Origin of the sequence: Erwinia sp. MYb416, assembly GCF_037479575.1 — a bacterium.
Lineage (GTDB): Bacteria > Pseudomonadota > Gammaproteobacteria > Enterobacterales > Enterobacteriaceae > Erwinia > Erwinia rhapontici.
Map to the genome: position 1 here is coordinate 114,301 of NZ_JBBGYT010000438.1, position 115,343 is coordinate 229,643.

Annotated in this window: 110 protein-coding genes, 1 tRNA gene, 1 other RNA gene and 2 pseudogenes (2 of these 114 only partly in view); 70 read left to right on the top strand and 44 right to left on the bottom strand. The window is 52.9% G+C overall.

Annotation, left to right across the window (positions count from 1 at the left end):
- A protein-coding gene (locus WH277_RS09935) for a DUF4225 domain-containing protein (protein WP_133843572.1) crosses the window boundary here: on the top strand, nt 1-44 show its end. The gene continues 766 nt to the left of window position 1, outside the view; only the last 44 of its 810 coding nucleotides appear in the window; its start codon lies off the left edge, out of view; the stop codon is at nt 42-44.
- Between the two features lie 39 nt (nt 45-83).
- Here WH277_RS09935 and WH277_RS09940 read toward each other — a convergent pair whose 3' ends face one another.
- Nucleotides 84-446, bottom strand: coding sequence for a hypothetical protein (locus WH277_RS09940; protein WP_339505475.1), 363 nt, complete (start codon nt 444-446; stop codon nt 84-86).
- 295 nt (nt 447-741) lie between these two features.
- On the opposite strand from WH277_RS09940, the gene WH277_RS09945 reads away from it, so the two are divergent.
- Nucleotides 742-1,545: a DUF4225 domain-containing protein gene (locus WH277_RS09945; RefSeq protein WP_339505477.1), complete on the top strand. Its 804-nt coding sequence runs from the start codon at nt 742-744 to the stop codon at nt 1,543-1,545.
- Nucleotides 1,546-1,594: 49 nt separating this feature from the next.
- Here WH277_RS09945 and WH277_RS09950 read toward each other — a convergent pair whose 3' ends face one another.
- From WH277_RS09950 to WH277_RS09965, 4 genes are all read right to left on the bottom strand, one after another.
- Nucleotides 1,595-1,966 (bottom strand): hypothetical protein, encoded by a 372-nt coding sequence (locus WH277_RS09950; protein ID WP_159338615.1) that lies wholly within the window; start codon nt 1,964-1,966, stop codon nt 1,595-1,597.
- A gap of 205 nt (nt 1,967-2,171) precedes the next feature.
- Nucleotides 2,172-3,113, bottom strand: coding sequence for a sugar phosphate isomerase/epimerase family protein (locus WH277_RS09955; protein ID WP_171148846.1), 942 nt, complete (start codon nt 3,111-3,113; stop codon nt 2,172-2,174).
- A 10-nt stretch (nt 3,114-3,123) separates the two neighbouring features.
- Nucleotides 3,124-4,302: a Gfo/Idh/MocA family protein gene (locus WH277_RS09960; protein ID WP_339505480.1), complete on the bottom strand. Its 1,179-nt coding sequence runs from the start codon at nt 4,300-4,302 to the stop codon at nt 3,124-3,126.
- A 234-nt stretch (nt 4,303-4,536) separates the two neighbouring features.
- Entirely contained in the window at nt 4,537-5,460 is a 924-nt protein-coding gene (locus WH277_RS09965) for a substrate-binding domain-containing protein (protein WP_133843564.1), read from the bottom strand.
- Between the two features lie 367 nt (nt 5,461-5,827).
- Between WH277_RS09965 and WH277_RS09970 the strand changes: the two genes are divergently transcribed.
- The 7 genes from WH277_RS09970 to WH277_RS10000 all read left to right on the top strand — a co-directional run bounded on the left by WH277_RS09970 (nt 5,828) and on the right by WH277_RS10000 (nt 15,840).
- Nucleotides 5,828-6,847, top strand: coding sequence for a LacI family DNA-binding transcriptional regulator (locus WH277_RS09970; RefSeq protein ID WP_339505482.1), 1,020 nt, complete (start codon nt 5,828-5,830; stop codon nt 6,845-6,847).
- Between the two features lie 309 nt (nt 6,848-7,156).
- Entirely contained in the window at nt 7,157-7,885 is a 729-nt protein-coding gene (locus tag WH277_RS09975) for a gluconate 2-dehydrogenase subunit 3 family protein (protein WP_259150930.1), read from the top strand.
- A gap of 20 nt (nt 7,886-7,905) precedes the next feature.
- Nucleotides 7,906-9,675, top strand: coding sequence for a GMC family oxidoreductase (locus tag WH277_RS09980; RefSeq protein ID WP_133843558.1), 1,770 nt, complete (start codon nt 7,906-7,908; stop codon nt 9,673-9,675).
- Nucleotides 9,675-10,994 (top strand): c-type cytochrome, encoded by a 1,320-nt coding sequence (locus WH277_RS09985; protein ID WP_241008234.1) that lies wholly within the window; start codon nt 9,675-9,677, stop codon nt 10,992-10,994. Before WH277_RS09980 ends, WH277_RS09985 begins: the two co-directional genes overlap by 1 nt.
- A gap of 312 nt (nt 10,995-11,306) precedes the next feature.
- Entirely contained in the window at nt 11,307-12,587 is a 1,281-nt protein-coding gene (locus tag WH277_RS09990; RefSeq protein WP_339505488.1) for a lysozyme inhibitor LprI family protein, read from the top strand.
- A 296-nt stretch (nt 12,588-12,883) separates the two neighbouring features.
- Nucleotides 12,884-14,158, top strand: a complete 1,275-nt coding sequence (locus tag WH277_RS09995; RefSeq protein ID WP_159338616.1) for a putative bifunctional diguanylate cyclase/phosphodiesterase — start codon at nt 12,884-12,886, stop codon at nt 14,156-14,158.
- A gap of 95 nt (nt 14,159-14,253) precedes the next feature.
- A complete protein-coding gene (locus WH277_RS10000) occupies nt 14,254-15,840 on the top strand; it encodes a methyl-accepting chemotaxis protein (protein ID WP_339505490.1) in 1,587 nt (528 codons plus the stop codon).
- A 56-nt stretch (nt 15,841-15,896) separates the two neighbouring features.
- Here the strand turns inward: WH277_RS10000 and WH277_RS10005 are convergent, their stop codons facing one another.
- Entirely contained in the window at nt 15,897-16,697 is an 801-nt protein-coding gene (locus WH277_RS10005; RefSeq protein ID WP_167864019.1) for an isocitrate lyase/PEP mutase family protein, read from the bottom strand.
- Nucleotides 16,698-16,789: 92 nt separating this feature from the next.
- On the opposite strand from WH277_RS10005, the gene WH277_RS10010 reads away from it, so the two are divergent.
- Entirely contained in the window at nt 16,790-17,680 is an 891-nt protein-coding gene (locus WH277_RS10010) for a LysR family transcriptional regulator (RefSeq protein WP_167864020.1), read from the top strand.
- Between the two features lie 38 nt (nt 17,681-17,718).
- On the opposite strand, the gene WH277_RS10015 is transcribed toward WH277_RS10010, so the two are convergent.
- The 5 genes from WH277_RS10015 to WH277_RS10035 form a co-directional block, all read right to left on the bottom strand.
- Nucleotides 17,719-17,976, bottom strand: coding sequence for an immunity protein (locus WH277_RS10015; RefSeq protein WP_133843548.1), 258 nt, complete (start codon nt 17,974-17,976; stop codon nt 17,719-17,721).
- 140 nt (nt 17,977-18,116) lie between these two features.
- Nucleotides 18,117-18,380 (bottom strand): immunity protein, encoded by a 264-nt coding sequence (locus WH277_RS10020; protein ID WP_133843546.1) that lies wholly within the window; start codon nt 18,378-18,380, stop codon nt 18,117-18,119.
- A 131-nt stretch (nt 18,381-18,511) separates the two neighbouring features.
- The gene (locus WH277_RS10025; protein ID WP_133843544.1) at nt 18,512-18,775 is read right to left on the bottom strand and encodes an immunity protein; all 264 of its coding nucleotides are present in this window, start codon (nt 18,773-18,775) and stop codon (nt 18,512-18,514) included.
- Complete coding sequence (locus WH277_RS10030) at nt 18,775-20,310, bottom strand: S-type pyocin domain-containing protein (protein ID WP_339505495.1); 1,536 nt, start codon at nt 20,308-20,310, stop codon at nt 18,775-18,777. The genes WH277_RS10025 and WH277_RS10030 overlap by 1 nt, the downstream gene beginning before the upstream one ends.
- A 522-nt stretch (nt 20,311-20,832) precedes the next feature.
- Nucleotides 20,833-22,011, bottom strand: coding sequence for an aminotransferase class I/II-fold pyridoxal phosphate-dependent enzyme (locus tag WH277_RS10035; RefSeq protein ID WP_339505496.1), 1,179 nt, complete (start codon nt 22,009-22,011; stop codon nt 20,833-20,835).
- A gap of 216 nt (nt 22,012-22,227) precedes the next feature.
- Between WH277_RS10035 and WH277_RS10040 the strand changes: the two genes are divergently transcribed.
- The 8 genes from WH277_RS10040 to WH277_RS28695 are packed head-to-tail and all read left to right on the top strand — an operon-like array spanning nt 22,228 to nt 29,557.
- Entirely contained in the window at nt 22,228-23,034 is an 807-nt protein-coding gene (locus WH277_RS10040; protein ID WP_133843540.1) for a MetQ/NlpA family ABC transporter substrate-binding protein, read from the top strand.
- A gap of 8 nt (nt 23,035-23,042) precedes the next feature.
- On the top strand, nt 23,043-24,056 hold the full coding sequence (locus tag WH277_RS10045) for a methionine ABC transporter ATP-binding protein (protein ID WP_133843538.1): 1,014 nt from the start codon (nt 23,043-23,045) through the stop codon (nt 24,054-24,056).
- Entirely contained in the window at nt 24,049-24,717 is a 669-nt protein-coding gene (locus WH277_RS10050; protein ID WP_133843536.1) for a methionine ABC transporter permease, read from the top strand. Before WH277_RS10045 ends, WH277_RS10050 begins: the two co-directional genes overlap by 8 nt.
- Before the next feature lie 34 nt (nt 24,718-24,751).
- Nucleotides 24,752-25,207 carry an S-ribosylhomocysteine lyase gene (locus tag WH277_RS10055; RefSeq protein ID WP_133843534.1) on the top strand — a complete coding sequence of 152 codons (456 nt, stop codon included), beginning with the start codon at nt 24,752-24,754 and terminating at the stop codon, nt 25,205-25,207.
- Nucleotides 25,208-25,213: 6 nt separating this feature from the next.
- Complete coding sequence (locus WH277_RS10060) at nt 25,214-25,975, top strand: SDR family NAD(P)-dependent oxidoreductase (RefSeq protein WP_133843532.1); 762 nt, start codon at nt 25,214-25,216, stop codon at nt 25,973-25,975.
- Nucleotides 25,975-28,308 carry a molybdopterin-dependent oxidoreductase gene (locus WH277_RS10065; protein ID WP_339505499.1) on the top strand — a complete coding sequence of 778 codons (2,334 nt, stop codon included), beginning with the start codon at nt 25,975-25,977 and terminating at the stop codon, nt 28,306-28,308. The genes WH277_RS10060 and WH277_RS10065 overlap by 1 nt, the downstream gene beginning before the upstream one ends.
- 24 nt (nt 28,309-28,332) lie before the next feature.
- On the top strand, nt 28,333-29,397 hold the full coding sequence (locus WH277_RS10070) for an iron-containing alcohol dehydrogenase family protein (RefSeq protein WP_212816123.1): 1,065 nt from the start codon (nt 28,333-28,335) through the stop codon (nt 29,395-29,397).
- Nucleotide 29,398: 1 nt separating this feature from the next.
- A complete protein-coding gene (locus WH277_RS28695; RefSeq protein WP_133843530.1) occupies nt 29,399-29,557 on the top strand; it encodes a TonB family protein in 159 nt (52 codons plus the stop codon).
- A gap of 44 nt (nt 29,558-29,601) precedes the next feature.
- On the opposite strand, the gene WH277_RS10075 is transcribed toward WH277_RS28695, so the two are convergent.
- Entirely contained in the window at nt 29,602-30,750 is a 1,149-nt protein-coding gene (locus WH277_RS10075) for a glycosyltransferase family 9 protein (RefSeq protein WP_159338624.1), read from the bottom strand.
- Nucleotides 30,751-31,124: 374 nt separating this feature from the next.
- Nucleotides 31,125-33,506: a beta-glucosidase family protein gene (locus tag WH277_RS10080; RefSeq protein WP_339505501.1), complete on the bottom strand. Its 2,382-nt coding sequence runs from the start codon at nt 33,504-33,506 to the stop codon at nt 31,125-31,127.
- A 498-nt stretch (nt 33,507-34,004) separates the two neighbouring features.
- On the opposite strand from WH277_RS10080, the gene WH277_RS10085 reads away from it, so the two are divergent.
- On the top strand, nt 34,005-34,886 hold the full coding sequence (locus WH277_RS10085) for a hypothetical protein (RefSeq protein WP_171149431.1): 882 nt from the start codon (nt 34,005-34,007) through the stop codon (nt 34,884-34,886).
- A 307-nt stretch (nt 34,887-35,193) separates the two neighbouring features.
- On the opposite strand, the gene WH277_RS10090 is transcribed toward WH277_RS10085, so the two are convergent.
- Nucleotides 35,194-35,595: a winged helix-turn-helix transcriptional regulator gene (locus WH277_RS10090; RefSeq protein ID WP_176971843.1), complete on the bottom strand. Its 402-nt coding sequence runs from the start codon at nt 35,593-35,595 to the stop codon at nt 35,194-35,196.
- A gap of 85 nt (nt 35,596-35,680) precedes the next feature.
- On the opposite strand from WH277_RS10090, the gene WH277_RS10095 reads away from it, so the two are divergent.
- Nucleotides 35,681-36,616 (top strand): aromatic alcohol reductase, encoded by a 936-nt coding sequence (locus tag WH277_RS10095; protein ID WP_339505506.1) that lies wholly within the window; start codon nt 35,681-35,683, stop codon nt 36,614-36,616.
- Between the two features lie 354 nt (nt 36,617-36,970).
- On the opposite strand, the gene WH277_RS10100 is transcribed toward WH277_RS10095, so the two are convergent.
- A complete protein-coding gene (locus WH277_RS10100) occupies nt 36,971-37,882 on the bottom strand; it encodes an NmrA/HSCARG family protein (RefSeq protein ID WP_339505508.1) in 912 nt (303 codons plus the stop codon).
- Nucleotides 37,883-37,983: 101 nt separating this feature from the next.
- Between WH277_RS10100 and WH277_RS10105 the strand changes: the two genes are divergently transcribed.
- A complete protein-coding gene (locus WH277_RS10105) occupies nt 37,984-38,457 on the top strand; it encodes a winged helix-turn-helix transcriptional regulator (protein WP_339505510.1) in 474 nt (157 codons plus the stop codon).
- 139 nt (nt 38,458-38,596) lie between these two features.
- Here WH277_RS10105 and WH277_RS10110 read toward each other — a convergent pair whose 3' ends face one another.
- The 4 genes from WH277_RS10110 to WH277_RS10125 all read right to left on the bottom strand — a co-directional run bounded on the left by WH277_RS10110 (nt 38,597) and on the right by WH277_RS10125 (nt 42,972).
- A complete protein-coding gene (locus WH277_RS10110) occupies nt 38,597-38,740 on the bottom strand; it encodes a hypothetical protein (protein WP_339505512.1) in 144 nt (47 codons plus the stop codon).
- Between the two features lie 423 nt (nt 38,741-39,163).
- Complete coding sequence (locus WH277_RS10115) at nt 39,164-40,240, bottom strand: porin (RefSeq protein ID WP_339506328.1); 1,077 nt, start codon at nt 40,238-40,240, stop codon at nt 39,164-39,166.
- Between the two features lie 71 nt (nt 40,241-40,311).
- On the bottom strand, nt 40,312-41,706 hold the full coding sequence (locus WH277_RS10120) for an amidohydrolase (RefSeq protein ID WP_339505514.1): 1,395 nt from the start codon (nt 41,704-41,706) through the stop codon (nt 40,312-40,314).
- A 12-nt stretch (nt 41,707-41,718) separates the two neighbouring features.
- On the bottom strand, nt 41,719-42,972 hold the full coding sequence (locus WH277_RS10125; RefSeq protein WP_339505516.1) for an MFS transporter: 1,254 nt from the start codon (nt 42,970-42,972) through the stop codon (nt 41,719-41,721).
- Nucleotides 42,973-43,104: 132 nt separating this feature from the next.
- Here WH277_RS10125 and WH277_RS10130 point away from each other — a divergent pair, with 132 nt between their 5' ends.
- Nucleotides 43,105-45,141, top strand: coding sequence for a helix-turn-helix domain-containing protein (locus tag WH277_RS10130; RefSeq protein ID WP_339505518.1), 2,037 nt, complete (start codon nt 43,105-43,107; stop codon nt 45,139-45,141).
- A 196-nt stretch (nt 45,142-45,337) separates the two neighbouring features.
- On the opposite strand, the gene WH277_RS10135 is transcribed toward WH277_RS10130, so the two are convergent.
- The gene (locus WH277_RS10135; RefSeq protein WP_176971835.1) at nt 45,338-45,829 is read right to left on the bottom strand and encodes a DMT family transporter; all 492 of its coding nucleotides are present in this window, start codon (nt 45,827-45,829) and stop codon (nt 45,338-45,340) included.
- A gap of 9 nt (nt 45,830-45,838) precedes the next feature.
- Nucleotides 45,839-46,273, bottom strand: coding sequence for a DMT family transporter (locus WH277_RS10140; protein WP_176971834.1), 435 nt, complete (start codon nt 46,271-46,273; stop codon nt 45,839-45,841).
- Nucleotides 46,274-46,372: 99 nt separating this feature from the next.
- Here WH277_RS10140 and WH277_RS10145 point away from each other — a divergent pair, with 99 nt between their 5' ends.
- From WH277_RS10145 to WH277_RS10185, 9 genes and pseudogenes are all read left to right on the top strand, one after another.
- Nucleotides 46,373-47,308: a LysR family transcriptional regulator gene (locus tag WH277_RS10145; RefSeq protein WP_176971833.1), complete on the top strand. Its 936-nt coding sequence runs from the start codon at nt 46,373-46,375 to the stop codon at nt 47,306-47,308.
- A gap of 27 nt (nt 47,309-47,335) precedes the next feature.
- Nucleotides 47,336-47,515, top strand: a pseudogene (locus WH277_RS10150) (IS110 family transposase); the annotation flags it as partial.
- 313 nt (nt 47,516-47,828) lie between these two features.
- Nucleotides 47,829-48,638, top strand: a complete 810-nt coding sequence (locus tag WH277_RS10155; RefSeq protein ID WP_176971832.1) for a helix-turn-helix transcriptional regulator — start codon at nt 47,829-47,831, stop codon at nt 48,636-48,638.
- A 97-nt stretch (nt 48,639-48,735) separates the two neighbouring features.
- Nucleotides 48,736-50,151: an NAD-dependent succinate-semialdehyde dehydrogenase gene (locus WH277_RS10160; protein ID WP_339505529.1), complete on the top strand. Its 1,416-nt coding sequence runs from the start codon at nt 48,736-48,738 to the stop codon at nt 50,149-50,151.
- Nucleotides 50,152-50,475: 324 nt separating this feature from the next.
- Nucleotides 50,476-51,156, top strand: coding sequence for a type 1 glutamine amidotransferase domain-containing protein (locus WH277_RS10165; RefSeq protein WP_339505531.1), 681 nt, complete (start codon nt 50,476-50,478; stop codon nt 51,154-51,156).
- 91 nt (nt 51,157-51,247) lie between these two features.
- Nucleotides 51,248-52,003 carry an alpha/beta hydrolase gene (locus WH277_RS10170; RefSeq protein ID WP_339505533.1) on the top strand — a complete coding sequence of 252 codons (756 nt, stop codon included), beginning with the start codon at nt 51,248-51,250 and terminating at the stop codon, nt 52,001-52,003.
- 95 nt (nt 52,004-52,098) lie between these two features.
- Nucleotides 52,099-52,359 (top strand): multiple stress resistance protein BhsA, encoded by a 261-nt coding sequence (gene bhsA, locus WH277_RS10175; protein ID WP_222185862.1) that lies wholly within the window; start codon nt 52,099-52,101, stop codon nt 52,357-52,359.
- A 280-nt stretch (nt 52,360-52,639) separates the two neighbouring features.
- Complete coding sequence (locus tag WH277_RS10180) at nt 52,640-53,797, top strand: alkene reductase (RefSeq protein ID WP_339505537.1); 1,158 nt, start codon at nt 52,640-52,642, stop codon at nt 53,795-53,797.
- Complete coding sequence (locus tag WH277_RS10185; protein ID WP_339505539.1) at nt 53,790-54,530, top strand: SDR family oxidoreductase; 741 nt, start codon at nt 53,790-53,792, stop codon at nt 54,528-54,530. Before WH277_RS10180 ends, WH277_RS10185 begins: the two co-directional genes overlap by 8 nt.
- 295 nt (nt 54,531-54,825) lie before the next feature.
- Here the strand turns inward: WH277_RS10185 and WH277_RS10190 are convergent.
- Nucleotides 54,826-54,901, bottom strand: a tRNA-Phe gene (locus WH277_RS10190).
- Nucleotides 54,902-55,176: 275 nt separating this feature from the next.
- On the opposite strand from WH277_RS10190, the gene WH277_RS10195 reads away from it, so the two are divergent.
- From WH277_RS10195 to WH277_RS10215, 5 genes are all read left to right on the top strand, one after another.
- Nucleotides 55,177-56,409 carry a SpoIIE family protein phosphatase gene (locus tag WH277_RS10195; RefSeq protein WP_133846140.1) on the top strand — a complete coding sequence of 411 codons (1,233 nt, stop codon included), beginning with the start codon at nt 55,177-55,179 and terminating at the stop codon, nt 56,407-56,409.
- 29 nt (nt 56,410-56,438) lie between these two features.
- Nucleotides 56,439-56,993, top strand: coding sequence for a SiaB family protein kinase (locus WH277_RS10200; RefSeq protein ID WP_133846141.1), 555 nt, complete (start codon nt 56,439-56,441; stop codon nt 56,991-56,993).
- A 17-nt stretch (nt 56,994-57,010) separates the two neighbouring features.
- Nucleotides 57,011-57,409: a DUF1987 domain-containing protein gene (locus WH277_RS10205; protein WP_133846142.1), complete on the top strand. Its 399-nt coding sequence runs from the start codon at nt 57,011-57,013 to the stop codon at nt 57,407-57,409.
- The gene (locus WH277_RS10210) at nt 57,406-58,137 is read left to right on the top strand and encodes a GGDEF domain-containing protein (protein WP_133846143.1); all 732 of its coding nucleotides are present in this window, start codon (nt 57,406-57,408) and stop codon (nt 58,135-58,137) included. Before WH277_RS10205 ends, WH277_RS10210 begins: the two co-directional genes overlap by 4 nt.
- A 434-nt stretch (nt 58,138-58,571) precedes the next feature.
- On the top strand, nt 58,572-60,713 hold the full coding sequence (locus WH277_RS10215) for an ornithine decarboxylase (RefSeq protein WP_339505542.1): 2,142 nt from the start codon (nt 58,572-58,574) through the stop codon (nt 60,711-60,713).
- A 269-nt stretch (nt 60,714-60,982) separates the two neighbouring features.
- Here WH277_RS10215 and WH277_RS10220 read toward each other — a convergent pair whose 3' ends face one another.
- The gene (locus tag WH277_RS10220) at nt 60,983-61,633 is read right to left on the bottom strand and encodes a TetR/AcrR family transcriptional regulator (RefSeq protein WP_133846145.1); all 651 of its coding nucleotides are present in this window, start codon (nt 61,631-61,633) and stop codon (nt 60,983-60,985) included.
- A 266-nt stretch (nt 61,634-61,899) separates the two neighbouring features.
- Here WH277_RS10220 and WH277_RS10225 point away from each other — a divergent pair, with 266 nt between their 5' ends.
- The 4 genes from WH277_RS10225 (at nt 61,900) to WH277_RS10240 (ending at nt 64,726) form a co-directional block, all read left to right on the top strand.
- Nucleotides 61,900-63,120, top strand: a complete 1,221-nt coding sequence (locus tag WH277_RS10225) for a Tm-1-like ATP-binding domain-containing protein (RefSeq protein WP_133846146.1) — start codon at nt 61,900-61,902, stop codon at nt 63,118-63,120.
- Between the two features lie 2 nt (nt 63,121-63,122).
- The gene (locus tag WH277_RS10230; RefSeq protein WP_212815853.1) at nt 63,123-63,953 is read left to right on the top strand and encodes a phosphoenolpyruvate hydrolase family protein; all 831 of its coding nucleotides are present in this window, start codon (nt 63,123-63,125) and stop codon (nt 63,951-63,953) included.
- 138 nt (nt 63,954-64,091) lie between these two features.
- Complete coding sequence (locus WH277_RS10235; protein WP_212815854.1) at nt 64,092-64,367, top strand: type II toxin-antitoxin system HicA family toxin; 276 nt, start codon at nt 64,092-64,094, stop codon at nt 64,365-64,367.
- Nucleotides 64,364-64,726: a type II toxin-antitoxin system HicB family antitoxin gene (locus WH277_RS10240; RefSeq protein ID WP_133846149.1), complete on the top strand. Its 363-nt coding sequence runs from the start codon at nt 64,364-64,366 to the stop codon at nt 64,724-64,726. The genes WH277_RS10235 and WH277_RS10240 overlap by 4 nt, the downstream gene beginning before the upstream one ends.
- A gap of 47 nt (nt 64,727-64,773) precedes the next feature.
- On the opposite strand, the gene mltC is transcribed toward WH277_RS10240, so the two are convergent.
- The 3 genes from mltC to mutY are packed head-to-tail and all read right to left on the bottom strand — an operon-like array spanning nt 64,774 to nt 67,265.
- A complete protein-coding gene (mltC, locus tag WH277_RS10245; protein WP_133846150.1) occupies nt 64,774-65,853 on the bottom strand; it encodes a membrane-bound lytic murein transglycosylase MltC in 1,080 nt (359 codons plus the stop codon).
- A 54-nt stretch (nt 65,854-65,907) separates the two neighbouring features.
- Nucleotides 65,908-66,180: an oxidative damage protection protein gene (locus WH277_RS10250; RefSeq protein WP_133846151.1), complete on the bottom strand. Its 273-nt coding sequence runs from the start codon at nt 66,178-66,180 to the stop codon at nt 65,908-65,910.
- A complete protein-coding gene (gene mutY, locus WH277_RS10255; protein ID WP_339505549.1) occupies nt 66,180-67,265 on the bottom strand; it encodes an A/G-specific adenine glycosylase in 1,086 nt (361 codons plus the stop codon). Before mutY ends, WH277_RS10250 begins: the two co-directional genes overlap by 1 nt.
- A 321-nt stretch (nt 67,266-67,586) precedes the next feature.
- On the opposite strand from mutY, the gene trmB reads away from it, so the two are divergent.
- The 3 genes from trmB to WH277_RS10270 all read left to right on the top strand — a co-directional run bounded on the left by trmB (nt 67,587) and on the right by WH277_RS10270 (nt 69,501).
- Nucleotides 67,587-68,306 (top strand): tRNA (guanosine(46)-N7)-methyltransferase TrmB, encoded by a 720-nt coding sequence (gene trmB / locus WH277_RS10260; protein WP_133846153.1) that lies wholly within the window; start codon nt 67,587-67,589, stop codon nt 68,304-68,306.
- Nucleotides 68,306-68,632, top strand: coding sequence for a YggL family protein (locus tag WH277_RS10265; RefSeq protein WP_133846154.1), 327 nt, complete (start codon nt 68,306-68,308; stop codon nt 68,630-68,632). The genes trmB and WH277_RS10265 overlap by 1 nt, the downstream gene beginning before the upstream one ends.
- Before the next feature lie 152 nt (nt 68,633-68,784).
- Nucleotides 68,785-69,501: a YggN family protein gene (locus tag WH277_RS10270; protein WP_133846155.1), complete on the top strand. Its 717-nt coding sequence runs from the start codon at nt 68,785-68,787 to the stop codon at nt 69,499-69,501.
- 111 nt (nt 69,502-69,612) lie between these two features.
- Here WH277_RS10270 and hemW read toward each other — a convergent pair whose 3' ends face one another.
- From hemW to WH277_RS10290, 4 genes are all read right to left on the bottom strand, one after another.
- Nucleotides 69,613-70,749, bottom strand: a complete 1,137-nt coding sequence (gene hemW, locus WH277_RS10275; RefSeq protein ID WP_159337580.1) for a radical SAM family heme chaperone HemW — start codon at nt 70,747-70,749, stop codon at nt 69,613-69,615.
- Nucleotides 70,742-71,335, bottom strand: a complete 594-nt coding sequence (gene rdgB / locus WH277_RS10280) for an RdgB/HAM1 family non-canonical purine NTP pyrophosphatase (protein WP_339505559.1) — start codon at nt 71,333-71,335, stop codon at nt 70,742-70,744. Before rdgB ends, hemW begins: the two co-directional genes overlap by 8 nt.
- Before the next feature lie 154 nt (nt 71,336-71,489).
- Nucleotides 71,490-72,029, bottom strand: a complete 540-nt coding sequence (locus WH277_RS10285) for a YggT family protein (protein ID WP_133846158.1) — start codon at nt 72,027-72,029, stop codon at nt 71,490-71,492.
- Between the two features lie 8 nt (nt 72,030-72,037).
- Nucleotides 72,038-72,751, bottom strand: a complete 714-nt coding sequence (locus WH277_RS10290; protein ID WP_133846320.1) for a YggS family pyridoxal phosphate-dependent enzyme — start codon at nt 72,749-72,751, stop codon at nt 72,038-72,040.
- Nucleotides 72,752-72,766: 15 nt separating this feature from the next.
- On the opposite strand from WH277_RS10290, the gene WH277_RS10295 reads away from it, so the two are divergent.
- Nucleotides 72,767-73,759 carry a type IV pilus twitching motility protein PilT gene (locus WH277_RS10295; protein ID WP_339505561.1) on the top strand — a complete coding sequence of 331 codons (993 nt, stop codon included), beginning with the start codon at nt 72,767-72,769 and terminating at the stop codon, nt 73,757-73,759.
- Between the two features lie 90 nt (nt 73,760-73,849).
- Here the strand turns inward: WH277_RS10295 and ruvX are convergent, their stop codons facing one another.
- From ruvX to WH277_RS10325, 6 genes are all read right to left on the bottom strand, one after another.
- Nucleotides 73,850-74,272 carry a Holliday junction resolvase RuvX gene (ruvX, locus tag WH277_RS10300; RefSeq protein WP_191933856.1) on the bottom strand — a complete coding sequence of 141 codons (423 nt, stop codon included), beginning with the start codon at nt 74,270-74,272 and terminating at the stop codon, nt 73,850-73,852.
- Nucleotides 74,272-74,835: a YqgE/AlgH family protein gene (locus WH277_RS10305; RefSeq protein WP_133846161.1), complete on the bottom strand. Its 564-nt coding sequence runs from the start codon at nt 74,833-74,835 to the stop codon at nt 74,272-74,274. Before WH277_RS10305 ends, ruvX begins: the two co-directional genes overlap by 1 nt.
- A gap of 90 nt (nt 74,836-74,925) precedes the next feature.
- Complete coding sequence (gene gshB, locus WH277_RS10310) at nt 74,926-75,870, bottom strand: glutathione synthase (RefSeq protein WP_133846162.1); 945 nt, start codon at nt 75,868-75,870, stop codon at nt 74,926-74,928.
- Nucleotides 75,871-75,944: 74 nt separating this feature from the next.
- Complete coding sequence (gene rsmE / locus WH277_RS10315; protein ID WP_159337582.1) at nt 75,945-76,676, bottom strand: 16S rRNA (uracil(1498)-N(3))-methyltransferase; 732 nt, start codon at nt 76,674-76,676, stop codon at nt 75,945-75,947.
- Between the two features lie 53 nt (nt 76,677-76,729).
- Nucleotides 76,730-77,443 (bottom strand): deoxyribonuclease I, encoded by a 714-nt coding sequence (gene endA / locus WH277_RS10320; RefSeq protein ID WP_339505564.1) that lies wholly within the window; start codon nt 77,441-77,443, stop codon nt 76,730-76,732.
- 122 nt (nt 77,444-77,565) lie between these two features.
- Complete coding sequence (locus WH277_RS10325) at nt 77,566-78,078, bottom strand: SprT family zinc-dependent metalloprotease (RefSeq protein ID WP_339506331.1); 513 nt, start codon at nt 78,076-78,078, stop codon at nt 77,566-77,568.
- A gap of 149 nt (nt 78,079-78,227) precedes the next feature.
- Here WH277_RS10325 and WH277_RS10330 point away from each other — a divergent pair, with 149 nt between their 5' ends.
- The 3 genes from WH277_RS10330 to WH277_RS10340 all read left to right on the top strand — a co-directional run bounded on the left by WH277_RS10330 (nt 78,228) and on the right by WH277_RS10340 (nt 80,741).
- A complete protein-coding gene (locus WH277_RS10330; RefSeq protein WP_339505566.1) occupies nt 78,228-79,544 on the top strand; it encodes a sensor histidine kinase in 1,317 nt (438 codons plus the stop codon).
- Entirely contained in the window at nt 79,541-80,194 is a 654-nt protein-coding gene (locus tag WH277_RS10335; RefSeq protein ID WP_171148822.1) for a response regulator transcription factor, read from the top strand. The genes WH277_RS10330 and WH277_RS10335 overlap by 4 nt, the downstream gene beginning before the upstream one ends.
- Before the next feature lie 70 nt (nt 80,195-80,264).
- Nucleotides 80,265-80,741 (top strand): GlcG/HbpS family heme-binding protein, encoded by a 477-nt coding sequence (locus tag WH277_RS10340; protein WP_171148821.1) that lies wholly within the window; start codon nt 80,265-80,267, stop codon nt 80,739-80,741.
- Nucleotides 80,742-80,794: 53 nt separating this feature from the next.
- On the opposite strand, the gene WH277_RS10345 is transcribed toward WH277_RS10340, so the two are convergent.
- Both WH277_RS10345 and metK read right to left on the bottom strand, forming a co-directional pair.
- Nucleotides 80,795-82,192, bottom strand: coding sequence for a sugar porter family MFS transporter (locus tag WH277_RS10345; protein ID WP_171148820.1), 1,398 nt, complete (start codon nt 82,190-82,192; stop codon nt 80,795-80,797).
- 380 nt (nt 82,193-82,572) lie between these two features.
- Nucleotides 82,573-83,727 (bottom strand): methionine adenosyltransferase, encoded by a 1,155-nt coding sequence (gene metK / locus WH277_RS10350; protein WP_133846166.1) that lies wholly within the window; start codon nt 83,725-83,727, stop codon nt 82,573-82,575.
- 306 nt (nt 83,728-84,033) lie between these two features.
- Between metK and WH277_RS28700 the strand changes: the two genes are divergently transcribed.
- From WH277_RS28700 to speB, 3 genes are all read left to right on the top strand, one after another.
- The gene (locus WH277_RS28700; protein WP_133846168.1) at nt 84,034-84,240 is read left to right on the top strand and encodes a virulence promoting factor; all 207 of its coding nucleotides are present in this window, start codon (nt 84,034-84,036) and stop codon (nt 84,238-84,240) included.
- Nucleotides 84,233-86,209: a biosynthetic arginine decarboxylase gene (gene speA / locus WH277_RS10355; RefSeq protein ID WP_133846169.1), complete on the top strand. Its 1,977-nt coding sequence runs from the start codon at nt 84,233-84,235 to the stop codon at nt 86,207-86,209. Before WH277_RS28700 ends, speA begins: the two co-directional genes overlap by 8 nt.
- A gap of 109 nt (nt 86,210-86,318) precedes the next feature.
- On the top strand, nt 86,319-87,239 hold the full coding sequence (speB, locus tag WH277_RS10360) for an agmatinase (protein WP_339505574.1): 921 nt from the start codon (nt 86,319-86,321) through the stop codon (nt 87,237-87,239).
- Between the two features lie 83 nt (nt 87,240-87,322).
- Here speB and WH277_RS10365 read toward each other — a convergent pair whose 3' ends face one another.
- A complete protein-coding gene (locus tag WH277_RS10365) occupies nt 87,323-88,075 on the bottom strand; it encodes a M48 family metallopeptidase (RefSeq protein ID WP_133846171.1) in 753 nt (250 codons plus the stop codon).
- 287 nt (nt 88,076-88,362) lie between these two features.
- Between WH277_RS10365 and tkt the strand changes: the two genes are divergently transcribed.
- The 7 genes from tkt to WH277_RS10400 all read left to right on the top strand — a co-directional run bounded on the left by tkt (nt 88,363) and on the right by WH277_RS10400 (nt 96,800).
- On the top strand, nt 88,363-90,354 hold the full coding sequence (gene tkt / locus WH277_RS10370) for a transketolase (RefSeq protein ID WP_133846172.1): 1,992 nt from the start codon (nt 88,363-88,365) through the stop codon (nt 90,352-90,354).
- 341 nt (nt 90,355-90,695) lie between these two features.
- Nucleotides 90,696-91,715, top strand: coding sequence for an erythrose-4-phosphate dehydrogenase (gene epd, locus WH277_RS10375; protein ID WP_133846173.1), 1,020 nt, complete (start codon nt 90,696-90,698; stop codon nt 91,713-91,715).
- Between the two features lie 49 nt (nt 91,716-91,764).
- On the top strand, nt 91,765-92,931 hold the full coding sequence (gene pgk / locus WH277_RS10380) for a phosphoglycerate kinase (protein WP_339505578.1): 1,167 nt from the start codon (nt 91,765-91,767) through the stop codon (nt 92,929-92,931).
- An 80-nt stretch (nt 92,932-93,011) separates the two neighbouring features.
- The gene (gene fbaA, locus WH277_RS10385; protein WP_133846175.1) at nt 93,012-94,091 is read left to right on the top strand and encodes a class II fructose-bisphosphate aldolase; all 1,080 of its coding nucleotides are present in this window, start codon (nt 93,012-93,014) and stop codon (nt 94,089-94,091) included.
- Between the two features lie 184 nt (nt 94,092-94,275).
- Nucleotides 94,276-95,151 (top strand): small-conductance mechanosensitive channel MscS, encoded by an 876-nt coding sequence (mscS, locus tag WH277_RS10390; RefSeq protein WP_133846176.1) that lies wholly within the window; start codon nt 94,276-94,278, stop codon nt 95,149-95,151.
- A 153-nt stretch (nt 95,152-95,304) separates the two neighbouring features.
- A complete protein-coding gene (argO, locus tag WH277_RS10395) occupies nt 95,305-95,925 on the top strand; it encodes an arginine exporter ArgO (RefSeq protein WP_133846177.1) in 621 nt (206 codons plus the stop codon).
- Nucleotides 95,926-96,074: 149 nt separating this feature from the next.
- Nucleotides 96,075-96,800 (top strand): oxidative stress defense protein, encoded by a 726-nt coding sequence (locus WH277_RS10400; protein ID WP_339505580.1) that lies wholly within the window; start codon nt 96,075-96,077, stop codon nt 96,798-96,800.
- Nucleotides 96,801-96,887: 87 nt separating this feature from the next.
- On the opposite strand, the gene WH277_RS10405 is transcribed toward WH277_RS10400, so the two are convergent.
- Nucleotides 96,888-97,787 (bottom strand): LysR family transcriptional regulator ArgP, encoded by a 900-nt coding sequence (locus WH277_RS10405; RefSeq protein ID WP_133846178.1) that lies wholly within the window; start codon nt 97,785-97,787, stop codon nt 96,888-96,890.
- A gap of 196 nt (nt 97,788-97,983) precedes the next feature.
- Between WH277_RS10405 and rpiA the strand changes: the two genes are divergently transcribed.
- Together rpiA and serA are read left to right on the top strand one after the other, a co-directional pair.
- A complete protein-coding gene (gene rpiA / locus WH277_RS10410; RefSeq protein WP_159337592.1) occupies nt 97,984-98,643 on the top strand; it encodes a ribose-5-phosphate isomerase RpiA in 660 nt (219 codons plus the stop codon).
- A 346-nt stretch (nt 98,644-98,989) separates the two neighbouring features.
- Complete coding sequence (gene serA / locus WH277_RS10415; RefSeq protein ID WP_133846180.1) at nt 98,990-100,228, top strand: phosphoglycerate dehydrogenase; 1,239 nt, start codon at nt 98,990-98,992, stop codon at nt 100,226-100,228.
- A gap of 181 nt (nt 100,229-100,409) precedes the next feature.
- On the opposite strand, the gene WH277_RS10420 is transcribed toward serA, so the two are convergent.
- The 3 genes from WH277_RS10420 to zapA all read right to left on the bottom strand — a co-directional run bounded on the left by WH277_RS10420 (nt 100,410) and on the right by zapA (nt 101,642).
- A complete protein-coding gene (locus WH277_RS10420) occupies nt 100,410-100,997 on the bottom strand; it encodes a 5-formyltetrahydrofolate cyclo-ligase (RefSeq protein WP_133846323.1) in 588 nt (195 codons plus the stop codon).
- 89 nt (nt 100,998-101,086) lie between these two features.
- A non-coding RNA gene (gene ssrS, locus WH277_RS10425) (6S RNA) lies at nt 101,087-101,271 on the bottom strand.
- A 41-nt stretch (nt 101,272-101,312) separates the two neighbouring features.
- Nucleotides 101,313-101,642: a cell division protein ZapA gene (zapA, locus tag WH277_RS10430; protein ID WP_062744299.1), complete on the bottom strand. Its 330-nt coding sequence runs from the start codon at nt 101,640-101,642 to the stop codon at nt 101,313-101,315.
- Nucleotides 101,643-101,812: 170 nt separating this feature from the next.
- Between zapA and WH277_RS10435 the strand changes: the two genes are divergently transcribed.
- The 8 genes and pseudogenes from WH277_RS10435 to WH277_RS10470 all read left to right on the top strand — a co-directional run bounded on the left by WH277_RS10435 (nt 101,813) and on the right by WH277_RS10470 (nt 111,933).
- Nucleotides 101,813-102,391, top strand: coding sequence for a YecA/YgfB family protein (locus WH277_RS10435; protein ID WP_133846181.1), 579 nt, complete (start codon nt 101,813-101,815; stop codon nt 102,389-102,391).
- Nucleotides 102,392-102,448: 57 nt separating this feature from the next.
- A complete protein-coding gene (gene pepP, locus WH277_RS10440; RefSeq protein ID WP_133846182.1) occupies nt 102,449-103,765 on the top strand; it encodes a Xaa-Pro aminopeptidase in 1,317 nt (438 codons plus the stop codon).
- Nucleotides 103,762-104,940, top strand: a complete 1,179-nt coding sequence (gene ubiH, locus WH277_RS10445) for a 2-octaprenyl-6-methoxyphenyl hydroxylase (RefSeq protein ID WP_159337595.1) — start codon at nt 103,762-103,764, stop codon at nt 104,938-104,940. The genes pepP and ubiH overlap by 4 nt, the downstream gene beginning before the upstream one ends.
- A 13-nt stretch (nt 104,941-104,953) precedes the next feature.
- Entirely contained in the window at nt 104,954-106,156 is a 1,203-nt protein-coding gene (ubiI, locus tag WH277_RS10450) for an FAD-dependent 2-octaprenylphenol hydroxylase (RefSeq protein ID WP_159337597.1), read from the top strand.
- A 447-nt stretch (nt 106,157-106,603) separates the two neighbouring features.
- Nucleotides 106,604-107,716 (top strand): annotated as a pseudogene (gene gcvT / locus WH277_RS10455) (glycine cleavage system aminomethyltransferase GcvT).
- A gap of 63 nt (nt 107,717-107,779) precedes the next feature.
- Nucleotides 107,780-108,163 carry a glycine cleavage system protein GcvH gene (gcvH, locus tag WH277_RS10460; protein WP_133846186.1) on the top strand — a complete coding sequence of 128 codons (384 nt, stop codon included), beginning with the start codon at nt 107,780-107,782 and terminating at the stop codon, nt 108,161-108,163.
- Nucleotides 108,164-108,249: 86 nt separating this feature from the next.
- Entirely contained in the window at nt 108,250-111,111 is a 2,862-nt protein-coding gene (gcvP, locus tag WH277_RS10465) for an aminomethyl-transferring glycine dehydrogenase (protein ID WP_339505586.1), read from the top strand.
- A gap of 78 nt (nt 111,112-111,189) precedes the next feature.
- The gene (locus WH277_RS10470; protein ID WP_159337601.1) at nt 111,190-111,933 is read left to right on the top strand and encodes an SDR family oxidoreductase; all 744 of its coding nucleotides are present in this window, start codon (nt 111,190-111,192) and stop codon (nt 111,931-111,933) included.
- A 98-nt stretch (nt 111,934-112,031) separates the two neighbouring features.
- On the opposite strand, the gene rnhA is transcribed toward WH277_RS10470, so the two are convergent.
- Nucleotides 112,032-112,499 (bottom strand): ribonuclease HI, encoded by a 468-nt coding sequence (rnhA, locus tag WH277_RS10475; protein ID WP_339505588.1) that lies wholly within the window; start codon nt 112,497-112,499, stop codon nt 112,032-112,034.
- Between the two features lie 313 nt (nt 112,500-112,812).
- Between rnhA and WH277_RS10480 the strand changes: the two genes are divergently transcribed.
- From WH277_RS10480 to WH277_RS10490, 3 genes are all read left to right on the top strand, one after another.
- Nucleotides 112,813-113,571: a MurR/RpiR family transcriptional regulator gene (locus tag WH277_RS10480; protein ID WP_133846190.1), complete on the top strand. Its 759-nt coding sequence runs from the start codon at nt 112,813-112,815 to the stop codon at nt 113,569-113,571.
- 121 nt (nt 113,572-113,692) lie between these two features.
- Nucleotides 113,693-115,201 carry a PTS transporter subunit EIIC gene (locus WH277_RS10485; protein ID WP_133846191.1) on the top strand — a complete coding sequence of 503 codons (1,509 nt, stop codon included), beginning with the start codon at nt 113,693-113,695 and terminating at the stop codon, nt 115,199-115,201.
- 19 nt (nt 115,202-115,220) lie between these two features.
- Nucleotides 115,221-115,343: the 5' portion of a 6-phospho-beta-glucosidase gene (locus tag WH277_RS10490; RefSeq protein WP_339505590.1), read on the top strand. The gene runs 1,314 nt beyond the window's last position; 123 of the gene's 1,437 nt are visible here — the first part of the coding sequence; its start codon is at nt 115,221-115,223; its stop codon lies beyond the right edge, outside the window.

Genomic DNA, 115,343 nt, shown 5'->3' on the forward strand with positions numbered 1-115,343 from the left:
GGGTGATTTCTGGCATGAATTTTAATAATAAGTCCACGCCATAGTTAGTTGTAAATTGCCACGTTGTAAAGCGTGGCTTATTATTATTTTTTTCTTTTTTTGTACATCCATGATTTTAACCCTAACAGTACGGGGAATACGACGGATGAGCATATAATGACAATGCAGATGATAAAGGCATTTCCTTCTATTATTTTCCATGTTGGATACTCTTTTGATATGCATGTGGCATTCAAGAGAAAAAGCATGGTTAATGTTATATATATGATTAATGAAAAGCTTGAGCCCAGATCTTTGATCACCTCTCTCAACGTCTCATCATAATCTAAGTCATTATCTCCCTCAAACTGCTCATCTTGTTTCGCCCGTTCTCTGGCTCTTCTGAATTTTTTTAAATCTTTTTCGCTAAAACCGTTGGCGAGTAAATCCTTTTCTAATTCGGTCATGGTTCCCTCCTTTTATTCAATCATCCTTGTCATTCCCTTATCAGGTCGCGCTGCGGTGAGAGTAGAGGATAAGTCGGTTGAAAGACAGTCCTGGGATAAGAAAATTCATCTGCATCATGAAAAATGGACTATTAACTATTTATTTTTCATTAAGCTTAATCTCCTTCCATCAAAAAAGTGCAGTTACCATGTGTATCTCGATATTCTGTACCTCTTCCGCGTGACATCGAATAATTAATTTGTTAATAAAATCCTGATGAGATAGTTAATGTACTTCAAGGAGAAGAAGTAATTTATGGATATTTATCTAAACAGAAGAAGTAACGATAACAAGTATTTCGCTGCAATGGGGCAGTCTGCTGCCTCGGATTTATACCGGGTGGCAGAGATCGTTGCCGGGAAACATATACGCGATCACTTTATCCGCGCCCGGTTTCTTGACGAGGTGAAAGCGTTTGCTAACGCTAATCTTCATGAAATCAATAAGTCTAAAAGTGATGCTCAGTGCAAAGCCGCCATTAATAATATCATGGAGGAGAGCAATAACATCAGCACTCAGGGCGACCGGCTGACGATGGGGCAGGCAAAGATATTTCTTACAGTCAGCATGGAGAAGTATAATAAAGAGCTGGGTTATACCATTGATGCTGTGAATCTTGTCATGGGTACTGTGCAGCTAGCCGGCGGGGTTTCTATAGCAAGGAGTGCAATTAAAGCGGGATCCATGGTGGGGAAAATTGCTGGCTCTTACATTATTATAAGCAGTGGGACTTCAATGTTAGAAAATATTTTAAAATTATATGGAAAAGAAGATCCACCAAATTTTTTAAAAGATGCTTATGTAGGTGTTGCTAAATTTATGGGTTTTGACCGGAGGATAGGGCTTACAACTTATCATTCTATGGAGATTGTCAGCTCCGCCTACGGTGTCTTTAAAATGAGCCTCAAAGCAGATGCCTGGCGACTCTATAAATTCATTCCATCTGATTTTTATATTCAGGTTGGCAGGATGAGTAAAGCATCTTTAATGTTGGAAGTGGTTGTTTCAGGTAATAACTTGAGGCTTATCTATGGAATGCATTCAGGTGGTGAACTGTAATATTTAATAATAATGTCTGAGTTGCCACACATTTTAATGCGTGGCATTTTTATTTATTATTTTTAAATCTTTTTTTGTATAAGCATGATTTTAATCCCAGCATTAATGGATTGGCAATGCTTGAACATAAATAAACAAAAACGGTAATGATAAAACTTAGTGTCATCATCTCTAGTGTTGAGTACTCTTCTGATATTCGTGATGTATTAAAAAGAATGAGTATAACTAAAATAGCATATGTAATGCACAAGAAAGTTGAACCCAATACCTTGATCTCCTCTCTCAACGTATCATCATAATCTAACGCATTATCACCCTCGACCTGCTCATCTTGTTTCGCCCGTTCTCTGGCCCTTCTGAGTTTTTTCAAATCGTTTTCGCTAAAACCGTTGGCGAGTAAATCCTTTTCTAATTCGGTCATGGTTCCCTCCTTTTATTCAATCATCCTTGTCATTCCCTTATCAGGTCGCGTTGCGGTGAGAGTAGAGGATACGGCGGTTGAAAGACAGGTTTGGGAGAGAGGAAACCATCAATACCCCTAAAAATGGATAATTAGCGATTTATGGCGAAATAAGCAGAAGGCGAGAAAGCAGGGCTGCAACAGCGTGCAGCCCGGGAATATCGGATTACTGGCTGATGGTCTGTTGCAGCGCAGCAATGGATGAGGTAACGCCGGCCTCAACAGACATGGTGAGATCTTCCATCTCCAGCGATACCCAGTCGTTGTAGCCCATCATGCGCACAACGGAGAAGAACTCTTTCCACCACTGCAGATCCTGACCGCAACCAACCGCCACGTAGTTCCATGCACGGTTTGCCACATCTTCTACCGGTTTGGTTTCCAGCAGGCCGTTAATTCCCACCAGACCGCGCTCCAGGCGCACATCTTTACCGTGTACATGGTGGATCGCCGGACCAAGTGCACGTGCCGCGGCAATCGGGTCCGCGCCCATCCACAGCAGGTGGCTTGGGTCGAGGTTCAGGCCCACCGTTGACCCAACGGCATCACGCAGGCGGAACAGTGTTTCCGGGTTCCACACCAGCATGGAACTGAAGTTTTCCAGCGCAAATTTATCTACGCCGCACTCTTTGGCACGGGCAACCAGCCCCTGCCAGTAAGGGATCGCGACCTCGTTCCACTGATAGTCGAGGCAGTTTTTCAGCGTTGGCGGCCAGCTTACGGTATAGGTGATCCAGTTCGGGATGGTGTCATTCGGGCTGGCCGGCGGCAGGCCACTCATCATCACGATTTTCTTCACGCCAAACTCACCAGCCAGCTGTAACGCTTTGTCGGTGTCGCTTTTGTGGCGCTGGCCCAGCTCGCCCGGGTCGAGCGGGTTACCGGACACGTTCAGCGCGGCAATCTGCATGCCACGGCTTTCCAGCGCCTGAAGAACCTGCTGGCGTTTAGCCTTGCTTGCCAGCAGTTCATCTGTACGCAGGTGAGGCGCGCCCGACCAGCCGCCGGTGGTCATCTCCACTCCGTAAACGCCCAGCTCCAGTAATTTATCCAGCATTTGTTCGAAGGGCAGATGGCCCAGGCTGTCGGTACAGAACGATAATTTCATCTTGCTAACCTTACTCGTAATTGACCCAGGTGGAGCCGTTGTCGGCAGAACGTACACAGTTTTCAATCCAGCGAACGCCTTCCAGGCCGGCGTCAATATCGGGATAAATCAGGGTATCCAGCGTCTGCTGGTCACCGCGCTGCTGGGCGCTGATGGCAATGGCAAATTTCAGATAAATATTGGCCCAGGATTCGGCCAGGCCTTCGGTGTGCAGCGCGCCCAGACGTTCATCGGCCAGTGCGCTCTCATCCAGGTAAGGCATACCGTGATGCATCATCTGCGTGGGTTTCCCCTGGGTTTCATACTTCAGTTCGCCAGGGTTATAGTCGTTCCACTCCAGGCTGGCCTGTGAACCAATCACGCGAATAAACTGGCTGTCCATGGAACCTGCATTAATTGATGATGCCCACATACGGCCTACTGCGCCGCCTTCGTAATGCATCAGCACCATCGCGTTATCTTCCAGCGGGGCGCGGGACGGGATAAAGCTCTGACGGTCACACAGCAAAGACTTGATGTGCAGATCTGGCAGCACCAGCTGTGAGATATAGAAGGTATGAGTAGAGATATCGCCCAGCACGAAGGTTGGCCCGGCAATTTTCGGGTCAACGCGCCACTTCTGGGCTTCGCTGAACTTGTCGGCGCTATCATTGGCGCTGAAGCCGTGGGTGTATTGCAACTCCACCATGCGTACGTCGCCGATGTCACCGTTGGCGATCATCGCGCGCATCTGCATCAGCAGCGGGTGGCCGGAGAAGCCGTAGGTGACACCCACGATCAGCCCTTTGGCCGCCGCCAGCGCTTTGATTTCACGCGCTTCGGTTGTGGTGAAGAACAGCGGCTTCTCGCAAATTACATGGATACCCGCATTCAGCGCCGCTTTGGTGATTTCATAGTGGGTGCCGTTCGGCGTAGCGATGGTAACGACTTCGATACCGTCATCACGCTTCGCTTCTTCCGCCAGCAACTGCTGGTAGCCGTCGTAGCAACGCTCTGCGGCCACGCCGAGGTTAACGCCGAAATCCCGGCCGCGTGCGGCATCGATATCGAATGCGCAGGCCACCAGCTGATAGGCGGTGTTGTCGCGCAGCGCACCGCTACGGTGTTTATAACCGACCTGGCTCAGGCGGCCGCCGCCAATCATTGCCCAGCGAAGTGGGCGGGGGATTTTTCTTTCACCATTTAACATTTTCGACTCCTGAGTTGTTGTGTGCACCCGGGTGCAAAATAGGGCGTAATCGTGTTCGTTTCAAACTGAGAAAAGCGGTGATGCAACTGCTTGTCATGTGCTGCACTCTTCAAGATGGCGAATATTAAGTCAATCGACATCATGCAAAACTCACAAGGTTGATCACAAAATTTCAACAAAATGCACCCGGGTGCATCTATTTTTTTATTGGCCCACAGAGTGGGTGCCTTCGGCTTACTTCTTATTTTTCTCGGTGAAGCTCAGGTAGTTTTCTTTGGTGACAACCTCATAAGGGATCCAGTTGTAGGTCTCGGTTTTCTGTTTTTCTACCAGTGACTTAACCACTTTTACAGCCCCGATAGCCTGGCCTTTGGCATCCTGGAAGACGGTGACAGCCATTTCGCCATTTTTAATAAATTGCAGACCATCCGGCGTGCCATCAATGCCTGCTACGACGATGTTGGATTTCTTCGCCTGATTGATTGCCATGATCGCACCAATCGCCATTTCGTCATTGTTGGCAGCGATGCCGTCAATCGGCGCACCGTTGAGCAACCAGCTGGACGTCACATCCACCGCTTCGTTACGCTGCCATTTCGCGCTCTGTCTTTCGATCACTTTCATCTCTTTATGCTGTGCGATCACTTCTTCCACCGCTTTGGTACGCTCGCGTGCCTCTTCGTTGGAGAGCGCGCCCATCAGAATGGCGATATTGCCTTTGTAGTTCATTTTCTTCGCCATCGCTTCCATTTGCAGCCTGCCGCTCAGGGCCGAGTCCGAACCGACATAGGCCTGGCCCGCACCGAGTTTGACTTCCGGTTTACGGTTAACGAACACCAGCGGGATGTTGGCGCGCTTCGCCGCCTGCATCATTGGCAAAACGCCCTGGGTATCCACCGGATTGAGGATAATGGCGTCCACGCCCTGGTTGATAAAATCGTCAACCTGCTGGATCTGCAATGCAACGTCGCCTTTGGCATCAGAAAACTGGCTGTCCATCTCAAGATTTTTCAGCTCGCCGATCATCTGCGTGCGTAGAATGGAGACAAAATTTAAATCGAAGTTAGCCAACGCCACGCCGACCTTCACGGTCTTTGCCTGTGCGCCGAATGCCAGCAGGGCACTGAACATTACCAGTAATACTTTGAATATTTTCATTGGGTTATTCCGTAGGTTGAGGTTTTATCGTTATAGAAATATTTTTATGCAACCGGGTGCAAAAAAGGACCGTTATCTGCCACGATGTGAAGGTGGCTTCCCGGTGCGTCTGAGGAATGTCGGCTACGCCTAAAATTTAGTCAATCCCCGAAAGATCAAATCATCGGTTTCCGTCACAAAAAAATAACATCTTGCACCCGATTGCAAAAATAATTGCAATCGGGTGCAGAGATCGAACATAATCGCAACATTAGTAGGGGAACTCCTAAGACGACAGCGCCAGGGTACAGATATCGCGGCGGACAGTTTATTTTCACCGGCGTTTAGCGTTCAATGCAGGGTTACCAGACTCCAGAACGCAGGTGTTATGACTAAGAATGTAAAAATGCGCCATAAAACCACCGCCAACGATGTGGCGAAACGGGCGGGAGTATCTAAGTGGACGGTATCCCGTACCTTTACGCCGGGAGCATCGGTTTCCGATCGGGCGCGTGAGAAGGTAGAAGCCGCGGCGAAAGAGCTGGGTTATCGGCCCAATCTGCTGGCGCGCAGCCTGTCGAAGAAAAGAACGCAGATTATCGGTGTGGTGATTGATGAGTTAAAAAATCCGCACTCCATGATGATGCTGGATGTGGTCACCCGGCAGCTTCAGGCCCGCAGTAATATGGCGCTGGTGCTGAATATTACCCCTGGGGAGAACTACCGCTCGGTGCTGTCGATGGCCGATCAGCTCCAGGTGGACGGTATTTTGTTTCTCGGCACCATCCTGACGGAAGAGCTGATTGCCATTGCGCATGATATGCACCATATCCCGCTGGTGCAGGTGTGCCGTAATAACGACACCGACGAGATCGACGTGGTCAACATTGATGGCTTTCGCGCCGGGGAGGAGATTGCCCAACTGTTGCTGACGCAGGGTTACCAGCGTTTTGGTTATATGAAGGGGCCGGATACCGAAGGCCATCATTTGCTCAGGATGGAAGGTTATCAGCATCGGTTACAGCAGAACGGTTTTGCCATTGAACAGGTGCTGAATGCCGGGCATTACGACCGTCAAAACGGTCACCGGGCAATGAACGACTATTTGCAATCAGGTACGGATGTCGTCGATGCGATTTTTTGCGAAAACGACATCCTGGCATTGGGTGCCATGCAGGCGTTAAAACACTATGGCCGACAGGGGCAGATCGGCATCGTCGGGTTTGATGATATCGATGATGCTGCCTCCGATGACTGGATGCTGACCAGTTGGAGTCAGGGGATTGAAGGGCTGATTAATGAAGCGCTCAACCGCCTGATCGATGACGTCAGCACAGCGGAAGGTGACTGGCGCTGGGGCGAAATACGCGTCCGGCAGTCGCATCTGAAACGCGAGCCATCATTCTGAAGTCAGTGATTCAGATGCATGAGGGCAACCCATGCCTCTGAAGTTTGAAATATAAAGGGTAACATGGGGTGTGGTTATTTCCGCTGTACACACCCCGCTAAACATAAAAACGGATAATTCCGGAGATAAGTCACACTCTCTTTCAAGCATGACGACTCAAACAGGCTGAATATTATGCCTGGGGGCCTGCGTCGATTTAATTACCTCTGGTTTATGAAAAATAATGGCAAAGATATTCTGCCATTTTGTGCGAGAGCTTTAATTATCTCGCAGGGATAACGACGTCTTAAATTCATCAAGGAAATACACATGAACCGCAGAGAAGCGATATTTTCGCTGAGTTCGATCGTGGCGGCGCTGGCCGTGACGCCGAAGTTACGGGCGGAAGAGATGAAGGGGGTCCCGCTCGAGACACAGATGAGCACCGACCATCTGCCTCAGCCTGCCTGGCAGAAGGGGTATCGGGTCCTGACCAATGAAACCGATCGACAAAACCTGGCTGCGCTGTTCGATCGTCTGATCCCCGCTGACAGTTTCGGCCCCTCAGCCAGTGAATCAGGTTGTATCGAGTTCATTGATGCAGAGCTGGCTGGGGATTACGGCTCCGGCGCCGCGCTCTATCTGGATGGACCGTTACAGCCGGAAAACGAAGAAAAACTGATGGGCAGCCCGCAGTTTCTTACCTCACCGCGCGAACGTTATCTCACCGGGTTGAAAGCATTAGAAACCTGGGCGCAGAGCCAGCACCAGGGATCCTTCCATTCACTGAACGCCGATCAGATTGATATTTTCCTGACGAAAATGGAAAAAGGGGAAATTAACCTTGGCAGTGATATCAACAGCCAGGCGTTATTTGAACTGATGCTGCAAAACGTACGTGAAGGCTATCTGGCCGATCCTATCTATGGTGGTAATAAAAATATGTCCGGCTGGAAAATGATTGGTTTTCCAGGCGCAAGATATGACTACCGCCCTTATGTTGACCGCCACAATGAAGATCTGCAGCTGATTCCGGTTAGCCTGATTCCAAACGATTAAAAATAGCTGGAGCAAAGCAAATGTCACATATCAGAAACCGCGCCGACGTGGTGATTGTCGGCCTGGGCTGGGCGGGGTCCGTCATGGCAGAAGAACTGACCCGTGCCGGATTAAACGTGGTGGCCATTGAACGTGGGGCCTGGCGCGATACCTCAACCGACTTCCCCCCGGCCGTTGACCCGGATGAATTACGCTGGAAATCTCGCCGTAAAATTATGCAGCCCATGAGCGTGGAAACCACCACCTTCCGTAACCGCAGTGGGCAGGATGCCGCCCCGGTACGAAACTGGTCGGCTTTCCAGTTTGGCTGGAACGTTGGCGGTGCAGGGACACACTGGGCGGGGATGTCATGGCGTTTTTCACCGTGGGATTTCGAGGTGGCCAGCCAGACGCGCGAACGCTACGGTGCGGCAAAAATGGCGGGGCTACAGTTGCAGGACTGGGGCGTCACCTATGATGAGATGGCACCGTTTTACGATCGCTTTGAGCGTATCGCCGGGACGTCCGGCATTGCCGGGAATTTGAATGGAGAAAAACGCCCGGGCGGCAATGTGTTTGAAGGCCCGCGCTCACGCGAATACCCGACCCCGCCGCTGAAAGACACCCACTGGATGCGCAAATTCAGAAACACCTCGCAAAAAATGGGCTACAACCCCTTCACCATTCCGGCAGGCAATATTTCTCAGGCTTATGTGAATCCGCTGGGGGTGACAATGGGGCCTTGTACCTACTGCGGTTTCTGTGATTTTCACGGCTGTGGTAACTTTTCTAAATCCTCGCCGCAGGCCTGTATTTTACCGGCCCTGATGCGCCGCCCGAACTTCACTCTGCTGACCGATACCGAAGTGCTGCACGCAGTGAAGCATGACGACGGCAAGACCGTGAAGGGCGTGAAATTTATCACCAAAGAGGGCGAGGAAGGTTTTCAGCCTGCGGATATCGTCTGCATTACCGCCTATCAGATGGACAACGTGCGGCTGATGCTGTTGTCCGGGGTGGGTGAGCAGTATGACCCGCGCACCGGGCGCGGCACCATCGGCCGTAACTACAACTACCAGACCTGTTCAACCGTGACCGGCTTCTTTGATAACGAAAAGATGAACCCGTTTATCGGTGGCGGCGCACTGGCCGTGCAGATTGATGATTTCAATGGCGATAACTTCGACCATAGCCATTTAGATTTTATCGGTGGCGCGGGCATTATGGGTTTCTCCACTAACGGGCGCCCGATCCAGAACATGGATAACCTGCGTCCGGGCACACGACGCTGGGGCAGTGAGTGGAAAGCAGGCTATGCCCGTGACTATCAGACGGCGGGCACCATCTTCTGCCAGGGCACATCAATGCCGGTACGTGATGCCTTCCTCGACCTCGATCCCCGCTACAAAGATCGCCACGGCCAGCCGCTGCTGCGCATGACGTTTGACTGGAACCAGAACGATATCAACATGGCGAAGTACGTCACCGATCGTGCCGTTAAGATCATGAAAGAGACCGGTGGGCAGCATCTGGTGGTGGATAACCAGTCAGAGAAAAGCTGGAACCCGTATCAACAGCATAGCTCGCATACCATCGGCGGTGCGGTGATGGGCGCGGACCCGACGACCTCGGCTCTGAACCCGTTCCTGCAAAGCTGGGATGCCCACAATCTGTTCGTCGTTGGCGCATCGGCGTTCCCGAATAACGGCGGCTACAACCCAACCGTCACCGTGGGGGCGCTGGCCATCCGCGCCGCGCAGGCGATTTATCAGACCTACATGAAAAATCCTGCGCCGCTGGTGGAGGCATAATGAACATGAGCAGAAAAAAGAAAATAAGCTGCGGAATTGCCGCGCTGGCCGTACTGGTTGGGATTGCGGCGTTTGGCCGTCTGTGGGTGGTGATGGAAAGTTCGCGCTCGGCAGTCGCGGATGATCAGGTGGCGCTGGCTGATGTGCGCAGCACGGATAAGGCCGCTATCGCGCGCGGTGAATATGTGATGCGCCTGTCGGACTGTGCCGCCTGCCACAATCCGAACTTTGCCGGGGGCTATAAAATTGATACGCCGTTTGGCGTGCTGGAAACCTCCAATATCACCCCGGATGTTGATACCGGCATCGGGAGGATGACCGAGCGTGATTTCTTTAACGCCGTGCGTCAGGGGCGGGGCGATCATGGCCTGCTCTACCCGGCGATGCCCTATACCGCCTACACTCAGATCAGCGATAAGGACATGCACGATCTGTGGCTTTACTTCGCAAGCCTTGAGCCGGTGAAGCAGCGCATTGATGAAAATGCCGGGATGAACTTCCCCTACAATATTCGTCTGGCGATGGCAGGCTGGAATATGCTGTTCTTCAACAATAATGGCTTTAAGCCGGACATGCTGAAAAATGAGGAGTGGAATCGCGGCAAGTACATTGTTGATGGTCCGGCGCACTGTAGTGTTTGCCATACCGCTCGCAATGCGCTGGGCGGTGAGATCGGCAGTGCCTATTTACAGGGCGGGAGCCTGGGGGCCTGGTTTGCACCGGATATCACCCCCAACCCGCATGCCGGCACCGGAAGCTGGAGCGACGAGGACATCACCCAGTATCTGAAAACGGGATCGAACGGCAGCAGTGTCGCCGCCGGGCCGATGGCGGAAGCGGTTGAGCACTCCACGCAGTATTTCAATGAGCGCGATTTGCAGTCCATTGCCACTTATCTGCGTGGTGTTACGCCATCTTCCACACCGGTCTCACAGGGTTTCCGTATGGATGAAGCGGCCCACAGCAATGCAGCGTTAAGCTATGAGGTGAACTGTTCCGCCTGTCACGGTCTGAAGGGGGAAGGGATTAGCGGTATGGTTCCGGCGTTTGCCGGAAATCATGCGATGCAGAATGACCCGACCAATATGATCCATGCGATGCTGCGTGGCGCGCGTGCCCCGCATACCGAAGCGCGACAGACGGCGGCAGGCATGCCTGCGTTTGACTGGAAAATGGATGATACCCAGATTGCCCAGGTGCTGAACTTTGTGCGTAATTCCTGGGGGAATCAGGGTAATGAAGTCACCCAGCAGCAAGTGGCCACACTGCGGCAGCAAACCGGTGCCCAGCAGAAACTGCCCACCCCGGCGATGAAGTAAGTGTGTCTGGTCTGCCGTGAACAACGGCAGACCAGTGACCTTAGCGCCTGTACGTTTCCCATCATTTTTATGAACTGGCCGATCAGTGCCTGTGTTGCGGCACTGGAAGCGGACGCTTATCGCGAATGGTTATTTTTTAACAGCGCAGTGCTATAGTGCCGGGCTTGAGAATGACCTTATCTTTGCCTTTTCTGGCACATGGCCTTGCTGCCGACAGAATGCCTGGATAACGGGATAAATGCCTCGCTGGAATAAAGCCAGAAACACCTGCTAATAAGAATGACATGATGGAAAGGGCGTAAGGAAATAGAAATGATAAAGCTAAAGTATGGCATCGCACTCGGGTTTTCTTTGCTGGCGCAGAACGCGCTCGCTGCCGGTTTTGACTGCACGTTAACCGGGTTGAATGAAACGGAAAAAACTATCTGTGCGGATACGTATCTTTCCGGGCTGGATAACGTGACCAACGGTTACTTTGTGAAAGCGATGGACAACAGCTACGGTGTGGGGACGCTGGCCAGAGATCAGCGCAAGTGGCTGGCAGAAAGAAACCGCTGTGGTACCGACGCGGAATGCATTAAGCAGCGTTACATTGAGCGCAATAAAATTCTGTCGCGCGCCGGGGTTTATCACAAGATCAGTGATGTCTTTACCCGTCCCGGCGATAAGCTGGATAAACCTGTCGCCCCCGGATTAAAGAGTGAAGCCGGTTTCACGCTGTCAGAGGAGCCGTGGCGCGTCCGTCCGTTAATCACCTCCAGTGATGTTGCCAATCTGACCGTGGGCACCAGCGGGCATTATCTCAGCACCCTGACGCACCGCATCGTGAATAATGACCTGATTGTCTTTGTGGTGCTGTATGTCGAAAAAGATCAGAAGAAGGGCGCGTTTCTTCTCAGGCTGAAAGACGGAGAGAAACCCCGGGTAGAGGCGGTGTACGAGGGATATAACCTTGAGCTGTCACTGCTGGATAAAAACGGCGCAGCCCAAGGCGATATTCTCTATTCTGTGGCGGAATACCGGGCGCCGGGCGTGGCGGTGAACAGCGAAAGTGACTTTGCGACGCCGCAGGCTTTTGCGCTGAAGGTGTCTGCGAAAGAGATCGGCAATATCATAGAGGTGACCCCGCCAGCCAGCGAACCCGCCAACAAGAAGTGGGTGGGCTATTGTGGCAGTAACGAGTGCAACAGCCGGCTGACTTCCCCGGACGGCCAGTGGCGTCTGGCCTCCGCCGATCGCAGCAATAGCGAGATTGACGAAGGGATGTACGTCTTCCCGCATGACCGGCCGGATGCCGGTATGAACGTGTTCCTGCCGCAGGCGGATACCGCCAAAGGGGCGGATTACAGTTATGACCGCAATTATGTCTGGGGACGGGGTTCGTCATTCTATTTTGACAATGAGGGTGGTTATGCCTGCATCTGGAAAACCGATCTTGCAGACAAAACCACCAAGCGCATTCTTCCGGTCGAGGCCTTCTTACAGCCACATTATGTAAACTATAATGGCGAAGATATGATTATCGCGTCTTACACTTATTACAATGAAAATGGCGACTATCGGAGCGAAGAAGTCTATCTCGCTAAAAAATAATGCTTCCTTTTATCCCCCTCTGGTTTTTAACATCAGAGGGGGATTTCTCCGCTTTTTAAATATTATTTGTCTTATGATGATCCGTGAACGGCCTCCCTCTGCAGGATTTCCATATAATGTATACTGTCAGGCCAGATAACTGGCTATCTGAACAGGTAATAATTAAGTTATAAAAGTAAAATAGAATACAAAATTATAATAAAATACGGGTCCATTTATATGGAGTGATCTTCGTCATGCCAGGAAGAAGAGGGGGGACATCTCCCAATGATGAACACCTTGAATTTATATGCCGGATGGCCTTTCTCAGTGGCCTTGTGGTCATCGTGGGATGGCTGGCGGTGTTCATTGCCCTGGAGGAGTGGGGAATTGTCATCTCGCTGCTGGTGCTGGGAGGTGCGGCAGTTTGTAGCTGGCGAATTGCGATGCGTGGCAACTTTTCCACCGGGCTGATGCTGGCGCAGGGGGTGCATATGGCGTATGCGGTCGGCTATTGCCTGCTGTGTGATGTGCCGGATGACGGTATTCCCAGAACCACGCATCTCTATCTTCTTACCATCGCGCTGGTGGGATACATTAACTATCAACGCAAACCCACGCGGGTGCAGATGGCGCTAATAGCTGCCAGCCTGTTGTCATTTATGGCCCTCAGCAGTGCTGACCTGATTTTCCCTTTCGCCAGCCCACTCCCGCACCCGTTGCGCTTCTTTATTTCGCTAGTGAATGCCATTTTGGCGACCGCTATTCTGTGTGGTGGTATCGTGGCGATGCATGCTGACTTCTCCCGTCGCAACGAAAAAATCAGGGCTATTCAGCATGCGCTGTACAATAACGAGTTTGTGTTGTTCTACCAGCCTTTGTTCAATTCATCCGGGCAGATCAACGGTGCAGAAGCGCTGCTGCGCTGGCAATGCCCTGGCAAGGGGATGGTCCCGCCGTCGGAATTTATTCCTGATGCACAACAGGCCGGGTTGATGCCCGCCGTGGGCGATTGGGTGATTGTCAGCGCCTTCCGGGAGCTGGCGCAGTGGCAGAATAACCCGGCGACCGCGCATCTGACCCTTTCCGTGAATATCACCGTTGATCATCTGATGAAGCCAGACTTCGTCCCCAATCTGATACGCCAGGCCGAAGTGACACAGGTGTCCCCTTCACGCGTTAAGCTTGAGCTGACAGAAAGCGTTTTCGCCACGGATATTGAAACCGTGGTGGCGAAAATGCATGCGCTGGCTGCTGCCGGATTCCGCTTCTCCCTGGACGATTTCGGTACCGGATTTTCATCGCTCAGTTATCTGCGTCGCCTGCCGCTGGAGCAGATAAAAATCGACCGCAGCTTTATTTCCGGAGCAACGGAAGGGCCAAAAGGAGCGGTGATCGCCATGAACATTGCGCGGATGGGGCTTGAGCTGAAGCTGGAAGTGCTGGCCGAAGGGATTGAAACGGCTGAACAGTGGTCGGTGATGCAGGCGTTCGGCTGCACGGCGTTTCAGGGCTTTTACTTTTCTCGTCCGCTCAGCATGAGTGATTTTCGTGCATTTACTGCGAAACACGGTTGCGGGGTTACCGGCTGAATATTCTGCCGTCTTTGCCGATAACAAGATTGAGAATGGGCTCTCACTCAGTTGCCAGAGAGCCTGAAATTCCAATCTTTGCCTAAGGTGAAAACATGTTCAGAAAAAATAATATAAAACTCAGTGTGATGCTGAACCTGGCCTTTCTGGCGGTGATTGCTGGCGGAGTGATGGTGTCGGTCTTTGCGGGCATTAAACTTTCCGATGCCAACGATCAGCAGAAGTTAACCAGTGCGCGTCTGGATGACCTGCAGATACTGCGAACGGTTAAGGACAATACCAGCCTGCAATCCAAGCTGATGCTGCGGGCACTTGCCACGGAAAATGGCCCGATTGCGTCTGATACCCTGGTGAAAATTGAACAGGCTCAGGCCGATAATCAGGCGATCATTACCCATTTTCGCCAGTTGGTCGAGGGCGCGAAATCGCTGCCAGGCATTAACCTGAAAGAAGTGGAGGAAGCCTCCGGACTGCTGGCTGCTATTGAGAAAACACAGCCGGAGTTTGTCGCGGTTATGACCCGGCTTCTACAGCTGAAAAGTGCCAATGACATGCAGGGCGAACGCGCGCTGATTACCGGCCCTCTTCAGGCCACCCAGGATGCCTATCTGGCGGCGATTGATGACATGGTCAATTATCAGAGCCGGGTGACGAAAGGTACTGCCGTTCAGTCGCAGCAAAGCCTCTCCGGCGTATTTTTCACGCTGATCGTTCTGACGGTGGCTTCTGTCATGCTGGGGCTGTTGATGAGCTGGCTGATCACCCGCCACATCAAACGTCAACTGGGAGGAGAGCCTGCCCAGGCCCAGCGTCTGGCTTCGGCCATTGCCGATGGTTATCTGCATACCACGGTTGAACTGCGTGCCAGAGATACCACCAGTCTGCTGGCCTCGCTGGATGTGATGCAGACCCGTCTGCGTGGGCTGGTGACGCAGATTAAGGAAACCGCAGCATCGGTCTCACTGGCTTCGGATGAGATTGCCCAGGGCAATACCGAGCTGTCTTCGCGCACGGAACAACAGGCAGCGGCGTTGCAGCAGACGGCTGCCAGCATGGAGCAGCTCACGGCCACCATTAGAAATAACTCCCAGAACGCAACACAGACGGCAACGTCTGCACGTGGTGCAGCAGTACTGGCACGGGAAGGTGAGGAACATGTCCAGGCAATGGGCAGCACCATGAAAGACATTGCGCACAGTTCTGGAAAAATTCGTGATATCACGGGCGTCATCGAGGGCATCGCCTTCCAGACTAACATTCTGGCGCTGAATGCGGCCGTTGAGGCTGCACGTGCGGGTGAGCAGGGGCGCGGGTTCGCCGTGGTTGCTGGTGAAGTTCGCATCCTTGCACAGCGAAGCGCAACGGCCGCGCGTGAAATCAAGTCTCTTATCGCTGAAGCCGTGGCAGAAGTCGAAAATGGTGTGACGGTGGCTGACAATACCGGACGTAGTATTGTGGCGGTAGTGAGCATGGTAAGCGAACTGGCGGCCTCGATGGATGAAATCGCCCTGGCCTCCAGTGAACAAATGCAGGGTATTTCGCAAATCAGTACAGCTGTCAGTCAGATGGATAATGTCACGCAGAGCAATGCGGCGTTGGTGGAGGAGTCTTCAACCGCATCACACTCTCTGGCGGAACAGGTCCACAGTCTTCAGGCTATGACGGATACATTCCGCGTATGACCGTCCAGGGGGGAATGCCCCCTGGGTGTAACTGACTCTCTGGCGCTGTTTTTTCGTTAAAAAAGCGCGTTGATCGCGGAATAGGGCGTCGCCGTTGCCATCAGCGGCGCGGTCTCATTATCCGATAAGAAGCCACGCACTAACTGTTCGTTGTGCGCCCAAAGCGTTTGCGGCAACCAGGATCCCACGCTGATGCGGCGCACACCGTATTCACTCAAATAATCTAACGATGGCAGACCGGGCCAGATACTCACGTTGAGCAGCAGGTTGCTGCTTTTGGCAATCGCCTGAATCTCCTGCGCTTCCACTAACCCCAGCACAAACAGCCCATCAGCCCCGGCGTGCCGGTAGTTCTGTGCTCTGAGGATCACTTCGCCCGCCCTATCCCCGGCCGGGACCAGATTGCGTGCGTAGACGTCCGTACGAACGTTGATATACAGCTCAACGCCTGCGCTTATGCTGGCGGCTCTGATGGCCTCAACCTTATGGCAGAGCCACTGTGGATCGGCGCTGCCGTCTTCGATATTGATGCCCACCACGCCCACATCAATCATCCGTCTTACCGTGTCGGCCACGGTGGCAGGATGTTCGTGATAACCCCCTTCGATATCGGCGCTGAGGGGGATGTTGATCACGCGGGCGATGGATGCGGCGCGGGCAACATACTCTGCGACCGGGAGCTGGTTGCCATCGCGATAGCCCAGCGACCAGGCAACGCCCGCGCTGGTGGTGGCAATCGCCTGTGCGCCGAGCATTTCGATCTGGCGTGCGCTCCCGGCATCCCAGGCATTGGGCAGACGCAGAGGGAGGGGCTGGTGGTGCAGGGCGTGGAACCGGGTGGCGGAAGAGGTGTTCATCAGATGTTCTCCAAAAAAAGAACGATTCTAATCATGCTTAATTTTCTTGATAATAGCTGCCAATATGATTCATTCGTTTATTGAGAGCAATAATGCCTGCGCCGCCTCTGCACTTAGTGCAAACCTTTATCGCTGTGGTTGAACACAACAGTTTTGCCCGTGCGGCGGAAGCACTGGCGATCACCCCTTCCTCCGTCAGTCGTTTTATCAAGATGCTGGAACACCATCTGGGCACCCAGTTGCTGAACCGCACCACGCGGGCGATGTCGCTGACCGACACCGGGCAGCGCTATTTTTCTGAATGCCAGCAGGCGTTAGGCCAGTTGCGCGATGCCGCCGATCGGGTGCGCGACGAACAGGTCAGGCCGCGGGGCAGGCTGGTGGTCAGCGCACCTGTTGCGTTTGGTCATACCCATGTGGTGCCACATCTGGCGGCGTTTCTTCAGGCCTGGCCTGAGGTGCAGCTGGATCTGCGTCTGTCTGATGGTTACGTCGATCTGGTGGCTGACGGGATAATGCTGGCGCTGCGTATTGGCCAGATGAAGGATTCTTCACTGGTTGCCCATAAAATGCTGGAGAACCGACGCATTCTGGTGGCATCGAAGGCCTACCTGGCGTTAAGAGGCACGCCCACAACGATTGATCAGCTTGGGCAGCACGCGTGTATTGTCTCTGCGGCCAGCCAGGATGGTCTGTGCTGGCGTCTGTTTTCTCAGGGTGAACAGCGCACGCTGGAACCCCGTGGGCGCGTTAACGTGGACAACGCAGATGCAGCCCGACGGCTGTGCATCGACGGCCTCGGCATTGCCTTTCACTCAGCGTTAACGATGGCGGCGGCGATCAATGCCGGGGATCTGGTGCAGGTGCTGCCGCAGTGGACCGGGCGCGAAACGGGATTGTACTGCGTGCGGCCCAACCGGCGCATTGGCCCGGCGGCACGTGCGTTTATTGAATTTTATTCAGCGCGCTGGTCGATCGAATAAAAACGCCATCCAGACGGATGGCGCTAAATTAAGGGATCTCACTCAATGCCGTACTTCTTGTCAGTGACAAATTTCGGTTCTTTCCAGTTTGGGCCTTTGACCGCTTGTCCGTTCAGGTCCTGAAGCACGCCCTTCCTGAATAATTCGTCATACGTTGCAGAAAGCTCTCCGCTGGATATGACGTCATATCGGTTATAAGTGAACAGCTTATCCAGTTTTGTATAATCAGATGTAGGCCCAAGGAAAGTTAATACATCCTCTACACTTTCATTTTTTACTATTTCTGTTAAAGACATAATTGTTACCTTATGAAAATATCATCGATATAGATTATCCCTTCAGATGTTGAGTTTTTTATTTTATTTCTCGGTATATCTATACGTAAAGGATATGAATAAGAACGCCATCCAGACGGATGGCGCTAAATTAAGGAAGCTCACTCAATGCCGTACTTCTTGTCAGTGACAAATTTCGGTTCTTTCCAGTTTGGGCCTTTTTCCATAAAGAGTTTTTTTGTTTCCATCAGCTTTCCTTCTTTGACCAGGCGCTGGCAGGTAAACAGAAGTTCCCTTTCTGCCGCTACTTCGAATTTGTACCGGACATACATTCGGTCAATCCATGGATAAGAAGTTCGCAGTGCAAAATACAGCAGAACATCTTCCACGCTTTCATTTTGATAAATCCCTTCAAGATCAAGCATTCGTCGCTCTCCTTTGCTTTGTAATATACTTTCCGCCCCGGTGCAGTACTGGACGTGTTTTCTTCCTGGTGTTGCCCCGTCTATTTGCGACAACACCTGAAAAATGCCCCCTGAGGGGCATTATAATACAGTCACGCAATACCGTATTTTTTGTCAGTGACAAATTTCGGCTCTTTCCAGTTCGGGCCCTTTTCCATAAGAGGCTTCCCTGTTTCGATCAGTTTTCCTTCTTTTACCAGTCGCTGGCAGGTGAACAGAAGTTCCCTTTCTGCCGCTACTTCAAATTTGTACTGAACATACATTAGATCAATGGTTTGGTAAGGGGTTCGCAGTGCGAAATACAGCAGAACATCTTCCACGCTTTCTTTTTGATAAATCCCTTCAAGATCAAGCATTACCTGTTCTCCTCTTCTTTTCTGGATGCCTCTAACGCCTCTGGTGTATAGAGGGGATCGCTTTTTTCGTTGATTTTATAGTCTTCAAGTGTGGCCGTATGAGTGTTATTCCACACTTCTTTAGCATTATCAGGCACAGTATTATCTTTAACTCCAAGATTTCTGTACCGTTCCAGCTCCCGGATTTCATGCGTATAATAACGCTTATCGGTATCTGTCACCTGTAGCTCGCCTGTCAGAATTTTTTCCAGGCGTTCGATCATCACTTTATTGCTAGCTGATTCCCCAAAGCGCCCTGCGTGCAGTTTTACCTTGTCGATACCGGCACGGTCAATGGTTGCCTCTTTCCAGTCCAGGTTCTGAATGGGGCCACCCGCCTTGTCCTTATTGTAATCACGCCCGCTGTATTTACCTTTGGCATTGGTTTCGCCATACGGGCTGTTGTATATGATGTACTGCGGCTTCAGGCCTGATTCAGGGGGGAACACCAGAATGATATCGTGAATGCCTGGTGGTTCCGCCACCGGGGTGATCAGCACAGTGGGACCCTGTGGGACCGTCACCGGGCCACCGAAATGCGTGATCTGTTCAGGAACCGGGACCGGATCGGTCAGCGTTGCTGAACCCGCACCCGGCTGATTGACAGGGCTGACCAGAATGGTTGGGCCCTGTACATCAGCGACTTTGGGCAGGGTAACTCCCCAGTAGCCGGTGACGCTATCCTGAACCGCCCGTACCACCTGCACCTTTCCCGGTACTTTGCTGCGCACCAGCTGGGTTTCCAGCGTGCCGTCGTCGTGTACGATCAGACGTCCGCGCACTGCCATATCGATCGGGGTACCCGCGTCAGCCGCGCGGAGAAGTGCGCTTGCGTCCGGCAGGGACAGGGTATCGGTACTCAGCAGGGCACTGATGTCCCGGCCGGGAACCACATCGCTTCCCACACCCACTTTTTCAGAATACAACAACCCGGCAAGGGTCGCGGCCACCGGCCCGGCCAGACTGGCGGCGGCAATACCACGCAATTCTGTCAGTACCGCAGAAATGCGCGATAACAGGCTACCCGCTACGTCTTCACCTAGCGTAATGGCACCCGCTGAGGCGATGGCCCAACTGGCAGGTGCTGTGGATGCGGGCGTACCGATCTCAACGCCGCGTACGGCCTGTACACTGGCAGATCGAAGGCGGTTGGTTGCGGCTTCTCTCTGTGCTTTAGCTGCTGCCTCTGCTTTTGCGCGGGCTTCAGCTTCAACCTTCGCTTTCGCCGCTGCCTCTGTTTTTGCGCGGGCTTCAGCTTCAGCCTTCGTTTTCGCCGCTGCCTCTGCTTTTGCACGGGCTTCAGCAGCCTGCTTCGCTGCCTTCTGCTTACGAGCCGCATTAATCAAGGCAAGCTCCGCCTTAGCCTGTTTTGTGGCTTTTACTGCATTACGTATCCGTTGCCCGGCCTGACCGCTGTTAGCCATCCGTGCATTATCGGCAATGATTTTATTCAGCGCGGCAATGCGCGCATCGGAGGTGTCACCTTTAAATGTCACAATCACCGCATTGAAAGGATTCAGTGTGTTAGCGCTATTGCCGTTACCACTATTGCCACCGCCGACAGCGGGATTTGCAGGCGCCGGGCCAAGGTTAACACCAAAGGCATCGCCACCGACAAGAGGGCTTATTCCTATGGCATTACCATCAGCATTAATAAAATAGCCGGTAAAATCCCCCGGATTCAGGCCCGCTTTCAGGGCCAGTGCATCACCGACCGATCGCGATATACCCGGTGTTGTGCCCGACCCCTTACCAGAAGTACTCCCTTTGCCTTTATCGTGATTGCCTGCATTTCCCTTGCTACCACCGCCCGGACTCGGCTCATTTCCGCGCTCTTAACTCCATCCCGTGCCATCACCTTTGCCACCACCGTAGTTAAATCCTGGCATGATGTTCTCCTTTGCTCTTCCTGTGGTTAATGCTGTGCATATACACAGTAAAACAGAGGCTATGCCGGAATCATTCTTACGACCAGACTACCTTGTTGTGTCAGAGAGCAGCGTTACGATGCCAGCCCTTCAGCTAAACAGCTTTAAGGCGTCAATACGTGTCAGCGCCGTATTCAGCGCGGCATCATCGGCGGTCAGGCTGATGCGGATATAGCCTTCGCCGCCCTGACCAAACCCGCTGCCGGGGGCCACGATAATATGCGCCTCCTTCAGCAGCCGCTCGGCGAACGGCTGGGCACGCTCTCCGTCAGGTACAGGCAGCCAGAGGAAGAAGGTGCCCTGATTGGGCGGTACAGGCCAGTTCATGGCGGCCAGCTTTTGCAGCACCCACTCGCGGCGCTGGTGATAGACGTTGGCCAACTGCTGAATCTGCGATGCAGGCAGCGACAGCGCTGTGATGGCGGCATCCTGAATCGCGCCGAACACGGTGCTGTAACTGTGGGTGTGCAGTTTTTTAAACGCCCGGATAATCGAGGCATTTCCCACTGCAAAGCCAAAACGCCATCCTGCCATGCAGAACGTTTTCGACATCGTATAGGTTTCCACGCCCCATTCTTTCGCTCCCGGCTGTGCCAGCAGGCTGGCCGGGATGTCGGCGGCATGGCTGCCAATCGCCGCGTAGGCAAAGTCATGCAGCACCGGGGTGTGGTACTCGCGGGCAAAGGCGAGCGCCGCGTCGAACAGTGCCGGCGTGGCCATCGCGCCGGTCGGGTTGTGCGGATAGTTCAGGATCAGCAGCCCGCTCTGGCGTGCCACCTCTTCAGGGACGCGTGAGAAGTCGGGCAGGAAATTATCCTTCTCCTCCAGCGGGATGCCGTAAAACTGCGCCTGTGACTGCACTGCCGCTGAGCGGTACATCGGGTAGCAGGGATCGGTGGAAATGATCGTTTGCCCCGGGCTGACCACCGCACGCGGGATGCCGTTCACACCGATGTGCGACCCCTGAAACACGGCGATTTCGCTCTCCGGGTCCAGCTCAACGCCATAGTGGTTCAGGTAAAAATCTGCGATCGCCTGGCGCACCTGCGGCTTGCCCCAGAAGGAAGGATATTCATGGTTGGCGTGTGATGCCGCCGTGGTTTGCAGCGTAGCGATAATCGCAGGCGGTGTTGGCTGTCGCGGGCTGCCGCTCGACAGGTCAATCAGTGACAGTTCCGAGGTATCCACCTCTCGTGCCAGTTTTTCCAGCACGCTAAATAAGTTCTCTTCCAGGGCATTAACCAGAGGGGAGGCAGCGAAATCAGGCATTGTATTCTCGAATTAAACAGTGATGGCTCAATATGACATTAATGTTGATGTCGGCCTAAAAGATAAAAATCACTATCGATGTGCAATAAACAGATATGTGATGATTGATTATCCTTATCACAAAAAAGCAAAATTAAACGCCGCTGTTTTACTTACAACCGGAAGAGGGCTGTGATTTAATCAATTTTATTCGCACTCTTTTCAGGGAAAATATTGATGAAAAAGCCCGTTCTTCTCGGCGTTGTTGTTGCTTTGTTATCGACCTCTTCATTTTTTGCTAATGCTCAGGATAAATTAATTCGTGTCGGGTTTAATCCCGGACCTTATAAAGAGCAGTTCGAAAAAGGTGTTGCCCCTTATTTGATCAAAAAAGGGTATAAAGTCGAGTATAAAGATTTTAGCGATGGCATTCAGGTTAACGATGCCGTAGCACGCGGTAATATTGAAGCCAATATTATGCAGCATCCTGTTTACCTGCAATCGGTCAATGAACGCCTGGGCATTGATAACACCGGGATTGTTCAGGTGCCAACACCGCCGATGGGGCTTTATGCCGGTAAGATCAAACAGCTGGCAACCCCAAAACCGGGCACCACTATTTCCGTGCCCAATCAGGCGGCAAACGAGTATCGCGCAGCCCTGGTCCTGCAAAGTCTGGGCTGGATTAAGATCGCCGACAACAGCGATGCGGCCACTTTCTCTCAGCGTAACATTACGGAAAACCCGTATAAAATCGTGCTGAAAGAGATGGATAACGCACAGCAGGTGCGCGCACTTCCCGATGTCGATTACGGCCTGATTCAGGGGAACTTTGCGGTCTCCAACGGCATTAAACTCGACTCCGCGCTGAAACTCGAATCGGCCAGCAGTAAATTTATTAATGTGGTGACCGTCGCCGGTAAAAATAAACAGGCTGAGTTCGCTAAAGATATTATTGCCGGTTATCACTCTGCAGAATTCAAACAGTATATTCTCGGGCATGAGCAGTACAAAGGCTATCTGTTCCCTGACTATCTGAAGTGAATAATGCCATGATTGAGTTTCGCCAGGTCAGTAAAATTTTTTCCAGAAACGGTAATGATATTCTGGCGCTGGATAATATCAGCCTGAATATCGATAAAGGTGATGTGTTCGGGATTATTGGTTACAGCGGTGCCGGGAAAAGTACCCTGCTGCGTTTAATCAATCGTCTTGAATCACCCGGCAGCGGTGAGGTGGTGATTAACGGTGAGTCGTTACAGCACGTCAGTGGAAAACGCCTGAATACCGTAAAAAAAGATATCGGCATGATCTTTCAGAATTTCAATCTGCTGAATTCGAAAACGGTATTTCACAATATCGCCATCCCGTTAATTTTACAGGGACGCGACCGGGCGTTTATTCAGGCCAGGGTGACGGAGTTGCTGGCGTTCGTCAATCTCAGTGACAAAATCCACAGCTACCCTAACGAGCTGTCCGGTGGGCAAAAGCAGCGCGTGGGGATCGCTCGTGCGCTGGCCACTAACCCGTCGGTGCTGCTGTGTGATGAGGCCACCTCTGCGCTGGACCCGCATACCACGGTGCAGATCTTGCTGTTGTTGCAGGAGATCAACCGCCGCTACGGCATCACCATTGTGCTGATTACCCATGAAATGTCGGTGATCCAAAAAATCTGCAACAAGGTGGCGGTGATGGAAAACGGTCGGGTGGTCGAGCAGGGGGAGGTTTTCACCCTGTTTGCCGACCCCCAACATGCGGTGACCGCCAGCTTTGTCCAGTCGGTGATCCACGATCGCCTGCCGCAGAGCGTGGTCGATCTGTTGCAGCGTACCGGTAACGGACAAACGCTGCGGCTGGAGTTTGTTGGCGCTACCGCGCAACAGCCGATCATTAACCGCATTATCAAAGACTACGCCATTGAGGTGAATATTCTGTTCGCCAGCATGTCCGAGGTCCAGAGCACGATCCTCGGCTTTATGATCGTGCAGATCCTGGGCGAGGCACAACAGACCGATAGCGCCGTGCGCTACCTCCGCGAAGCAGGAGTGAAAATCACCCATGTTTGATTTTATCGATACCGCCGTGACCGGCGATCAGTTCCTGCTGGCGCTGCATGACACCCTGGTGATGATCGCCGTGTCGCTGGGTTTTGGTTCATTGCTGGGGGTCCCGCTGGGGATTGTGCTGGTGGTGTGCCGTCCTGGCGGCATCCTGCCGAACCGTTTTGTCCATCAGGTGCTGAACCCGGTGATCAACGTCCTGCGTTCGCTGCCGTTTATTATTTTGCTGATCACCATTCTGCCCTTCACCCGGCTGCTGGTGGGTACCACCATTGGGACGGCGGGCGCGATTGTGCCGCTGATTGTATTTATCGCCCCGTATATTTCGCGGCTGGTGGAAAGCTCCCTGCTGGAAGTTGATGAAGGCATTCTTGAAGCGGCCGATGCGATGGGCGCGACGGTCGGTCAGACCATCTGGCACTTTATGCTGCCGGAGGCCGCGTCTTCACTGATCCTCGCCCTGACCACGGCAACCATCGGGCTGCTGGGGGCGACCGCCATGGCGGGCACCGTCGGTGGCGGCGGGATTGGTGACCTGGCGATCACTTACGGTTACCAGCGGTTTGACGCCTTTGCCACGCTGGTGACAGCGCTGGTGCTGATCGTCATCGTCCAGCTAATTCAGACACTCGGCACCCGTCTGTCGCGCCGCATCCGACGCGAATAACGGCCCTCTTTTTAACGTTTTAAGGAGTTATAACATGCCAGTTGTAGAGAGCTTCACCCTCGACCACACCCTTGTCAAAGCGCCGTATGTGCGCCAGGCGGGTTATGAACGCCATGCGCTGGGCAGCGTGGTGCAGAAATTCGACCTGCGCTTCCTGCAACCGAATGCTGACGCCATTCCCACGGCGGCCCTGCATACGCTGGAGCACCTGCTGGCCTTTGGCCTGCGCGAAGAGCTGGAAGGCGTTATCGATATCTCGCCGATGGGATGCCGCACCGGGTTCTATCTGATCCTGTGGGATGAGCATCAGCCTGCGGAGATCGCCGCGGCATTAACACGTGTGCTGGAACGTGTGGTGACGGCAACGGATGTGCCTGCCGTGACGGCGCTGGCCTGTGGCAACTACCGTGACCATTCGCTGTTCTCCGCTCAGGAGTATGCGAAGCAGGTCCTTGCAGCAGGCATCAGCGACGATGCCTTCAGGAGGTAATCTGCGATGCTGATGCTCGATTTCAGTGGGCAGACCGCCGTGGTAACCGGCGGTTTGCAGGGGATCGGCAAAGCGATTGCCGATCTGTTATTCGAGGGTGGGGCGAATGTGGTGATTGGCGACATCGCTGCCCCCTCGCGCCAGCAGCAAGAGCGTCAGCTGATCGTGCCGGTAGACGTGGCATCACGCCCGGCGGCACAGGCGCTGATTGATGATGCCGTCGCCACCTTTGGCGGCGTCGATATTCTGGTGAACAGCTGCGGCGTCTCGGCAATGAGCCCGGTGGATGCCATGAACGATGATGACTGGCAGCGTATTCTCGATGTGAATGTGAAAGGCCTCAGTTATTTGTCCGAAGCTGCCATTCGCGTGATGAAGGTGCGACAGGCCGGGCGCATTATCAATATCGCCTCCCAGGCGGGAAAAAACGGCTACCGGCTGATGGGGCAATATGTTGCTTCCAAACATGCGGTGCTGGGCCTGACGAAGGTGATGGCGATTGAGCTGGCGCGTGACAATATCCTGGTGAATGCGGTGTGCCCCGGTATTGTGGAAACCGAAATGAAGTGGCGTGAACGGCGCGAAGGGGCAGAACTGCGCGGCCTGACGCCGGAAGCGATCTACGCGGAAGACTGCTCCCAGGTACTGCTGGGGCGCACGGCACAGCCTCTTGATGTCGCCAACGTGGTGGCTTTTCTCGCCAGCCCTCTCTCCTCTTATATGACCGGCCAGGCGATTAACGTCACGGGCGGCATGACGATGCACTGATGAGCACACAACCCGATAAACCCGACAACCACGACCTGGCGGTAATGCACTGGGGAACCTATCGCGTTGCCGTCACCGACGGTCAGCTCACCGGGATCAGCCCGGTGGAGTGGGATCGCAATCCGTCGAAAATCGGCCAATCCCTTCCGGGCGCCGTGCAGGGATCGTCACGCGTCCAGCGTCCGGCGGTACGGCTGGGTTATTTAAACAACCGCGCGGCCTCCCGTAACGGGCGCGGGCGCGAACCCTTTGTGGAGGTGAGCTGGGACGTAGCGCTGGCGCTGGTGGCAGATGAACTGCAACGGGTAAAAACGGAGCGCGGTAATGAGGCGATCTATGCCGGATCTTATGGCTGGTCGAGTGCCGGACGTTTTCACCATGCGCAGAGCCAGTTGCACCGTTTCCTCAATGGCTTCGGTGGCTACGCGGGCAGCACCAATACCTACAGCATTGCTGCAGGGGAGCGCATTTTGCCGCATATCCTCGGCGATCTGGATGATCTCCAGCGCCAGCACACCCACTGGCCGGTGCTGGCAGAGCACTGTGAGCTGTTTGTGGCGATCGGCGGCCTGCCGCTACGCAATGCGCAGGTTAACGGCGGTGGCGCGAACGATCACGCCCTGCAACACTGGCTGGACACCTTGCGCAGTAACGGCACGCGCTTTATCAATATCAGCCCGGTGAAAAACGATCTGTCGGCGGTTGATGATGCGCGCTGGCTGGCGATTAAACCCGGCAGCGACACGGCGCTGCTGCTGGCGGTGTGCCAGGTACTGGTGGACGAAGGTTTATATGACAGCGACTTTGTTGCCAGCCACACGGTGGGATTTGAACAGTACCGTGCTTATCTGCTGGGAGAGCATGACGGCGTGGTGAAAACCCCGGCGTGGGCCGCGCCGCTCACCGGCTTAAGCGCTGACAGCATTCGCGAACTGGCGCGCGAGATGGCGCACCATAAAACTATGATCAATGTTGCCTGGTCCGTGCAGCGTGCACGCCAGGGCGAGCAGGCATTCTGGGCGGTGGTGGCGACCACGGCGCTGCTGGGGCAGATCGGCACCCCCGGCGGCGGGCTGGGATTTGGCTATGCCTCAACGAACCTTGCCGGATCGGACCGCCATCGCTTTTCCGGGCCACGCCTGCCTGCGGGCGTGAATGCGGTGACCACCCGCATCCCGGTCGCACGCATCGCCGATATGCTGCTGCATCCCGGCGAATCTTATCAATTTGATGGTAAAACGCAGACCTGGCCTGATATCCGCCTGGTGTACTGGGCGGGCGGCAACGTGTTTCATCATCACCAGGATCTGAATAAGCTGACCCGCGCCTGGCGTCGCCCGGAAACGATTATCGTCCATGAGCAGTACTGGACGGCGCAGGCCAAATTTGCCGATATCGTGCTGCCTGCCACCACCTCGCTGGAGCGGGAAGATATTGGCAGCGCCAGCAATGACGGCTTTATGATTGCCATGCGCCAGCACCTTGCGCCAGTCGGGCAGGCTCGCGATGACTACGCGATTTTCAGCGATCTGGCTAACCGGCTCGGTTTTGGCGACGACTTTACCCAGCAGCGTGATACGCGCGGCTGGCTGGAAGCGATGTACAACGAGGCCCGGCCGCGTGCGCAGGAAGAGGGCATTGAGCTGCCGCTGTTCGACGCGTTCTGGCAGCGCGGCAAGCTGGAGTATCCGCGCCCGGAAACGCCGCAGATCCTGCTGGAGGCGTTTCGTGCCGATCCGCAGCGTGCACCGCTCAGCACGCCTTCCGGCAAAATTGAACTGTTCTCGTCCACTGTCGCCGGGTTCGGCTATGCGGAGTGCCCGGGGCATCCGTTCTGGCTGGCGCCGGAGGCTGACGACCCGCGCTGGCCGCTGCATCTGCTTTCCAGCCAGCCACGCACGCGGCTGCACAGCCAGTACGATCACGGCAAAATCAGCCAGCAGACAAAGATTGCCGGGCGCGAACCGCTGTGGCTGCACCCGCAGGATGCCGCGCAGCGCGGCCTGTCGGAGGGCGATATCGTCAACGTGTTTAACGCACGCGGCTCACTGCTCGCCGGGGTGCATCTCAGTGACGGCATAAGGCCGGGTGTGGTGCAGATGTCGACGGGTGCCTGGTATGACCCGATCAATACCCGCGATGTGCAGCCGCTGGATAAACACGGTAACCCGAACGTATTAACCGACGATCGGGGCAGTTCGCGGCTAGGCCAGGGGTGTACGGCGCAGAGCTGTCGTGTGGAGATTGTCCGCTTCGATGCGCCGCTGCCGCCGATCACCGCCTGGGACCCGCCGGAGTTTATCCCCGACCCCGAAGCCTCACCTGCGCGATAAATCTTATTTGATCCGGAGTTTATGATGCTAACGATTACCGCGCCCACGGCGTATCTGCAACAGCCCGGCCTGCGCAAACAGGCGGGCGAACACATCAAACCTTATGCCCGCGAGCTACGTATTCTGACGTCGCCACGCGCCTGGCAGGCGGTGAACCCTGAGTTGTCTCACAGCCTGGAGAGCGCGGGTATCCGCTGGCAGCTGGAGTACCTGGACGGTGAATGTACTGACGAGGCCATCGATCGGCTGCGGGACAACGTGGTTGCCCAGGGCGCGCAGGGCATTTTAGCCCTGGGCGGTGGCAGGGTAATGGACTGTGCCAAAGCGGCGGCAGACACACTGGATGACGTGGTGCTGATTAACTTTGCCACCCTCGCGGCGACCTGTGCGGCATGGTCGCCGTTCGCCATCGTCTACAACGCCCAGGGCGGCCATCATCACGGCCTGCTGGTCACCAAAAAACCTGCATTAGTGCTGGTGGACAGTGAAGTGATTGCTCACACCGATGTGCGCTATCTGAAGGCGGGCATTGTCGATGCGCTGGCAAAATGGTTTGAACTGGAACCGTATCAGCGCCAGAACCCGGGGCGTCTGGGGCTGGATTTGAAGGTGTCGGTGGCCCGCCAGGCGCTGGAGGTGTATGCGCAGTGGGGCAGTGAAGCGGTGATCGCCAATCAAAACCAGCAGGTGACCCCGGCGCTGGAGAAGGTGATTGAGGCCAATATCGTACTGGCCGGGCTTGCCAACAGCGTGCATGACGACCTGCCCACGCCGGGCGTGGCGCATGAGATCCACAACCGCCTGACCCACGAACCGGAGCTGCACGATTTGCTACACGGTGAGAAAGTGGGGTACTGCCTGCTGATCCAGTCACTGCTTGAGCGCGGGCAGCAGCCCGATGACAATCTGCTGAGCTTATTACAGCAGTACGACAGCCCGCTGACGCTGGGCGCGCTGACGGGCGATGTTGCTGCGCGTTTCCGCCAGATTGCCCATGAGATTCATTTCCCCGCCGTCAGCCTCACCCATCTGCCGTTCACGATTACGCAGGAGAAACTGGAGCAGGCATTGGTGGCGACGATAGAATGATGTGATCAATGCGCGAGTGGCATCCTCAGAACCTGCGGGAATATTTGATGAGGAAGCGTTAAGAGCAATCAGGAAGTGGAAATTTACCCCGCATAAACCCTGGCAGGGATTAACGAAGGACTTTACCTTTAGCATTAATATGAAATCGTCGGTTGAATAGCGCGTTATCTTTCATCCCGGCCTGAGGGCCGGGATTATCATTTCTTAGTCAAGAAGATGTCGGCGTTTTATCTCCTGAGCGATCAATTCAGGCACCTCTTTCACTTGTGAAATTGCCCGGTTGTTAACGATGATCTGGCTGGCATTGTCGTAACCAGGTGCCCATAAATCATTGTTGTCGACAACATTTTTATATACGGCAATAAGATTTTTTTTCCATGCGGCTGAGATATGCACGATAGCCGTATCCGGGGAGATAATAAGATCACACTCATGAATTAATGCCATAACGTGATGCAGCGTGTTGAAGGGATTAATGACGACATTATCGGGGAGAGGAATATCGATCTCTTTCCTGTGGTCGAGGAGGATAATGTTGAGATTATCATATTTTTCATTAAGGCCTGCTATTATCTCTGCCAGCTGTTCTTGTGAAAAATTCCGCTCTTTACTTCCGGTAAAAACATTAATGATGACTTTTTTGTTATTAAATGCACTGAGGAAGCTTCTGACATCATCGAAAAAAGCATCAGGGAAATGCAGACTATAAGCGTCATGAGTGATTGGTTTTTTTATCAGAAACTCAGAAATAAGTGAAGCTGCCTGAGTGACATGCTCTTTGTCTCGTTCAAAGAAATTAAGTGATTTACTGTAATGATTGAAACGCTTTTTCTTGTTGAATGCCAGCACTGACTTAGGATTTATTTCACGCAATAGCCGCATTCTGTGAACGGGAGTATCAAACAATGATGGATCAATGACCAGGTCATACTGGTTATTTTTCAATTTTTCAATGGTTATTTCCGAAACAGTATGGTTGAAGCTTTTCAGATAAACCTCTGTGCTGGCATCATCTGCTTCATAAATATTTCTGATAAATGGATTATACTTCACCACAATACTGCTGGACTTCGTCAGTAATATATCAACTTTATAACCTGCCGTATGCAAATTTTTAATAAGAGGAGAGTAAACAACGGTGTCGCCGATGGTCCCTTCATTACGTATAAGTAAGATCGTTTTTATGGAATCTACGTTTAATGTGTTTTTTTTATACTTATCCCATATGATCTTTGCAACGAGTAATTTGGCATCTAATCTTACTTTTTTCATAAAGTAATTTTTGCGTCGATTAAGTTCTCTTAGTTTTTTAAAATGCCCACTAGATACTGAAATGGCAAGTTGTTCGGTCATGGCGAATATCCTTATAAAGTAGATGTGAAAAGTGTAATGTTGTCATGTTTTATTTCAACTTTAATTAATTACAAATGCAATTAATTCAGTGAGTAATTTTTACTTTTTGAATGAATCAGTTTCAGAGGAAATGGTTTGGCAGGTTGGTCACATGTTGTGTGCCATAGTTTATCACTGCTGCGCAGGAAAATCACCGGGCAATTGGCTGTCAGTCTGTTTCATCCCCAATGATTCGAATGGTGGTATCTAAAATTCATCTCAGCTTGTTTAGTGATTTGACTGCATGAGAATGACGTGGCCTGAAAGGCTAATGATTATCGATAGAAGAATAACGGCCGATGTAACCGGCCGTCCATTTTTACCGCCCTGGAAAATTACAGCGCATTAATTTGCCGTAAGATCTCCTGCTTGATCGCCTTCCTTTTAGCTTCATCCTTCACCGGTTCGGGTTGCTGCTGCAAAGCGGCATCCAGCTTCTCACCCAGCGTGGGGGCACCCTGAATCCATGCGTTTGTCTCCTCGTCACCGATGACGTTTGCCACAATCGCGGCGGATTTTTCATAGGTTTGCACGTCGATCCACGGTGTCTCCAGAGAGAATGCCGGGGTCGATGAGGTGACGATAAGAGGAACCTCGGTACGGATGTCGCGCGACGAGCTGCCAATGCGAAGCGTGAAGCGGCCTGGCTCCAGCACCCAGTCATTTTTGTCCTCATCAAAATAGGAGAAGGAGCGCTTATCAAGTTTCAGCGTGACCTGCTGCTCTGCGCCCGCTGCCAGGCTGACTTTTTCAAACGCTTTCAGCTCCTGAACCGGCCTGTCGAGGCGCGAAGCTTCATCGTGCACGTAAAGCTGAACCACCTCTTTGGTGTCTCTCTGCGACAGGTTGCGCAGCGGGAGGCTGATCGCAATGCTGTCCTGCTGATCAATATTGAATACCGGCTTATCCGGGCTGGCCTTGCCATACTGTACGCCGGAGTAGGAGAGGCCATAGCCAAACGGATACATCGGCGCGACTTGCCGGATGTCAAAAGCACGGTAGCCAACATAAATCCCTTCACCGTAGATCACCGTTTTTGCGCTGCCCGGATAATTGCCAAAACCCGGTGAGTCTTCCAGACGTTTAGGGAAGGTGAGCGGCAGCTTACCGGAAGGGTTCACTTTTCCGCTCAGGATATCCGCTACCGCATTACCCGCCTGTTCACCGGGTTGCCAGGTAAGCAGAATCGCGTCTGCGTGATGCTCCCACGAGGCCATCTCGACAGGGGCACCAATATTCAGCAGCACCACCACCTTTTTATTCTGCTGATGGAACGCCGCAGACACCCTGGCAATCATCGCCACTTCATCCGCATGCATCGCCATGGAATAGCGATCCGCCCCCTCGGTAGAACTGCGCCCGATTGAAATCAGGGCAATATCACTCTGCTGCGCCGCGCTGGTGATAGCGGCATCGCTGGCCTGCTCATCCAGCGTTTGTCCCCCGGCGGCATCGATCAGCGTTAACCCGGCGTTTTTCAGCCCCTGCGGTAACGTCACCAGCCGTTTAGGATCGATATTGACCTCCGCGCTTCCCCCGCCAACCACGAAGAAATTACTGATGTTATGGCCGAACGTTGCCACACGCAGCGAAGTAGTGAGCGGCAGCGTTTCTGCATCGTTTTTCAGCAACACCATGGCATCGGCCGCCGACTGACGCGCCAGTAACGCATGATCGGCAGGCATAGGATCGCGGGTGGGTTCGCCACCTTTAAAGCGGTGGGTTTTGATCACCACACTCAGGATATTGCGGACGTTTTCGTTGATCTGATCCTGCGTGATCTCGCCGGATTTGATGGCCGCGAGGATCACGTCTTTCGGGTCGGTATTGCGGCGCAGGAAAGGCGTGTCCTTTTTGGACAGCCCGCCCGGCATATTAAGATCGTTGCCATTCTGCAATGCCCTGACCGGATCGCTGACGCCGTACCAGTCAGACATCACCAGACCGTTAAACTTCCACTGAGTGCGCAGTACGTCTTTCAGCAGCCAGGCGTTTTGCGAAGCGGGCGTGCCGTTGATCGACGGATACGAACTCATCACCGCCCAGGGTTGGGCTTTCTCCATCGCGTATTCAAAACCGGGGAAATAGATTTCCCGCAGCGCACGCGGAGAAATAATCTCGTTCACCGTCTGTCGGCGCGTTTCCTGATTATTCGCAGCAAAGTGTTTCACCACTGCGCCCACGCCCTGCGCCTGCATCCCGTTGATATAGCTCACCGTGATCATGGCATTCAGCCACGGATCTTCGGAGAAGTATTCAAAGTTGCGGCCGTTCAGCGGGTTACGCTGAATGTTAATCGCCGGTCCGAGCATTAAGTCGACGCCATACTGTTTCGCTTCATCACCTATCGCACCGCCGACCCGCTGGATCAGTGCCGGGTCCCACGTGGCTGCCATGGCGATGGACACCGGGAACGCGCTGGCGAAACGCTTCTCACCGCCGGTGGGGCCTGCCCCGAGCCTGACGCCAACAGGGCCATCGGCAAAGACAATTTGCGGGATGCCCAGCCGGGGGATGGCGAAGGTTGAACCCGCCGCGCCCGCCACTTTTTCGGCATTGTTCATCCCGGTGCCCGTCACCAGCGCGGCTTTCTCTTCCGGCGTCATGGCGGCAATGACCGCAGATATCGACTCAGCATCTTTTAACTGTGGAGCGGCCCAGGCGGGTGTAGACAGGAGGATAACGGCAGCCGACAGTCCGGCCTTATGTGATTTCATACTCATCCCTTAGCATTTTTACGGAGGCTAAAAAATGAGATTACCAAAAATGTTGATATATTTTAGTGACGTAGGTAACGGTTGTGGGATGGGCGGGGGGATATAAAAAGTGGTATGGGGGATTTCGGGATGTGGTGGCTGGTAGCGACATCAGTAGTCTGCTGTGAGCGAGGTGCAGACGTTCTTGTACAAAGCATGTCGCCAGATTACAGTGAAGCCATTGATTGACAAGTGAGTCGAATCACACGCGCAACAGGCTTGCATGTAATGGTGAGCGCTTTAAAAAACGTGGTCGTCTCAGGCCGGACTGGAATCGTGCATTGTTTCATCCGTGTTGGGAAGACGTGCCGATTGTTGAGCCTAAAGGCACAGTTTCCTGTGCTGCTACATACAGATGAGGCGATCCTCGATTTCGACCTGTCCATAGAAAAGGCCCTCTTTCCTGGCAAGCTAAATGGTTCATTCAGATAATTGATCGGTTCCTGAGGACAACAAATAATGCTTTTCAATAATAAAAATCTGTTTATTACTCTCTTATCCCTCTGCACGTTCCAGACTTATGCAGCACAATGCACAGCGGAAACCATCGCTAAAAACAAACTGAACAACTTCATTCTCATGAGCCAGCAGACAAGAACAGAAATCCCCAAATCGGTTGAAATGACTATTGATAGTCCTAATGGGTATCTTCGTGCATCGGTTCAAGGCAACTTCAGTCAGTGCGGTGAGCTAATTGGCGGCAGTGTAAAAGAGGTCAAAACCTCAAGAGGCCCGAAAGCAGTATTCACGGCTACCAATGAAATTCAGCTGAACAGAACGGACTTTGGCTGGCGCATCCAGATGGATGCAAACGGGGTCATAGTCGATCACAACAGTAAGAAGACCACACAGCTGTACCAGCAGACTCTGGAGGGAATGTACCTGCTTAACAATAAAGGATTAATCAGCCACGCAGTTACACGCTCGACTATCGCGGCCACAAAAGCAGAAGATAAAGACAAAACCACAGTGAGCAAAATAGATTACGTTTTCAATTCATCAGGGTTGCTGGCAAGGATGGTAAGCAAAGGAAGTTTGCCGATAGATAACAATACGATTGTATACAGCTATGATGACAATCATCGCCTGATCAAAACCCAGTCCCCCTCAACCATAGAAGAGTATACCTATGATAACGAGGGCCGTGAGCTGACCCTGAGCAAGACCCAGACCTATTTCACCATCGAAAAAAACCTGTCCACGTGCGAGGAGTGGAACTCGCATGGAGAATGCACACGCGCCAATATGAACATCATGATTGTCCCAGTCGATCGGACGGGTAAACAGGATGTGGACAAATATAAAGCCGTTATAACGGCGAAATACGAATACTGGAACTGACTATTTCATCCGCCATATGGGTTGCCAAAATGATACTGGAACCGAAACTGGCTCCTTTATCACATCCTAATACTGAGCTGAGCAGCTCCGGTATTCATTCAGAGCATTAACGTCCGCTCCTGGCACTAAGCGGACGAGGTAACGGTCTGCTATGAGCGATCTGCGGATCTATCGGTCATAAGTTGAGGTAGTTGCAATACCCTGCTTTCTTCTCATTAAGACAGCATGGTTAACAGACTGCTTTGGTAAGTATGTCAAGATTCATGAAGTCATATCGTCTCTCTCTAACAATCTTTTGCCTGTACACTCAATCGGCATCGTATTGTGCTCTGGATGCACGAAAATAGCCGGCGGATGTGATAATCCATGACCATAAAGGTAGCATCCGCAGAAGCATTTCTTTTCCCATATCTGTAATTGCATAAACCACCCGGGGCAACTTTTCCTCATAATCATAGCGGGATATAAGCCCGTCCCGCTCCAGATGTCGCAGTGTTCGCGTCAGCATTCTTTGAGTGACACTCGTAAGGTAGCGGCGTAACTCTCCGTAGCGAAGAGGTCCGTTAGTACCAAGAATATGCAGCACGCCCAGCGACCAGCGATTACCTGCATGGGCCAGGATCTCACGTTTTAGGCCCTCATCATCGTTGCTTAATTCCTCACAAAATTCCTTGGAAAATTGCAACAGTGCTTCCCGCTCAGACTCCATATCACCTCCGGTATCATGCGTGTGCCTAATTGAACCAGGCCATGTCAGCTGTCAGGATGACGTTTTAATACAACAGGAAGCAACAATGAATACTGAAAAAAAACCTAAAGATACTGTTCTAGTACTCGGTGCAGGCGAGCTTGGTATTCAGGTATTAAGAGCGATGAGCAATAAAGTGCAGGACTATAAAGATGTAAAAATTAGCGTGTTACTCAGAAGCGAAGCCGCTTATGCCGTTTCTGGCTCGCGCAAGGCTCGGCTGGATGAACTGACGAAGCTTGGAATCGCTGTAGTAGAGGGCGATCTGCAGGAAAACAGTGTTGATGAACTGAGTGAACTATTTGCTGCTTTCGACGCCGTCATCAACTGCAGTGGTTTTGTCGGCGGGCCGGGAACACAGATAAAAATTACTCAGGCGGTATTCAAAGCTGCCGTAGCCCGCTACTTCCCATGGCAGTTTGGCGTTGATTATGACGTAGTGGGTAAAGGCAGCGGGCAACAAGTGTGGGATGAACAACTAGAAGTTCGCCACCTTTTACGCCAGCAAAACGCAACAGCGTGGGTCATTGTATCTACAGGCATTTTTACCAGCTATCTGTTTGAGCCAAGTTTTGGTGTTATTGACACGCAAAGTAAAACTGTCTGTGCCCTGGGAGACTGGATGCACGCGGTAACGCTATCCACACCAGAAGATATTGGCAAGCTGACTGCGGACATTTTCTTCCATCAGCCCACTTTCAAAAACGAGATTGTCTATATTGCAGGTGATACGCTGACTTATAGTGAGCTTGCTGACTTAATGAGTGCTCACTGGGGCACCGAAGTAAATAGAAAATTACTGGACGGGCAAAAGCTTCTGGATGATGTTCAGCTCAATCCGCAAGATGTTGGTGCAAATTATCGACTTGCTTTCGCACGGCCAGACGGCGTAGCCTGGAGTAAGCAAAATACTTACAATTACCGTCAGGGAATTTCAACTACGACGGCCAGTCAATGGCTGGCAAAACAACACGGTATGTAGCATTCAGGTAGTGTTAAGCACTATTTTAAGCGGTGCAGAGCAAATTCAGATGCCGACGTGCTCTTGTCTTCAGAGCAAAAAAGCCACTGCAATTTTGCTGGCATTGCGGTTTACCCACCTATACATAGATCCTGAGCTTAAAATGATAGGTCGAATATATTAAGGGCCGGCCTTCGCCCTAAATCAATATTTCAATGTCCGCTTCACGAACCCGCCGGGGTTGTGCCCACCGCTGGAGTAGCGATGGGCAAAATACATTTCCTCCAACTCCATTTGCAATTGACGCCGGGTCTGCAGTCCAGAGTTATGAATGACATTATTTGCAGGAGCGCTGCCGCACTCCATCTTACTGCTTTAGCGCAATGCAATATCAGCAGTTGCCATATTCAGCGCAGCGTCAAAAGGCGCTTTTCCCGCTCCCGTAAGCCAGTCTTTCAATGTCAACATCGGACCGAACTCTCGCTCTAAGGCTGGGATATCTGCAATACCTGCAACCACACCGTTGTCCACTAGTTCCGTCAGCTTTTTCAGGAACACGTTACTCTCCAGCAACGCTTTTGAAAACCGCTGATAGCGAATAGGCCGAGCTGCTGCAAGCGAGAAAGCATGTTCCAAATCTTCGCCAGTGAGACTCTGCCCCGAAAGCTCCAACGCCTGGCCCGCGTAACGCTCCGGGTGGCATAGGATCTCGGCATTAATTCTGCCAAGGTCGTCAAGCGCTATCATTTGCATAGGCTGGTTCCGATGCATGAAGAAGGTGAACACGCCCGTATTCAAGCCCATACCTGGCAACAGCATCATTTCCATAAAGCTGGCCGGACGCGTTATCGTAGCGGCGATCGGCAGGCTGCGAATGTGCTCCTCTATCTCAGACTTGCTGTCGAAATGTCCCATGCCGGTCAGGCCTTTTCCCGCCGCTCCGCCCGAAGAATACACAATGAATTCAACGTTTGCTGCAACCGCACTATCGGCAATTGCCTTGCCCTGCATCACCTCCTGTTCATCTGACACCAGACCGGATGGCGAGCTTGTCTGCACGCTGAACACACGGTTGACGCCCTGCATCGCCCGATCAATCGAGGCACGGTCAAACAGATCGCCAACAACCAGTTTGATGCCCTGCTTAGCAAGCGCTCTTGCTTTATCGCTCTGGGCATCCCTGACGAAGGCACGTACTGTTTTCCCCCTGGCTTTCAACGCTCTTGCCACAGCACCGCCCTGTTGCCCTGTTGCACCAAAAACCAAAAACTCCAAAGACTTTTGCATATCAGTAACCCATAGTAACTATCGAAGGTTCTTATTTTGAACTATCATGATTTTTCCGCAAGACGGCACTTTTTTGATACTAAGTTACAGAGAGATAACTAATGAAGAGCATTCCTAAAGATGCACAGACCCTGATGCCCGATGAGATCAATGGTCGACCTGTTCTGCATACGCCCAGAGGCCCGGTACTGACGCCTTGTGCACCCGGGAGTGTATTAGCCCGACTGGGAGACAAGTGGACAATTTTGGTTATTTCGTTCTTATCTCTATATCCTGATACACCGATGCGTTTCGGGGTGCTTCGACGGGGTATCCCGGATATCTCGCAACGCATGCTGACGTTGACCTTGCGCAACCTTGAAAGGGATGGTCTGGTCTCGCGCGACTACTATCCTGAACTGCCGCCTCGCGTCGAATATGAGTTGACTGAAAGAGGGAAATCCATGCTAGAACCGCTGGCGGGCTTTACCCGCTGGATTCGTGACACATGGCAGGATATAGAAGTTTCACGACGCGCTTACGATGAGGCGGAAGACAGGTCTACTGAAATTGGGGAGAAAACATCCAGGGTGTAATATATTGAAGGTTAAAAAATACTTTAATGATGCATATATCCACGTTAATCCATTTTTTATGTCCGTATCGTTGACCGTATTACTTTTAGCGAAAATCGCGATAATGATTTCGTCTTAATTCTTCGCAATCGCAAGTGATTTAAATATTGAACGGCGTCACTACAATTACCCGAGAGGATGCCTTTTCATCTTCTACTTCTGGCAAAAAACCATGAAAACGCAGGATTGCGCCAAATGCCGATCGCGCATCTTCGTGCAAATCATGCTCAATCACTGCATCCATCTCTTCAGCAGTCAGTAGCTTGCGATTCTCTTCATCAAAGTCGTGTCCGATAAAGACTTTTATGTCTCGTTTAACGCCAGGACATAGGGCGTTACGTCATGTCGATGGAATGAGAATTCGCTTCAGGAACGCTATCACTGGATTTTTACCTGGATCCGTTGGCTACTTCAAATCGTTCAGATTTCCTTTAAGTTAACGCTACTTTCGGAAAATCTAATAAATTAAAACCACCTAAAACCCAGCATAATCAATTCTGCTACAGTTATTATTCAAACGCGAAATCTCAATAAAGTCACATACATTTTCCTCTACAAGTTGAGTGCAGAATCATGGTTTTTCGTGATTAAATTTTAATTTCAAGAAGGAAAATGCATACAACACTATTTTGAGCGTGTCATATGCACTACTGCATAGAAGCACTTATCAAAATTGATATGTTAACCCAACGCCAAACGTATCATCTGTTGAAATTCCAAACGGTGTCGTATCGCTAAGTCGGTTTATTCTATAGTCCGCATAGGTAAACATGTTTTTATTGAGGAAGTAAGAAATATTGACGTCAATATACTTCACTAAATAAACGTCACCATATCCTTCAATGTCTTTAGCCTGAGACTGGAACCAACCAATGCCTGGAACGAACCCATTTAGCGCAACATATCTCAGATACATCTCCATATTTTCAGTTTTATTTGCATAACCATAACCACGGATAGGGGTGATATTACTTCCCTGAGAATATTTGACCGCCGCATAGAACTGATTCGGATTGTACTTGAAACCAACGGCCCACATTTCAGCACGATCACCGTCACCGTAAGCAAGCGCCTGCTGGGCCTGGGTGCGTTTTGAATTACTGTAAGCGGCCAGCATGGTGCCGCCCCAATCGAACGCATAGCTTACAGAAGCACCCGCGCCATCTCCGTTTGAAGCGTAGACTGTTCGGCTGCTGTTATTACTATCCTCACCATTTTTACCCTGATATTGCAGAGCAAACTTCAGATTGTCATCAAGCCCGAATAAGTTATTGTTGCGGTAGGTAAGAAGACCACTCGAGCGACCTGTCATAAAGCCATCAGTATAGATATCGGTCATGATGTCAAAGATAGGTGCATAGTCCGTGATACTTCCAACATCAAACATGATTCCGTTGTTGCGGCCATAATCCAGTGAACCCAAAGCACTGTGCTTTATTCCCGCAAATCCATAGCGGGTTTTACTGCCCAGTGTTCCATCAGCTTCAGAATTATTAGCCTGAATATTATATTCCCACTGACCATACCCGGTCAGTTTATCATTGATTTGAGTTTGGCCTTTGAAACCTAACCGGACATAAGTTGCATCACCGTCTACAGTTGTATCATCACTAAAATAATGACGCGCACGTACACTACCAAACAAATCCAATTTATTGCCGTCTTTATTATATATTTCAGCGGCACTTGCAAATTCCGCCAATAGCAATGCCACCATCAGAATGGATAAATTAAATACTTTCATCATCAATCTCTTTAATTAGCAGGTGTTGATTAATTACTGAGTGGAGAGAGCCTCCACTCAGTGTCTTTATATTAGCGATTTAATGGGCGAGGCTGTGCTTCTTCAGGCAGAAGAGAAATATACGTTTCTCCTTCCAGCTGAGTAATATGCTCTTCTTTGGCCGCAGAAATTAATGCAGGATTGGTCAATGCGCGAACAGCAGAAGCCGCGATGACACTCCCGGCCAGCAGCATGCCTTTATGAGCATATGATGATTTTCCCTGGGTAACCATCTGCCAGGAATGAGGAGCAGTACCCCAGGCGCAGGTTGCGATATAGACCTGTCCTACCGGAACCAGCCAGCTTACGTCGCCCACATCTGTAGAGCCATTGAGAAAATCAGGTTCTTTGCGGAAGGCCGTTAAATCTTCTGAAAGAATTTTCCCACTTTTCTCAACCCGGCGCTTCTCTTCATCCGAGAAGGTTGCCTGAATGGACTGTGCAAAGGCTTTTTCTTCATCGGTAAAGGTAACAGGCCCAAACTTACTGAGTTCCTCATCCATCATGCTGGCCAGCGTCACGTTAGGAATAAGGTCAGCGGAGGCCGCATCAAATTCCATTGTGACCTGAGTGCCGGTCATGAGTGCCGCGCCGCGAGCGATATCTTTGACTCTTTCAGTAATTTCACGCACCTGATGCATTTTGGGCGAGCGCACCTTGTAAAGTACGTGCGCGTCAGATTGCACGACGTTTGGCGCATTTCCGCCGGCATTGGTAATTGCATAATGGAGACGGGCTTCAGGAATAATATGCTCACGAAGGAAGTTCGCACCCACGTTCATCAACTCAACACCATCCAGCGCACTTCGGCCCATGTGAGGACTGAAGGCTGCATGAGTGCTCTTACCTTTAAAGAGGTACTTGATCTGGTTTGTTGCGAGCATACGGGCATTGTATGCGAGGTTCTCATCCCAGGGATGCCAGGTGAACGCGACATCAACATCTTCAAACAGCCCAGCGCGCGCCATAAAGGCCTTTCCGCCGCCGCCTTCTTCAGCAGGGCAACCGTAGTATTTTATTGTCCCACTCAGGCCCAGTTTCTCTATGCATGCTTTGGTGGCCAATGCAGCAGCCAGCGCTCCTGTTCCAAGAAGGTTGTGACCGCAGCCATGGCCATTGCCCGCATTTTCTACAGGGGCATAACAGTTGGTATTCGCTTCCTGACTCAGAGCGGGCAAAGCGTCATATTCGCCCAGAAATGCAACAACAGGTTCTCCCGTTCCGAAGGTCGCAACAAACGCGGTTTCAATGCCTCCGGCATTTCTTACAACCTCAAACCCGCAATCTTCAAGCGTCTGTGCCATCAGCGCTGCTGATTGCTTTTCTTCATAGCGCACCTCAGCGAAATCCCAGATTTTGTCACTGACAGAAATAAGTCGTGTCGCTTCTTCACTCAGGGTTTGTTTAATAATTTCTAAATATTCCATATATAACTCTCATTAATGCGTAGGGGTTGGATGAGGCTCCGCATTTGCAGAAGCACTGGAATGTCTGATTGTCAGCGCGATGAGGCAGGTAATAACTGCACAGGCCACGATCATCATGAAGGCACTTGAATAGTTCTGATTTGTTGCTTTAAGCATGTAACCAATGACGATGGGTGAAAGCAGTGAGCCAATCTGTGCGAAAGAATTTATTAAGCCTGTTGCGGTGCCAACCGAATCTTTAGGGAACTGTTTGATGATAGTGACGAACACGCTGATGCTGATCGCATTAAGGAAAATGTTCGAAAGTGATAGCCATGCAAAAGCAACAGGAATTGATGTCGCATTGAACATCAGCCAGATAAACACTGCTGATACGGCTGCGCCGATGGCAATAAGATACTTTTCGCGGCCGTTAAAGAAGCGGTCCAAAAGCCAGCCGCAGGTTAAGAAGGAGATAAACCCAAGGGTAGGAGGTAGCATTGACCACGCTCCCATGGAGATCATGCTCATTCCTTTCACTTTGACCCAATAGGAAGGAAGCCATGACTGTAATCCCCAAAATACGATATTGGTGAAGAAGTAACATGTCGCAATTTGCCAGGTAAGACGTCGTGCGATGATGTTCTTTAGCCGCTTCTTCTCATAGCCCTTGGGACGCTGAATTTTCGTTGTCTCAGAAGTATCTTGCGGATTATTGGCTGTTTTTAATACTTTCCACAGTGCTAAAGCAAGCAACAGTCCTGTTACACCCAAAACAATAAACATGATGCGCCAGCTTAAAAACGCAATCAGTGTTGAGACAACTAAAGCACCCAGTGCAAATCCAACAGAAGCACCCGACTGTAAAAATGATTTTGCCCGGCCCATTTTGGATTTATCAAACTGCTGAGCAATAACCACTGAACTCCCTGAAGGGAATACAGCTTCCCCCATGCCGGTAAAAAAGCGTGCGATCACGAGGCTAACAATACCTCCGGCCATCCCCGTGCAGGCGGTTGCAAGCGACCAGAAACCGACTGCGCCAGTAAGTATCACCTTGCTACCAAATCGGTCGACCAGATAACCACCTACAAGCTGAGTCAGCGAGTAAGCCAGAAAAAAACCGCTGATAATCAGACCGGTTTCTTCACTCCCCAGATTGAAATCCGCGCTGATAGGAATAATTGCAATATTTATTGCTGTTTTATCGATGAATCCCACAACCCAACATAAAAACAAGATGAAGATAATCAGCTTATTTCTGGTACCCGCTTTCAAGCTGCCCATAGCACTTTCTCCGGAAGGAATGATGATGTGTCGCGTAACTGTCTTGCTAATCTTGCAAAAAAAATGCTACATATCTATGTGCGAACACACATGAAGAAAGTTTATTTTGTGGATTAAAATACATAGGCATATATGAGCGAACATTTTGAGGCACTAAAAAATATTCTGGCGAAAAATAACCCTCACTTAACGTTAAGTATATTTGACTCACCAATACGTTACGATGACCTTATCCGTGATGCTTCCGATAGATTAAAATTCTATAATGATTATTTTATTATCAACCTTCGCAGTACTGATAGCCCTGTAATATTGGATGCAATCTGTTTATATATTCCGTCTTTGACAATAAAAATTGAATCACTTGAAGGACTAATTGAACCAACACTAATAGAATCGATTACTGCCGATGTTAAAAATTACCTTTATGCAAAAATCCTCCAGCAGCAAACCTGGCTTTTTCAACGTATCAGCGAAAATACATGGCATCTGGCTTCAGGACTTTCTCATGAGCGTATCACTCAACATGTTGTGGATGGCGCATTAAAAACCATCCCCTTCAGCGACGCTGTTATTTTTAGGATATATGACGAAGGACAAAATAAACTCTGCCCTGTAGCCGTATCCGGATTCAAGGATAACTATTATGAATACTCCGTCTCACCTCAGGAATCAATATCTGGTAAAGTATTTGAGAGCAGAAAACCAATCATATTAAATTCCAGGGATGATATTCTTGCCTCATTTGAGAATTACTCAGCAATCCGAGCATCTGTTATGGAAAATAATCCCATAGCAAATGCACTTATATGCGTTCCGGTATTGGATCAGCATTATTGCTATGGAACGTTAACCATTCTTTCACTTGGGCGCCGTTCTGTTTTTAATTCTCTGGCAGTTTCATTGCTGGAGACCTTTGCTTCACAGGTTGCACTGGCGTGGCGAAACGCAAAACAATATGACGAAAAGGTTGAAAGCTTTAATCAAGTAAACTCTCTCAGGCAGCAGCTAGAACAACAGAACGAAATGCTAAGAAGTAGCCTGAACTTCCATAATGAAATGATAAAATTATCCATAAAAAACAATGATATATCATCATTCATAAAGGCGATGTCTGATAAGATGAATTTGGAGATAGGTTATGTTGATATATCAGGAGCGATTCACGGTAAGTTGCGGGATATTGATAAACTTTGGGTCACATTGACTACTAATAAAAGTAATGAGGGAATTGAAGAAGCAGGTTTTATCAGAAATGAACTCTATATCCAGCCTATGATGCAAAATCAACAGGCTGTAGGATTCGTCATCGTTAATAAAGCCGACGCCAGTGATTACATCCGTGTGACGCTATCCCGATTGAGCGATTTTTTGATTATGGACATCATGAAAAAGGTCAATAACTTGCTCATTGAGAATAAAAGAAAATCATCAGTAATGGATAAGGTACTACTTGAGGGGATTAATGAAGATACTACTACCACACTGTCTGAAAATGGCTTTCTTATCCAGGAATGGATTGGATGCATAGTTTTATCTTTAGCGAACACCACCAATAGAAGCGAAGATGTCAAATTGCTAGACATGCACAACAAACTAAAATATTTGTTAGCGCGAAGCAACGCATTCATCTACTCTGACGAAATTAACTTTATGATTTACTTATCGGATAATTCGCCAGAAAGAATAAACTCATCCTTTATAAAACTAGAAAAAGAAGTTGTTAATATTGGGTTTTATCAGGCAGGGGTAAGTAATGTTACTTCTGCCATCAGGATAAAACAATCTCTGGATCAGGCATTAACGACTCTGGCTGTCATTAAGAAAAGAAACAAGCAGGGGGTTTTGCGTTTTAATCAGACTGGTATAGAGAGGCTATTTGTTAATCATGAAAAAGAAGAAATAAAACAGTTTATTAATGACGTGCTTTCGCCAATACTGGATGACAGTGAAAAAAGTCAGGTTCTGCTGAAAACATTAAATGAATATATTGGCAATAGTTGCTCCGTGAATAACACAGCAAGATCGTTAGACATACACACAAATACGCTTTACCAGAGAATTAAAAAAATCGAACTCCTCACGAAAATGGACTTATCAAGTTCAGACGATTTTCTTATTATCAGCGTGGCGTGTCATATGCTGAGCTTATCAAGAGGTGTTACGTAATATCAGTTTATTGGTCTCAAATACGGCCCCTCATTGTATGGCAAAAAATGCGCTCCAGGATAAGGGAATGATAGTGCTCTACGAAGAACAGGCCTCCTTGAGGAGAGCGGATTGACGTAATTTACTGAATAATTATGTCAATCCGTGCGCGTTAAGCCCCTCAATTGTTCATTTGGTTACTTTCATGACTCCGGATTCAACTACGTGCTGATGTCTGGCTTACGCTTTTTCCAGTTGTGCTGGTCTTGGCTTTACTGCTGGAATAAATGAAAAAGAGCGCGATTCCCAGGCAAATAACAGCACCAAGCCGTGTTGGAGAGAAGTGAATTGCTTCATTTCCCAACCAACCGAAGTTATCGATCAGCATGCTCATTGCCAGTTGCCCAAAGATCACTGCAACAGTGGCAACAGCAGCCCCAATACGCTGCACTGCCAGTACCATAATGACGATGTAAGGAACACCACACAGAGCGCCAAGCAACTGCCATTTAGGCACATCCAGCAGGGTTAATGCATGTTTAGGTTCGAAGAAGAAAATAAGCAGCGCGGTCACCAAAGCGCCAACTGAGAAAGTCAGAAATGCACTGCGGAAAACGCCTACGTTACTCCCTAACTTTCCTCCAATCGCAGCCTGCATACTCAAAAACGCGCCACCCACTACAGCCAGCATAATCATCAAAATATTCACAAATTCACCTCAGCCTTTTGCCACGAGAAACAAGGCAGCAATAATAAAAATCAGAGCAATAATACGTTTGCTGTCAATTTTACGGTGGTCAGTGCCGAACAGACCGTAGTGGTCAATCACCAGGCTTTTAAACACCTGCCCTGCCAGGATGCCTATCATCGTCATCGCGATCCCAATACTGGGAACGGCAACGGTCAGAATGACAACATATACCGGCCCCAGGATGCCTCCCAGCAGAGTCCATGATGGCTGAGTAAAGAATGATGGACTATTACGCGGACTGAAGAAAAGCATCAGCATGAATGTCAGCGCTGCGCCGACCCCAAAAATACTGAAGGTGGCCCATAAGTCACCCACCTCACTTCCCAATGGCCCTAATAATCCGGCTTCAACGGATAATCCCATCCCGCCTGCAACGACGAGCAATATAAATAAAAGCTGCATAAAACAGTCTCCAACTTGGTTTAGGAGGCTGATGATAAAGACGCTCAAAGTAATGAAAAACAGTATAATCCGTGAAACACCTTTGCAGGAATCGAGACAATGTATGATGCCAGTTCAATAAACTTCCGTAGTCTATTGTTTTTTATTGGAGTTTTTGACTCGCAAAGTTTTTCAGCGGTTGCCAGGCGAGAAGGAGTTTCAGCGTCGATGGTGTCGCGAGTGATTCTGCAGCTGGAAGATACTCTCGGACAACAGCTGTTCTATCGTAATACCCGCGCTGTCATTCCAACCGAAGCTGGACGATTGTTCGTAGAATATGCCCGAATAATGAGTGAGCAGCTCAGCGAGGCAAGAAAGGAACTACAGGACAGATCACTTGAGCCTTCAGGGTTAATAAGAATTAATGCGCCGGTTTTTTTTGGTCAGCGGCACATTGCGCCCTGGCTGACTGGCCTATGCGAGCGCTACCCTAAGCTGTTGATTGAGTTGGCGCAGACAGATGACTACATCGATCCCCACCGCGATGCTTCAGACATTATTTTTCGCATTGGGACACTTACCGACTCATCATTTCATGCTCGCGTATTCTGCACCCAGCGCTACCACCTTGTTGCGTCTCCTAAATACGTTCAAAAGTGGGGAATGCCAGATATGCCTTCAGATTTAGCGCAGCATAAATGTCTGGTGTATGCGGGCTCATCCGGCCCTAATCGATGGCTATTCAGAGAAAAGAATGACAACTGGGTTCACTACCCGGTATCTGCATTGCTGATTTCAAATAATGCGGAGACGCTTCTTACCGCCGCGTTAGGTGGAATGGGGATGGTGCTCTTCCCAGACTGGCTGATTGGAGACAGCATTCATAAAGGGAAACTGGTCAGAATTATGTCCAATCTTGAAGCTGCCATAAAAACAGAGCCGCAACATATTGCCGCTATTTATCCGAATACCCGTCATCCACCTCTGAATGTCAGAGCGGTTATTGATTACTTTCTGGAGGTTTATGGCCCCAAACCTTACTGGCAATTCGACTGACGAATGTCACCGATGACATTGAATGGGGCCAAGCTGTATTATCAGGGACTGCGAGAAAAAGGAAAATCTCATCAGTCTGCAATCCGTGCTTTTGCCTTCAAATGGATAAGAATCATTTACCGCTGCTGGAAGACCAGAACCCAGTACGATGAAGCGAAGTATTTGCTGGCTCTCGAAGCGCGACACTCGCCCTTACTGAAGCCATAAAAGCTTGTCGAATGTCTCAGGGCGTGAAGCGGAAGTTTTTTTTTGGCAACTGAAAATTTTCATACCATCAAATCTAACACCTTCGTTATGGACCGACCTTTGAGTCTCGCCTCATGAGCGCTGTTGCTCCTGCCATTCTTTAATAATTACTGACTATATGGTGTCACCCGTTTTAAAGAGCATGGCTGTCAGTTAATTCTCCCAGCAGAGCTAGTCTCTCTACTGAGTTGAAAATTTAAGGAAAGCCTTTTGTTCTGATAACTGCTGATATAAAAATAGCTGTTGAAACATTCTAATTCAGGGGCTTAGCATCATGGTCAAAAAGACCACTCAGGAGCAGCGTCGCGAGCTGGGTGCATTTCTTCTCAGCCGCCGGGCGAGACTGGATCCAGAAGAGTTCGGCATGCCAAAGGGCACCCGCCGAACGCCGGGATTACGCCGTGAGGAAGTAGCAATGCTGGCTGGTGTGAGCGTCAGCTGGTACACCTGGCTAGAACAGGGTCGTGAAATCAAGCCTTCCTCTGAAGCGTTGCAGCGCATTGCAAAGGTGCTCAGACTAAACCGCGTTGAGTCATCTCATCTTTTTGCCCTTTCACCACGTGAGGAGCCGGAACCGCGTCAGGTGGATATGGGCGTCAGCGATGGGCTCGACATGCTGGTTCGCGCCATCAATCCAATCCCTGCATACGTGCGCAATGCGCGTCTGGATATTCTCGCGTGGAATGACGCCATCGCTGACCTTTTCATTGATTACAGTTCACTGCAACCGCACGAACGAAATACACTCCGCCTGCTGTTTCTCTACCAGCCTTACCGTACGCTGATTCTGGATTGGGAGCAGATGGCGCGCGGAATGATTTCCGTATTCCGTGCATCGCGGGCGCGGGCGCATGATAAAGCGCTATTCGACGCGCTGATCGATGAACTCAGCGGGCAGTCACCTGAATTTCGGGAGTGGTGGCAGGATACTGACGTGCTGGGCATGAGTGAAGGAAATAAAAGGCTGGCACATCCCACCTCAGGACACATTGAATTCACCTATGTCGCCCTGACGCCAGAGGGCCGACCCGATCTTTCACTGGTAACCTACATCCCCAGACATGTTGCCAGTGACCATCAGTAATAGGATAACAACACGCCTTCCTGAGATTTTTGGGCACACTTAAGATGGATTCAAGGCAGCACAATCATGCTGCATCAATCACTCAGGAGGCTTCAAAATGACATCTCAATCTGCTAATCCAGCTTCATCTGACATCACCTTTGCGGTATCACGCAATCCGGCGACCGATGAACTCATTGCTAATTATGCCTACCAGACCACAGAAGAAGTGGAAGCGCTGCTGGAACAGAATGCGGCCGCGTTTCGCCTCTGGCGCGCCACCCCTTTACGCGAACGCGTTACGGCTTACCGCCGTCTGTCGCAGATTCTGCGCGACCGCGCTGATTTACTGGCAAGGCTGATCACCTCTGAGATGGGCAAAACCTTCTCAGCAGCCCGTGCGGAAGTCGAGAAATGCGCGGCCACCTTAGACTGGATTGCAGACAACGGCCCGTCAGTGCTGGCTGACGAACCGGTGTCCGTCGATAACGGCGACCAGGTGTATGTCTCATATTTGCCGGTGGGATCAATCCTGGCGGTGATGCCTTGGAACTTCCCACTATGGCAGGTTATCCGCGCATCCGGCCCCATCATGCTCTCCGGCAACGGCTTTATTCTCAAGCATGCTCCTAATGTCATGGGATCGGCCTATGCCCTGCAGGATGCTTATGAAAGCGCAGGTTTTCCTGCAGGCCTGTTTGCCAACCTGGTGACGGACAATGATACGGTGGCCCGCGTCATTGAAGATGACCGTGTCGCCGCAGTAACCCTGACGGGAAGCATGCGAGCAGGATCTGCCGTAGCGGCTATTGCGGGCAGAGCGCTGAAAAAGAGTCTGCTTGAGCTGGGGGGGGCAGATGCTTTTATTGTTCTTGCAGATGCGGATATCGATCAGGCAGTGCGTGCCGCCGTTGAAGCCCGCTTCCAGAACGCAGGTCAGGTCTGCCTGGCGGCAAAACGGTTTATCCTGGAAGCGCCCATCGCGGAGGCGTTTACGCAAAAATTTATCGCTGCAGTCAGCCAACTGAAAGTCGGTGATCCGATGGATCCCCAAACCCGCGTTGGCCCAATGGCCAGAAAGGACCTGCGCGCTGAGCTTCATCATCAGGTTGAGCGTACGCTTGAAGCCGGGGCAACGCTCCTGCTGGGCGGACACAAACTGGAAGGAAGCGGTAATTTCTACGCGCCTACGGTGCTGGGTAACGTGGTACCGGGTATGGCCGCTTTTGACGAGGAAACCTTTGGTCCCGTTGCGGCTATCACGGTGGCGGATAATGCTGAGCACGCCATAGAACTGGCAAACAACAGCGATTATGGTCTGGGTGGTAACCTCTGGACGGCGGATATCCAGCGTGGACAGCGGATGGCCCGGCGTCTTGAAACGGGCGGCGTGTTCATTAACGGTTTTTCTGCCACTAATGCCCGCATTCCTGTCGGCGGCGTGAAAAAAAGTGGTTATGGCCGTGAGCTGTCCCACTTCGGGCTGCGCGAATTCACGAATGCGCAGGCTGTCTGGGCAAAAGAACTGGACTAAATACGCGACAACGAGGTTTCGTCTGTATGACGCAGATTGCGTAATGTTCTGATGCAACTATGAAAATACCTCAGCCGTTCTGCGTCAGAATTGTATTAAAAAGAAATCTGAACATGACATGCAACCTTTGTAGACGACCGGTCTAATTGATGTTAGTTTGGTTTCACGGCAACGGTCAGGTCTGACGGGATGTTTAAAATCGGGGCAGTTGCATAGCCGTCAGGTTTAAGCAAAGCAACCGTCAGCACCAAAACAGGCAGTGCAGCAAGTTCATAGACGACTGGTCTAATTTAATTTCACATATCGACATACCGGAGAATGACAATGAAAGTTTTAATGGTACTGACCTCACACGACACGCTGGGCAACACCGGCCGTAAAACCGGCTTCTGGCTCGAAGAGCTGGCCGCTCCTTACTACGCCTTTAAGGACGCCGGTGCAGAAATCGTGCTGGCCTCACCAAATGGTGGTAACCCACCGCTGGATCCTAAAAGCAACGAGCCGGACTTCCAGACCGAGCTTACGCACCGCTTTGAAGCCGATACTGACGCCATGGCGCAGCTGGCAACCACCGTCCGCCTCGACAGTGTGTCTCAGGCTGATTTTGACACCGTGTTTTATCCTGGCGGCCACGGTCCGCTGTGGGACCTGGCGGAAGATAAGGACTCCATCGCGCTGATTGAATCTTTCTTTGCCGCCTCTAAAAACGTGGCGTTCGTCTGCCATGCCCCTGGCGTATTGCGTCACGTGAAAACGCCGGAAGGCAGACCGCTGGTCGAAGGACGCAAGGTCACCGGCTTCACTAACACTGAAGAAGAGGCGGTAGGCCTGACCCACGTGGTGCCGTTCCTGGTCGAGGATGAACTGATTGCGAAAGGCGGTATTTATTCCAAAGGCGCGGACTGGGGCTCTTATGTGGTTACGGATGGTCTTTTGATCACCGGTCAGAACCCGACCTCATCAGCAGCAACCGCAGCGCAGCTGATCAAACAGCTGGCACAGTGATATGACTCCGGACGGCTGAGAGAGGTTGCCCGGCAACTCTCTCAGCTACCGGTACAGCAAACTAAACCTGTTTAAGAAAGTGAGATAAAAAATGTTCAAGAAAACTGTCGCTTCTGCAGCTTTAAGCCTGGTTCTCTCTGTCTATGCTCAGTCATCGCTGGCCGAGCCGGTAAAAAATATCGTTCTGGTCCACGGGGCTTTCGTTGATGGCTCTGGCTGGAACCCGATCGCCCGCATCCTGCATAAAAAGGGCTACAAGGTGTCGATTGTTCAGGAGCCGCAGACCTCTCTGGCAGATGACGTGGCCGCGACAAAACGCGTACTGAAAATGCAGAGCGGCAAAACGCTGCTGGTCGGACACAGCTACGGCGGCATGATTATCAGTGATGCGGGTAATGACCCGTCGGTGGCAGGGCTTGTCTACATCGCGGCGATGCAGCCGGAAAAAGGGGACTCGCTGCTGAGCCTTGCCAAAAAATACCCGCCCGCCGCGCATTCGATTGCTGAAACGGACGATCATTTTCTCTACCTGAAACCTGAGTCGTTCCACGCCGATTTTGCCGCCGATCTGCCGGAAAAAGAGACCGCGCTGCTGGCACAGTCTCAGGTCATGCCAGCGGTGGCGGCCTTCAGTGCGACGGCTGGCGAACCGGCGTGGAAGCATAAACCGAGCTGGGCTGTGGTAGCGACCGAAGACCGCGCGATCAACCCGCAGCTGGAACGTTTTATGGCCGAGCGTGCCGGCAGCAAGATGACCGAACTGAAAGGTAACCACGCAATTTATGCCTCACAGCCCGGTAAGATTGCGGCCGTGATTGAAGAGGCAGCACAGAGTTTGTCGCACTAAATGTTCGTAACTGAATGCCGGAGCCTATAAGAGGTCCCGGCCAAAAAATTCTCTCTACTACGTAAATCTGTTTAACTGACTGAAAGGAAAATATTATGAAAAACATGACTAAAGCTGTTGCACTGTTCGCCATCTCTGCCGCTTCGTTACCTGTATTTGCCGCTAATCAGGTTCAGGATCAGCCTGCTGGCGAGCAACGTATCGGCGTCATCTCAGCCTCGGCTGCCGGAAGCAATCTGAGTGAACTGATAAACCGACTTGATGCTAAAGCGACAGCCGAAGGTGCCGGATCCTATCGCGTGGTTTCTGCCGGTGGTCGCAATTATCTTTACGGCACGGCAGAAATTTACAAGTAAGCATGAGGCGTCAGTGCCGGAATTAAGCAAGTGGGATATATCACCTGAGCTGGCAAGTGTCATCGGGACTCACCCGTATGAAGGGTTTAAAAAGGCATCCCTGGAATTACCCTGCGGTTTGGCTGAAAATCTTCATCACAGGAAAATTACCCGAAGTTTAATAGTCGACTGGTTAAATTGCTGATCGATTGAAGAGATGAAAATAGCCGATCGCCTATGTTTACGTCTTCAATAGCCGACCGGTCTAATATAATTTCTACAGAGATACTGGAGAATAGAAATGCAATACGAAGCGCTGTTTCATCCGATAAACCTGGGTCCATATACCCTGAAAAACAGGATTGTTTTCCCTCCACTGACCCGACAGCGCAGCGCCCAGCCTGGCGATCTGCCAACCGGCCTGATGGCTGAATATTATCAGCAACGCGCCGGTGCGGGTTTTATGGTCAGCGAAGGGACCCAGATTGAACCGCGCGGTCAGGGTTATGCCTGGACACCGGGCATTTACAGCGAAGCGCAGATTGAGGGATGGCAAAAAGTCACGGATGCCGTGCACGCCAGCGGAGGTGTGATATTCGCCCAGCTCTGGCACGTTGGCCGCGTTTCTCATTCGTCCCTACAGCCTGAAAATGGCGCACCGCTGGCACCGTCGGCCATTCAGGCTGAAAAAGTTAAGGCATTTATTGAAACCGGGCCAGGGACCGGGACCCTCGTTTCACCCTCCGCGCCGCGTGAACTGGGAATCGCGGACATTCAGGAACTGGTGGAGCTTTACGTCCAGGCTGCCAGAAACGCGATTCGTGCGGGCTTTGATGGTGTGGAAATCCATGCCGCCAACGGCTACCTGGTGAACCAGTTTATTTCTGAACATGCCAATCATCGTCAGGATGCTTACGGCGGCTCACTCGAAAACCGGCTGCGGTTCTTGCGCGAAATTGTGCACGCTGTCAGTGCGGCTGTAGGTGCCAATCGCCTCGGTGTGCGATTCACCCCATTATTTACCAGTACCGACGAAGATCGCGTTTATATCGGTCTGGTAGAAAGCGATCCGCATACGACCTACGTGGAAGCGGTGAAAGTCCTCGAAAGCGCAGGCGTTGCCTACGTTTCAATTGCTGAAGCGGACTGGGACAACGCACCGGATATGCCAGAGGCCTTCCGTCGTGAGATACGCCGTGCGTTTAGTGGCCGCATCATTTATGCCGGACGTTACACGGCAGAGCGTGCAGAAAAAATGATCCGCAATAATTATGCCGATCTGATTGCGTTTGGCAGACCCTTTGTGGCTAACCCTGACTTACCGGCACGTATTGCCAATGGCTGGCCGCTTAACGCGCTAAACGCCGCTCGTCTCTACGGTGGTTCAGAGGAAGGTTTTACTGATTATCCAGTTTACCAACCCGCAACGTCAGCAATTAAGGAAAATACACATGAATAACGGTATTGAAGGCAAAGTCATTCTAATCACCGGTGGTAATTCGGGTATTGGTGCTGAAGTTGCTCGACTACTGGCGATGCGGGGCGCAAAAATCGCCGTTGCGGCACGCAGACAGTCAAAGACGGATGAGGTTGTACAGGAAATTACCGGCGGCGGTCATGTTGCCCGCGGCTATCAGCTGGATGTTACCGATAAGCACCAGTTTGAAGCCGTAGTCGCAGAGGTGGTTAGCGATTTCGGCCAGCTGGACGTTCTGATTAATAACGCCGGTCTGATGCCGATTCGCCCTATGTCAGAAGTAAATACTGACGAATGGGATGCCATGATCGACGTCAACCTGAAAGGTACACTTTATGGTATTGCCGCTGCGCTCCCGCGCTTTCAGACTCAGGAGAGTGGACATATCATTAATCTGAGTTCAGTGGCGGGCATCAAAGTCTTTGCGCCTGGAGGCACGGTGTATTCCGGAACGAAATTTGCAGTCAGAGCCATATCAGATGGTCTGCGTCAGGAGATAGGAGGCAACATCCGCGTCACCTGTATTGAACCTGGCGCGGTGGAGAGTTATTTAAAGTACTCCACGACCGGTACGGCCGCAGAAAATGTCCTGGCGTTCTACAAACAGGCTATTCCAGCCTCGTCGGTAGCGCGGGCCATTGCGTTTGCAATTGAACAGCCTGCGGACGTAGACATTAATGAAATCGTGCTTCGCCCGACTCGCCAGGAGTTCTGACCACTTTACGATGGCTGCCGCGACAGCTGAATTTTTCAGCCGACCCAGCACCCGGGCCGCAGCGTATAAAGTTGGAAATGACAAAATCTGAGGTTTTGTTGACAGGTGTCGCGATGCTTGCAATTATTTACGCCAACGAGAAAAGGGCACTAGCGTCAACTAGTACCCTTTCTTGAAGATTTTTATGTTCAATCTTGGATGATGCATCTGCAAATGCAGTCACCGTTGCTTTGAACACCATCTTCGTTTAGACACCCGTTAGAGATCTCACTTCTAACCAGTGTGCTTCGATGTATGGTGCCCGGACTCGGAATCGAACCAAGGACACGGGGATTTTCAATCCCCTGCTCTACCGACTGAGCTATCCGGGCAACGGGGCGCATTAAACCTTATGCCACTGCCAGCGTCAACGGCTTTATGGTGAAAAGCCGACTGATTGCACTCTTTTCCACCAGTCTGTTGTGAAAGCCCCTCTTTTAGCCTGTTTTATCACCCATCCTGACTGCATTTTATGCCCTGGTTTATGCTGGGTTTTTCGCTTTATACGCGATAAAACCGGGTTGTTAGGATTATTCTCAATGCTGGCATGAAACTGTCACAATCGCCTGTCAGGCTGGGGCTAACTGAGGATTACTGGCCGCGTATCATGCACTTAGACTTACCGCCTTTAACACCCCAACGTCTGCCATCGCCGCATCTTACCGCGCGCGATCTCTGTATTGAGGTGCCTTTTGTCACACCGGATGCCGATAACCTGGCCGTGATGGAGCTGTTTACCAAACAACCGTCACTGACCAGCCTGCCGGTGGTGGAGCAACGCCATCCGCTGGGGCTGATTAACCGTCATCTGTTTTTATCGCAGATGTCGCGGCCGTTCTTCCGTGAACTGTATGACCGCAAAAGCTGCATCGCCTTTATGGATAAAATGCCGCTGGTGATCGATGCGGCCAGCACGCTGGATAGCGTGGCGCAGCAAATGGTGGCATCGGGCGATAAGTCACTGACAGATGGCTTTATTCTCACCAGTGCGGGTGAGTATATCGGCATCGGGCTGGGTATTGATCTGATCAAAACCGTCTCGGATCAGCAGGCGCGTCAGCATCAGCAAATTATGCAGAGCATTGAATATGCGCGGGTGATCCAGGAAGCGATGCTCGACCAGTCACAGCGCTTACTGGTGCAGCAGCTACGTGATAGTTGCCTGTGCTGGCAGCCGCGTGACTGCGTTGGCGGTGACTTTTACGCCTTTCACACCTTTCCTCACGGCTGGCTGCTGTTAATGGCAGATTGCACCGGGCACGGCGTACCGGGCGCGTTTATGACGGTCATCCTCTCTTCGGCGCTGGAAAAGGCGCTGACGCAGTGTGAACCGGAGCAGCCGGAGCAGTTACTCCAGCATATCAATCGCTACATTAAACAGACGCTGGGGCAGTTGCAGCAGTCGGAGCAGACCTCGTTGTCGAACGACGGCTGTGATGCGCTGGCGCTGTTTGTTGATACCCGCGAAGACCGCATGATCTGGGCCGGTGCGCGTATCTCCGGTTTTCTGCTCTCGACGGTGAGCGAGCAGGCCATTCTGCTGAGCTGCGATCGCATGGGCGTGGGTTACACCGATACCCCGGTGGACTACGAGTGGGCGCGCCATGAACTGCCGCTAAAACCCCAGGATCTGTTCTTGACCTTTACCGATGGTCTGACCGATCAGATCGGGGGCGAACGCCAGATTATGTTTGGCCGCAAGCGTATTCAGGCAGAGCTGGAACGCAACCGGACGCGCCCGATGAGCGAGCTGGCGGAAGGGCTTCAGCAGACCTTGCTCGCCTGGCAGGGGCAGCAGCTGCGGCGCGATGATATGACATTTTTAGGGTTTCGTTACTGATGAACCGGGGCAACGGGCAAAAGAGCACTATGAACACTGATCCGATAATCAGCGGGCTGCTGGCGGACACGCCGCACGATGTGGTGGCGCTGCGTTACACCGGTTTTTTCTCCCAGCACAATATTACGGCGATGGGGGAGGTGATCCGCCTCTATCTGGAGCAGAACGAGGCATCGTTTGTCACCCGGCGTAAGCTGTTCTCCACTTTTGTGGAGATGGTGCAAAATATCCTGCGCTACTCCTCAGACAGCCGGGCGCTCTGCAAAGATAATGACGAAATGCGCTTTGGCGCGATCTGTTTTGGTCTGCATGACGGTAAGTATGTGCTGGAAAGCGCTAACCTGGTGCGACCGGATGAATCCGCGCGCCTGAGTGAATGCCTGCTGGCGCTGCGCAATATGAGCGCGGAAGAAATTAAAGTGACCTACAAGCAGTCACTGCGTACAGAAAGTCCGGCCTGGAGCAAAGGGGCGAATATCGGCCTGCTGACTCTGGCGCGGGACGCCAGCCAACCGCTGGAATTTACTTTTCACCAGGTTGCATCGACGGATCTCTCGGCGTTCTACCTGAAAGCGACTATCTGACAGGGCACACCTTAGCTATGAACAACATCTCCATGCCTGCAACCAGCAGCACTCCCGCCGTGGACTTTGATTTCGCCAGCGGCAGGCTGTCGCTCAGCGGGGAATCCTGGCCAGAAAATGCCGCCGCTTTTTACCGTCCGCTGATGGCCGCGGTGGAAGAGTGGCAGGGCAGCGCCTTTTTCCGCAACCTCAGCCTGGTCAGCATCCATGTGGCACTCAGCTACTTCAACAGCTCCAGCACCAAAATGTTATTCGGCCTGTTTGGCGTGTTGAACGAAGCGGCAGTCAACGGGGTTCGCACCGAGCTGCACTGGTATTACGACAGCGAAGACGATATCTCCGAAGAGTTCGGTCAGGAGCTGAGTATCGATTTTTCAGCAATCACCTTCCATATGCATCCGGGGGGCGCAGAATGATGAGCATCGATGAGCTGTTCACGCATGAAAATGCCATTCTTGAGCAGGCGCGGGATATTGCCGCACGCGAGCACCTTGATGCGGAAACCTGTCGTGCGGCGTTACTGACCCTCAGCGGCCACTATCAGCGCATGATGCGTGAGTCGTGGCGCCTCATTTCCCGCAGTGACCGTGCTGAGCGCGAACTGACGCTTCTCAACGAGCAACTGCGCCAGCTGGCGTTACGGCTGGAGTACGAAGCCACGCACGATCCGCTGACCGGCGTGTATAACCGCAGCGCCATCATCAACCAGATCGGCAGCGCACTGCATCAGGATGACGCCTCCCTGATCCTGCTCGATATTGACCATTTCAAAGCCATTAATGACCAGTACGGCCATCCCACCGGCGATGCGGTGATCAGTGAACTGATCAAACGGATTGAGAACTCGGTGCCAGAGAGCGGCAGCGTCGGACGTGTGGGGGGCGAGGAGTTTACCATCCTGCTGCCGGGGACCAGTATGGGTCAGGCGGCGGTGGTGGCCGGTTATATTCATGCCTCGCTCAATGCGTCCGTGCTGAACTCCCTGCCGGATCGGCTGGTGACCGTCAGTCTGGGCGTCAGCTGGGGGGCTTCGCGCAGTAGTTTTGACACCCTGTATGCCGAGGCGGATGCCGCCTTGTATGAGGCGAAGCGTGCCGGACGTAACCGGATTCACTATGCCAGCCAGCGTGCCGCCCTGGGATAAACCCGACATTTTTTTCTGCGGGTATCCGCTATTCTGCCGGGCCACTGGCATTGAACCCGGTACTAAAAAATGCCATTATTGCGCAAATTTTGACAACCCCGTCATCCCTGCACACTGAGGTCACCGCCATGAGAGGTTCACTGCTGTTGTTCAGCATCTGTAACCCGCATCTGCCGATGCAGCCTGGTCGATCTTATTGCTGTCATACCTTGTCGATAAATTCTCTCACCATGCGGTGAGGTCTTTCTACGCTTAACTGTTGGCCATGCGTAAAAACAGACAAGATCTGATTTTACTGATGTCTATCGGTTGAAGCTGAAGTCATTCTGCTGAAAACCCAACATGACTGTTCGCCGGGAACGCGTGCGCTTTGCTGCCGTTCCTATTGCTGTGCCTCTGGCACCCACTCATCCTTGACCGTTAGGGATTTGTGCATGACTCCTCTTAAAATTGCAGCCAGTACCACTGTGGCAATCCACCTCCAGACCGGGCGCGAAGTCGTTACGCTGGATAATACTGATTTCACCGATGTCGCCGCGGTGGTTCTGTCCGTTTCTGACTCACGCTCAGGCGTGCTGGCGCTGCTGCGTCATACCGGTTTTAACCTGCCGGTGTTTATTGCCCTCGACGATGCCGCACAGGCGGTTGACCTGCCTGAAGTTGATGGCGTGCTGACGGGGGAAGAGGGCGATGCTTCGCTGCTGGAAACCGCCGCAGCCGGGTATCAGGCCAGGTTGTTACCGCCGTTTTTCCAGACGCTGACCAAATACGTAGCGATGGATAACACCACCTTTGCCTGCCCGGGGCATCAGGGCGGTGAATTCTTTAAAAAGCATCCGGCCGGACGTCAGTTCTTTGACTTCTTTGGTGAGAACGTGTTTCGTGCCGATATGTGCAACGCTGACGTGAAACTCGGTGATTTGCTGATCCACGAAGGTTCAGCCAAACATGCGCAAAAGTTTGCAGCGAAAGTCTTCAACGCGGATAAAACCTACTTTGTGCTGAATGGCACCTCCAGCGCCAATAAAGTGGTGACCAATGCGCTGCTGACCCGTGGCGATCTGGTGTTGTTCGATCGCAATAACCATAAATCTAACCATCATGGTGCGCTGATCCAGGCCGGTGCGACGCCGGTATATCTGGAAACTGCCCGCAACCCGTTTGGGTTTATTGGTGGCATTGATGCGCACTGCTTTGATGAAGCCTATGTGCGTGACCTGATTAAACAGGTGGCACCGGAACGTGCCGGGGATGAACGTCCGTTCCGTCTGGCGGTGATCCAGCTCGGCACCTACGATGGCACGGTGTATAACGCGCGCAAGGTGCTCGACAGCATCGGCCACCTGTGCGACTACATCCTGTTTGACTCCGCCTGGGTGGGCTATGAGCAGTTTATTCCCGTGATGGAAGCCTGTTCGCCGCTGTTGCTTGACCTGAAGCCGTCCGATCCCGGCATTTTTGTTACGCAGTCCGTGCATAAACAGCAGGCCGGGTTCTCGCAGACTTCGCAGATCCACAAGAAAGATAACCATATCCGTGGCCAGCAGCGTTTTTGTAGCCACAAACGCCTGAACAATGCGTTTATGCTGCATGCATCTACCAGCCCGTTCTACCCGCTGTTTGCTGCGCTGGATATCAACGCCAAAATGCATCAGGGCGAAGCGGGACGACGTCTGTGGCATGAGTGCGTGGTGCTGGGCATTGATGCACGTAAGGCGATTCTGGCGCGCTGCGAGATGATTAAGCCGTTTATTCCCGATGAGGTTGACGGCAAACCCTGGCAGGATGCGCCGACGGCGACGATCGCTTCCGATGCGCGCTACTTCAGCTTTGCACCGGGCGCGTCGTGGCATGGCTTTGGCGGTTATGAGAAAGAGCAGTATCTGGTCGATCCGTGCAAGCTGCTGCTGACCACGCCGGGCATTGATGCTGCCAGCGGGAAATATGCCTCTTTCGGTATTCCGGCAACGATTCTGGCGAACTATCTGCGTGAAAATGGCGTGGTGCCGGAGAAGTGCGATCTGAACTCCATTCTGTTCCTGCTGACACCGGCAGAGAGCATGGAGAAGATGGCGAAGCTGGTGGCGAAACTGGCCCAGTTCGAACAACACATCAAAGAAGATGCGTTACTGCGCGATGTGCTGCCGACGATCTACCGGAAAAATGCGGCGCGCTACGAAGGTTACACCTTGAAGCGACTGTGCCAGGAGATGCACGACCTGTATGTCAGCCATGATGTGAAGGATCTGCAAAAGGCGATGTTCCGCCAGCAGAGCCTACCAAAAATGGTGATGAACCCGCAGGATGCCAATATCGAATTTATTCGTGGCAATGTGGAGCTGGTGCCTATTTCACAGGCAGCCGGGCGCATTGCGGCTGAGGGGGCGTTACCGTATCCACCAGGCGTGCTGTGTGTGGTGCCGGGTGAAGAGTGGGGCGGGGCCGTGCAGCAGTATTTCCTCGCGCTGGAGGAGGGCATTAACCTGCTGCCGGGCTTCTCGCCGGAGTTGCAGGGGGTGTATGCCGAAGCCGACGAGCAGGGTGTTAAGCGTTTGCAGGGATACGTTTTGGTGTAAAAAAACCGGGTCGGGCGTGCCCGACCCCTACTAAACGCGGTATCACTTGGCAGCATTGCGTGCCCGACCCCTACGAAATGCGGTGTTATCTTGCCGCGTCGCGTGCCCGACCCCTACTAAACGCGGTGTCATCTGGCAGCATCGCGCGCCCGACCCCTACGAAATACGGTGTTATCTGGCAGCGTCGCGTGCCCGACCCCTACTAAACGCGGTGTCATCTGGCAGCATCGTAGGGGCGAGGCATGCCTCGCCCAGGTGTGTATCCGACCTCAGGTATTGAGCGCTTCTTCCCGTGCCTGGCGCACAATCGCTTTCGCGATCCATTTGCCAATATCCTGCAGTTCGTCGTTATCACAGCCCCAGATATCTTTCATCACCAGAAAAATCTCCGAACCGTAAACCAACGACAGTGAACGCACCACGCGATCCATCAAATCGGGTGTCAGCTCTTTGTTGAGCGGTTCCACCACCTGCATCAGCATCGCTTTGCGATTTCCGCGCACCAGCTTCTCTTTCAGTGGCACGGCATCAACCGACTGCGACTGCGCCCACTGCGTCAGCGACAAATGCAGCGCCGCACGCAACGTTCCCTCGTGTTTCAGCATACGCGGGAAGGCAAAACTCAGCAGCTCATCAATGCGTGCGTTGGCATCTTGCTGAGTGGGCTGCCAGTTTTTGATGGGGCTGAGTGTTTCAGACACAATGGCCGAGACCAGCGCACTCTGCGTGGGGAAGTAGCGATAAGCAGTGGCGCGTGACAGCTGTGCCTCCTGCGCAACTTCGGTAATCGATGGAAATGCGCCGTTATCAAACATCTTCATCGCGGTATCAATTAGTAAGCGGCGCGTTCTGGCTCGTGTTGATGTGAGCCCCAAAACGCTAGCGGAATCCCTTTGCTCCACAATAACCTCATTATCCAGTTTAACCTGTTTCTTTATCGGGCTGGTGGGCGTGACAGCACGTTCACCAGTGTTGACAACGGGGGGCGGCCTGCGCCATTCCCCGCTGTTATAAGCGTAGTCAAAACTCGACGAGACTCATATTTCATTCAATTGATTTATCAATCTTGAAGGTGCTACTGTGAGTTTTCCAGACTCAATCTCTTCAGTGATTCAAAGTTATTTACGTTTTTATATCAAGATTATCAACTCTTTATTGATCTAAATAACAGGTTATCGTAACGCCCATGAAAAATGATACTGGATCTATCTACGTTGTTGCTACAGCGGATACTAAAGGAAGGGAACTGTTTTATGTGCGCGATCTGATTGCTCAGGTCGGCGTACCCGTGGTGACAGTTGACCTGTCTACTCAACCACTTAGCCGCGCTTTTGAGGGGAATATCCCGGCCGCCATGGTGGCGGATTATCATCCCCAGGGGCGCGATGCTGTCTTCTGTGGCGACCGCGGTAAGGCGATTAACGCCATGGCACAAGCTTTTGAGATTTTCCTTAGTCAGCGTAATGATGTCGCGGGGATTATTGGGCTGGGTGGCTCAGGCGGTACGGCGCTGATTACACCAGCGATGCAGGTGCTGCCCGTCGGTGTACCCAAGCTGATGGTTTCCACGATGGCCTCTGGCGATGTGTCTGGCTATGTCGGTGCCAGCGATATTGCCATGCTCTATTCGGTGACCGATGTTGCCGGGCTGAACCGGATTTCCCGCCGCGTGCTGGGGAATGCCGCCCACCAGATTGCCGGCGCAGTCCGCTTCCCACTTCCTCCTGATGAAAATGATAAACCTGCCATAGGCCTGACGATGTTTGGCGTCACCACGCCGTGCATAGAGGCCGCCAGTGCCGCGCTGGAAGCCGATTATGACTGCCTCGTGTTCCATGCCACCGGCAGCGGGGGGAAAGCGATGGAGAAACTGGCAGACAGCAATATGCTGTCCGGGATGCTTGACCTGACAACCACTGAAGTCTGTGATTTGCTGTTTGGCGGTGTGCTGGCCTGCGGTGAAGATCGCTTCGATGCGCTGGCCCGCAGCAGGCTGCCTTGCGTGCTCTCCTGCGGGGCGCTGGATATGGTGAACTTTGGTCATCCTGCCAGCGTGCCGCAGAAATACGCCTCACGCCTGTTCTACCATCACAATGCTCAGGTGACGCTGATGCGTACTACCGTGGAGGAGAATATTGAGATGGCACGCTGGATCGCTGAGAAGCTGAACCGCTGCGAAGGGGAAGTGCGTTTTCTGATCCCTGAAGGGGGCTTTTCTGCGCTGGATGCGCCTGGCCAGCCATTCTGGTCGCCCGAGGCCAACCAGGCGTTTATCTCCACGCTGGAGGCAAGCTGTATACAGACCGCACAGCGCCAGATTATTCGCCTGCCCTGGAACATCAACGATCGGCAGTTCGCCGCTGAAGCCGTTGCTCAATTTCGCCAACTGGCGTCGAAAGGAAGATAACCATGCCTGCTTTTAGCCGTCAGCAGATGCTGACGAAATTCAGAGAGATGATTGCCCGTCGTGAACCGATTATCGGCGGCGGCGCGGGCACTGGGCTGTCAGCAAAATGCGAAGAAGCCGGGGGTATCGATCTGATCGTGATCTATAACTCCGGGCGCTACCGGATGGCCGGACGCGGCTCACTCGCCGGGTTGCTGGCCTACGGCAATGCCAATGAGATCGTGGTTGATATGGCCAAAGAGGTACTGCCAGTGGTGAAACATACCCCGGTACTGGCGGGCGTGAATGGCACCGATCCTTTCTGCAATTTCGATAAATTCCTCGATGACCTGAAAGCCCTCGGCTTTTCCGGTGTACAGAATTTCCCGACCGTCGGGCTGATTGACGGTAACTTCCGCGCCAACCTGGAAGAGACCGGCATGGGCTACGGCCTGGAAGTGGAGATGATCGCCCTGGCACATCAGAAAGAGATGCTGACCACGCCCTATGTGTTCAGCGCCGCCGACGCAGAGGCGATGACCGCCGCGGGTGCGGATATTATTGTGCCGCATATGGGGCTGACCACCGGAGGAAATATCGGTGCCTCGACGGCGTTGCAGTTGAAGGACTGTGTGCCGCTGGTGAATACCTGGGCCGCAGCCGCTAAAGCGGTGCGCGAGGACGTGATCGTGCTGTGTCACGGCGGACCGATCTCCAGCCCGGAAGATGCGCAGTACATTATGGATAATTGCCCGCAGTGCGATGGTTTCTACGGCGCCAGCTCAATGGAGCGCCTGCCAACCGAAGTGGCACTCACCGAAACCACACGTAAGTTCAAGAATATCAGTCGGTAATACCTCACCCGAGATTCCCTAGGCGCAGCTTACTGCGCCTTTTTTATGCGTAGCGCTGCGCAAGTCCAGGCATCTGACATTGCGTCAACGTCATTGAAGTGTATTTTGACTTCAAAAAATGACTTCAAGGATGATGCAATGAGGAATAGAATAGCGGCATTAAGAAAACGACATCGGGATACGTTGCGGCAAATTTTTACCCGCCCGATACCCACGGATCTGAAGTGGCAACGAATAGAAACCTTGATCATTGCTCTTGCAGGTGAAGTCCGTGAAGCACAAGGATCCCGTGTCAGGTTTCTGCTTAATGGCTCACTGGCACGTTTTCACCGCCCACATCCGTCACCGGAGACAGATAAAGGGGCGGTAGTGGCAGTGAAGGAGTGGCTGGAAGAGACAGGAGTTGAACCATGAATAAAGTGATGGCTATACCTAACGTGATGGTGATTGGCGGCCAGCCTGCCGCAGTCAATTTTGTTGCTGAGCTGGGCGCGTTTCGCGGTAAGTTTCTTGGGTTATCGGGTTACTGTGATTTTGTCGCTGACAGTATTACAGGGTTAAAGTGCGAAGGTGAAATCTCCCTGCGTGATTATCTGGCGGACTGCCATGAGAGTGGCATCGATCCCTATGAGCATGAGGAGAAAGTGAAAACCTTCACATTGCGCTATCCAGAGTCTTTTGGCGAACAACTGGCACAGGCCGCCGCAGAACATCAGCTCTCGCTGAATAGCTATATTGTCGCGGCATTAAGCGCGCAAATGAAGAAATGTTGAGGTGAGTCAGGGGCGACCTTTATTGCTGGTCGCCCCTGGCCGATTCATTAATAGCGGTGGTAGCTCTTCTGCGCGTTGTTAACCTTAGACAGGTAACGACGCGATTCTGCCGACGGGTGACTGGTGGTCAGCTTCTGGTAGACCTCAGCAGGCGACAGGTTGTTAATCGCGCTGAAGGCACGGTCTTTATCGCTGGAGAACACCCGCAGTACGCTTCCTGCACCGCCGTTATAGGCGGTGATCACCGCATAGCGGCGCGAGGTGGTGTTATTGATACCGGCCAGGTAGTTGCCCTGTAACAGAGACAGATAGGCGGTGCCCGCATCGATATTGTTTTCCGGGTCGAGCAGATAACTGCGGCTTGGTTTGCCCCATTTCCCTTTCATCCGGAACACATCCACCCCGGCGGTATGCTGTACCACCTGCATCAGGCCCAGTGCATCCGCATGGCTGACTGCATAAGGGTTGAAGCTGGATTCAATCTGCATGATCGCCAGGATCAGCGACTGATCGACGCCATAGCGCTCGGCGGCTTTGCGCACCATCGGCAGATACTTATGCGCGCGTTTGTCGAGGTGGTTTGGCACCATCGGAATGGTGACCGACCAGATCACATGCAGACCGGAATTACGGCGTTGCAGCTTATTCTGGATCAGATAGTCAGCAAAGCTGGCGGCGCGCCCCTGCCAGCGGATCGGCTGGCCGGTATTATCCAGCACCTGGCCATACAGCAGCGGCTCTTTACTGATCTGAATATCTTTGGCGTCGGAATAGAGATCGACATTACCCGGATCTTCCCCGATCAGCAGGGTGGTGATAATCGCCTGACGCAGACTGGCCGTCGGATCGGTTCCTGCGATCGTCTCGATAGTGATGCTACCGGCATCAAAGTTAATGTGGCTACGGGTGTAGTATTGATCGCTGTACTTCACATAGTCTTTTGGACCGGCGATCAGGACTTCATTCATTCCCCAGATATTTTCGATGTTGTGGGCAAACTGTCCCATCAAAATATCAAAACCGTTGGTGTCTTTAATCCACTCTTCATGAGAGGCGTTTTGCTTCTTGCCTGAGCAGGAAACCAGCAACGGCGCAATAATCAGCAAACTTATCAGTTTTTTCTTCATTTTCTCGTGCATCGCCCACAATTTGAGAGGGCCTCATCAGTGAGGCCCAACGACTTATTCTTCCGGCGGGGTATAACCTTCGATATGAACCTCGTGGCCCTCGAACAGGAATTTAATCATCTCTTGTTCCAGTAGCTTACGGTCATCAGGGTTCATCATACTGAGTTTCTTTTCGTTGATCAGCATGGTCTGTTTCGCCATCCATTTTGACCAGGCTTCTTTTGAAATCTCGTTATAAATGCGTTTGCCTGTATCCCCAGGGTACAACTGGAAATCCTGCCCTTCGGCATCACGTTGCAGGAACGTACAAAAAATGGTTCGGCTCATTACTCTTCCTCTTCTGTTACGCGAGCATTCAACGCCATCTGTTGTGGCTGGCGTAACTGCTGTAGCAGGCGCTCTACCGGCGCGGCCAGCCCCACGGCGGGCGGCTGCGCTAAGTTATACCAGAGACCCGGCACATCATCCATTGCCGCACGGGCAGAAGGCAGCTCAAGCCACATTGGCACAATATCCAGATGGAAATGGCTGAAGGTATGGCGGAAGGCGATCATCTGCTGCAGTTTGCTGTCATCAAGCCCGCGCAGCCGCAGTGCCTGGCGCAGTTCTGGCTCAGTGTTGTACTGGGGAAAACAGAACAGCCCGCCCCACAATCCAACCGGGGGACGCTGTTCCAGCCAGACATCCTGCCCTTGCTGCATCAGTAATAAGAAGCCGGTGCGTTCCGGAATGGTCTGCTTCGGTTTTTTTCCCGGGTACTGCGCCCAGCTATTATTTGCGTAAGCAATGCAGCCGAGATTAAGCGGGCAAATTTCACATTTAGGTTTCGAGCGGGTACACACCATCGCGCCGAGGTCCATCATTGCCTGGTTAAACTGGCTGACGCCCTCCGCGGGGGTGACATCTTCACTGATTTGCCACAGGCGCTTTTCCACCTCTTTCTTACCCGGCCACCCACCTACCGCATAGCAGCGGGCCAGCACGCGTTTGACGTTGCCATCCAGAATCGGGAAGTGCTTGCCCAGCGCCAGAGAGAGAACCGCGCCAGCAGTGGAACGCCCGATGCCGGGCAGGGCTTCAACCTCTTCCAGGGTTTGCGGAAAAACACCGCCATGCTTTTCCACCACGGTTTTCGCTGCTTTATGCAGATTACGCGCACGGGCGTAATAACCGAGACCGGTCCACAGGTGCAGCACTTCATCAAGCGGGGCGGCAGCGAGGTCGCTGACGGTAGGAAAACGTGCCATGAATCGTTCGAAATAGGGGATAACGGTTGCGACCTGCGTCTGTTGCAGCATCACTTCAGAGAGCCAGACCTTATACGGTGTTTTCTCTAGCTGCCACGGCAGGGTTTTACGCCCATAGCGCTGATACCACTCCAGTACCTGATGTGAAAACTGCGCTGCCTGCATGTTGTGAATCCCCGTTCTGCCAATCTGAAAACCAGGCAGGGATTCCAGCACAGAGATTAAGGGCTGTAAACCGGATAATCACTGCATTTGATTAACTGCTGCGAGACGCTATGCTGTCAGCGTATTTTTTGGCAGCGATACCCTTCATACTTCATTGCCGCCTTCCTGCACCAAAAGTAGGCCCCCTGAGGGGACTCGAATTATTTTGGGTCTATACTGCAAACCAGTTACGCAGGCGTCCCTGCAACAGGCGGCCTTTATGTTTTCACTTCCTGAAGGCATAATGCCCGCTTTCTACAGTGCACAGCCGCAGGCAGAATCATGAAAAACGATGTTATCTCACCGGAATTTGACGAAAATGGCCGCGCTATGCGCCGGATCCGCAGCTTTGTACGTCGCCAGGGCCGTCTGACCAAAGGTCAGCAGCAGGCGCTGGAGACACTGTGGCCGGTGATGGGCGTTGAGTATCAGCCGGAACCGGTCGATTTAACTGCTCTGTTTGGCCGTGACGCACCGCTGGTGCTGGAGATTGGCTTCGGTATGGGCGCTTCGCTGGTGGCGATGGCTGCCAGCAATCCGCATCAGAACTTCCTGGGTATTGAAGTGCATTCACCGGGCGTGGGTGCCTGCCTGGCGACGGCGGAAGAGGCGGGCGTCAGCAATCTGCGGGTGATGTGTCATGATGCGGTTGAAGTGCTGAATCTGATGATCCCGGATAACTCGCTGGGTATGGTGCAGCTGTTCTTCCCGGATCCGTGGCACAAGGCGCGCCACAATAAACGCCGCATCGTGCAGGTGCCGTTTGCCGAACTGGTATTGCGTAAGCTGAAGCTGGGTGGCGTGTTCCATATGGCGACCGACTGGGAAGCCTATGCAGAGCATATGCTGGAAGTGATGAGCAGCATTGACGGGTATAAAAACCAGTCGCAAGAAGGTAACTGGGTGCCGCGCCCGGAATCGCGGCCGTTAACGAAATTTGAGCAGCGTGGTCAGCGTCTTGGCCACGGTGTATGGGATCTGATGTTTGAGAGGGTTAAATAATGGCTACACAACGCAGTCGTCGTCTTCGTAAGAAAATGCACATTGATGAGTTTCAGGAGTTAGGCTTCTCCGTGGGCTTTACCTTCCCGGAAGGCACCAGCGAAGAGACTATCGACAGCACTGTTGATGCGCTGATCAACGAAGTGATCGACGCTAACGGCCTTGCCTTCGATGGCAGCGGTTATCTGCAGTGGGAAGGTCTGATCTGCCTGCAGAAAATCGGCAAATGCACCGATGAGCATCGTGAGCTGGTTAAAAACTGGCTGGAAGCGCGTAAGCTGAACGATGTGAAAGTGACCGAACTTTTCGACGTTTGGTGGGATTGACGGTCTGACCGCAACAGAAGGTCAGACCCTGCGAAAGTGGGGTAATCGCGCTGTAGAGGCCGATCATTTTTTCGATCGGCCCTCCGGGATGACCACATAAGGGGGGCGGCCATGTTTGTGGTTGCCCCTTTTTCATATCAAGGAGACGATTTATGCGTAAAGCGCTTTTGAGTGGTGCATTGCTGCTACTGGCCGCCGGCCAGGCACAGGCGGATTACCAATGCAGCGTTAATCCTCAGGACGATATCATTATCAGCCCGAATCAGGTCGAGGTCGTTGGCGCCAGCGGGAATCTGAGCATCTCCCCTGTGGGTGATGTACAGCGTAATGGTAAAGTGGCGAATATTGATGATGCCACACGCCAGAAAGCTATCGATTATCAGACTGCGCTACGCCGTGATTTGCCGTGGATTGATAGCGGGGCTAAACAGCGTCTGGAAAAAGGGCGGATTGCACTGGACCGCGTTATTGTTCAGAAACTGGGGCAGAACAGTAATGTGCGTCAGCGTCTGACCACGCTGGACGGGCAGCTGAAGCAGCAGATGAACCGTATTATCGAGCAGCGTAGCGACGGTTTAACCTTCCATCATAAGGCGGTTGAGCAGGTGCGTCAGGATGGCGAGCGTCTGGTACAAAACGCGATGGGTGGGGTGGTGCAGGACAGTCTGAACGAGATGGGCAGCAAGCAGGCAGGAAACGGCGATAACCCGTTGCAGGCGATTATGGGTAATCTTGGTGGTTTACAGCAGGCGATTCAGGCCGAATGGAGCAATCAGGAGCAGGATTTCCAGAACTTCGGTCATGAAGTCTGTAATCGTGTGACCAGCCTTGAAGGCCAACGCAAGGCGTTGATTGCCGGGTTGAAGTAAGCGTTTATGCCGGGCGCTGCATGCCTCGCCCTGGAGGGATACGTGTTATTGCGTCCGGGCGAGGCATTCGCGTAATTTCGTAGGGGTCAGGCATGCCTGACCCGAACAGCATTACTCCGCTAAAAACAGCTCCAGCAGCGAATTCAGGAACAATTTTCCCTTCTCCGTAATCTGCCATTCTTCTGCCGTTTCCGTCAGATACCCTTTGGCGAGGGCGTCATCGATCTGCGCGCGAATGGTGCTTTCCGGCAATCCGGTATAGCGCGTATATTCCTCACGCGGTGCGGCTTCCAGCAGGCGAAAACGGTTCATAAAGAATTCGAACGGCTTCTCGGCATCGGCCACATTGTGGCGCTTATCGAGATATTTACCCGTCATAAAACCGCGCGGATGCTTGGTTTTAGCGGTGCGGATAATGGTACCGTCCGGCTGAGTCAGTTTACCGTGAGCACCGCAGCCAATACCGAGGTAATCACCAAAGCGCCAGTAATTGAGGTTATGTTCACAGCGGTAGCCGGGTTTGGCATAGGCTGAGGTCTCATACTGCTGATAACCTGCCGCTGTCAGCAACGCATCACCTTGCTCGAAAATATCCCACAGGTCATCTTCATCTGGCAGGCGCGGTGGCCGCGAGGCAAACAGGGTGTTTGGCTCAATGGTGAGCTGGTACCAGGACAGGTGCGGTGGATTGAGGGCAATCGCCTGGCGCAAATCGTCCAGCGCCTCTTCCAGCGACTGGTCCGGCAGACCGTGCATCAGATCGAGGTTAAAGCTGCGCAGCCCGAGGTTCTCAGCCAGCTGCGCTGCCCGCTTCGCTTCCTCAGGCCCGTGAATGCGCCCCAAACGCTCCAGCTTGGCCGCACTGAAACTCTGCACGCCAATGGAGATACGGTTGATACCGGCGCGCTGATAGCCGCTGAAACGCTCTGCTTCGACTGCCCCCGGATTGGCTTCCATGGTGATCTCAGCCGTGGGTGACAGCGGCAGGCGTGCACGAACTCCGTCCAGCAGCATCTGCATCGCTTCACTGCTTAACAGGCTTGGCGTACCACCACCAATAAAAATGGTGCTGACTTCGCGCCCGGAAGTCAGCGGCAGGTCAATATCCAGATCGTTCAGCAGGTGCTGCACGTACTCTTCGTGCGGCACCTCACCTTTTAATGCGTGGGAATTGAAATCGCAGTACGGGCACTTCTGTACACACCAGGGAATATGGATGTACAGGCTTAACGGGGGCAGATTAACCATGTTTCATGGCGCTCAGCAACAGCTCTAAGGCCTGCCCACGATGTGACACCGCGAGTTTTTCTGCCTTGCTCAGTTCTGCTGCGGTTTTACCCAGCGCAGGAACGAAGAAGATCGGATCATAACCGAAGCCCCCTACGCCTGCCGCGCTGCGGGTAATTTCCCCGGCCCAGCTGCCGTGAAACACCAGTGGTGTCGGATCTTCAGCATGGCGCAGATAGACCAGCACGCAGTGAAACTGCGCCTGACGTTTCCCGTCCGGCACCGATTCCAGCGTCGTCAGCAGCTTTTCCAGATTTTGCTGGTCGCTGGCATCAAGCCCGGCATAGCGCGCTGAGTAGATCCCCGGAGCGCCACCCAGAGCATCGACAGCCAGCCCTGAGTCATCGGCAATAGCCGGTAACCCGGTAATGGCCGCCGCATGGCGCGCCTTAAGAATGGCGTTTTCAATAAAGGTCAGCCCGGTCTCTTCGGCAGACTCCACGCCCAGTTCCGTTTGCGCCACGATATCCAGCCCAAACGCGGCTAACAGGTCAGCCAGCTCACGAACCTTTCCGGGGTTGCCGGTGGCGAGTACAACTTTTTGCATAGTAGATCCAAGAATATTATTAATTTATAACGTTTTAACCGAGAATTTTGCCCTACAGGAAGGCGGCAACTGAGTGAATCCCCGGGAGCTTACTGTAGTAAGTGACCGGGGTTCACAAGGGCAGCCAACGCATCTGTAGGGTAAAAGACGACAGTTAAAACTGGGCCCAGCCGGGGATGTATTCTAAGCCCAGGAAATTCAGCATATACAGAATCAGAATCACCGCCATTGCCGAGAAGTCGATACCGCCCATCGCCGGAATAATACGGCGCACAGGTGCCATCAGCGGCTCTGTTAACTGAATCAGCACGTAATCAACCGGGTTACGCCCCTGGCTGACCCAGCTCATCAGTGAACGCACGATAATGACCCAGAAGACCAGCACACCCGCCGCTTTCACCAGGATCACCAGACCCAGGTAGAGGAAAATTGGATCCGGCACGAACAGGCGCAACGTCACCGGCCCCAGCAGCACGCTGACGATATAAGCCAGCAGTAATGAAGCCGTATCAAGCGGCCCGATAGACGGGATGATGCGGCGTACAGGTTTAACGATCGGTTGGGTGATTTTCACCACAAACTGTGAGAATGGGTTGTAGAAGTCACACCGTGCCCACTGCATCCAGACGCGCAGTAACAACACTTTGATGTAAATCGCAATCACCGTTGTGACCAGAAAGATCAACGCTAGCATGAGGTTCCTCAGTTGTTGTGATGAACGGCGGTGTGACCGTAGTCGCGCGCGCCGAAAATTGCGGTGCCGATACGCACCATGGTACTGCCTGCCGCGATTGCGGCATCCATATCGTCACTCATTCCCAGCGAGAGGGTATCCACGCCGGGATAATCTTGTTGCAGCTGTTGAAACGCTTCGGCCATCTGCTGACATACCGCCAACTGGCGCGCGTAGTCGGCTTCGGGTGCCGGGATAGCCATCAATCCGCGCAGTGTGAGACGCGGCAGATCGGCTATCTGCTGTGCCAGCGCGGGCAGGTCAGCCAGCCTGATACCGGATTTACTCTGCTCATCGCTGATATTGATTTGAATCAGGACATTAAGCGGAGGCAAATCGTCAGGGCGCTGCTCGTTGAGGCGGCTGGCAATGCGCAGACGGTCAACGGTATGGCACCAGTCAAAATGCTCGGCGACCAGACGGCTTTTGTTAGATTGCAGCGGGCCGATAAAGTGCCAGGTCAGGGCAGAATTTGCCAGTAGCTGGATTTTATCCACGCCTTCCTGCACATAGTTTTCGCCAAAGCTACGCTGCCCGGCTGCCACCGCTTCTTCGACCGCGCTCGCAGGTTTGGTTTTGCTCACTGCAAGCAGCTCAATCTCGTGTGGATCACGCCCGCATTGTGCCGCCGCCGCTGAGATCCGCTGGTGGACTTGCTGTAAGTTGTGCTCAATCGAAGTCATAGTCAGGGATGAAATATGGATATTGAGGAAATAGTGGCCCTTAGTGTAAAGCATAATGCCGGGGATCTGCACCTTTGCAGTGGTCATTCTCCATTCTGGCGCTGTGATGGCCGTCTGACAGTGATTGACGGCGAGCCTGAGGTGCAAAATGCATGGCTGGAAAGCGTGGCACAGCACTGGCTGAGCGCGGCCCAGCAGCAGGAACTGGCGCAGCAGGGGCAGGTGGACTTTGCCTTGACGATGCCAGAGGGTGTGCGCCTGAGGGGGAATCTCTTCCGCCAGCGGCACGGTCTGTCGCTGGCGCTGCGTCTTATTGCCCGTCACTGCCCGGCAATGGACGTGTTGCACCTGCCGGAGGTGACACGATCGTTGCTGCACCACAAAGAGGGGTTAATCCTGATAACCGGTGCCACCGGCAGCGGCAAGTCCACTACACTGGCGGCGCTGATTGGCGAAATTAATCAGCATCAGCAGCGGCATATCCTGACGCTGGAAGACCCGGTGGAATATCTGCATAGCAGCGCACAGTCGCTGATCCAGCAGCGTGAGAAGGGCCTGCACTTCAACGGCTTTGGCTCGGGGCTTCGTGCGGCACTGCGTGAAGACCCGGATGTGATCCTGCTGGGCGAACTGCGTGATGCAGAAACCATCCAACTGGCGCTGACGGCCGCTGAAACCGGGCATCTGGTGCTGGCAACGCTGCATACGCGTGGCGCAGCACAGGCTGTGGAGCGGCTGGTGGATGTGTTTCCCGGCAATGAAAAAAACCTGGTGCGTAGCCAGCTGGCAGGGAGTTTACAGGCGGTGATTGCCCAGCGTCTGGTGCAGGCAAAAACGGGCAGGGTCGCGTTGTTCGAGGTGCTGGTTAACTGCCCGGCGGTGGCGAATCTTATACGCGAGGGGAAAACGCATCAGCTCCCGGCGCTGTTGCAGACGGGCAGCCAGCTGGGAATGCAGACGTTTGAGCAGAGCCTGGCGGAACGGCAAAGATTGGGGGTATTGAGTTAATGTTGTGCCGGGAACGGGCGAGTGATGCCACGCCCCTTCGGCGGGAGGGCGATTGTGTAGGGTCTGGCATGCCTGACCCGTTTAGCTCATTTACGTGTAATGGTTCTCGAACCAGCTTTCCAGAATGATGACCGCAGAAAGCGAATCGACGCTGCCTTTGCTCAGGGCGCGAAAACCCCCGCGCTCAAACAGTTCAGCACGAGCTTCGACAGTGCTAAGACGCTCATCATGCAGCTCAATCTGTACGCCAAAACGGCCATGCAGACGGTTGGCGAATTTACGTGCCCGTACGGTCAGCGGTTGTTCGGTGCCATCCATATTCAGCGGCAGGCCCACCACTACGCGGTCCGGCTGCCACTCTTTCAGCAGCGCTTCAATTTTGTTCCAGTCCGGTACGCCATCATTGGCTTTCAACGCTGTTAACGGGCGGGCTGTGCCGGTCAGTTGCTGGCCAATCGCCACGCCAATACTTTTCGTCCCAAAATCAAAGGACAACATGGTCATACTGCTCATCAGGCGTGTCCTGCTTCACTGGCGATATTATGGATATCGACACCCATACTTTTTGCTGCTTCGCGCCAGCGCTCGGCAATCGGGGTATGGAACAGGATATTGCTGTTGGCGGAGGTCGTCAGCCAGGCATTTTCCAGCAGTTCGCTTTCCAGCTGATCTTTTTCCCAGGCACAATAGCCCAGTGCAACCAGTACCTGTTCGGGTTGATCCGGCGTACCCAGCGTTTCCAGTACATCGCGGGATGTGGTGATCACCGTGTTGTCAGACACACGAATGCTGGAGGCAAATGTCCGCTGTGCGGAATGCAGAATAAAACCGCGATCCTCTGCCAGCGGGCCCCCGGCAAACACCGGTTTATCCAGTCTTGCGTCGGATTCACGTGGCTCTGGTGATATTTTTAGCTTGGTGAGAATGCCGTCAACCGTCAGATTTTCCATCGGTTTATTGACGATCAGCCCCATCGCACCATCATCATTGTGTTCGCAGATATAGACCACTGAACGTTTGAACAGCGGGTCCTGTAGCGTTGGCATGGCAATCAAAAAGTGATGCTGTAAATTCATACTTAGTGTTCTGTAGTCTGGTTAACGCCCGGGCGGTTCGCCACGGGCGTTAATGGGTGAGCGGAGGGCAGTCCGGCCCTGCCGCAACAATCAGGCCAGGCGTTTTTCAATCGCATCCATCAGCATGCCGGTGATAGAAATCGGGAATGCGGCTTCGATCTCGCGAACGCAGGTTGGGCTGGTCACATTAATTTCAGTCAGTTTGTCACCGATAATATCCAGGCCGACAAAGATCAGTCCTTTCTCTTTCAGGATTGGGCCAACGCGGCGGGCAATTTCCCAGTCGCTTTCTGTCAGTGGGCGAGCTTCACCACGGCCACCCGCGGCCAGGTTGCCACGGGTTTCTCCCGCTTTTGGAATACGCGCCAGGCAGTAAGGCACCGGTTCGCCGTCCACCACCAGCACGCGTTTATCCCCGTCTTTGATGCCAGGAATAAAGTTTTGCGCCATGCAGTAGAACTCGCCGTGGCTGGTCAGGGTTTCGATGATGACTGACAGGTTCGGGTCTTCTTTCTTGACGCGGAAGATAGACGCGCCGCCCATGCCATCCAGGGGTTTAAGGATGATGTCGCCGTGTTCCTGCCAGAATTCACGGATCTGGCTGGCATTACGTGTGACCAGCGTATCCGGGGTCAGTTCGGCAAACCAGGCGGTGAACAGCTTTTCGTTACAGTCACGCAGGCTCTGCGGCTTGTTAACGATCAGTGTGCCTTTCTCTTCCGCACGCTCAAGGATGTAGGTGGCGTAAATAAACTCGGTATCGAACGGAGGATCTTTGCGCATCAGCACCACGTTAAGATCGGCCAACGCAATGTCCTGCTCGCTGCCGAACTCGAACCATTTGTCATAGTTCTGCTCTACGCTCAGCAGGCGGGTGCGGGCACGGCCTTCGCCACCACGCAGATAGAGATCGTTCATCTCCATGTAGTGAATTTCGTAACCACGGCGCTGTGCTTCCAGCAACATCGCAAAGCTGGTGTCTTTTTTAATATTGATGGAAGTGATCGGGTCCATCACGATGCCAAGCTTAATCATTCTTTCTTCTCCACTTAGAGCTATCTAGCCTGCAAACTGTCTGCGACGATTACGCTCAAGTATGTTTATTAGTTTTAGCCCAGGTCGCCAAAACGCACCTGCAGGGCGGTAATCGCCGTCAGGGCGGTGGTTTCGGTACGCAGTACGCGCGGCCCCAGCAAAATATCGGTAAAACCATGCTGTGCGGTCATACTGATTTCATCGGACGTGAGTCCTCCTTCCGGGCCAATCAGCAACCTCACGCGCTCAACCGGGAGCGGCAGTGTGTTGATGCTGTGTTCAGCTCGTGGATGGAGATTTAATCTTAACCCGTGATCCTGCTCTGCACACCAGGCGTCAAGTGCCATTGCTGGCCTGACTTCCGGTATGCTGTTTCGCCCGCACTGTTCGCAGGCGGCAATGGCGATTTTCTGCCACTGCTGAATTTTTTTCGCCAGACGATCTGCATCCAGCTTTACGCCGCAGCGTTCAGAAAACAAGGGGGTAATCACATTTACTCCCAGTTCTACGGCTTTCTGTATCGTAAACTCCATCTTTTCACCGCGTGACATCACCTGCCCAAGATGCAGATGAAGGGGGGACTCGCGGCTGTCGGCGCGGGTTGCGATGATTTTGACACGCACATTTTTTTTATCTGCCTGAATAATCTCGGCGGCAAAAGTCAGATTTGTGCCATCGAACAATTCCAGGGCCTGGCCTGGCACCATACGCAGTACGCGGCCAACGTGGTTAGCGGCTTCTTCGCTGAGGGCGGTTTCGCTTCCTGTCTCTAATGATTCAGGGTGGTAAATGCGGGGTATACGCATGGAAATCCTGTCAAAATGAATGCACGGATGCTGTGCAGTGTAGGTCAGTGATTTTACCGCTGGCAAGCCTGCTGTACATAAGGGTTGTGATTCCCCTGCACACGCGCAATGCGGCGGTCGCGTTCGCATTCCCACTGAGTAGCCGGGTACTGCTTATTCCATGCGGTCATCAACTGGGTTTGCTGTTTTGACATTTGCAGCTGGTACTGGTCACGCATATAGAACCAGGTGCGGGCAATCGCGCCACGGGCGCGCACCGGTGGCTCAGCCAGCTTGTTTTTGAAATCGATCTTCATGGCGCACTGGCCGTACTGCGACTCGCCGCCGTTCCACTGGCTGTACATAAAGTTACCGCGATCGCCGTTTACTTCGCCGATAGACGGTTGCAGGTTGTGCAGGTCAGTTTCGATGCGGCGGTAGCCCTCATCTTTGGCGCAGTTTTTCCGGCCGCCGTTTTGCCAGCACTGGCGCTGGTGGCCGAAGCTCCAGGCCGGAACCACATGTTCCCACTCAATACGGCTGGCGCGGTTGGCATTCTTACGTACCTGATAGCCGCACGAAGCGAGGTCAGGCACGCCTTTTTTCCCCTGCCAGTGAATTTTACAGCCGCAGTAGAATGTGCCGGGCGCACCGTCATTAATCTGCACAGCATAAGCTTTCGCCTGATTGAAGCTGTTCTGATGGTAGTTATCCAGGCTGAGGGCATGGGAAAAGAAGGCGGGTAACAGCAAAGCAAAGGCCACAGAGGCGAAAATTTTGCGAGACATATTCCAGTAAATCTGTAATCCATGAAAGAGGCAGGGAGAGTAACAGATATGCAGGATATTACGAATAAGTGGCGAAGACAGGAGTCTTAAATTGCCTGAATTTCAATCATATCAGGCAGATTTTAAGATTTCTGGAAGTCACCGGACTTGAGGATGTCACCGCAGTGCAGACAGCGGTATTCGCTTTCACCGCGTACCACCCGGTTATGGCGTCTGACCGTCAGCTGATGCTGCTGACAACGGCAGAAATAGGGGAAGGCCCGGCTACGTACGGATTGAACTTCGAACTGATGGGTACGACGGGCGGGAACACCAAGGATGCTTTCCATCATCCATTTCCACTCTTTACCGTGGGGGGCAACGCGACCGAAATGTTTCCATACCAGCAGGTGGGCCAGCTCATGAGGGACAACTTCATCAATAAACGCCTGCTGATTTTCCAGCAGTAATACCGGATTCAGGCGGATTTCCCAGTGCTGTAGCCAGGCGGTTCCGGCAGCGGTTCCACGCTGCTGATAAACCAGTGCCGGTTCGGGATAGTCGCGCTCCAGACGCACATTGGCCTGCTGTAATTTTTCACGCAGTTGGCGCATCACGGCCTGTTGCAAAGCGATGGGGAGTCTCTGGGATTTCATGCAGGCAAGAATACGGGCCGACACCGGGCAATTCAAGTAGCAGTGGCATCGGCAGGCAATGCCCCCACGTTATAGACTAAGGTGTAAACGGTGATAAATTACGCCTCTTATCTGACACCATCATGGATGCGACTGCCTTGCGTGCAAAAATGAAGCTTCTGCTGATCGGGTTGTTACTCTCTGCGCTGTCGGTAGGGATACTGATCCGCAGCCAGCTGGACGAACAATATCGGTTACAAACGGCAGAGTTTGAGCAAATTGCCGCCAGCCTGACAAAATCACTGGCGCAGCATGATGCGCTGATGCCGCTACTGAACAATGATGACGGTTTCACGCTGATGCAGAAAAAATTTCCGCAGATTATTCAACTGGCCCCACTACCGGTCACCGGTAATCCTCAGGCTCAGGTGACGCTGGCTGCTCCCGGGCAATACTGGCTGAACAACCATTTTCGCCATATACGTTTGCTCATTGATGCCCGGCGTCTGATTAACACCCTGCCGCAGTTGGCGAATTTTCAGCAGGTGAGCCTGCTGTGGGAAGGGCAAAGGTTGTATCAGTCAGGCACGCCCGATAAGGGCACGCGCTGGCACTGGTCGCGTCAGCTTAACAGTGCTTCGCAGCCTTTTCTGCTGACGGCGAGCAGTCATCGCCCCTGGCATCTGCTTTCATGGGATCTGGCTGCCGCGCTGGTGCTGATGTGGGCCGTGGTGATCCTGACCGTCAGCAAGGTAATGCAGCAGAATCACCGTCGCAAGGTGGCCGATCTTCGCGTTCATTTTTTCGAGCTGACGCGCATGGACACGATCAATGAGATGACGGCGGGCATGGCCCATGAATTGAATCAGCCGCTGACGGCGGTCATGAGCTATAACCAGAGCGCATTGCGCCTGCTGGAAATGCAGCAGTACGATCGCATTCCTGCGGTGCTGGAGGCTTCCGTGCTCCAGGTACGGCGTATTTCATCTCTTTTGCAGGCATGGCGGGACAATCTGCAAAATCAGCCCGCCGAGCGTAAACCAGTGGATATTCGTCAGATTTGGCGACGGGTAGAAATGCTGTTAGACCGCGAACTGCGGGAGGCTGAGGTGAAAATCGAATACCGTTTTGCCAGCCCCCTGCCTGAGCTATTGGCGGTGCCGCTGTGGCTGGAGCAGATTTTTCATAACCTGTTGAGCAATGCGATTCAGGCACAGCAGGGTCAGGATAAAGCCTGGGTGAGCGTCACGGCACTTCGCGAAGGTAATGCGCTGAGGCTCGAGGTCAGCGACGGCGGGCCGGGGTTATCGGAGCAGGCACTGAGTCATGTTTTTATCCCGTTTTTCACCACCCGTGAAGAGGGGATTGGCCTGGGAATGACGCTGGCGGAAACCCTGATACTGAAAATGGACGGCCGCATTGAGGTGGCTAATCGCCCGCAGGGCGGGGCCTGCTTTACGCTGTGGCTACCGCTGGAGGTTGCATGACGCTATTGACGGTCTACCTGATTGACGACGACAGCGCTATCCGCGAGTCGTTTACCCTGCTGCTGGAAACAATGGGCTGGCAGGTTGCCGCGTTTGCCAGCGCGGGGGAATTTATTGCCATGCAGCAGCACAGCGCTGAACTGCATGGCTGCATCCTGCTGGATATCCGTATGCCGGGAAAAACCGGGCTGACGCTGCTGGATGAATTACAGCAGCAGGCGGTGTTGCTGCCGGTGATCCTGATGACCGGGCACGGTAACATCGAAACCTGCCGCCGCGCGTTTAAGAACGGTGCGTTTGAGTTTCTGACTAAACCGGTTGATGCCGACCTGCTCATTGAAACGGTCAGCGCCGCCTTCAGTCAGTATGAAAAACGCTATCAACTGAGCGTGCAGCGGCGTGAGCTGGCGGAAAAATTCAGCCAGCTGTCCGATCGCGAAGCGGAAGTGATGCAGCAGATGGTGGCGGGGCAGGCGAATAAGGAGATTGCCCAGACGTTGGGGGTATCGCCGCGCACCGTTGAAGCGCATCGCGCGAATATTTTCAGCAAGCTGGATATTTCTTCCCTGGCACAGCTGGTTAAAGAGGTTGAAATGCTTAACTTTCTGCGTCAGAACCAGGTAGTTTTACCTGGCGGGTATCGTAGTTAACCGAATACCCGGCGCGTTGTCTCCCGGTTAAAGTGCGTCCTGTCTTCTACGTACTTTCCGAGGTTTTACGATGAAACATTTTCTGCTTACCGCGTCACTGACGTTGGCTTCTTTCTCTGCTCTGGCGGCACCGGTGGCCGTTGAAAATCTGTCTTTGGCGCAGGCGAACCAGCTGGCACTGGCGACCATTCAGTCCTGCTCTGCCAGCGGTTACAACGTCAGTGTTACCGTGGTGGATCGTGCTGGTGTCACCCTGGCCGTACAGCGTATGGATAACGCGGGACCGCACACAGTGGAAGCCAGTCAGATGAAGGCGTACACCGCGCTGTCGACCAAAAACCCGACCAGTAAAGTGATGGAAGCGGCACAGTCCAATAAAGGTGCTGAGAATATGCGCGATATTCCTGGCTTCCTGCTGCTGGCAGGCGGCGTGCCGGTGAAATCTGGCGAGCAGACGATCGGAGCAATTGGGGTAGGCGGTGCGCCAGGTGGCAATCTGGATCAGCAGTGTGCGGAAGCGGCGTTAAAAGGGATGATGGCGAAGTAAGTCGAAAGGGAAATGTCGGTACGGGGAAGCCCGTACCGACAAGCGGTCAGTACTTAGTTACGCTGACCGATATTGCGCAGTTTTTTACCGCCTAACAGATTGCGTTCGATGTGCTCCAGTGAAACGTTTTTCGTTTCCGGGATCAGCCACAGTGTCAGGACAATAAAGAACAGGTTCAGCGCGCCGTACACCCAGAAGGTGTTGGCGTTACCCAGCGTGTTCAGCATGGTCAGGAAGGTGGCTCCGACAATCATGTTGGCAATCCAGTTGGTCGCGGTCGACACCGTGATACCGAAATCACGCCCTTTCAGCGGCTGGATTTCTGAACACAGTACCCAGATCAGCGGACCGGCACTCATCGCAAAACCAACGATAAACATCAGCAGCATCGCAATAGCGAAGTATTGCGCGCCTTCTGAGTGAATCCCCACGTGCAGCATGGTACCCAGCACGCCCATACCGGCAGCCATCACAATGAAGCCAAGGATTAGCGTCGGCTTACGGCCCCAGCGATCCACCAGACCAATAGCGATAAAGGTGGCCAGCACATTGATCAGCCCGACAATCACCGTTCCCCACATCTGCTGGGTGGTATTGGTGAAGCCAGCAATTTCGAAGATTTTTGGCGCGTAGTACATGATGACGTTCATGCCGGTGAACTGCTGCATCACCTGCAACAGCACGCCAAGATAGACCGCGCGGCGGAAGTTGCTGTTGTCTTTGAACAGCGACCAGCCAGACTGCTTGATCTTCAGACTTTCACGAATTTCATCCAGTTCACGTTTAGCCTGTTCGCTGGTATCACGCAGACGATCCAGCACCCGCTGTGCGCTGCGGAAATCACCTTTCGCCGCCAGCCAGCGTGGGCTGTTAGGCAGGAAGAACACACCCACCAGCAGCAGCAGGGCAGGGATAGTGATCACGCCGAGCATCCAGCGCCATTCACCGGAGTAGCTGAAGGCAGTATCCGACAAATAAGCACCCAGAATACCGATGGTAATCATCAACTGGTACAGCGATATCATGCTGCCACGGATCTTCTCCGGTGCAATCTCAGACAGGTAAAGCGGAGCAGTATACGATGCGACACCCACCGCCAGGCCCAGCAGTACGCGGGCGACAATCAGCATTTCCGGGTTAGGGGAGAAGGCTGACCACAGGGAGCCGATAACGAACAGCACGGCCCCGATCATCAGGCTTTTCTTACGGCCGAGATAGGATGACATCCAGCCACTGCCGACGGCACCGATTGCGGCACCGAACATCATTGAACTTACTATCCACTCCTGTTGGTGAGGAGTCACGCTGAAGTCTTTCGCGATGAAGGGTAATGCGCCGGCAATAACACCGATATCCAGGCCGAACAGCAGGCCTGCCAGTGCTGCGAGGAAGCAGACAAACAGGGTCATAGCCTTGTTTGATGTCCTGCTGCGTTTTTTATTATCAGGCATGGTCGCCTCCATTAAGTAGTACCGTATGTTGTTGTTATAGATGTTAGGAAACCCTGGTACAGCAGACTGTGCTTCAGATCACATTAGTGTAATCGCTTACACTCTGGAAGTTTCTGAAAAACACTTTTTATCCCGCTGTAACTCTTTGTAACCAGTAAGTCATAGCACTTTATAGCTTTAACCGTTTTTACAATGAACGGCTATCGGACAACGCTGAAAATAGCGCATTTTAGGATTTAGTTGAAGATGTTATTTGTTATAACACTAAGAAAAATAAAGAATTATTAAGTGTAATCGTTATCACTAACTGCGATGTGTTTAGGGTCTTTCAGGCATAAAAAAGGGCACCCGAGGGTGCCCCTGATACATCAGGCTTGAGTTTATTTCAGGCCAGCAGCATCACGCAGCAGTTCAGCTTTGTCGGTTTTTTCCCAAGGGAAATGTTCGCGACCAAAGTGACCGTATGCCGCCGTTTCACGGTAGATCGGATGCAGCAGGTCCAGCATCTGGATCAGGCCGTAAGGACGCAGGTCGAAGAATTCGCGCACCAACAGGGTCAGTTGTTCAGTTGAGACTTTCTCTGTGCCGAAGGTTTCGACCATGATAGAGGTCGGTTCTGCTACGCCGATAGCGTAGGAGACCTGGATTTCGCAACGATCGGCCAGGCCAGCGGCCACGATGTTTTTCGCCACATAACGTGCTGCGTAGGCCGCAGAGCGGTCAACTTTAGACGGATCTTTACCTGAGAACGCACCGCCGCCGTGACGGGCCATGCCGCCGTAGGTATCAACGATGATTTTACGCCCGGTCAGACCGCAGTCGCCCATTGGGCCACCGATAACAAAACGGCCAGTTGGGTTGATATGGTATTTGGTGTTGGCGTTGATCCACTCCGTCGGCAGAACCGGCTTGAGGATCTCTTCCATTACCGCTTCCTGCAGATCTTTCTGCGAAACGTCTTCGGAGTGCTGGGTCGACAGAACGACGGCATCAATACCAACAATTTTACCGTTGTCGTACTGGAAGGTGATCTGGCTTTTCGCGTCCGGACGCAGCCAAGGCAGGCTGCCGCTTTTACGTACTTCAGCCTGACGCTGTACCAGACGGTGTGCGTAAGTGATCGGCGCAGGCATCAGCACGTCAGTTTCGTTGGTGGCGTAACCAAACATCAGGCCCTGGTCGCCAGCACCCTGCTCCAGCGGGTCGGTACGGTCAACGCCCTGGTTAATGTCGGGAGACTGTTTGCCAATCGCACTCAGTACGGCACAAGAGTTGGCATCAAAGCCCATATCGGAATGGACATAGCCGATATCACGCACGGTCTGACGAGTGATCTCTTCAATATCGACCCATGCGCTGGTGGTGATTTCACCGCCAACCAGAACCATTCCGGTTTTCACATAGGTTTCGCAGGCCACGCGAGCTTTCGGATCTTGCTCGAGGATGGCATCGAGCACAGCATCTGAAATCTGGTCGGCGATTTTATCAGGATGTCCTTCTGATACGGACTCGGATGTAAAAAGGTGTTTAGCCATTTTATTCTTTACCTTGACTCTAACGGGTTGAAAATCGACTGCATGCGCCAGGACCGGAAACCAGTCTGGAAACTCAGACATGACGCCCCCACAGGCAAAGCCATGAGCAGTACAAACAAGACGCTGATAAGCGTCATACTTCAAGCTGTGGCTTCGCTGGCGACGCTTGTTTGTCGCCCTGCTACAACTCGAATTATTCAGGGTATAGAAGTTAACCAGTTTAGACGGATTAACATCTGGACGGCTATTCTAGGTTACTCATTAATCGGATTGCCAGCGTTTTTTCTTTAATGAAAATTTCAACTAATGTTCAAAGTGTCAAATTTTCATGACAGAGGGCGCATTGTGCACATTAAGATTTTGCATAATGTTATACTTAAGAGGTTGTTCGGTGCGGAATTTCAGCGTTTTGTGCTGACTAACCTGCCAGTCGATGGGTTGTTGTCGCGGGTTTTCCCTGCGATAGTAGTTTACTGTTTCGCATCAATGAAATTCGAGGATCGAAATGTCTGACGACATGAAGACAATTAAGGGTTCGTCAGCAGGCGAACAGGGCGTACTCCGTTCCATGCAGGAGGTCGCCATGAGCGATTTGGACGCCAGCAAAATGCTGCGGACTTACAATATTGCCTGGTGGGGTAATAACTACTACGACGTGAACGAACTCGGCCACATCAGCGTTTGTCCCGATCCCGATGTGCCGGAAGCACGCGTCGATCTCGCCAAACTGGTGAAAGAGCGTGAGGCTGAAGGCCAGCGCTTACCCGCCTTGTTCTGTTTCCCACAAATTTTACAGCATCGCCTGCGCTCGATTAACGCCGCGTTTAAACGTGCGCGTGAGTCTTACGGCTATCGCGGTGATTACTTCCTGGTGTATCCGATTAAGGTTAACCAGCATAAACGCGTGATTGAGTCCCTGATCAACTCCGGTGAACCCCTGGGGCTGGAAGCAGGCTCGAAAGCCGAGCTGATGGCCGTGCTGGCCCATGCCGGGATGACGCGTTCGGTGATCGTCTGTAACGGCTATAAAGACCGTGAATATATCCGCCTCGCACTGATTGGCGAGAAGATGGGCCACAAGGTCTATCTGGTGCTGGAAAAAATGACCGAAGTGAAGCTGGTACTGGAAGAAGCGGAACGCCTGAACGTGGTACCACGCCTGGGTATTCGTGCGCGTCTGGCTTCGCAGGGCTCCGGCAAATGGCAGTCGAGCGGCGGAGAGAAATCCAAGTTTGGTTTGTCCGCGACCCAGGTGCTGAAGCTGGTCGAGATTATGCGCGAAGCGGGCCGTATGGAAAGCCTGCAGCTGCTGCATTTCCATCTGGGCTCTCAGATGGCAAACATTCGTGATATTGCAACAGGTGTGCGTGAGTCGGCGCGCTTCTACGTCGAACTGGCGAAGCTTGGCGTTAACATCCAGTGCTTTGACGTCGGCGGCGGCCTTGGCGTGGATTATGAAGGCACGCGCTCGCAGAGCGACTGCTCCGTTAACTACGGTCTGAACGAATACGCTAACAACGTGATCTGGGCTATCGGTGATGCCTGTGAAGAACACGGCTTACCGCATCCGACGGTGATCACGGAATCGGGCCGGGCAGTGACCGCGCACCATACGGTGCTGGTCTCCAACATTATCGGTGTGGAACGTAATGAATTCAGCGAGCCTCAGGCGCCGCTGGAAGACTCCCCGCGCCCGATTGTCAGTATGTGGGACACCTGGCAGGAGATGCATGAGCCGAGCAACCGCCGCTCATTGCGTGAATGGCTACATGACAGCCAGATGGATCTGTTCGATATCCACACCGGTTATTCGCAGGGAACTTACGACCTGACACAGCGTGCCTGGGCCGAGCAGCTGTATCTCAGCATCTGCCACTATATTCAGCAGCACCTTGACCCAAGCAACCGCGCGCACCGTCCGATTATCGATGAGCTGCAGGAGCGTATGGCGGATAAGATTTACGTCAACTTCTCGCTGTTCCAGTCGATGCCCGACGCCTGGGGTATCGATCAGCTGTTCCCGGTGATGCCGCTGGAAGGGCTGAATCAGGTGCCTGAACGCCGCGCCGTGCTGCTGGACATTACCTGTGACTCGGACGGGACTATCGATCACTACATTGACGGTGACGGCATTGCCACCACCATGCCAATGCCGGAATACGATATTGATAATCCGCCGATGCTGGGCTTCTTTATGGTCGGTGCTTATCAGGAAATTCTCGGCAACATGCATAACCTGTTCGGGGATACCGAAGCGGTCGACGTCTTTGCTTTCGCCGACGGTTCGGTGGAAGTACAGCTTTCTGACGAAGGCGATACCGTGGCCGATATGCTGGAATATGTGCAGTTGAACCCGGCAGAGTTGCTGACGCACTTCCGTAACCAGATCAAGCAAAGTGACCTGGATGAAGAGCTGCGCGCGCAGTTCCTGGAAGAGTTTGAAGCAGGCCTGTATGGCTACACGTATTTAGAAGACGAGTAAGTCTGGCCCCCAAACGGTCATACTGAATTAACGAATCCCTTCCGGGTCGGGCTAACGACGCGGTGGGGATTTTTTTCATCTTTTGTTTGTCAGTCAGAAAGGAGTTGCTATGAATAACACCCTGGGTAACCAGTACGATAACTCGCTGGTTTCTAACGCCTTCGGTTTTATGCGTTTTCCGGTCAATTTTCAGCCTTACGACAGTGATGCCGAGTGGGTGATTACCGGTATTCCGTTTGATGCAGCCACCTCCGGTCGTCCGGGAAGCCGTCTTGGTCCAGGCGCTATTCGTCAGATTTCCACCAATCTGGCCTGGGAAGGTTGCCGCTGGCCGTGGGAGTTAGACCTGCGTCAGCGCCTGAATGTGATTGACTGCGGTGATCTGGTTTACGCCTTCGGGGATTCTCAGGATCTGAGCGACAAATTGCAGGCACATGCGGAAAAGTTGCTGGCTAACGGCAAACGTATGCTGACGTTCGGCGGCGACCATTACATCACGCTGCCACTGCTGCGCGCGCATGCCAAAACATTCGGTAAGATGGCGCTGGTCCATTTTGATGCGCACACCGACACCTATTCTAACGGCCCGACGTTTGACCACGGCACCATGTTCTATACGGCGCCGAAAGAAGGGCTGATCTCACCTGAGCATTCCGTACAGATCGGCATTCGTACCGAGTTTGATAAGTCTCTGGGCTTTAATGTACTGGATGCTGCTCAGGTCAACGATCGCAGTGTGGATGATATCCTCGCGCAGGTGAAAGCGATTGTCGGCGATCTGCCCATCTATCTGACGTTCGATATCGACTGCCTGGACCCGGCTCATGCTCCAGGCACCGGAACGCCGGTGATTGGCGGCCTGACCAGCGATAAGGCCAGCAAGCTGGTACGCGGTTTACAGGGAATGAATATCGTTGGTATGGATCTGGTGGAAGTGGCACCGGGTTACGATCAGTCCGATATCACGGCGCTGGCGGCTGCCAGTCTGGCGCTGGATATGCTGCACGTACAGGCAGCGAATAAAGGGTAGTTTCCTGTGAGAAGGGCTGACCGAAACAGACGGTCAGCCCCTGGGTTTGCCAGGGCGATCTTTTTTCGGTCGCCCCGTGTTGATTATTTACCAGCCGCAATACGCTGTTTGATGTGGTCTGCGCGCGCCTGGGAAGCCGGGTGCGAATCAAACATGCTGCTTTCGTGAGTCCCTTCCATCTTCGCTAACTTCTCAAAGCTGGTCACCAGGCCCTGTGGGTTGATGTTGCGCTTTTTCAGCAGATCGAATGAGTAGTCATCCGCCTGGGACTCCTGGCTCTGGGAGAACTGTGCATTCACCAGTTTCTCGCCCAGTGCACCTAGCTGAGACTGTGACAGCGATGCGGCAACGCCCCCCGCAGAAGCTGCGGCAGTACGTGCAGCAGTCGTGGCATAGGCCAACTGCATCGCTTTACGTGAGTGACCCAGCGCTACGTGGCCCATTTCATGGCCCAGCACGCCTTCGACTTCGTTATCGGTCATCAGGTCCATCAGGCCGCTGTAAACGCGGATACAGCCATTGGCCATCGCCCAGGCGTTGACGTCTTTGGTCAGATAAACTTTATAGTTTGCCGGGGTACCGTTGATATTGTCGCCCAGTGCCGCTGAGATTTTGCTCAGGCGTTTAGCATAAGTGCTGCTGGCAGGGGCGATCTGCGCTTCGCTGTCCATCTGCTGACAGGATTTATCGCTTAACTCTTTGACCTGTGCATCGCTCAGTGTGGCAGCCTGGTAGGCTTGTGCACCGGACTGCATCAGCGTGTTAGCATCAAAATTCTGACAGCCAGAGAGGGTCGTGGCCAGTGCCAGTGCAGCGAAAGAAATACGTTTCTTCATTCCAGTTCATCCATTTAGGTAACAAGGTAGGAAAATCATTAAGTTGAAAAAAAACGTCGGGAAAAAAAAGCCGACGGAAGAGGTGTTATAGCGCGTGTAAAGGCGATTGCCTAGTCGCCGTGCTCTCAAACTGCAACTTCTGTGATTATTTTTACATCCTGCGGCATGTACATGTTACCCGTATTTCATGTACATTGATGGTCGACTTTCCTTCGGCTTTGCCTGATAACTCATTCATTACAATAGGTTAAGGACGGCGAAGCGTTAAATCCGACCTGGAGTAGAAAATGTCTTCTCGTAAAGAGCTTGCCAACGCCATTCGCGCATTAAGTATGGATGCGGTGCAAAAAGCCAAATCCGGCCACCCGGGTGCCCCAATGGGTATGGCCGATATCGCCGAAGTCCTGTGGCGTGACTTCCTGAATCACAACCCTACAAACCCTCTGTGGGCAGACCGCGACCGCTTCGTGCTGTCTAATGGTCACGGCTCTATGCTGATCTACAGCCTGTTGCACCTCAGCGGTTATGACCTGCCAATCGGTGAACTGGCTAACTTCCGTCAGCTGCACTCCAAAACCCCAGGCCACCCTGAATACGGCTATACCGCTGGTGTGGAAACCACCACCGGTCCATTGGGCCAGGGTATTGCGAACGCAGTAGGTATGGCGATTGCTGAACGTACACTGTCAGCGCAGTTCAACCGTCCAGGCCATGATGTGGTCGACCATAACACCTACGTGTTCCTGGGCGACGGCTGCATGATGGAAGGTATCTCCCACGAAGTGTGCTCACTGGCGGGAACGCTGAAGTTGGGCAAACTGGTGGCGTTCTATGACGACAACGGTATCTCCATTGACGGCCACATCGAAGGCTGGTTCACCGATGATACGGCGAAACGCTTCGAGTCTTACGGCTGGCACGTTGTGCGTGGTGTCGATGGCCACGACGCTGACGCCATCAAGAAAGCGGTTGAAGAAGCGAAAGCGGTTAGCGATAAGCCTTCACTGCTGATGTGCAAAACGGTCATCGGTTTCGGTTCACCGAACAAAGCCGGTACGCATGATTCCCACGGCGCACCGCTGGGTGATGATGAAATTGCACTGACCCGTAAGCAGTTGGGCTGGAACCATGCGCCGTTTGAAATTCCTTCAGACATCTATGCGCAGTGGGATGCCAAAGAAGCTGGTCAGGCAAAAGAAGCGGCATGGAATGAGAAGTTTGCTGCCTATGCAAAAGCCTTCCCTGAACTGGCGGAAGAGTTCAAACGCCGTGTGAACAACGAGCTGCCAGCGAACTGGGCAACCGAGTCGCAGAAATTCGTTGAAGAGCTGCAGGCTAACCCGTCTAAAATCGCCAGCCGTAAAGCGTCACAGAATGCCATCGAAGCCTTTGGTAAACTGCTGCCGGAATACCTGGGCGGCTCCGCTGACCTGGCACCAAGCAACCTGACAATGTGGTCTGGTTCTAAGCCAATCAACGAAGATGCAGCGGGTAACTACATCCATTACGGTGTGCGCGAATTCGGTATGACCGCGATTGCCAATGGTATCACCCTGCACGGTGGTTTCCTGCCGTACACGGCAACCTTCCTGATGTTCGTTGAATATGCCCGTAATGCGGCGCGTATGGCGGCACTGATGAAGATTCGCCAGGTGATGGTCTACACCCATGACTCTATCGGTCTGGGCGAAGATGGCCCGACTCACCAGCCGGTTGAGCAGATCGCCAGCCTGCGTGTTACACCGAACATGAGCCTGTGGCGTCCGTGTGACCAGGTTGAATCAGCGATCGCATGGAAATATGCGATTGAGCGTAACGATGGCCCGACGGCCCTGATCCTGTCACGTCAGAATCTGGCACAGCAGGACCGTACTGCGGAACAGCTGGCAAACGTAGCACGCGGTGCTTACGTGCTGAAGGACTGCGCAGGTACACCTGAAGTTATCCTGATTGCAACCGGTTCAGAAGTTGAGCTGGCAGTAGGCGCGTATGACAAGCTGACGGCTGAAGGCCGCAAGGTGCGCGTTGTGTCTATGCCGTCTACCGATGCTTTCGACAAGCAGGATGCTGCCTACCGTGAAGCCGTGCTGCCGAAAGCAGTCAGCGCCCGCGTGGCGATTGAAGCTGGTATCGCAGATTACTGGTTCAAATACGTTGGTCTGAACGGCGCTATCGTCGGTATGACCAGCTTCGGTGAGTCAGCGCCCGCTGAGAAGCTGTTCGAACTGTTTGGCTTCACCGTGGATAACGTTGTCGCTAAAGCAAAAGGCCTGCTGTAATAGCGTAACGGATGAGGTATGCCTCACCGCTATGAGGGTCGGGCGTGCCCGACCCCTACGCAGTTTACCTTGAGGGTCGGGCATGCCCGACCCTTCTTTATCCCGCCAGAAAAAATTCCAAATTTGTGACGTAGATCGAAAGTTACGCTCCACAATTGATCCGAATCATTCCTATTATTCCTTACTTCTATTATTCTAGCTGAAGCGTTTCAGTACTATGTCGCACAAGGATCACCATTCAGACTGAGCCTTGTTATGATGCAAGAATATCCTGTACAAATCGCGGTGGCTGGCTCAGGCTAATCCTCCGATTTCATCGTGAATTCTGAAGCAGGAGTGATATGACGGTTCGCATTGCCATTAACGGATTTGGTCGTATAGGGCGCAACGTGTTGCGTGCACTGTATGAAACCGGCCGCCGTGCTGAGATTACGGTGGTTGCCATCAATGAGCTGGCAGAGGCCGCCGGAATGGCGCATCTGTTAAAGTATGACACCAGCCATGGGCGCTTCGCCTGGGATGTGCGTCAGGAGCGCGAACTGCTCTCCGTTGGCGATGACACGATCCGTTTGCTGCACCATACTGATATTGCGGCGCTGCCGTGGCGCGATCTGAATGTGGATATCGTGCTGGACTGTACCGGGGTTTATGGCAGTCGTGCAGATGGCGAAGCCCATTTGCAGGCGGGGGCCAAAAAGGTCCTGTTCTCACACCCTGGTGGTAACGATCTTGATGCCACAGTGGTCTTTGGCGTGAATGAAAAAGATCTGCTGCCTGAGCATTTGCTGGTGTCGAACGCCTCCTGCACCACGAATTGCATCATCCCTATTATCAAGCTGTTGGATGATGCGTGGGGTATTGAGTCGGGTACGGTGACAACCATCCATTCTGCCATGCATGACCAGCAGGTGATTGATGCTTATCACCCGGATTTACGCCGTACACGTGCGGCCAGTCAGTCGATTATTCCTGTCGACACTCGCCTGGCTGCCGGGATTACGCGTTTCTTCCCAAAATTTAACGATCGTTTTGAAGCGATTGCTGTGCGTGTTCCCACCATCAACGTGACGGCCATTGACCTCAGCGTCAGTGTGCGGGATCCCGTCAGCGCCTGCGAGGTTAACGCCCTGCTGCAAAGTGCGTCAGAAGGGGCATTTAGTGGTATAGTTGACTACACGGAATTGCCGTTAGTCTCCATTGATTTTAACCATGATCCGCACAGTGCTATTGTCGACGGCACCCAAACGCGGGTCAGTGGTCAGCACCTTATCAAGACGTTAGTCTGGTGCGATAACGAATGGGGCTTCGCTAATCGTATGATCGATACGACGTTAGCGATGGCCACCAGCGGTTTCAGGTAAGGCGCGTACAGCGTCTGTAAAACTTTGAGAATCAACGAGAGGGTTCACCATGTCTGTAATTAAGATGACCGATCTGGATCTGGCTGGTAAACGTGTTCTGATCCGTGCGGATCTGAACGTGCCAGTAAAAGAAGGGAAAGTGACGTCTGATGCACGTATTCGCGCTTCTCTGCCGACCATTGAGGCGGCACTGAAGCAAGGCGCAAAAGTGATGGTCACCTCGCACTTGGGTCGCCCGACCGAAGGTGAATACAACGAAGAGTTTTCTCTGCTGCCGGTAGTGAACTACCTGAAAGACAAGTTGGGTGCAGATAACGTTTCCCTGGCAAAAGATTACCTGGACGGTGTTGAACTGACCGCGGGTAAACTGGTTGTTCTGGAAAACGTGCGCTTTAACAAAGGCGATAAAAAAGACGACGAAACCCTCTCTAAAAAATATGCTGCCCTGTGCGACATCTTCGTGATGGATGCTTTCGGTACTGCTCACCGTGCTCAGGCGTCTACCCATGGCGTGGGCAAATTTGCACCAATCGCCTGTGCGGGTCCGCTGCTGTCAGGTGAACTGGAAGCGCTGGGCAAAGCCCTGAAAACCCCGGCACGCCCAATGGTTGCCGTGGTTGGTGGTTCTAAAGTGTCTACCAAATTCGATGTGCTTAACTCGCTGGTGAACATTGCAGACACCGTGATTGTGGGTGGGGGTATCGCGAACACCTTCGTGGCTATCGACAACAACGTGGGTAAATCTCTGTACGAACCTGATTTCGTGGCTGCCGCTAAGAAACTGCGCGACGAATACAAAATTCCGGTGCCAACTGACTCTCGCGTAGGCACGGAATTCTCTGAAACTGCACCTTCTACCGTGAAGAAAGTGTCTGAAGTTCAGGACAACGAAGAGATCATGGACTTTGGTGACGAAACCGCACTGGCAATGGCTAAGTTGTTGAAAGAAGCCAAAACTATTCTGTGGAACGGCCCGGTAGGCGTGTTCGAATTCCCGAACTTCCGCAAAGGCACCGAAATTATCGCGAACGCGATTGCAGACAGTGACGCATTCTCCATTGCCGGCGGCGGTGATACGCTGGCCGCTATCGACCTGTTTGGTATCGAAGATAAAATCTCTTATATCTCTACCGGTGGCGGTGCATTCCTTGAGTTCGTGGAAGGCAAAACCTTACCTGCGGTTGCCATGCTTGAAGAGCGTGCAAAGCAGAAGTAATTAAACCTCAGAGCGGGGTATAAGTACCCCGCATGAGAACTGAATCCTTTAATACGACCGAAGAAACAGGACAAGCTAACATGTCTAAAATTTTTGATTTCGTAAAACCAGGCGTTGTCACCGGTGACGACGTGCAGAAGATCTTCCAGGTAGCGAAAGAGAACAAATTCGCTCTGCCAGCAGTTAACTGCGTGGGCACTGACTCCATCAACGCCGTTCTGGAAACCGCAGCGAAAGTTAAAGCCCCGGTTATCATTCAGTTCTCCAACGGTGGTGCAGGTTTCATCGCGGGTAAAGGCCTGAAATCTGACAAGCCACAGGCTGCGGCTATTTTTGGTGCCATCTCTGGCGCACATCACGTTCACCTGATGGCTGAACACTATGGCGTGCCTGTTATTCTGCACACTGACCACTGCGCTAAGAAACTGCTGCCGTGGATCGACGGTCTGCTGGATGCGGGTGAAGAGCACTTCGCTAAAACCGGTAAGCCACTGTTCTCTTCTCACATGATCGACCTGTCTGAAGAGTCTCTGGAAGAGAACATCGAGATTTCCAGCAAATACCTGGCGCGCATGGCGAAAATCGACATGACCCTGGAAATTGAACTGGGCTGCACCGGTGGCGAAGAAGACGGCGTGGACAACAGTCACATGGACGCTTCTGCTCTGTACACTCAGCCAGAAGACGTGGATTACGCTTACACCAAGCTGAACGCTATCAGCCCGCGTTTCACTATCGCTGCTTCATTCGGTAACGTGCACGGCGTGTACAAGCCAGGCAACGTGAAACTGACCCCGACCATCCTGCGTGATTCTCAGAAATACGTCAGCGAAAAACACGGCCTGCCAGTGAACTCACTGGACTTCGTGTTCCACGGTGGTTCCGGTTCATCAGCAGCTGAGATCGAAGAATCTATCGGTTACGGCGTGATCAAAATGAACATTGATACCGATACCCAGTGGGCAACATGGGACGGCATCCTGCAGTACTACAAAAAGAACGAAGGCTATCTGCAGGCGCAGCTGGGTAACCCGGAAGGCGCTGATAAGCCGAACAAGAAATACTACGACCCACGTGTATGGCTGCGCTCTTCACAGGCTTCCATGATCGTGCGCCTGGAGCAGGCATTCAAAGAGCTGAACGCAGTCGACGTACTGTAAGTTCCCGCTCTGTTTAAAAAAGGCCCTGAGGGGCCTTTTTTTATGCATTCAGTTCTGAATTGTCAGGTAATTTCGCCGCTTATTTGGCACAACCCCCTTTTCTTGTTTACCCTTAACCCCATCGGCTGCTGGTTGAACGGCAGATATTCGAATGCCCATTTTGGGCCTGAAAAAGGACAGGGGAATGGATGATTTAAATGTGGTAAACGGCATCAATAATGCGGGTGGCTGGCTGGTGCGTAACCAGGCGCTGTTGTTGAGCTATGCGGTCAATATCGTTGCGGCCATTGCGATTATCATTATCGGTATGATTGCTGCCCGATTTATTTCCGGGACGGTGAATAAGCTGCTGGTAGCACGAAAAATTGACCCTACTGTCGCTGACTTCCTGTCCGGGTTGGTGCGCTACGGCATCATTGCCTTTACGCTGATTGCTGCGATGGGGCGTGTAGGCGTGCAGACAGCCTCGGTGATTGCTGCACTGGCAGCCGCAGGCTTTGCGTTTGCACTGGCTCTGCAAGGTTCGCTCTCGAACCTGGCCGCGGGTGTACTGCTGGTCACCTTCCGTCCGTTCCGCGCGGGAGAGTTTGTTGATCTGGGCGGTGTGATGGGAACAGTGCTTAATGTACAGATCTTCTCGACCACATTACGCAGTGCTGACGGTAAAATTGTTGTGGTGCCAAATGGCAAAATCATTGCGGGGAATATCATTAACTTCTCCCGCGAGCCAGAACGCCGCAATGAATTTATTATTGGCGTCGCCTACGATGCTGATATCGATGAAGTGCTGACACTGCTGCGCGGCGTGGTGGATGCCGAGCCTCGCGTTCTGCAGGAGCGCGGTGTGCAGATTGGCCTGAACGAGCTGGCCGCCTCTTCGGTTAATGTGGTGATTCGCTGCTGGAGCAAAGCGGGTGACTTACAGGATGTCTACTGGGACCTGATGAGAAACTTCAAACGTACGCTGGATGCCAACAACATCGGTATTCCTTACCCGCAGATGGATGTTCATCTGCACCAGGTCAAAGCGCCAGAAGCAGAAGTGGCGAAAGCGGAATAATCCTGTCAGGGCCGGCCATTTTCCGGTCGGCCCTTATCTTACTTTGCCCCTCTCAGTATTAGCCTTTCTTATTAACCATTAAATCTTTCAATTTCCCCTAATGATATTGCCGCTATACACTTGCCGAAAATCTTGACTGGTGAGGCGATTGTGATGTTATCCGTTTATTTTCAGGGGGTTGCTATGGGCGCAGCGCTTATTCTTCCGCTTGGCCCGCAGAATGCCTTTGTGATGAATCAGGGCGTGCGCCGCCAGTATCATCTGATGACCGCTGCACTCTGTACGCTGAGTGATATTGTGCTGATCTGTGGCGGAATATTTGGTGGTAGCGCATTGCTTAACCAATCCGAGCTGCTACTCAATCTGGTAACGTGGGGCGGAGTGGCTTTCCTGCTGTGGTATGGCTGGGGCTCGCTGAGAACAGCGTTCAGTGGCGATATCAACCTGGCGTCTGCCGCTGTTTTAAAGCAGGGACGCTGGCGCATTGTCGCGACCATGATGGCGGTGACCTGGCTCAATCCGCACGTCTACCTGGATACCTTTGTGGTGTTGGGCAGTCTGGGCGGGCAGCTACCGGATGAAGCGCGCCGCTGGTTTGCTTTAGGCTCCGCCAGCGCCTCAGTACTGTGGTTCTTCGGCCTCGCGCTGCTAGCCGCCTGGCTGGCACCGCTGCTGAACACCACGCGTGCCCAGCGCATTATCAATCTGCTTGTGGGGTTGGTGATGTGGGCAATTGCGCTGAAACTGGCGCTACAGGCGCTCGGGATAGCGTAGCGGGAACTCACTATCAGAATCGATGTCATAGTGTGATGCGCTAATGTGCCCTAAAATATGTTGTACCGCCGCATTTTGACGGAATAATTCGCTATCGACTGACCGATGGCGCTATCGATAAGATAATGACAGACCCCATGGAGGAAGCAGTGAAGCTAACGAAACTGGCCCTGGCCGCAATGATTGGATTGGGTACTTTACCCTTAGCAGTGCAGGCTGATGAATTACCCAATGGCCCGCACGTGGTGACCTCCGGGCAGTCGAGCGTTGATGCCACGCCGGATATCGCAACACTGGCTATCGAGGTGAGTGTTTCTGCTAAAGATGCCGGTGAAGCGAAAAAACAGGCAGACAGTCGTGGTCAGCAATATTTTTATTTTATGAATAAAAACAGCATAGAGAAGAAAGATATCAACGCTGCCAACCTGCGTACTCAACCGGAATATGACTACCTGAAAGACGGTAAATCGGTGCTGAAAGGCTACCGTGCTGTGCGTCAGGTTCAGGTCACGCTGCGTCAGCTGGATAAGTTGAATGAACTGCTCGATGGCGCACTGAAGTCAGGCCTGAACGAAATTCGTTCGGTTGAACTGGGTGTGGCAAACCCTGAAGAGTACAAAGCGAAAGCGCGCAAAGCTGCTATTGATGATGCAACAAAGCAGGCGGGCGATCTGGCACAGGGCTTCGGTACGAAGCTGGGCCCGGTTTACAGCATTCGTTATCACGTGGCTAACTATCAGCCAATGCCGATGGCACGGATGTACAAAGCCGCTGATGCTGCGCCAATGACCTCTGCCGCCCAGACCTATGAGCAGCAGAGTATCCATTTCGACGACCAGGTTGACGTGGTATTTGAATTGCAGCGTAACCCTTAATCCACGCAGTCTGACCGCAACAGAAGGCCAGCCTCTACGCAGAATGTCGTAGGGGCTGGCCTTTTTTCTGGCCGCCCCCTGGCCGGGTTATTCTGTATCCTGGCGCAGCACACGATGACCATGCGCCAGCAGGGCATCGGTCACCTTGCGCATCAGGCGGCTTTCTGGGGCAAAGCGGTGCCAGTAAAGCATCCGGCGCTGTAACAGACCCGGCGTTAAATCAATCAATTCCCCTTCCGCCAGTTCGCGCTCAATCTGCAAATGCGGGATCATACAGCAGGTGGTTCCCTGACGGGCCAGCTGCACAAAAGCTTCTGACGAGTTGACGATATGGCAGGGCACGCTGCCCGGTGACAGATCAAAGTTTTGCTGTAAAAACGCCTGATGCATATCATCCAGATGGTCAAACGCCACGGCGGGTGCTTTCAGCAGCGCAGAGCGCGTCACGCCATTTGGGAAGTAGCGGGCAGCAAACTCTTTTGAACCGACAAACAGATAGTCGAGCGCACCGAGCTGATCGACCAGACAGCTCGGCAACGGCTGTGGCTGGATACTGACGGCACCGACCACTTCACCACGACGCAAGCGTTCCTGGGTGCGGGTTTCATCTTCCACCTGAAGATTCAAGCGTACTGGCGAATCAGTCAGCACGGTTTTCAGCGCGGGCAGCAGCCAGGTCGCGAGACTGTCGGCGTTCACCGCCAGCGACAGCAGTAACGGCGTGGTGCCGCTATTATCGTCACCCAACCACTCTTCTTCCAGCAGTTCTACCTGGTGCAATAACGCCAGCAGTTTCTGGCCCTGTTCCGTTGGGCGCGGCGGTACGGTTCGCACCAGCAAAGGCTGGCCAAACATATTCTCAAGCTGCTTAATGCGCTGTGAGACCGCAGACTGGGTAATACAGAGCTTTTGCGCGGCACGTTCAAAGCCGCGCTCGCGAATCACTGCATCCAGCGCCTGAAGCGTTCGATAATCCGGGCGTTTCATTAATCGTTCTACTCTCTTTCAGGTGTGGTTGTGCACTATGCCATAGATTGGGGGTATAGCTTACGCCACTTTACGAATCAACCACTTTGTGGGGTGTGTTCCAATCCTGTGAATCAAACGCCGTGGAAGGCGGTGATTTTGCCCAGCCTTGCTTTATACTACGCGCACACAGTGGCTCACAGGTTTTAAACATACCATGACACAAGACGAACTGAAAAAAGCTGTCGGCTGGGCAGCTCTGGATTACGTCACTCCGGGCACTATCGTTGGCGTTGGCACCGGGTCGACTGCTGCCCATTTCATTGATGCACTGGCGTCGATTAAACATCAGATTGAAGGAGCGGTCTCCAGCTCAGAAGCTTCCACGGCCAAACTGAAAGGCTACGGCATCCATGTCTTCGATCTTAACGAGATCGATCAGCTGGCGGTCTATGTTGACGGTGCCGATGAGATTAACGGGCAGATGCAGATGATCAAGGGCGGCGGCGCAGCGCTGACGCGCGAGAAAATTATTGCAGCCGTTGCCGACCGCTTTATCTGTATTGCGGATGCATCCAAGCAGGTCGATGTGCTGGGGCGTTTCCCTCTGCCGGTAGAAGTTATCCCGATGGCGCGCTCGTACGTTGCTCGCGAACTGGTGAAGCTCGGTGGTCAGCCGGAGTACCGCCAGAACGTGGTGACCGACAATGGAAACATTATTCTTGATGTTCATAATCTCAAAATCATTGACCCCATTCGGCTGGAAGCAGCAATTAACGCGCTGCCAGGCGTAGTCACTGTGGGTCTGTTTGGTGCCCGTGGTGCCGATGTGGCGCTGATCGGTACAGCCAACGGCGTGCAAACTATTCAGAAATGATCTCTCTGGCACCCGCGGGTGCCGGTTATTTTTATGCGAAAAACATCTTTTCTTTTGCAGGCGAAATTTAGTGACTTATGTCACATAGTTGCTGCCTGAGGCGCGATCCTCCTGAAGGTTCACGTTGCACCATGATTTTCTGCCGCAATGTTCTGTGAGTCGGGGGCGCCATGCTGGAGGCCAGGCAATCGTTTGTATTGCCGCCAGCGTAGATTTTGTTATTTTGACAGAAGGCTATCTTATATCCCCGCGTTTTTCCCATTGCAGCCGACAGCGATTATGTTGGTCAACGAGAACAATGACAGGGATTAAGCCACATCTGAAGTCTGCTAAATAGGGTCGGGAAATGGCAAAAGTATCACTGGAGAAAGACAAAATTAAATTCCTGCTGGTGGAAGGCGTTCACCAGAGTGCAGTTGATAATCTGCGCTCTGCTGGCTACACCAACATTGAATTTCACAAGGGCGCATTGGATAGCGAAACACTGAAAGAATCCATCCGTGATGCGCACTTCATCGGGCTGCGTTCGCGCACCAACCTTACCGAAGAGATCTTTGCTGCGGCAGAAAAACTGGTTGCCGTTGGCTGTTTCTGCATCGGGACAAACCAGGTTGATCTGAATGCGGCAGCGAAGCGTGGTATTCCGGTGTTTAACGCACCTTTCTCCAATACCCGATCCGTAGCTGAACTGGTGATCGGTGAGCTGTTGCTGATGCTGCGCGGTGTTCCGGCGGCCAATGCGAAAGCACACCGTGGCGAGTGGCATAAACTGGCTGTGGGTTCCTATGAAGCACGCGGCAAAAAGCTGGGCATCATTGGTTACGGTCATATCGGTATGCAGCTGGGTGTGCTCGCCGAGAGCCTGGGTATGCATGTGTTCTTCTACGATATTGAGAGCAAACTGCCGCTGGGTAATGCCACGCAGGTACAGCATCTCTCTGACCTGCTGAATATGAGCGATGTTGTGAGCCTGCACGTGCCTGAAACGCAGTCCACCCAGAATATGATGGGCCCGGAAGAGTTGGCGCTGATGAAGCCCGGCGCACTGCTGATCAACGCCTCGCGCGGAACCGTGGTGGATATTCCTGCTCTGTGCCACGTGCTGGCCACTAAGCACCTGGCGGGCGCGGCGATTGACGTTTTCCCTGAAGAACCTGCGACCAACAGCGATCCGTTCAATTCACCGCTGTGTGAGTTCGACAACGTGATCCTGACACCCCATATCGGTGGGTCGACCCAGGAAGCTCAGGAGAACATCGGTATTGAAGTCGCGGGTAAACTGGCCAAGTACTCTGACAATGGCTCTACACTGTCGGCGGTTAACTTCCCGGAAGCCTCGCTGCCAATGCACGGTGCGAATGCCAGCCGTCTGATGCACATCCATGAGAACCGTCCAGGTGTACTGACGGCGATCAACCTGATCTTTGCTGACCAGGGTATCAACATCTCCGCTCAGTATCTGCAAACGACACCGCAGATGGGTTACGTGGTCATCGACGTTGATGCACCGCAAGATGTGGCTGATAGAGCACTGCAGCTGATGAAGGCAATTCCTGGTACCGTTCGCGCACGTCTGCTGTACTGATTGTCGTGTTGTTCATGCCTCAACCTTGAGGCATTGATTCAGCCAGATGGATAATGAATACCCGCAAGATTTCTCGCCGCAGGAAGGCGACAACTGAACAAATCCCCGGGAGCTTACTGAAGTAAGTGACCGGGGTTTGTGAGGGCAGGCAACACACCTGTGGTGTGAAAGATAAAGGGTATTACCATTGCCAGATTTTTGAAGGCGTAATCAACGCAGGTAAGGGAATATCCCATTGCTCTACCGGCAAGGTGTCTACCTGCTGACAATCATGCGCCAGCCCTATCGGCATAAAGCCGTGCTGCTGCCAGTTCTGTAGCGTCCTGTCGTAAAATCCGCCTCCCATCCCCAGACGTTGTCCTCCGGCATCAAACGCCACCAGTGGCACGATCAGCACATCCAGCTCGCTTAACGGCAACAGATTGCGGATATCCAGCGGCGGTTCAGGAATACGCAGGCGGTTTATCTTCAGTTCAGTCTTCTCATCGTAACGCAGAAACAGTAACTGACCCGTCGAGAAAGGATGAAGCACGGGCAGGTAAACCTGCTGCTTTCGCTGCCACAGTTTGGCGATTAATGGTCGGGTATTGATCTCGCCATCGACGGAAAGAAACAGTGCGATATGCTGCGCCTGCTGTATCGGGGCAAAATTCAGGGCATGGTCTGCCGCCTGCACTGCGGCAAGTTGCTGCTGTTCATCGCTGATTTCACGACGCAAATTGCGTACGTGCTTACGGATATCCTGACGAAGCATCAATGTGGGGTTCATTACGTGGCTGACTCCATGAAATCGTACAGAAGCGTGCCGGATAGCTTAGAGAAAAATGAAATCGATCGGGAGGGGAGAACAAAAAAGGGAGGTTCTCCGAGATGCCGCCGCAGGCTGTAACCCTTGAACCCATGGTTCAAGGTGAGTATGCCGTCGTAACCATCAGGCTTCTCGGACGGACCGAGCTTGCGCACAGGTTACAGAGCGTCACACTCTGTTTGGTATTAATTATCGGCTCAGGGGACGGGCCCGCTTGCAAACATCTCAGAGAATTTTTTACTTCACCGTCACTCTATCACAGGTAACGCTAAAGTGTTATTCGAACTTCGCACCGGTACGTTCAGTTATGCGACCTTGCTCAAGCAATGCTTGTTCAATGGTCTGTTGTAGCATCCGAATTCGTTGTTCCATGTTCGACGCATAGTCACGGGTTTTGACTTTTTCCTGCGCGAGTTCATGGCAAATGTTCAGTGCTGCAATGAATACCAGTTGCTCTGTATTTGTGACTCTAGTGCGAACTTTTAAGTCTTGCAACCGTTGATTGAGGTCTTCGGCAGCCAGATTCAGCGCATCTTGCTGTTCGGGCGGACAATTTACTCTTAATGAACGGCCAAAAATTTGAATATCTACCGGTTGTGCAGACATGCCACCATCCTGACTGATTACTGCGCCCGCAATCACCCTTACCGCTCAAGGGCTTGGGAGGGGCGCCACTATAACTACCCCTAATATAAGAAACAACCCCTTTCTGGAATCGTTGAGGCACCTGGTGGTAGCATATCACGAACTTATCCAGCCAACGACGATCAAAACTCATGTCACTAACCAACATAATGCCGGGCTACAACACGCTGGCCTCAGTACTGACGCAGCAGGGCGTAGGAATGACCCCTGCAGAAATGCATGGCCTGATCAGTGGATTGATCTGTGGCGGCAGCCATGACAGCAACTGGCAAACGCTGGTGCACGACCTGACAAACGAAGGCATGGCGTTCTCACAAACCCTGGCGCAGCCTTTGCAGGAGATGCACGAAGCGATCGGCAACTCACTGGAAGATGAAGGCTTCCTGTTCCAGCTTTATCTGCCTGAAGATGACGACATCACTGTATTCGACCGTGCTGATGCACTGGCCGGCTGGGTGAACCATTTCCTGCTGGGTCTGGGAGTGGCGCAGCCAAAAATTGGTCAGGTCAAAGGGGAAACAGGTGAAGCCATCGACGATCTGCGTACTATCGCACAGCTCGGTTATGATGAAGATGAAGATCAGGAAGAGCTTGAACAGTCGCTGGAAGAGGTGATCGAGTATGTGCGCGTCGCCGCACTGCTGTGTCACGATACCTTTACCCGCGCGATACCGACCAATGTCGTGATGAAAAAGCCAACGCTGCACTAGGGCTGGGCCATCCCGGCCGCCAGTGGTGATTTAACGGAACAGCATTCAGGAGGTCAAATGACCCAGCAAGAGTTTTTGCGCCGCCGTCAGGCGCTGTTAGCGAAGATGGCTCCGGCCAGCGCGGCGGTGATCTTTGCCGCACCGGAAGCAACGCGCAGTAACGACAGCGAGTATCCCTACCGACAGAACAGTGATTTTTGGTACTTCACCGGGTTTAACGAGCCGGAAGCCGCGCTGCTGCTGATTAAAAGCGCTGACAATCATAATCACAGCGTCCTGTTCAACCGCGTACGGGATCTGACGGCAGAAATCTGGTTTGGTCGTCGTCTGGGTCAGGATGCTGCACCTGCGACCCTGGCCGTTGACCGTGCTCTGCCGTGGGATGACATTGGCGATCAGCTGCATCTGCTGCTGAACGGCCTGGATGTGGTTTACCATGCTCAGGGCCAGTATGACTTTGCTGACGCCGTTGTTTTCAAAGCACTGGAGACACTGCGCCGTGGCTCACGACAGAACCTTTCTGCGCCCGCGACGCTGACCGACTGGCGCCCATGGGTGCATGAGCTGCGTCTGATTAAATCACCTGAAGAGCAGGCGGTGCTGCGTGAAGCCGGGCGCATCAGCGCACTGGCCCACACGCGCGCAATGCAAACGTCGCGCCCCGGGATGTATGAATACCAGTTGGAAGGGGAAATTCATCACGAATTTAACCGCCACGGTGCCCGCTTCCCGTCCTACAACACCATCGTTGGCGCGGGCGATAACGGCTGTATTCTGCACTACACCGAAAACGAAAGTCAGATGCGCGAGGGGCAGCTGGTGCTGATCGACGCCGGGTGCGAACTCCAGGGGTATGCGGGCGATATCACCCGAACCTTCCCGGTGGGGGGCAAATTTACCGCACCGCAGCGCGCCATCTACGACATCGTACTGGCGGCGCTTTACCGCTCGCTTGAATTGTATCGTCCCGGCACCAGCATTCGTGACGTGACGGCGGCGGCGGTTAACGTCATGGTCAGCGGCCTGGTGAAACTGGGCATTTTGCATGGCGATGTCGACATGCTGATTGCTGAAAATGCCCACCGTCAGTTCTTTATGCACGGCCTGAGCCACTGGCTGGGGCTGGACGTGCATGATGTGGGTGACTACGGTGTGGACCGGGACCGTATTCTGGAAGTGGGCATGGTGCTGACTATCGAACCGGGTTTATACATTGCGCCAGATGCCGATGTACCCGCCGAGTACCGTGGTATTGGGATTCGCATTGAAGATGACATCATTATCACCGCCGAAGGTAACGAAAACCTGACAGATACGGTGGTGAAAGATGCCGATGAGATTGAAGCATTGATGGCGGCAGCGAAGCGTTCATGAGCATAATTATCGCAGGGGGAGGGATGGCTGGCGCTACGCTGGCACTGGCGATCTCACACCTGACGCAAGGAAAACTGGCGGTAACGCTGGTCGAGGGAACAGAGCCTGCCAGCCGTGCCCATCCCGGCTTTGACGGACGGGCGATTGCTCTGGCCGAAGGCACCTGTCAGCAACTGGCCGCTATCGGCCTCTGGCCGGTGCTGGCATCGGCTGCGACCGCGATCACCGATGTGCATGTCAGCGATCGCGGGCATGCCAGTTTTGTCTCGCTGGCGGCGGCTGACTACGATGTGTCGGCGCTGGGCCAGGTGGTTGAGCTGCATGAAGTTGGGCAGCGACTGTTCGCCCGTCTGAAAAAAGCATCCGGCATCACCCTGCGCTGCCCGGACAAAGTCGCCGGGGTGGAACGCACTCAGGAGAGCGTCAGCGTGTTACTGGAGAGCGGTGAGCGGTTGACGGGCGATCTGCTGGTGGCGGCCGATGGTTCTCGTTCACGTGTGGCTGCTGCCTGCGGTTTACAGTGGCAAAGTGCGGATTACCAGCAGGTGGCCGTCATCGCTAACGTCTCGACCCAATTACCGCATCAGGGGCAGGCGTTTGAGCGCTTTACCGAACATGGGCCGCTGGCACTGCTGCCGATGTCCGGGGGGCGCAGCTCACTGGTCTGGTGCCATCCGCTGGCGCAGAAAGCGGCGGTCGATAGCTGGAGCGATGCGCGCTTCCTCGCAGAATTACAAAAAGCCTTTGGCTGGCGGCTGGGGCGCATCACCCAGGTGGGGCAGCGCGACAGTTATCCGCTGCAACTGCAAACCGCTGCGCAGCATATTTCCCATCGACTGGCGCTGGTCGGCAATGCGGCACAAACGCTGCATCCGATTGCCGGTCAGGGGTTTAACCTCGGTATCCGTGATGTCATGTCGCTGGCGGAAACGCTGGCGGCCGCATGGCGTGCCGGGCAAGGGGTGGGGGCGTATGCCACGCTGAACCACTATCAGCATCGACGTCAGCCAGACGCGCAGGCCACGATCGGCATCACCGACGGGCTGGTCCGACTGTTTGCAAACCGATATACGCCGCTGGTTGCAGGGCGCAACCTGGGGCTGATGGCGATGGATCATCTGCCGCCATTACGTAATTTGCTGGCCGAGCGCACGTTGGGCTGGGTTAAGCGTTGAGGAGAAAGCAGTCATGCAAACCTATGATGTGATCATCGCCGGTGGCGGAATGGTTGGGCTGGCCGTGGCCTGTGGCCTACAGGGCAGCGGATTGCGCGTTGCGGTACTGGAGCGCGAAATACCGCAGGCGCTGGATAATGCCGCCCCTCCTGCGTTACGCGTTTCTGCGATTAATGCGGCCAGCGAACGCCTGTTGCAGCATCTTGGCGTCTGGGATGCGATCCTCAGTTCCGGTGCCAGTGCCTATCACGGCATGGAAGTGTGGGACCGTGACAGTTTTGGTCATATTGCTTTTGATGATGAGCAGCAGGGATTAGCGCACCTCGGGCATATTATTGAAAACCGGGTCATTCACCAGGCGTTGTGGCAACGGGCAGAAAGCCTCAGCGATATCACGCTGGTGGCCCCAGCGGAGCTTCAGCAGGTAGCATTTGGTGATAATGAAGCCTTTGTCACGTTGCAGGATGGCAGCATGATGACCGCCCGGCTGCTGGTGGCCGCAGACGGTGCCAACTCCTGGCTGCGCAACAAAGCCGATATTCCGTTGACCTTCTGGGATTATCAGCACCATGCGCTGGTCGCCAATATCCGCACGGCGCAGCCCCATGAGTCGGTAGCCCGTCAGGTGTTTCACGGTGACGGTATTCTGGCCTTCTTACCACTGCGCGATCCGCACCTCTGTTCGATTGTCTGGTCGCTGTCGCCGCAGGAGGCTTCGCGCTTACAGGCTATGCCGGAAGCGGTGTTCAACCAGCAGCTATCGGTGGCGTTCGATATGAAGCTTGGCTTGTGTACGCTTTCAAGTGAACGTCAAACCTTCCCGCTGATGGGGCGCTATGCGCGTAATTTTGCGGCACATCGTCTGGCACTGGTAGGCGATGCGGCACATACCATTCACCCGCTGGCCGGGCAGGGCGTTAACCTTGGCTTTATGGATGCCGCCGCGCTAATCGGTGAGGTTAAGCGCCTGCAACAGCAGGGCAAAGACATTGGACAGCACCTTTATCTGCGCCGCTATGAGCGCACTCGCAAGCACAGTGCCGCCGTGATGCTGGCCAGCATGCAGGGGTTCCGCGAGTTGTTTGACGGCAACAACCCGGCGAAGAAACTGTTGCGTGATGTGGGTCTTGCCCTGGCAGATAACCTGCCAGGCGTGAAGCCGCGTCTGTTGAAACAGGCGATGGGCCTGCACGACCTTCCTGAGTGGCTGCGTTGAGCTGAATGAAAGAGCAGGGGAGCTGAGGCTCCCCTTTTTTACGCCTGTTATTCCGTCATTCTCCTGCTGCGCAATCAGAGGGCAAGGGTTGCCCCCTTTTTGCACATCGTTTGAAAAATTCTAATTTCACCTGTCACTTCGCATTACTTTTAATAATGTCATCGCTATTCTGCGCAAGTCATTTTTTAGGCCAGGAATGCCATCACTATGTCTTTTAACTGTCCTGTTCCCCATTAATTGCCATCTTTGTGTGTGATAACGCATTTTTCCAGCGGAAAAAACCAGAAAATGGGTTCTGCTCCTTTTTGGCTCAGAGCGAATTCGACCTCGTTTATCTTATGGTTAATTGACAACTTCAGTGGTAAGTTCGTAGCGAAGGTAACGATTGCGTTGGCCGCAGCAGGCGGTAAAAAACACTCGTCAGCAACCGGATGGCACAGGAAAACTATGACTCAGCAAACCCCGACTCAGCAGACCCCGTTATTCGAACAACACCATGTAAGTGGTGCCCGCATGGTCGATTTTCATGGCTGGATGATGCCGCTTCACTACGGCTCTCAGATGGATGAACATCACGCGGTACGTACTGATGCCGGGATGTTTGACGTTTCCCATATGACCATCGTCGATCTGCGCGGTGCGCGCACCCGCGAGTTTCTACGCTATCTGCTGGCCAACGATGTCGCCCGGCTGACTCAGCCCGGCAAAGCCCTCTACACCGCCATGCTCAATGCATCCGCTGGCGTAATAGACGATCTGATTGTTTACTTTATGAGCGAAGACTTTTTCCGACTGGTGGTTAACTCCGCCACACGTGAAAAAGATCTGGCGTGGATCGGCGAGCATGCAGCGGCCTTCGGTGTCCTGCTGACAGAGCGTGATGACCTCTCGCTGATTGCCGTACAGGGGCCTCATGCTCAGCAAAAAGCACAAACCTTATTCAATGAAGAACAGCGTGCGGCAGTCAGCGGCATGAAGCCGTTCTTCGGCGTTCAGTCCGGCTAACTTTTTATTCCCACGACCGGGTACACCGGGGAGTCTGGCTATGAAATTGCCCTGCCCAATGAGCAGGCGGTCGGCTTCTGGCAACAACTGCTGGCTGCGGGGGTGAAACCTGCGGGGCTGGGCGCGCGCGATACCCTGCGTCTTGAAGCCGGAATGAATCTCTACGGCCAGGAAATGGACGAAGGGGTTTCTCCGCTGGCCGCCAATATGGGCTGGACCATTAGCTGGGAACCCACCGACCGCCAGTTTATTGGCCGCGAAGCGCTGGAATTTCAGCGCGAGAAGGGAACGGAACAGTTGGTGGGTCTGATCATGACGGAGAAAGGTGTGCTGCGTAACGCATTGCCAGTGCATTTTACCGATGCCGATGGCAACCTGCGTGAAGGGATTATTACCAGCGGCTCATTTTCCCCAACGCTGGGTTGTAGCATCGCCCTGGCGCGTGTCCCTGCGGGCATTGGTGAACATGCCGTGGTGCAAATCCGCAACCGCGAAATGCCGGTGCGCGTCACTAAACCTGTTTTTGTTCGTGCCGGTAAACCGGTGACAAAATAGTGATTCCACGCCGCAGAACTTCTGCGGCGTATAAAGATAAGACGATTTTTGGAGAGCATGTTGATGAGCAATGTACCAGCAGAACTGAAATACCGTGACAGCCATGAATGGGTGCGTAAAGAGGCCGATGGCACTTATACCGTTGGGATTACCGAACACGCGCAGGAACTGTTAGGTGACATGGTGTTTGTTGACCTGCCGGATGTGGGCAACACCTACAGCCAGGGCGAAGACTGTGCGGTGGCAGAGTCAGTCAAGGCAGCCTCAGATATTTATGCACCGTTAAGTGGTGAAATCGTGGAAGTGAACAGCGGTCTGGATTCAGAGCCGGAACTGGTCAACAGCTCCCCGTACACCGATGGCTGGTTGTTCCGCATCAAAGCGGTTGATGATACCGAGTTTGAGACGTTGTTAGATGCGGCCGCCTATCAGGGACTGATTGAATAAGCGATCCCATCGCTATCTTACTTGCCATTTCGGGATTGGGCCGTTGCCCGTCCCGTCTCTTATGCCCGATGCAGGATTGACCGATCATGACCCAGAAACTCAGCCAGCTTGAACATCACGGTGCATTTATCGAGCGCCATATTGGACCTTCGCAGGAACAGCAGGACGCCATGCTTCATGCTATTGGCGCGGCCTCACTGACCGATCTGATAACCTCGATTGTGCCCGCCGACATCCAGCTTCCCAGCCCGCCCGCGGTGGGTGATGCGCTGACGGAGCATCTGGCGCTGGCCGAGTTGAAAGCGATTGCAGCGCAGAACCAACGCTATAAATCTTATATCGGCATGGGTTATACCCCCGTGCTGACACCACCGGTGATCCTGCGCAATATGCTGGAAAATCCGGGCTGGTACACCGCTTACACCCCTTATCAACCGGAAGTGTCGCAGGGGCGACTGGAAGCGCTGCTGAACTTCCAGCAACTGACGCTGGATCTCACCGGGCTGGATATTGCTTCCGCCTCCCTGCTTGACGAAGCCACCGCCGCAGCCGAAGCGATGGCGATGGCGAAGCGCGTCAGCAAACTGAAACACGCCAACCGTTTCTTTGTCGCGGATGATATTCATCCTCAGACGCTGGATGTGGTGCGTACCCGTGCGGAAACCTTCGGGTTTGACGTGCTGGTGGACAAAGCGGAAAAAGTGCTGGAGCTGGACGATGTCTTTGGTGTGCTGCTACAGCAGGTGGGGACTGGCGGGGAAGTGCATGATTATGCTGACCTGATTACCGAGCTGAAAAGCCGCAAAGTGGTCGTGAGCGTGGCGGCCGACATGATGACGCTGGTGCTGTTACAGGCACCGGGTAAACAGGGCGCAGATATTGTCTTCGGTTCTGCCCAGCGTTTTGGCGTGCCAATGGGTTACGGCGGCCCACATGCTGCCTTCTTTGCTGCGCGTGACGAGCATAAACGCTCGATGCCAGGACGCATTATCGGCGTATCCCGTGATGCCGCCGGTAATACCGCACTGCGTATGGCGATGCAGACCCGCGAACAGCATATCCGCCGCGAGAAAGCCAACTCCAACATCTGTACCTCGCAGGTACTGCTGGCCAATATTGCCAGCCTGTATGCGGTTTTCCACGGTCCCGTTGGCCTGAAGCGGATTGCCAGTCGCATCCACCGCCTGACCGATATCCTCGCTCAGGGCTTGCAGCAGCGCGGTCTGAAACTGCGCCATGCAACCTGGTTCGATACCCTGACGGTCGAAGTCAGCGATAAAGCGGCGGTGCTGGATCGCGCGCTGAGCTTTGGCATGAATCTGCGCAGCGACATTTTGAATGCCGTGGGCATCACGCTGGATGAAACCACCACCCGTGAAGATGTGACCGCACTGTTCTCTGTGCTGCTGGGCAATGAGCACGGGCTGGATATCGATGCACTGGATACCGACGCGCAGGCGATCCCGGCGGCGATGATCCGTCAGGAAGCGATCCTGACCCACCCGGTATTTAACCGTCATCACAGCGAAACCGAGATGATGCGTTACATGCATAGCCTGGAGCGTAAAGATCTGGCACTGAACCAGGCGATGATCCCGCTTGGCTCCTGCACCATGAAGTTGAACGCGGCGGCGGAGATGATCCCCATCACCTGGCCCGAATTTGCCGAACTGCACCCGTTCTGCCCGGCCGAACAGGCAGGCGGCTACCTGCAAATGATCGGTCAGCTTTCCCGCTGGCTGGTTCAGCTGACGGGTTACGATGCACTCTGTATGCAGCCGAATTCGGGTGCGCAGGGGGAGTACGCCGGTCTGCTGGCGATCCGCCGTTACCACGAAAGTCGCAACGAAGCGGGGCGTAATATCTGCCTGATCCCAAGCTCAGCACACGGTACCAACCCAGCTTCTGCACAGATGGCGGGCATGGAAGTGGTCGTGGTGGCCTGTGATAAGCAGGGCAATATCGATCTTCACGATCTGCGTTTGAAAGCCGAACAGGCGGGCGACGCGCTCTCCTGCATTATGGTGACCTACCCGTCGACCCACGGTGTTTATGAAGAGACGATCCGTGAGGTCTGTCAGATCGTTCATCAGTTTGGTGGCCAGGTCTATCTCGATGGTGCCAATATGAATGCCCAGGTGGGGATCACCACGCCGGGCTATATCGGCGCAGATGTGTCGCATCTGAACCTGCACAAAACCTTCTGCATTCCGCACGGCGGCGGCGGGCCAGGTATGGGACCGATTGGCGTCAAGGCGCACCTGGCACCGTTTGTTCCGGGCCACAGTGTGGTACAGATTGAAGGCATGCTGACCGGACAGGGCGCGGTTTCTGCTGCACCGTTTGGCAGCGCCTCCATCCTGCCTATCAGCTGGATGTATATCCGCATGATGGGTGCGGAAGGGCTGAAGCAGGCGAGTTCCGTGGCGATCCTCAATGCCAACTACATTGCTCACCGTCTGCAATCGGCTTACCCGATCCTCTACGCCGGACGTGACGGCCGCGTGGCGCACGAATGCATTCTGGATATCCGCCCGCTGAAAGAGCAGACCGGCATCAGCGAGTTGGATATCGCTAAACGCCTGATCGACTACGGTTTCCATGCGCCGACCATGTCATTCCCGGTGGCCGGTACGCTGATGGTGGAACCGACTGAGTCAGAGAGCAAAACCGAACTGGATCGCTTTATCGATGCCATGCTGGCGATCCGCAGTGAAATTGACCGTGTCGTCGAGGGTGAATGGCCGCTGGAAGATAACCCACTGGTGAATGCACCACATACCCAGATGGAAATTGTCGGCGAGTGGGGCCATCCTTATACGCGTGAACTGGCGGTATTCCCGGCCGGAAGCGCGAATAAATACTGGCCAACAGTGAAACGTCTGGATGATGTTTACGGTGACCGTAATCTGTTCTGCTCCTGCGTACCGATAAGCGAATACGAATAACCGCATCGTGATCAGCGGCGGATAATCTGTAAGGGTTGACCTTCGTTTCGGTCAACCCTTTTTTATGGGATAAACAGCATGAAAATCGCATTAGTGACAGGCGGCAGTCGCGGCATTGGCCGGGCTACCGCCATTCTGTTGGCACAAATGGGCTGGCGGGTCGCCGTCAACTACGCCCGGCGCACCGATGCTGCGCTTGAAGTCGTGGATATGATTGCGCAGCAGGGAGGCAGTGCTTTTGCCCTTCAGGCGGATATCGCTGATGAAGCGCAGGTGATGGCGATGTTTGCTGACATCGACCGCCAGCCGGGGCAATTGACGGCGCTGGTCAATAATGCCGGTATCCTGTTTCAGCAGGCCACGCTGGAACAGCTCACGGCAGAGCGCATTAACCGGGTCTTTGCCACCAACGTCACGGGCAGTTTTCTTTGCTGTCGCGAAGCGGTTAAGCGCATGGGCCACCATCACGGCGGGAGCGGTGGGGCGATTGTCAATGTTTCCTCGGCGGCCGCCAGAACGGGGGCACCGGGTGAATATGTTGATTACGCCGCATCAAAAGGGGCGATGGATACGCTGACTAAAGGGCTATCGCTGGAAGTGGCGGCGCAGGGTATCAGAGTGAACGGCGTGCGTCCGGGCTTTATTTACACCGACATGCATGCGGACGGGGGGGAACCGCAGCGGGTCGATCGACTGGCACCCGGCATTCCAATGCAGCGCGGTGGCCAGCCGGAAGAGATCGCGCGCGCGATTGCCTGGTTGCTCAGTGATGAGGCGTCATACATTACCGGAACATTTATTGATGCAGCGGGCGGCCGCTGAGATAACGTGGTCGGATGATGGCAATAAACGATAACGCCTAAGGCCAGTTCTTATCGGGTAGAGGGGCTGGCTGAAAAAGGTCAGCCCCTCCCTCTCTCTTAAAGCTCGGAAATATAGCCGACATCGTCGGACGTGGGATTCCCGGCCGCCGCGCGTGCCAGCTCATCACAACGTTCATTCTCAACGTGGCCCGCATGACCTTTAACCCACTTCCAGGTGATCTCATGGTGGCTGAGGGCCGCATCCAGGCGCTTCCACAGGTCGACATTCTTAACCGGCTTCTTATCGGTGGTTTTCCAGCCGCGTTTTTTCCAGTTATGTATCCAGGTGGTAATTACCTGACGAACATACTGACTGTCGGTACTCAGCACCACCGCACAAGGCTGTGTCAGCGCTTCCAGTGCCACAATCGCCGCCATCATTTCCATGCGGTTGTTGGTGGTCAGGTGGAAACCTGCGCTGTACGTTTTCTCATGCTTGCCATAGCGCATAATCGCGCCATATCCCCCGGGGCCAGGGTTGCCAAGGCACGAACCGTCGGTGAAAATTTCTACCTGCTTAAGCATCTCTGGTAGACTCCCTGTAGAAAAACGCCAAGTCTGCCATAAATGCGCCTGATGAGCACCGTAAATACCGTTCACCCGGTCCACGAACGGCCCTTTCGTCTTCAACGGGGTGTGGCCTGTATACAAAATATCTGCAGGACCGTGAAATGGGATTAACGATAAAAGCAGGGCCTGCTCCAATTGTGCTCTGAATCACAAATTTGAATATTGATTACGGTTTCTATTGGGAACAAAGCGCCAAAAAAACTACGGTGTCACACCGTGTTACAGGGTTAATTGCTGTTTTTTTCGCCATTGATAAAGAGATTGATGAATGTTTACCAACAAGACGATATCCACTTTAAACGCGTTGGAGAATAAAGTTTATAATTTTGTAATTAAAAATTTGAATACTGTTGTGTACATGACAATCAGAGAGCTTGCAAACAGTTCTCAGGTGTCGACGGCAACGGTATTGCGTTTTTGCAAGAAGATAAACTTCAATGGATATTCTGAATTCAAAGCCTATCTGAGAATGTATCTGGAGCAGGATAAAAAAATACTGTTGCCACATGGTGCCGATGAAATACTTAGCTTCTTTAAAAGTATTAATAATAATGACTTCGATGAATTAATTATCAGTGCAGCAGAACATATTGTCGCGGCTGAGCGTGTGATCTTCGTTGGTGCAGGCAGCTCAGGTACACTGGGTAAGTATGGGGCACGCTTCTTCTCTAACATTGGCAAGTTCAGCAACCATATTGATGATCCCTACTATCCTGTCAGCACCGATATGTACAAAAATGCGGTGGCTATCGTGCTATCAGTTTCGGGTGAAACCCCTGAAATTATTAAATTAGCCAAACAGTTTCTCATTCATCAATGCAAAATTGTCAGCATAACCAGTAATAACAAATCCACTCTTGCCTTAATGGCTGACTTTAATGTTTCCTATCATGTATCCAGAGTGTTAATCGCGAATGAATATGATATTACGACGCAGGTTCCAGTGATTTATATCCTTGAATCTATTGGTCGTCAGTTGGCGAATAAAATGACGCCGGAAATGTCACAGGGTGTTTCTTTCTTGTGACAAATGACGAGCCTGTGTTTTTGTTATAACGTGACTTTAACAGTGTCTTTTTTTACCATTAATTTCTAAATATTTAAGCGTGAACGACTTAAATTAAACTAATGGCAACGGAAGACACGTGATGGCAATTAACTATGCTGAATCGGCGAAAGAGATCGTCGTTCTGATTGGTGGTGATGATAATGTGATCAGTGTCACGCATTGTGCCACGAGATTACGATTCGTCCTTAAAGATTATTCTCAGGTAGATAAAGACACCTTAAAGCGCGTTAAGGGCGTGATTACCGCCGTTGAATCCAGCGGTCAATTGCAGGTCGTCATCGGCAATCACGTGGGAGATGCCTATCGCGAAGTACAGCACCTGCTGAATATCGACGAAAGCGTGGCGGTCAGTGCACCCAATGTCGGTGTCGTCAATCGCTTGATGGATATTATCTCCAGCATCTTCGCCCCCTTCCTCTATCCACTGGCGGCATGTGGCGTATTACAGGGGCTGATTTCATTGTTCGCTGCACTGGGGTGGATGGACCCTGCCAGCGGCACTTACCGCATTCTTAACTTTGTTTCCTGGACTGGTTTTACTTTCCTGCCCGTGATGGTGGCTTTCACCGCGGCGAAAAAATTCAATGTAAATCCTTTCACGGCAGTCATTGCCGCCTGTGCCCTGGTTTCACCTGACTACATCAACATGCTGACGGCCAATAAGATCCTGCTGGCGAATTCTGCCGATCCTGCGTTGCAGGCATTGATGAAAGCGGCGGTCGATAACCCGGAAATTGCCAAAGTACTGGTCGAGGTAGCAGGTATTCCGCTGACCGCTGATCCCCTCACCTTCCTCGGTTTGCCGGTGCAGTATCTCAGCTATACCTCCTCGGTGATCCCTATCATCCTGATGGTATGGATCATGTCTTATGTGCAGCGCTTCTTTGAACGCGTGCTGCCCATCGTCATCCGCAATATGTTCACCCCAATGTTCTGCCTCGCCATTATGGTGCCCTTAACGCTGCTGGCGTTCGGACCTGTCGGCAACATGATAGGTGGTGCAATCGGTGGTGTTTACAACTCGCTGTACCATCTCAGCCCGTCCATTGCTGGTTTTGTTGTCGGTGCTGTCTGGATGCCACTGGTCACCCTGGGGGTTCACTGGGGCATTACCCCGGTCACGGTAGGCAACTACGCCACGCTGGGCTACGACACCTTTACCGGATTACAGGCTTCAGCCGTGTTTGGCATGGCCGGCGCCGTTTTTGGTGTCTATCTGAAAGCCAAAGACGATGAACTGAAACGCGTTGCGCTCTCTGCCGGGATCACCGCTCTGTTTGGTATTACGGAACCGGCTATCTATGGCGTGGCACTGCGTCTCAAGCGCCCGATGATTTGTGGATGTCTGGCCGGGGCTATCGGTGGCGCCATCGCCGGGGCATTCAATGCAGTGTCATGGAGCTACTGCATACCGGGTATTGCGGTCTTACCGGTGTTCTTTAAAGAAGGGCATATGACGCAATTTCTCGGCTTCCTGCTGTCTGTGAGCGTGGCCTTTGTATTGGGCGTGGTGTTCGCCTGGCTGGGTGGATTTAAAGAAGAGATCCCGACAGAAAAACGTGTGATGGCTAATGTCAACGCTGTCTGAATGACTGAAAAAGAAGTGAATGATGAACAATAAATTACCAAAAGAGTTTATGTGGGGTGGTGCGGTTGCCGCACACCAGGTCGAGGGCGGATGGGACAAGGGGGGCAAAGGCCCGAGTATTGTTGATGTCCTGACCAGCGGA

Bases quoted from the DNA above. Each gene is read 5' to 3' on its own strand.
- tkt (WP_133846172.1), top strand. From the start codon at position 88,363: ATGTCTTCTCGTAAAGAGCTTGCCAACGCCATTCGCGCATTAAGTATG.
- WH277_RS10130 (WP_339505518.1), top strand. From the start codon at position 43,105: ATGAGCGAACATTTTGAGGCACTAAAAAATATTCTGGCGAAAAATAAC.
- WH277_RS10365 (WP_133846171.1), bottom strand. From the start codon at position 88,075: ATGAAGAAACGTATTTCTTTCGCTGCACTGGCACTGGCCACGACCCTC.
- WH277_RS09970 (WP_339505482.1), top strand. From the start codon at position 5,828: ATGACTAAGAATGTAAAAATGCGCCATAAAACCACCGCCAACGATGTG.
- endA (WP_339505564.1), bottom strand. From the start codon at position 77,443: ATGTCTCGCAAAATTTTCGCCTCTGTGGCCTTTGCTTTGCTGTTACCC.
- WH277_RS10000 (WP_339505490.1), top strand. From the start codon at position 14,254: ATGTTCAGAAAAAATAATATAAAACTCAGTGTGATGCTGAACCTGGCC.
- WH277_RS10285 (WP_133846158.1), bottom strand. From the start codon at position 72,029: ATGCTAGCGTTGATCTTTCTGGTCACAACGGTGATTGCGATTTACATC.
- WH277_RS09940 (WP_339505475.1), bottom strand. From the start codon at position 446: ATGACCGAATTAGAAAAGGATTTACTCGCCAACGGTTTTAGCGAAAAA.
- WH277_RS10325 (WP_339506331.1), bottom strand. From the start codon at position 78,078: ATGAAATCCCAGAGACTCCCCATCGCTTTGCAACAGGCCGTGATGCGC.
- gcvH (WP_133846186.1), top strand. From the start codon at position 107,780: ATGAGCAATGTACCAGCAGAACTGAAATACCGTGACAGCCATGAATGG.
- WH277_RS09980 (WP_133843558.1), top strand. From the start codon at position 7,906: ATGTCACATATCAGAAACCGCGCCGACGTGGTGATTGTCGGCCTGGGC.
- gshB (WP_133846162.1), bottom strand. From the start codon at position 75,870: ATGATTAAGCTTGGCATCGTGATGGACCCGATCACTTCCATCAATATT.
- WH277_RS10295 (WP_339505561.1), top strand. From the start codon at position 72,767: ATGGATATTGAGGAAATAGTGGCCCTTAGTGTAAAGCATAATGCCGGG.
- WH277_RS10085 (WP_171149431.1), top strand. From the start codon at position 34,005: ATGCTTTTCAATAATAAAAATCTGTTTATTACTCTCTTATCCCTCTGC.
- WH277_RS10335 (WP_171148822.1), top strand. From the start codon at position 79,541: ATGACGCTATTGACGGTCTACCTGATTGACGACGACAGCGCTATCCGC.
- WH277_RS10120 (WP_339505514.1), bottom strand. From the start codon at position 41,706: ATGGAATATTTAGAAATTATTAAACAAACCCTGAGTGAAGAAGCGACA.
- WH277_RS10035 (WP_339505496.1), bottom strand. From the start codon at position 22,011: ATGCCTGATTTCGCTGCCTCCCCTCTGGTTAATGCCCTGGAAGAGAAC.
- mutY (WP_339505549.1), bottom strand. From the start codon at position 67,265: ATGCAGGCAGCGCAGTTTTCACATCAGGTACTGGAGTGGTATCAGCGC.
- WH277_RS10100 (WP_339505508.1), bottom strand. From the start codon at position 37,882: ATGCAAAAGTCTTTGGAGTTTTTGGTTTTTGGTGCAACAGGGCAACAG.
- WH277_RS10125 (WP_339505516.1), bottom strand. From the start codon at position 42,972: ATGGGCAGCTTGAAAGCGGGTACCAGAAATAAGCTGATTATCTTCATC.
- WH277_RS10250 (WP_133846151.1), bottom strand. From the start codon at position 66,180: ATGAGCCGAACCATTTTTTGTACGTTCCTGCAACGTGATGCCGAAGGG.
- WH277_RS10345 (WP_171148820.1), bottom strand. From the start codon at position 82,192: ATGCCTGATAATAAAAAACGCAGCAGGACATCAAACAAGGCTATGACC.
- WH277_RS10110 (WP_339505512.1), bottom strand. From the start codon at position 38,740: ATGGATGCAGTGATTGAGCATGATTTGCACGAAGATGCGCGATCGGCA.
- WH277_RS10435 (WP_133846181.1), top strand. From the start codon at position 101,813: ATGTCACTAACCAACATAATGCCGGGCTACAACACGCTGGCCTCAGTA.
- ubiI (WP_159337597.1), top strand. From the start codon at position 104,954: ATGCAAACCTATGATGTGATCATCGCCGGTGGCGGAATGGTTGGGCTG.
- trmB (WP_133846153.1), top strand. From the start codon at position 67,587: ATGAAAAACGATGTTATCTCACCGGAATTTGACGAAAATGGCCGCGCT.
- WH277_RS10290 (WP_133846320.1), bottom strand. From the start codon at position 72,751: ATGACTTCGATTGAGCACAACTTACAGCAAGTCCACCAGCGGATCTCA.
- rnhA (WP_339505588.1), bottom strand. From the start codon at position 112,499: ATGCTTAAGCAGGTAGAAATTTTCACCGACGGTTCGTGCCTTGGCAAC.
- WH277_RS10010 (WP_167864020.1), top strand. From the start codon at position 16,790: ATGCCTGCGCCGCCTCTGCACTTAGTGCAAACCTTTATCGCTGTGGTT.
- WH277_RS10485 (WP_133846191.1), top strand. From the start codon at position 113,693: ATGGCAATTAACTATGCTGAATCGGCGAAAGAGATCGTCGTTCTGATT.
- WH277_RS10205 (WP_133846142.1), top strand. From the start codon at position 57,011: ATGAACAACATCTCCATGCCTGCAACCAGCAGCACTCCCGCCGTGGAC.
- WH277_RS10225 (WP_133846146.1), top strand. From the start codon at position 61,900: ATGAAAAATGATACTGGATCTATCTACGTTGTTGCTACAGCGGATACT.
- WH277_RS10045 (WP_133843538.1), top strand. From the start codon at position 23,043: ATGATTGAGTTTCGCCAGGTCAGTAAAATTTTTTCCAGAAACGGTAAT.
- WH277_RS09985 (WP_241008234.1), top strand. From the start codon at position 9,675: ATGAACATGAGCAGAAAAAAGAAAATAAGCTGCGGAATTGCCGCGCTG.
- WH277_RS10235 (WP_212815854.1), top strand. From the start codon at position 64,092: ATGAGGAATAGAATAGCGGCATTAAGAAAACGACATCGGGATACGTTG.
- rsmE (WP_159337582.1), bottom strand. From the start codon at position 76,676: ATGCGTATACCCCGCATTTACCACCCTGAATCATTAGAGACAGGAAGC.
- serA (WP_133846180.1), top strand. From the start codon at position 98,990: ATGGCAAAAGTATCACTGGAGAAAGACAAAATTAAATTCCTGCTGGTG.
- WH277_RS10200 (WP_133846141.1), top strand. From the start codon at position 56,439: ATGAACACTGATCCGATAATCAGCGGGCTGCTGGCGGACACGCCGCAC.
- WH277_RS10105 (WP_339505510.1), top strand. From the start codon at position 37,984: ATGAAGAGCATTCCTAAAGATGCACAGACCCTGATGCCCGATGAGATC.
- metK (WP_133846166.1), bottom strand. From the start codon at position 83,727: ATGGCTAAACACCTTTTTACATCCGAGTCCGTATCAGAAGGACATCCT.
- WH277_RS10060 (WP_133843532.1), top strand. From the start codon at position 25,214: ATGCTGATGCTCGATTTCAGTGGGCAGACCGCCGTGGTAACCGGCGGT.
- speB (WP_339505574.1), top strand. From the start codon at position 86,319: ATGAATAACACCCTGGGTAACCAGTACGATAACTCGCTGGTTTCTAAC.
- WH277_RS10240 (WP_133846149.1), top strand. From the start codon at position 64,364: ATGAATAAAGTGATGGCTATACCTAACGTGATGGTGATTGGCGGCCAG.
- epd (WP_133846173.1), top strand. From the start codon at position 90,696: ATGACGGTTCGCATTGCCATTAACGGATTTGGTCGTATAGGGCGCAAC.
- rdgB (WP_339505559.1), bottom strand. From the start codon at position 71,335: ATGCAAAAAGTTGTACTCGCCACCGGCAACCCCGGAAAGGTTCGTGAG.
- bhsA (WP_222185862.1), top strand. From the start codon at position 52,099: ATGAAAAACATGACTAAAGCTGTTGCACTGTTCGCCATCTCTGCCGCT.
- WH277_RS10050 (WP_133843536.1), top strand. From the start codon at position 24,049: ATGTTTGATTTTATCGATACCGCCGTGACCGGCGATCAGTTCCTGCTG.
- WH277_RS10210 (WP_133846143.1), top strand. From the start codon at position 57,406: ATGATGAGCATCGATGAGCTGTTCACGCATGAAAATGCCATTCTTGAG.
- WH277_RS10075 (WP_159338624.1), bottom strand. From the start codon at position 30,750: ATGACCGAACAACTTGCCATTTCAGTATCTAGTGGGCATTTTAAAAAA.
- WH277_RS10070 (WP_212816123.1), top strand. From the start codon at position 28,333: ATGCTAACGATTACCGCGCCCACGGCGTATCTGCAACAGCCCGGCCTG.
- WH277_RS10015 (WP_133843548.1), bottom strand. From the start codon at position 17,976: ATGTCTTTAACAGAAATAGTAAAAAATGAAAGTGTAGAGGATGTATTA.
- WH277_RS09945 (WP_339505477.1), top strand. From the start codon at position 742: ATGGATATTTATCTAAACAGAAGAAGTAACGATAACAAGTATTTCGCT.
- WH277_RS09960 (WP_339505480.1), bottom strand. From the start codon at position 4,302: ATGTTAAATGGTGAAAGAAAAATCCCCCGCCCACTTCGCTGGGCAATG.
- WH277_RS09950 (WP_159338615.1), bottom strand. From the start codon at position 1,966: ATGACCGAATTAGAAAAGGATTTACTCGCCAACGGTTTTAGCGAAAAC.
- WH277_RS09975 (WP_259150930.1), top strand. From the start codon at position 7,157: ATGAACCGCAGAGAAGCGATATTTTCGCTGAGTTCGATCGTGGCGGCG.
- hemW (WP_159337580.1), bottom strand. From the start codon at position 70,749: ATGGTTAATCTGCCCCCGTTAAGCCTGTACATCCATATTCCCTGGTGT.
- argO (WP_133846177.1), top strand. From the start codon at position 95,305: ATGTTATCCGTTTATTTTCAGGGGGTTGCTATGGGCGCAGCGCTTATT.
- speA (WP_133846169.1), top strand. From the start codon at position 84,233: ATGTCTGACGACATGAAGACAATTAAGGGTTCGTCAGCAGGCGAACAG.
- WH277_RS10115 (WP_339506328.1), bottom strand. From the start codon at position 40,240: ATGAAAGTATTTAATTTATCCATTCTGATGGTGGCATTGCTATTGGCG.
- WH277_RS10270 (WP_133846155.1), top strand. From the start codon at position 68,785: ATGCGTAAAGCGCTTTTGAGTGGTGCATTGCTGCTACTGGCCGCCGGC.
- WH277_RS10470 (WP_159337601.1), top strand. From the start codon at position 111,190: ATGAAAATCGCATTAGTGACAGGCGGCAGTCGCGGCATTGGCCGGGCT.
- gcvP (WP_339505586.1), top strand. From the start codon at position 108,250: ATGACCCAGAAACTCAGCCAGCTTGAACATCACGGTGCATTTATCGAG.
- WH277_RS10170 (WP_339505533.1), top strand. From the start codon at position 51,248: ATGTTCAAGAAAACTGTCGCTTCTGCAGCTTTAAGCCTGGTTCTCTCT.
- WH277_RS10340 (WP_171148821.1), top strand. From the start codon at position 80,265: ATGAAACATTTTCTGCTTACCGCGTCACTGACGTTGGCTTCTTTCTCT.
- zapA (WP_062744299.1), bottom strand. From the start codon at position 101,642: ATGTCTGCACAACCGGTAGATATTCAAATTTTTGGCCGTTCATTAAGA.
- WH277_RS10305 (WP_133846161.1), bottom strand. From the start codon at position 74,835: ATGAATTTACAGCATCACTTTTTGATTGCCATGCCAACGCTACAGGAC.
- WH277_RS10020 (WP_133843546.1), bottom strand. From the start codon at position 18,380: ATGCTTGATCTTGAAGGGATTTATCAAAATGAAAGCGTGGAAGATGTT.
- WH277_RS10145 (WP_176971833.1), top strand. From the start codon at position 46,373: ATGTATGATGCCAGTTCAATAAACTTCCGTAGTCTATTGTTTTTTATT.
- WH277_RS10330 (WP_339505566.1), top strand. From the start codon at position 78,228: ATGAAGCTTCTGCTGATCGGGTTGTTACTCTCTGCGCTGTCGGTAGGG.
- WH277_RS10080 (WP_339505501.1), bottom strand. From the start codon at position 33,506: ATGAAATCACATAAGGCCGGACTGTCGGCTGCCGTTATCCTCCTGTCT.
- WH277_RS10090 (WP_176971843.1), bottom strand. From the start codon at position 35,595: ATGGAGTCTGAGCGGGAAGCACTGTTGCAATTTTCCAAGGAATTTTGT.
- WH277_RS10180 (WP_339505537.1), top strand. From the start codon at position 52,640: ATGCAATACGAAGCGCTGTTTCATCCGATAAACCTGGGTCCATATACC.
- WH277_RS10480 (WP_133846190.1), top strand. From the start codon at position 112,813: ATGTTTACCAACAAGACGATATCCACTTTAAACGCGTTGGAGAATAAA.
- WH277_RS10025 (WP_133843544.1), bottom strand. From the start codon at position 18,775: ATGCTTGATCTTGAAGGGATTTATCAAAAAGAAAGCGTGGAAGATGTT.
- pgk (WP_339505578.1), top strand. From the start codon at position 91,765: ATGTCTGTAATTAAGATGACCGATCTGGATCTGGCTGGTAAACGTGTT.
- WH277_RS10405 (WP_133846178.1), bottom strand. From the start codon at position 97,787: ATGAAACGCCCGGATTATCGAACGCTTCAGGCGCTGGATGCAGTGATT.
- WH277_RS28700 (WP_133846168.1), top strand. From the start codon at position 84,034: ATGTTCAAAGTGTCAAATTTTCATGACAGAGGGCGCATTGTGCACATT.
- WH277_RS10065 (WP_339505499.1), top strand. From the start codon at position 25,975: ATGAGCACACAACCCGATAAACCCGACAACCACGACCTGGCGGTAATG.
- WH277_RS10185 (WP_339505539.1), top strand. From the start codon at position 53,790: ATGAATAACGGTATTGAAGGCAAAGTCATTCTAATCACCGGTGGTAAT.
- WH277_RS10230 (WP_212815853.1), top strand. From the start codon at position 63,123: ATGCCTGCTTTTAGCCGTCAGCAGATGCTGACGAAATTCAGAGAGATG.
- WH277_RS10095 (WP_339505506.1), top strand. From the start codon at position 35,681: ATGAATACTGAAAAAAAACCTAAAGATACTGTTCTAGTACTCGGTGCA.
- WH277_RS10005 (WP_167864019.1), bottom strand. From the start codon at position 16,697: ATGAACACCTCTTCCGCCACCCGGTTCCACGCCCTGCACCACCAGCCC.
- WH277_RS09955 (WP_171148846.1), bottom strand. From the start codon at position 3,113: ATGAAATTATCGTTCTGTACCGACAGCCTGGGCCATCTGCCCTTCGAA.
- WH277_RS10195 (WP_133846140.1), top strand. From the start codon at position 55,177: ATGCACTTAGACTTACCGCCTTTAACACCCCAACGTCTGCCATCGCCG.
- WH277_RS10265 (WP_133846154.1), top strand. From the start codon at position 68,306: ATGGCTACACAACGCAGTCGTCGTCTTCGTAAGAAAATGCACATTGAT.
- mltC (WP_133846150.1), bottom strand. From the start codon at position 65,853: ATGAAGAAAAAACTGATAAGTTTGCTGATTATTGCGCCGTTGCTGGTT.
- WH277_RS10155 (WP_176971832.1), top strand. From the start codon at position 47,829: ATGGTCAAAAAGACCACTCAGGAGCAGCGTCGCGAGCTGGGTGCATTT.
- fbaA (WP_133846175.1), top strand. From the start codon at position 93,012: ATGTCTAAAATTTTTGATTTCGTAAAACCAGGCGTTGTCACCGGTGAC.
- pepP (WP_133846182.1), top strand. From the start codon at position 102,449: ATGACCCAGCAAGAGTTTTTGCGCCGCCGTCAGGCGCTGTTAGCGAAG.
- WH277_RS09990 (WP_339505488.1), top strand. From the start codon at position 11,307: ATGATAAAGCTAAAGTATGGCATCGCACTCGGGTTTTCTTTGCTGGCG.
- WH277_RS10165 (WP_339505531.1), top strand. From the start codon at position 50,476: ATGAAAGTTTTAATGGTACTGACCTCACACGACACGCTGGGCAACACC.
- WH277_RS10055 (WP_133843534.1), top strand. From the start codon at position 24,752: ATGCCAGTTGTAGAGAGCTTCACCCTCGACCACACCCTTGTCAAAGCG.
- rpiA (WP_159337592.1), top strand. From the start codon at position 97,984: ATGACACAAGACGAACTGAAAAAAGCTGTCGGCTGGGCAGCTCTGGAT.
- WH277_RS09965 (WP_133843564.1), bottom strand. From the start codon at position 5,460: ATGAAAATATTCAAAGTATTACTGGTAATGTTCAGTGCCCTGCTGGCA.
- WH277_RS10215 (WP_339505542.1), top strand. From the start codon at position 58,572: ATGACTCCTCTTAAAATTGCAGCCAGTACCACTGTGGCAATCCACCTC.
- WH277_RS09995 (WP_159338616.1), top strand. From the start codon at position 12,884: ATGGCCTTTCTCAGTGGCCTTGTGGTCATCGTGGGATGGCTGGCGGTG.
- ruvX (WP_191933856.1), bottom strand. From the start codon at position 74,272: ATGAGCAGTATGACCATGTTGTCCTTTGATTTTGGGACGAAAAGTATT.
- mscS (WP_133846176.1), top strand. From the start codon at position 94,276: ATGGATGATTTAAATGTGGTAAACGGCATCAATAATGCGGGTGGCTGG.
- WH277_RS10140 (WP_176971834.1), bottom strand. From the start codon at position 46,273: ATGCAGCTTTTATTTATATTGCTCGTCGTTGCAGGCGGGATGGGATTA.
- ubiH (WP_159337595.1), top strand. From the start codon at position 103,762: ATGAGCATAATTATCGCAGGGGGAGGGATGGCTGGCGCTACGCTGGCA.
- WH277_RS10420 (WP_133846323.1), bottom strand. From the start codon at position 100,997: ATGAACCCCACATTGATGCTTCGTCAGGATATCCGTAAGCACGTACGC.
- WH277_RS10040 (WP_133843540.1), top strand. From the start codon at position 22,228: ATGAAAAAGCCCGTTCTTCTCGGCGTTGTTGTTGCTTTGTTATCGACC.
- WH277_RS10160 (WP_339505529.1), top strand. From the start codon at position 48,736: ATGACATCTCAATCTGCTAATCCAGCTTCATCTGACATCACCTTTGCG.